The 112511-nt window shown below is 69.2% G+C and carries 99 protein-coding genes, 1 tRNA gene and 1 pseudogene (2 of these 101 cut by a window edge); 53 read left to right on the top strand and 48 right to left on the bottom strand.

All coding sequences use genetic code 11. The annotated features are described in order from the left end of the window. The 3 genes in view from ACO2RJ_RS13605 to ACO2RJ_RS13595 are tightly spaced (at most 41 nt apart) and all read left to right on the top strand, a layout consistent with a single transcriptional unit that may run on beyond the window. On the top strand, positions 1 to 19 hold the 3' end of the coding sequence (locus ACO2RJ_RS13605; protein ID WP_423268543.1) for a biotin-independent malonate decarboxylase subunit gamma. 710 nt of this gene lie to the left of the window's left edge; the window shows 19 of its 729 coding nt (coding positions 711-729); the start codon falls outside the window, past its left edge; the stop codon is at positions 17 to 19. A 41-nt stretch (positions 20 to 60) separates the two neighbouring features. Then, positions 61 to 912, top strand: coding sequence for a triphosphoribosyl-dephospho-CoA synthase MdcB (mdcB, locus tag ACO2RJ_RS13600; RefSeq protein ID WP_423268542.1), 852 nt, complete (start codon positions 61 to 63; stop codon positions 910 to 912). Further along, positions 909 to 1832 (top strand): ACP S-malonyltransferase, encoded by a 924-nt coding sequence (locus ACO2RJ_RS13595; RefSeq protein WP_423268541.1) that lies wholly within the window; start codon positions 909 to 911, stop codon positions 1830 to 1832. The genes mdcB and ACO2RJ_RS13595 overlap by 4 nt, the downstream gene beginning before the upstream one ends. Positions 1833 to 1872: 40 nt before the next feature. Here the strand turns inward: ACO2RJ_RS13595 and ACO2RJ_RS13590 are convergent, their stop codons facing one another. Continuing rightward, positions 1873 to 2379 carry a cupin domain-containing protein gene (locus ACO2RJ_RS13590; protein WP_423268540.1) on the bottom strand — a complete coding sequence of 169 codons (507 nt, stop codon included), beginning with the start codon at positions 2377 to 2379 and terminating at the stop codon, positions 1873 to 1875. Positions 2380 to 2574: 195 nt separating this feature from the next. Between ACO2RJ_RS13590 and ACO2RJ_RS13585 the strand changes: the two genes are divergently transcribed. The 5 genes and pseudogenes from ACO2RJ_RS13585 to ACO2RJ_RS13565 all read left to right on the top strand — a co-directional run. After that, positions 2575 to 3462 carry a cation diffusion facilitator family transporter gene (locus tag ACO2RJ_RS13585; RefSeq protein WP_423268539.1) on the top strand — a complete coding sequence of 296 codons (888 nt, stop codon included), beginning with the start codon at positions 2575 to 2577 and terminating at the stop codon, positions 3460 to 3462. A gap of 85 nt (positions 3463 to 3547) precedes the next feature. Next, positions 3548 to 4372 (top strand): thermonuclease family protein, encoded by an 825-nt coding sequence (locus ACO2RJ_RS13580; RefSeq protein WP_423268538.1) that lies wholly within the window; start codon positions 3548 to 3550, stop codon positions 4370 to 4372. Next, the gene (locus tag ACO2RJ_RS13575) at positions 4372 to 5856 is read left to right on the top strand and encodes a M48 family metalloprotease (protein WP_423268537.1); all 1485 of its coding nucleotides are present in this window, start codon (positions 4372 to 4374) and stop codon (positions 5854 to 5856) included. Before ACO2RJ_RS13580 ends, ACO2RJ_RS13575 begins: the two co-directional genes overlap by 1 nt. Positions 5857 to 5890: 34 nt before the next feature. Further along, positions 5891 to 6214, top strand: a complete 324-nt coding sequence (gene cutA / locus ACO2RJ_RS13570; RefSeq protein WP_423268536.1) for a divalent-cation tolerance protein CutA — start codon at positions 5891 to 5893, stop codon at positions 6212 to 6214. Positions 6215 to 6359: 145 nt separating this feature from the next. Continuing rightward, positions 6360 to 6818: pseudogene (locus tag ACO2RJ_RS13565) on the top strand (cell wall hydrolase); the annotation flags it as partial. 892 nt (positions 6819 to 7710) lie between these two features. Here the strand turns inward: ACO2RJ_RS13565 and ACO2RJ_RS13560 are convergent. From ACO2RJ_RS13560 to ACO2RJ_RS13540, 5 genes are all read right to left on the bottom strand, one after another. Next, positions 7711 to 7808: transfer RNA gene (locus ACO2RJ_RS13560), tRNA-Sec, on the bottom strand. A gap of 255 nt (positions 7809 to 8063) precedes the next feature. Beyond that, positions 8064 to 8558 carry a GFA family protein gene (locus ACO2RJ_RS13555; protein WP_423268535.1) on the bottom strand — a complete coding sequence of 165 codons (495 nt, stop codon included), beginning with the start codon at positions 8556 to 8558 and terminating at the stop codon, positions 8064 to 8066. A 63-nt stretch (positions 8559 to 8621) separates the two neighbouring features. Then, positions 8622 to 9500 (bottom strand): aldo/keto reductase, encoded by an 879-nt coding sequence (locus ACO2RJ_RS13550; RefSeq protein WP_423268534.1) that lies wholly within the window; start codon positions 9498 to 9500, stop codon positions 8622 to 8624. Between the two features lie 95 nt (positions 9501 to 9595). Then, on the bottom strand, positions 9596 to 10201 hold the full coding sequence (locus ACO2RJ_RS13545; protein ID WP_423268533.1) for a CAP domain-containing protein: 606 nt from the start codon (positions 10199 to 10201) through the stop codon (positions 9596 to 9598). Between the two features lie 35 nt (positions 10202 to 10236). Further along, the gene (locus tag ACO2RJ_RS13540) at positions 10237 to 12714 is read right to left on the bottom strand and encodes a DUF3772 domain-containing protein (protein ID WP_423268532.1); all 2478 of its coding nucleotides are present in this window, start codon (positions 12712 to 12714) and stop codon (positions 10237 to 10239) included. Between the two features lie 270 nt (positions 12715 to 12984). Between ACO2RJ_RS13540 and ACO2RJ_RS13535 the strand changes: the two genes are divergently transcribed. From ACO2RJ_RS13535 to ACO2RJ_RS13500, 8 genes are all read left to right on the top strand, one after another. Beyond that, entirely contained in the window at positions 12985 to 14910 is a 1926-nt protein-coding gene (locus ACO2RJ_RS13535; protein WP_423268531.1) for an HWE histidine kinase domain-containing protein, read from the top strand. Further along, positions 14907 to 15287: a response regulator gene (locus tag ACO2RJ_RS13530; protein WP_423268530.1), complete on the top strand. Its 381-nt coding sequence runs from the start codon at positions 14907 to 14909 to the stop codon at positions 15285 to 15287. The genes ACO2RJ_RS13535 and ACO2RJ_RS13530 overlap by 4 nt, the downstream gene beginning before the upstream one ends. Before the next feature lie 153 nt (positions 15288 to 15440). Continuing rightward, on the top strand, positions 15441 to 17234 hold the full coding sequence (locus tag ACO2RJ_RS13525; protein ID WP_423268529.1) for an acyl-CoA dehydrogenase C-terminal domain-containing protein: 1794 nt from the start codon (positions 15441 to 15443) through the stop codon (positions 17232 to 17234). Between the two features lie 7 nt (positions 17235 to 17241). After that, positions 17242 to 17877 (top strand): glutathione S-transferase family protein, encoded by a 636-nt coding sequence (locus tag ACO2RJ_RS13520; RefSeq protein ID WP_423268528.1) that lies wholly within the window; start codon positions 17242 to 17244, stop codon positions 17875 to 17877. Between the two features lie 21 nt (positions 17878 to 17898). Next, complete coding sequence (locus ACO2RJ_RS13515) at positions 17899 to 19107, top strand: acetyl-CoA C-acetyltransferase (protein WP_423268527.1); 1209 nt, start codon at positions 17899 to 17901, stop codon at positions 19105 to 19107. 199 nt (positions 19108 to 19306) lie between these two features. Continuing rightward, entirely contained in the window at positions 19307 to 21526 is a 2220-nt protein-coding gene (locus ACO2RJ_RS13510) for a 3-hydroxyacyl-CoA dehydrogenase NAD-binding domain-containing protein (protein ID WP_423268526.1), read from the top strand. Between the two features lie 100 nt (positions 21527 to 21626). After that, positions 21627 to 22406, top strand: coding sequence for a DUF6030 family protein (locus ACO2RJ_RS13505; protein WP_423268525.1), 780 nt, complete (start codon positions 21627 to 21629; stop codon positions 22404 to 22406). A gap of 62 nt (positions 22407 to 22468) precedes the next feature. Beyond that, on the top strand, positions 22469 to 23089 hold the full coding sequence (locus tag ACO2RJ_RS13500) for a 2-hydroxychromene-2-carboxylate isomerase (protein WP_423268524.1): 621 nt from the start codon (positions 22469 to 22471) through the stop codon (positions 23087 to 23089). Positions 23090 to 23150: 61 nt separating this feature from the next. Here the strand turns inward: ACO2RJ_RS13500 and ACO2RJ_RS13495 are convergent, their stop codons facing one another. Both ACO2RJ_RS13495 and ACO2RJ_RS13490 read right to left on the bottom strand, forming a co-directional pair. Continuing rightward, entirely contained in the window at positions 23151 to 23900 is a 750-nt protein-coding gene (locus tag ACO2RJ_RS13495) for an SDR family NAD(P)-dependent oxidoreductase (protein ID WP_423268523.1), read from the bottom strand. Positions 23901 to 23989: 89 nt separating this feature from the next. Further along, entirely contained in the window at positions 23990 to 24277 is a 288-nt protein-coding gene (locus ACO2RJ_RS13490; protein WP_423268522.1) for an ArsR/SmtB family transcription factor, read from the bottom strand. A 174-nt stretch (positions 24278 to 24451) separates the two neighbouring features. On the opposite strand from ACO2RJ_RS13490, the gene ACO2RJ_RS13485 reads away from it, so the two are divergent. Together ACO2RJ_RS13485 and ACO2RJ_RS13480 are read left to right on the top strand one after the other, a co-directional pair. Then, positions 24452 to 24823 (top strand): CidA/LrgA family protein, encoded by a 372-nt coding sequence (locus tag ACO2RJ_RS13485; RefSeq protein ID WP_423268521.1) that lies wholly within the window; start codon positions 24452 to 24454, stop codon positions 24821 to 24823. A 5-nt stretch (positions 24824 to 24828) separates the two neighbouring features. Beyond that, positions 24829 to 25563, top strand: a complete 735-nt coding sequence (locus ACO2RJ_RS13480) for an LrgB family protein (RefSeq protein ID WP_423268520.1) — start codon at positions 24829 to 24831, stop codon at positions 25561 to 25563. A 6-nt stretch (positions 25564 to 25569) separates the two neighbouring features. Here ACO2RJ_RS13480 and polA read toward each other — a convergent pair whose 3' ends face one another. The 4 genes from polA to ACO2RJ_RS13460 all read right to left on the bottom strand — a co-directional run bounded on the left by polA (position 25570) and on the right by ACO2RJ_RS13460 (position 31013). Beyond that, positions 25570 to 28617, bottom strand: a complete 3048-nt coding sequence (polA, locus tag ACO2RJ_RS13475) for a DNA polymerase I (protein ID WP_423268519.1) — start codon at positions 28615 to 28617, stop codon at positions 25570 to 25572. 202 nt (positions 28618 to 28819) lie between these two features. After that, entirely contained in the window at positions 28820 to 29212 is a 393-nt protein-coding gene (locus ACO2RJ_RS13470; RefSeq protein ID WP_423268518.1) for a c-type cytochrome, read from the bottom strand. 210 nt (positions 29213 to 29422) lie between these two features. Further along, positions 29423 to 29812 carry a c-type cytochrome gene (locus ACO2RJ_RS13465; protein WP_423268517.1) on the bottom strand — a complete coding sequence of 130 codons (390 nt, stop codon included), beginning with the start codon at positions 29810 to 29812 and terminating at the stop codon, positions 29423 to 29425. Positions 29813 to 29954: 142 nt separating this feature from the next. Continuing rightward, positions 29955 to 31013, bottom strand: coding sequence for an acyltransferase family protein (locus ACO2RJ_RS13460; RefSeq protein ID WP_423268516.1), 1059 nt, complete (start codon positions 31011 to 31013; stop codon positions 29955 to 29957). Between the two features lie 285 nt (positions 31014 to 31298). Between ACO2RJ_RS13460 and ilvA the strand changes: the two genes are divergently transcribed. Then, entirely contained in the window at positions 31299 to 32810 is a 1512-nt protein-coding gene (gene ilvA, locus ACO2RJ_RS13455; RefSeq protein WP_423268515.1) for a threonine ammonia-lyase, biosynthetic, read from the top strand. A gap of 9 nt (positions 32811 to 32819) precedes the next feature. Here ilvA and ilvD read toward each other — a convergent pair whose 3' ends face one another. The 7 genes from ilvD to ACO2RJ_RS13420 all read right to left on the bottom strand — a co-directional run bounded on the left by ilvD (position 32820) and on the right by ACO2RJ_RS13420 (position 42474). Beyond that, positions 32820 to 34667, bottom strand: coding sequence for a dihydroxy-acid dehydratase (gene ilvD / locus ACO2RJ_RS13450; protein ID WP_423268514.1), 1848 nt, complete (start codon positions 34665 to 34667; stop codon positions 32820 to 32822). A 100-nt stretch (positions 34668 to 34767) separates the two neighbouring features. Beyond that, entirely contained in the window at positions 34768 to 37155 is a 2388-nt protein-coding gene (locus ACO2RJ_RS13445) for a phosphoketolase family protein (protein ID WP_423268513.1), read from the bottom strand. A gap of 52 nt (positions 37156 to 37207) precedes the next feature. Then, positions 37208 to 37981, bottom strand: coding sequence for an enoyl-ACP reductase FabI (gene fabI, locus ACO2RJ_RS13440; protein WP_423268511.1), 774 nt, complete (start codon positions 37979 to 37981; stop codon positions 37208 to 37210). A gap of 6 nt (positions 37982 to 37987) precedes the next feature. Then, positions 37988 to 39172 carry an acetate/propionate family kinase gene (locus tag ACO2RJ_RS13435; protein ID WP_423268509.1) on the bottom strand — a complete coding sequence of 395 codons (1185 nt, stop codon included), beginning with the start codon at positions 39170 to 39172 and terminating at the stop codon, positions 37988 to 37990. A 170-nt stretch (positions 39173 to 39342) separates the two neighbouring features. Next, positions 39343 to 40011 (bottom strand): OmpW/AlkL family protein, encoded by a 669-nt coding sequence (locus ACO2RJ_RS13430; RefSeq protein ID WP_423268507.1) that lies wholly within the window; start codon positions 40009 to 40011, stop codon positions 39343 to 39345. Between the two features lie 227 nt (positions 40012 to 40238). After that, positions 40239 to 41588 (bottom strand): oxygen-independent coproporphyrinogen III oxidase, encoded by a 1350-nt coding sequence (gene hemN, locus ACO2RJ_RS13425; RefSeq protein WP_423268505.1) that lies wholly within the window; start codon positions 41586 to 41588, stop codon positions 40239 to 40241. A 58-nt stretch (positions 41589 to 41646) separates the two neighbouring features. Further along, positions 41647 to 42474, bottom strand: coding sequence for a universal stress protein (locus tag ACO2RJ_RS13420; RefSeq protein WP_423268503.1), 828 nt, complete (start codon positions 42472 to 42474; stop codon positions 41647 to 41649). Positions 42475 to 42595: 121 nt separating this feature from the next. Between ACO2RJ_RS13420 and ACO2RJ_RS13415 the strand changes: the two genes are divergently transcribed. From ACO2RJ_RS13415 to ACO2RJ_RS13400, 4 genes are all read left to right on the top strand, one after another. Then, positions 42596 to 44077, top strand: coding sequence for a PAS domain S-box protein (locus ACO2RJ_RS13415; protein WP_423268502.1), 1482 nt, complete (start codon positions 42596 to 42598; stop codon positions 44075 to 44077). Then, complete coding sequence (gene fixJ, locus ACO2RJ_RS13410; protein WP_423268501.1) at positions 44067 to 44708, top strand: response regulator FixJ; 642 nt, start codon at positions 44067 to 44069, stop codon at positions 44706 to 44708. The genes ACO2RJ_RS13415 and fixJ overlap by 11 nt, the downstream gene beginning before the upstream one ends. Before the next feature lie 69 nt (positions 44709 to 44777). Beyond that, the gene (locus tag ACO2RJ_RS13405; RefSeq protein ID WP_423268499.1) at positions 44778 to 45173 is read left to right on the top strand and encodes a response regulator transcription factor; all 396 of its coding nucleotides are present in this window, start codon (positions 44778 to 44780) and stop codon (positions 45171 to 45173) included. Between the two features lie 92 nt (positions 45174 to 45265). Next, positions 45266 to 45937 (top strand): helix-turn-helix domain-containing protein, encoded by a 672-nt coding sequence (locus ACO2RJ_RS13400; RefSeq protein ID WP_423268498.1) that lies wholly within the window; start codon positions 45266 to 45268, stop codon positions 45935 to 45937. A gap of 60 nt (positions 45938 to 45997) precedes the next feature. Here ACO2RJ_RS13400 and cydC read toward each other — a convergent pair whose 3' ends face one another. Both cydC and cydD read right to left on the bottom strand, forming a co-directional pair. Beyond that, a complete protein-coding gene (gene cydC / locus ACO2RJ_RS13395; RefSeq protein ID WP_423268497.1) occupies positions 45998 to 47662 on the bottom strand; it encodes a thiol reductant ABC exporter subunit CydC in 1665 nt (554 codons plus the stop codon). Further along, positions 47659 to 49404, bottom strand: a complete 1746-nt coding sequence (gene cydD / locus ACO2RJ_RS13390) for a thiol reductant ABC exporter subunit CydD (RefSeq protein WP_423268496.1) — start codon at positions 49402 to 49404, stop codon at positions 47659 to 47661. Before cydD ends, cydC begins: the two co-directional genes overlap by 4 nt. Before the next feature lie 150 nt (positions 49405 to 49554). On the opposite strand from cydD, the gene ACO2RJ_RS13385 reads away from it, so the two are divergent. The 5 genes from ACO2RJ_RS13385 (at position 49555) to ACO2RJ_RS13365 (ending at position 53490) form a co-directional block, all read left to right on the top strand. After that, the gene (locus tag ACO2RJ_RS13385; protein ID WP_423268495.1) at positions 49555 to 51135 is read left to right on the top strand and encodes a cytochrome ubiquinol oxidase subunit I; all 1581 of its coding nucleotides are present in this window, start codon (positions 49555 to 49557) and stop codon (positions 51133 to 51135) included. Between the two features lie 24 nt (positions 51136 to 51159). Further along, complete coding sequence (gene cydB, locus ACO2RJ_RS13380; protein ID WP_423268494.1) at positions 51160 to 52308, top strand: cytochrome d ubiquinol oxidase subunit II; 1149 nt, start codon at positions 51160 to 51162, stop codon at positions 52306 to 52308. Positions 52309 to 52320: 12 nt separating this feature from the next. After that, the gene (gene cydX / locus ACO2RJ_RS13375) at positions 52321 to 52443 is read left to right on the top strand and encodes a cytochrome bd-I oxidase subunit CydX (RefSeq protein ID WP_423268493.1); all 123 of its coding nucleotides are present in this window, start codon (positions 52321 to 52323) and stop codon (positions 52441 to 52443) included. Between the two features lie 89 nt (positions 52444 to 52532). Then, a complete protein-coding gene (locus ACO2RJ_RS13370) occupies positions 52533 to 53282 on the top strand; it encodes a rhodanese-related sulfurtransferase (protein ID WP_423268492.1) in 750 nt (249 codons plus the stop codon). Further along, on the top strand, positions 53275 to 53490 hold the full coding sequence (locus ACO2RJ_RS13365) for a SlyX family protein (protein ID WP_423268491.1): 216 nt from the start codon (positions 53275 to 53277) through the stop codon (positions 53488 to 53490). The genes ACO2RJ_RS13370 and ACO2RJ_RS13365 overlap by 8 nt, the downstream gene beginning before the upstream one ends. Before the next feature lie 40 nt (positions 53491 to 53530). On the opposite strand, the gene ACO2RJ_RS13360 is transcribed toward ACO2RJ_RS13365, so the two are convergent. From ACO2RJ_RS13360 to trpS, 8 genes are all read right to left on the bottom strand, one after another. After that, positions 53531 to 55399, bottom strand: a complete 1869-nt coding sequence (locus ACO2RJ_RS13360) for a DEAD/DEAH box helicase (RefSeq protein ID WP_423268490.1) — start codon at positions 55397 to 55399, stop codon at positions 53531 to 53533. Positions 55400 to 55598: 199 nt separating this feature from the next. Further along, the gene (locus ACO2RJ_RS13355) at positions 55599 to 56543 is read right to left on the bottom strand and encodes a 2-hydroxyacid dehydrogenase (protein ID WP_423268489.1); all 945 of its coding nucleotides are present in this window, start codon (positions 56541 to 56543) and stop codon (positions 55599 to 55601) included. Positions 56544 to 56552: 9 nt separating this feature from the next. After that, positions 56553 to 56966, bottom strand: coding sequence for a VOC family protein (locus ACO2RJ_RS13350; RefSeq protein WP_423268488.1), 414 nt, complete (start codon positions 56964 to 56966; stop codon positions 56553 to 56555). Positions 56967 to 57067: 101 nt separating this feature from the next. Beyond that, on the bottom strand, positions 57068 to 57805 hold the full coding sequence (locus ACO2RJ_RS13345; RefSeq protein WP_423268487.1) for a hypothetical protein: 738 nt from the start codon (positions 57803 to 57805) through the stop codon (positions 57068 to 57070). After that, complete coding sequence (locus ACO2RJ_RS13340; protein WP_423268486.1) at positions 57802 to 58875, bottom strand: GSCFA domain-containing protein; 1074 nt, start codon at positions 58873 to 58875, stop codon at positions 57802 to 57804. The genes ACO2RJ_RS13345 and ACO2RJ_RS13340 overlap by 4 nt, the downstream gene beginning before the upstream one ends. Positions 58876 to 58982: 107 nt before the next feature. Further along, entirely contained in the window at positions 58983 to 59549 is a 567-nt protein-coding gene (locus tag ACO2RJ_RS13335; protein WP_423268485.1) for a NifU family protein, read from the bottom strand. A gap of 115 nt (positions 59550 to 59664) precedes the next feature. Further along, complete coding sequence (locus tag ACO2RJ_RS13330) at positions 59665 to 60159, bottom strand: universal stress protein (RefSeq protein WP_423268484.1); 495 nt, start codon at positions 60157 to 60159, stop codon at positions 59665 to 59667. A gap of 43 nt (positions 60160 to 60202) precedes the next feature. Then, positions 60203 to 61243, bottom strand: a complete 1041-nt coding sequence (gene trpS, locus ACO2RJ_RS13325) for a tryptophan--tRNA ligase (protein WP_423268483.1) — start codon at positions 61241 to 61243, stop codon at positions 60203 to 60205. 103 nt (positions 61244 to 61346) lie between these two features. Between trpS and ACO2RJ_RS13320 the strand changes: the two genes are divergently transcribed. Further along, positions 61347 to 62348 carry an adenosine kinase gene (locus tag ACO2RJ_RS13320; RefSeq protein ID WP_423268482.1) on the top strand — a complete coding sequence of 334 codons (1002 nt, stop codon included), beginning with the start codon at positions 61347 to 61349 and terminating at the stop codon, positions 62346 to 62348. Between the two features lie 140 nt (positions 62349 to 62488). Next, positions 62489 to 63559: a dipeptidase gene (locus ACO2RJ_RS13315; protein ID WP_423268481.1), complete on the top strand. Its 1071-nt coding sequence runs from the start codon at positions 62489 to 62491 to the stop codon at positions 63557 to 63559. Between the two features lie 58 nt (positions 63560 to 63617). On the opposite strand, the gene ACO2RJ_RS13310 is transcribed toward ACO2RJ_RS13315, so the two are convergent. The 6 genes from ACO2RJ_RS13310 to cysG are packed head-to-tail and all read right to left on the bottom strand — an operon-like array spanning position 63618 to position 68823. Further along, positions 63618 to 63950, bottom strand: coding sequence for a 2Fe-2S iron-sulfur cluster-binding protein (locus ACO2RJ_RS13310; protein WP_423268480.1), 333 nt, complete (start codon positions 63948 to 63950; stop codon positions 63618 to 63620). Positions 63951 to 63961: 11 nt separating this feature from the next. Then, positions 63962 to 64636 carry a DUF934 domain-containing protein gene (locus ACO2RJ_RS13305; RefSeq protein ID WP_423268479.1) on the bottom strand — a complete coding sequence of 225 codons (675 nt, stop codon included), beginning with the start codon at positions 64634 to 64636 and terminating at the stop codon, positions 63962 to 63964. Beyond that, complete coding sequence (locus ACO2RJ_RS13300; RefSeq protein ID WP_423268478.1) at positions 64633 to 65400, bottom strand: phosphoadenylyl-sulfate reductase; 768 nt, start codon at positions 65398 to 65400, stop codon at positions 64633 to 64635. The genes ACO2RJ_RS13305 and ACO2RJ_RS13300 overlap by 4 nt, the downstream gene beginning before the upstream one ends. Then, positions 65387 to 67048, bottom strand: coding sequence for a nitrite/sulfite reductase (locus ACO2RJ_RS13295; protein ID WP_423268477.1), 1662 nt, complete (start codon positions 67046 to 67048; stop codon positions 65387 to 65389). The genes ACO2RJ_RS13300 and ACO2RJ_RS13295 overlap by 14 nt, the downstream gene beginning before the upstream one ends. Before the next feature lie 12 nt (positions 67049 to 67060). Continuing rightward, on the bottom strand, positions 67061 to 67396 hold the full coding sequence (locus tag ACO2RJ_RS13290; protein ID WP_423268476.1) for a DUF2849 domain-containing protein: 336 nt from the start codon (positions 67394 to 67396) through the stop codon (positions 67061 to 67063). A gap of 11 nt (positions 67397 to 67407) precedes the next feature. Then, positions 67408 to 68823, bottom strand: coding sequence for a siroheme synthase CysG (gene cysG / locus ACO2RJ_RS13285; RefSeq protein ID WP_423268475.1), 1416 nt, complete (start codon positions 68821 to 68823; stop codon positions 67408 to 67410). A gap of 383 nt (positions 68824 to 69206) precedes the next feature. Between cysG and ACO2RJ_RS13280 the strand changes: the two genes are divergently transcribed. The 3 genes from ACO2RJ_RS13280 to ACO2RJ_RS13270 all read left to right on the top strand — a co-directional run bounded on the left by ACO2RJ_RS13280 (position 69207) and on the right by ACO2RJ_RS13270 (position 74825). Continuing rightward, positions 69207 to 70205, top strand: a complete 999-nt coding sequence (locus ACO2RJ_RS13280) for a LacI family DNA-binding transcriptional regulator (RefSeq protein ID WP_423268474.1) — start codon at positions 69207 to 69209, stop codon at positions 70203 to 70205. 147 nt (positions 70206 to 70352) lie between these two features. Next, the gene (locus ACO2RJ_RS13275; protein WP_423268473.1) at positions 70353 to 71522 is read left to right on the top strand and encodes an efflux RND transporter periplasmic adaptor subunit; all 1170 of its coding nucleotides are present in this window, start codon (positions 70353 to 70355) and stop codon (positions 71520 to 71522) included. Between the two features lie 9 nt (positions 71523 to 71531). Next, the gene (locus tag ACO2RJ_RS13270) at positions 71532 to 74825 is read left to right on the top strand and encodes an efflux RND transporter permease subunit (RefSeq protein WP_423268472.1); all 3294 of its coding nucleotides are present in this window, start codon (positions 71532 to 71534) and stop codon (positions 74823 to 74825) included. A gap of 25 nt (positions 74826 to 74850) precedes the next feature. Here ACO2RJ_RS13270 and pgm read toward each other — a convergent pair whose 3' ends face one another. The 6 genes from pgm to ACO2RJ_RS13240 form a co-directional block, all read right to left on the bottom strand. Continuing rightward, the gene (pgm, locus tag ACO2RJ_RS13265; RefSeq protein WP_423268471.1) at positions 74851 to 76500 is read right to left on the bottom strand and encodes a phosphoglucomutase (alpha-D-glucose-1,6-bisphosphate-dependent); all 1650 of its coding nucleotides are present in this window, start codon (positions 76498 to 76500) and stop codon (positions 74851 to 74853) included. 106 nt (positions 76501 to 76606) lie between these two features. Then, positions 76607 to 77119: a retropepsin-like aspartic protease family protein gene (locus ACO2RJ_RS13260; protein ID WP_423268469.1), complete on the bottom strand. Its 513-nt coding sequence runs from the start codon at positions 77117 to 77119 to the stop codon at positions 76607 to 76609. Positions 77120 to 77220: 101 nt separating this feature from the next. Next, positions 77221 to 79116 carry a sulfate adenylyltransferase subunit CysN gene (cysN, locus tag ACO2RJ_RS13255; RefSeq protein WP_423268468.1) on the bottom strand — a complete coding sequence of 632 codons (1896 nt, stop codon included), beginning with the start codon at positions 79114 to 79116 and terminating at the stop codon, positions 77221 to 77223. Then, positions 79116 to 80024 carry a sulfate adenylyltransferase subunit CysD gene (cysD, locus tag ACO2RJ_RS13250; protein ID WP_423268467.1) on the bottom strand — a complete coding sequence of 303 codons (909 nt, stop codon included), beginning with the start codon at positions 80022 to 80024 and terminating at the stop codon, positions 79116 to 79118. Before cysD ends, cysN begins: the two co-directional genes overlap by 1 nt. 93 nt (positions 80025 to 80117) lie before the next feature. Then, positions 80118 to 81251: a 3-dehydroquinate synthase gene (gene aroB / locus ACO2RJ_RS13245; RefSeq protein WP_423268466.1), complete on the bottom strand. Its 1134-nt coding sequence runs from the start codon at positions 81249 to 81251 to the stop codon at positions 80118 to 80120. Beyond that, on the bottom strand, positions 81248 to 81895 hold the full coding sequence (locus tag ACO2RJ_RS13240) for a shikimate kinase (RefSeq protein WP_423268465.1): 648 nt from the start codon (positions 81893 to 81895) through the stop codon (positions 81248 to 81250). The genes aroB and ACO2RJ_RS13240 overlap by 4 nt, the downstream gene beginning before the upstream one ends. Before the next feature lie 166 nt (positions 81896 to 82061). Here ACO2RJ_RS13240 and ACO2RJ_RS13235 point away from each other — a divergent pair, with 166 nt between their 5' ends. The 4 genes from ACO2RJ_RS13235 (at position 82062) to ACO2RJ_RS13220 (ending at position 85980) form a co-directional block, all read left to right on the top strand. Beyond that, positions 82062 to 82289 (top strand): hypothetical protein, encoded by a 228-nt coding sequence (locus ACO2RJ_RS13235; protein WP_423268464.1) that lies wholly within the window; start codon positions 82062 to 82064, stop codon positions 82287 to 82289. Further along, a complete protein-coding gene (locus ACO2RJ_RS13230; RefSeq protein WP_423268463.1) occupies positions 82286 to 83224 on the top strand; it encodes a site-specific tyrosine recombinase XerD in 939 nt (312 codons plus the stop codon). Before ACO2RJ_RS13235 ends, ACO2RJ_RS13230 begins: the two co-directional genes overlap by 4 nt. 119 nt (positions 83225 to 83343) lie before the next feature. Further along, positions 83344 to 84297 carry an acetyl-CoA carboxylase carboxyltransferase subunit alpha gene (locus ACO2RJ_RS13225; protein WP_423268462.1) on the top strand — a complete coding sequence of 318 codons (954 nt, stop codon included), beginning with the start codon at positions 83344 to 83346 and terminating at the stop codon, positions 84295 to 84297. A gap of 105 nt (positions 84298 to 84402) precedes the next feature. Next, positions 84403 to 85980, top strand: a complete 1578-nt coding sequence (locus ACO2RJ_RS13220) for a L,D-transpeptidase family protein (protein ID WP_423268461.1) — start codon at positions 84403 to 84405, stop codon at positions 85978 to 85980. 234 nt (positions 85981 to 86214) lie between these two features. Here the strand turns inward: ACO2RJ_RS13220 and secA are convergent, their stop codons facing one another. Further along, complete coding sequence (gene secA, locus ACO2RJ_RS13215; protein ID WP_423268460.1) at positions 86215 to 88932, bottom strand: preprotein translocase subunit SecA; 2718 nt, start codon at positions 88930 to 88932, stop codon at positions 86215 to 86217. Between the two features lie 217 nt (positions 88933 to 89149). On the opposite strand from secA, the gene ACO2RJ_RS13210 reads away from it, so the two are divergent. From ACO2RJ_RS13210 to ACO2RJ_RS13195, 4 genes are all read left to right on the top strand, one after another. Further along, positions 89150 to 90097, top strand: a complete 948-nt coding sequence (locus ACO2RJ_RS13210; RefSeq protein WP_423268459.1) for a peptidylprolyl isomerase — start codon at positions 89150 to 89152, stop codon at positions 90095 to 90097. 186 nt (positions 90098 to 90283) lie between these two features. Next, a complete protein-coding gene (gene argJ, locus ACO2RJ_RS13205; RefSeq protein ID WP_423268458.1) occupies positions 90284 to 91516 on the top strand; it encodes a bifunctional glutamate N-acetyltransferase/amino-acid acetyltransferase ArgJ in 1233 nt (410 codons plus the stop codon). Between the two features lie 39 nt (positions 91517 to 91555). Beyond that, the gene (locus ACO2RJ_RS13200; RefSeq protein WP_423268457.1) at positions 91556 to 91975 is read left to right on the top strand and encodes a (deoxy)nucleoside triphosphate pyrophosphohydrolase; all 420 of its coding nucleotides are present in this window, start codon (positions 91556 to 91558) and stop codon (positions 91973 to 91975) included. A 47-nt stretch (positions 91976 to 92022) separates the two neighbouring features. Beyond that, on the top strand, positions 92023 to 92232 hold the full coding sequence (locus ACO2RJ_RS13195; RefSeq protein WP_423268456.1) for a Flp family type IVb pilin: 210 nt from the start codon (positions 92023 to 92025) through the stop codon (positions 92230 to 92232). Here ACO2RJ_RS13195 and ACO2RJ_RS13190 read toward each other — a convergent pair whose 3' ends face one another. Continuing rightward, positions 92233 to 93117, bottom strand: a complete 885-nt coding sequence (locus ACO2RJ_RS13190) for a methyltransferase domain-containing protein (protein WP_423268455.1) — start codon at positions 93115 to 93117, stop codon at positions 92233 to 92235. It abuts the gene before it with no gap. A 99-nt stretch (positions 93118 to 93216) separates the two neighbouring features. On the opposite strand from ACO2RJ_RS13190, the gene ACO2RJ_RS13185 reads away from it, so the two are divergent. Next, entirely contained in the window at positions 93217 to 93723 is a 507-nt protein-coding gene (locus ACO2RJ_RS13185) for a DUF2199 domain-containing protein (RefSeq protein ID WP_423268454.1), read from the top strand. 3 nt (positions 93724 to 93726) lie between these two features. Here ACO2RJ_RS13185 and ACO2RJ_RS13180 read toward each other — a convergent pair whose 3' ends face one another. Beyond that, the gene (locus ACO2RJ_RS13180; protein WP_423268453.1) at positions 93727 to 94980 is read right to left on the bottom strand and encodes a class I SAM-dependent methyltransferase; all 1254 of its coding nucleotides are present in this window, start codon (positions 94978 to 94980) and stop codon (positions 93727 to 93729) included. Positions 94981 to 95041: 61 nt separating this feature from the next. Here ACO2RJ_RS13180 and ACO2RJ_RS13175 point away from each other — a divergent pair, with 61 nt between their 5' ends. From ACO2RJ_RS13175 to ACO2RJ_RS13160, 4 genes are read left to right on the top strand one after another with little or no spacing between them, the layout of a single operon-like run. Continuing rightward, positions 95042 to 95821, top strand: a complete 780-nt coding sequence (locus tag ACO2RJ_RS13175) for a ComF family protein (RefSeq protein ID WP_423268977.1) — start codon at positions 95042 to 95044, stop codon at positions 95819 to 95821. Between the two features lie 46 nt (positions 95822 to 95867). Then, positions 95868 to 96125 carry a glutaredoxin 3 gene (grxC, locus tag ACO2RJ_RS13170; RefSeq protein ID WP_423268452.1) on the top strand — a complete coding sequence of 86 codons (258 nt, stop codon included), beginning with the start codon at positions 95868 to 95870 and terminating at the stop codon, positions 96123 to 96125. Next, positions 96122 to 97006 (top strand): carbon-nitrogen hydrolase family protein, encoded by an 885-nt coding sequence (locus ACO2RJ_RS13165; protein ID WP_423268451.1) that lies wholly within the window; start codon positions 96122 to 96124, stop codon positions 97004 to 97006. Before grxC ends, ACO2RJ_RS13165 begins: the two co-directional genes overlap by 4 nt. A gap of 4 nt (positions 97007 to 97010) precedes the next feature. Next, complete coding sequence (locus tag ACO2RJ_RS13160; RefSeq protein WP_423268450.1) at positions 97011 to 97475, top strand: DUF1178 family protein; 465 nt, start codon at positions 97011 to 97013, stop codon at positions 97473 to 97475. A 12-nt stretch (positions 97476 to 97487) separates the two neighbouring features. Here ACO2RJ_RS13160 and ACO2RJ_RS13155 read toward each other — a convergent pair whose 3' ends face one another. Both ACO2RJ_RS13155 and ubiG read right to left on the bottom strand, forming a co-directional pair. Further along, positions 97488 to 97859 (bottom strand): TM2 domain-containing protein, encoded by a 372-nt coding sequence (locus ACO2RJ_RS13155; protein ID WP_423268449.1) that lies wholly within the window; start codon positions 97857 to 97859, stop codon positions 97488 to 97490. Between the two features lie 123 nt (positions 97860 to 97982). Further along, complete coding sequence (ubiG, locus tag ACO2RJ_RS13150) at positions 97983 to 98738, bottom strand: bifunctional 2-polyprenyl-6-hydroxyphenol methylase/3-demethylubiquinol 3-O-methyltransferase UbiG (protein WP_423268448.1); 756 nt, start codon at positions 98736 to 98738, stop codon at positions 97983 to 97985. A 117-nt stretch (positions 98739 to 98855) separates the two neighbouring features. Here ubiG and ACO2RJ_RS13145 point away from each other — a divergent pair, with 117 nt between their 5' ends. From ACO2RJ_RS13145 to ACO2RJ_RS13120, 6 genes are all read left to right on the top strand, one after another. After that, on the top strand, positions 98856 to 100109 hold the full coding sequence (locus ACO2RJ_RS13145) for an aspartate kinase (protein WP_423268447.1): 1254 nt from the start codon (positions 98856 to 98858) through the stop codon (positions 100107 to 100109). Between the two features lie 194 nt (positions 100110 to 100303). Then, the gene (gene ptsP, locus ACO2RJ_RS13140; RefSeq protein WP_423268446.1) at positions 100304 to 102580 is read left to right on the top strand and encodes a phosphoenolpyruvate--protein phosphotransferase; all 2277 of its coding nucleotides are present in this window, start codon (positions 100304 to 100306) and stop codon (positions 102578 to 102580) included. Continuing rightward, entirely contained in the window at positions 102577 to 103665 is a 1089-nt protein-coding gene (prfA, locus tag ACO2RJ_RS13135) for a peptide chain release factor 1 (protein ID WP_423268445.1), read from the top strand. Before ptsP ends, prfA begins: the two co-directional genes overlap by 4 nt. Beyond that, positions 103662 to 104528, top strand: coding sequence for a peptide chain release factor N(5)-glutamine methyltransferase (prmC, locus tag ACO2RJ_RS13130; RefSeq protein WP_423268444.1), 867 nt, complete (start codon positions 103662 to 103664; stop codon positions 104526 to 104528). The genes prfA and prmC overlap by 4 nt, the downstream gene beginning before the upstream one ends. Before the next feature lie 341 nt (positions 104529 to 104869). Beyond that, positions 104870 to 105820: a DUF4167 domain-containing protein gene (locus tag ACO2RJ_RS13125; protein ID WP_423268443.1), complete on the top strand. Its 951-nt coding sequence runs from the start codon at positions 104870 to 104872 to the stop codon at positions 105818 to 105820. Between the two features lie 134 nt (positions 105821 to 105954). After that, positions 105955 to 107235 (top strand): MFS transporter, encoded by a 1281-nt coding sequence (locus ACO2RJ_RS13120; protein ID WP_423268442.1) that lies wholly within the window; start codon positions 105955 to 105957, stop codon positions 107233 to 107235. Between the two features lie 18 nt (positions 107236 to 107253). On the opposite strand, the gene ACO2RJ_RS13115 is transcribed toward ACO2RJ_RS13120, so the two are convergent. Next, positions 107254 to 108024: an MOSC domain-containing protein gene (locus ACO2RJ_RS13115; RefSeq protein WP_423268441.1), complete on the bottom strand. Its 771-nt coding sequence runs from the start codon at positions 108022 to 108024 to the stop codon at positions 107254 to 107256. Between the two features lie 212 nt (positions 108025 to 108236). Here ACO2RJ_RS13115 and clpB point away from each other — a divergent pair, with 212 nt between their 5' ends. After that, on the top strand, positions 108237 to 110837 hold the full coding sequence (gene clpB / locus ACO2RJ_RS13110; RefSeq protein WP_423268440.1) for an ATP-dependent chaperone ClpB: 2601 nt from the start codon (positions 108237 to 108239) through the stop codon (positions 110835 to 110837). 100 nt (positions 110838 to 110937) lie between these two features. Here the strand turns inward: clpB and ACO2RJ_RS13105 are convergent, their stop codons facing one another. After that, on the bottom strand, positions 110938 to 112511 hold the 3' portion of the coding sequence (locus ACO2RJ_RS13105; protein ID WP_423268439.1) for a M23 family metallopeptidase. The gene runs 439 nt beyond the window's last position; only the last 1574 of its 2013 coding nucleotides appear in the window; its start codon lies beyond the right edge, outside the window; it ends in the stop codon at positions 110938 to 110940.

Here is a 112511-nt window from a genome sequence, read left to right as displayed (position 1 = left end):
CGCCGGGTCGACGAAGTGACAGCGGAAGGATCGGCGTCCGCGTTCGCCGCCGAGGACGCAATGCCCGATACGACAGGCGATCCGATCGCCGCCGAGATTGACGCGCTCGCGGTCGCGGCCCTGACGCGGGAGCTGGCCTGCTACCCCAAGCCGGGCCTCGTCAGCTTCGTCGACGCCGGCAGCCACGACGACATGACCGCCGAGACCTTCATGCGCAGCATCGCGGCGCTCGATGGGTATTTCGGCGAGATGGCGGACGGCGGCGCGCGGGGGGCTGGTTTCGCGGATCTGAACCGCATGGGTCGTCGCGCCGAGGCGCGCATGTTCGCCTCGACCGGGGGAGTCAACACGCATCGCGGCGCGGTGTTCTCCCTTGGATTGCTCGCGGCGGCGGCCGGGTGGGTCATCGCCGGGGGAGGAGCCGCCGCGGCGGACGTGTGCTCGACGGTCGCTCTGCGTTGGGGCGAGGCCATCCTTGAGGCGGCCCGGTTCTCGAAGGACGCAAGCCATGGAGCCGCCGTGCGCGCGCGCTACGGCGCGCCGGGGGCCCGCGAAGAGGCGGCCGCCGGCTTTCCCACCGTGCTTGACCACGCGCTGCCCGCCTTCCGGACGGCGCGCGCCGCCGGCCTGGAGATCAACGCGGCGAGCGTCCAGGCGCTGTTCGCGATCGTCGCCGTCCTTCCGGACAACAATCTTCTCTACCGGGGCGGCGCGGCCGCCCTTGCGGACGCCCAGGGGCAGGCGAGCGCATTCCTGTCGAGCGGCGGAATGCTCGCGCCGGGGGGCTTCGCCCGCGCGGTCTGCGTCCACGAGGCCTTCGTCGCCGAGCGCCACAGCCCCGGAGGGGCGGCCGATCTGCTGGCGGCGACGTTGTTCCTCGCTGGGCTCGAGGACCACGGCTTTCGCACGTGACGCTCGCGATCCTCTGCGCGGGGCAGGGCGCACAGCATCCGGACATGTTCGAGCGTCTCGCCGCCGAGGAGGCTGCGCGGCCGACGCTGGCCGAAATCTCCCTGCGAACCGGGCTCGATGTCATGAGCGGCCGCATCGCGGCCCCGCCTGAGGCGCTGACGGAAAACCGGGTCGCGCAGCTGCTCGTCGTCGGGCACGCCGTCGCGACCTTCGCCGCCTTATCCGCGAACGGAATCGAGGCGTCGGTGTGCGCGGGCTACAGCGCCGGCGAGATCGCGGCTCACGCTTGCGCGGGGGCTTTCCCCGAAGGCCGCGCGCTCGCCGTCGTCGCCCGGCGCGCCGCCTGCATGGACGCCGCCTGCGCAGGCCGGCCGCGGCAGGGCATGGTCGCGGCGATCGGGCTGTCGGTCGCCGACGCCGAGCGTCTGGCCGACGAGACTGGCGTCTTCGTCGCGATCGTCAACGGGCCGGATCATGTCGTGATCGGCGGAGCGGCGGACGACGTCGAGCGCTTCGCCGTCGAGGCCGAACTCAGGGCGCGCCACGTCCGCCGCCTTGGCGTGCGCGTCGCGTCGCACACGCCGCTGCTGGCGGCCGCGGGGCCTCCCTTCGCCGAAGCGATACGCGCGTCCGGGTGGCGTCCGCCCGTCGCGACCGTTCTCGCCGGCATCGACGGCCGGGCCCTCCGCAGCGTCGAGGACGCCGCTCATTACCTGTCGATCCAGCTTCACGACCGTCTGGACTGGGCGCGCTGCCTGGCGTCCGTCTTGGAGTATGGCGCGACAGCGACGCTGGAGATCGGGTCCGGGCGCGCGCTCACCCGGATGGTCGAGGAGGCCTATCCGGACGTGCCAGCCCGGGCCTTCGAGGATTTTCGAAGCGCGGCGGGCGCCGCGGCGTGGGCGCGGCGGCACGCGTAGAGGGGCGCATTCAGCCGGATCCGCGCTGTTACGCAGAATCTCAGGGATGCTTGTGGATGGGGTCGACCCAGTACACTTCTTCCGGCCGCTCCACCGGATCGACGTCTGTGATGTTGACCACCACCGCCTCATTGTCCGAACGGACCAGCACGCATTGCAGAGGGTTGGCCGGATCGGCGTTGATCTCCTGGTGCGGCACGTAAGGCGGCACGAAGATGAAGTCGCCTGGGCCGGCTTCGGCGACGAATTGCAGCCGCTCTCCCCAGCGCATCCGCGCTTTGCCGCTGACAACGTAGATCACGCTCTCCAGCGCGCCGTGATGGTGGACGCCGGTCTTGGCGTTCGCCTCGATCGAGACGGTGCCGGCCCAGATTTTCTGGGCCCCGACGCGGGCGTGGTTGATCGCCGCCTGTCGGAACATGCCGGGCGTCTGGGCCGTGTTGGAGTCGAGCCGGTCACCCTTGATGACCCGCACGCCGTCATGCTTCCAGCGCTCGTCGGCGGCGCTGTGCTCGTGATGATGGTCAACTTCGCGGTCGTCGGTCATCCGGCCTCCCTTGTGGCGATCGCGCGCCGCCTGTGACTGGTCTAATCCGCTCGCCCGCAGGATCAAGCGCCGTCGGCGGGCGACCCTGAAAGCGCCAAGAGCTGCAAGCGCCTCGCAACAGCGAAGATAGCTGTTGCCGCAACGGCGCGAGGCCGCTACTCGCTCCGCGAACGAAGCGGCGGGCGGGGGCGCGGCATGGATCGGGTCGCGAAAATCGCCCTTGGGAGCATTGTCGTCGGGCTGGTGGTGCTCGCGCTGAAGACCGCGGCATGGCTTCTGACAGGCTCGGTCGCGTTGTTTTCCGACGCCGCCGAAAGCGTGGTCAACGTCGCCGCGGCGGTCGCGGCCTTCGTCGCCGTCCGCCTGTCCGCGACTCCGCCGGACCGCAACCACCCCTACGGCCACCATAAGGCCGAATATGTCTCTGCGGTGATCGAGGGCGCGCTGATCATCATCGCGGCCGCCGCCATCATCAACGAGGCGTGGGGCGCGTTTCGCAACCCTCGCGAGGTCGATCTCACGCCGATCGGCGTCGGCGCCAATCTCGCGGCGACAGCGATCAACGCCGCCTGGGGCCTTCTGCTGTTGAACCGAGGCCGGGCGTCGCGGTCGCCTGCGCTGATCGCCGACGGCAAGCATCTGATGGCGGACGTGGTGTCCTCGGTCGGCGTGTTGGCCGGCCTCGGAGCGGTCGTCGCGACCGGCTTCGTCTGGCTTGATCCCGCGATCGCGGCTCTCGTCGCGGTCAACGTGCTGTGGTCCGGCGTCCAGCTCGTCCGCGCCTCCGTGGGCGGGCTCATGGACGAAGCCGCGCCGGCCGAAACGCTCGATCGGATCAAGGCCACCATCGCCCGCAACGCCGACGGCGCCATCGAGGCCCATGACCTGCGCACCCGCCACGCCGGGAGGCTCACCTTCGTGGATTTTCACCTCGTCGTCGCCGGCGACATGCACGTCTCCGCCGCTCACGACATCTGCGACCGGATCGAGCGCGCGCTCCAGGCGGAAGACGGGGAGATCGTCGTGACGATCCATGTCGAGCCCGAAGAAAAGGCGAAACACGCGGGAATCGTCGTGCTTTAGCCGCGTTTACGCGACATGCACCATGTCGACGGCAGGATTGCGGCCGGTTTTTCTTTTGGGCCTCGGGGGCTCCCGCCGACATGACGTGCGCGCGTCCGTGATGCGACAGCAGGCGATCTCGCTCGCGCTCGGCCTCGCCGCCGTCCATCCGGCGAGCGCGGCCCCGTGCCTTCTTCAGGCCGAGGCCGAGGCGGTCGCTCCCGAGCGCGCGCTCGACGGCGACACGGTGCTGCTCGACGACGGCCGCGAGGTTCGGCTCGCCGGAATCGTCGCGCCGAAGGCGCCGTTGGGGCAGTCCGCAGAGGCGTGGCCGTTCGATCTCGCCTCCCGGGCCGCGCTGCAACGGGCGACCGCCGATCGTGTGATGGAGTTGCGGCTGTCCGGCCGGTCGCCCGACCGCTACGGTCGCCTCGTCGGCTATCTCGCGGAGATCGAGGCCGCCGACCATGCCGGCGTGGCCTCCGCTCTGCTCGCCGCCGGGCTCGCCCGGGTCGTCGCCGACGTCGCCGGCCGTGACTGCGCAGCCACGCTGCGCGCCGCGGAGCGGCAGGCGGCCGATGCTCGCCTTGGTTTGTGGTCAGATCCGTACTACGAGATTCGGAACGCCGCAGACGGAGCGGCGCTCGCCGCCGAGGCCGGCCGCTTCGTGGTGGTCGAGGGGCGTGTCGCAAGCGTAAGGATCGCTTCCCGGCGGGCGTATGTGAATTTCGGAGCGCGCTGGCGCGAGGCCCTGTCGCTGACGCTCTCAGAGGCCGCCCTTCGCAAGCTCGGCGGGTTCGCGACGCTGGGCGCGGTCGCCGGCGCGCGGCTGAGAGTGCGGGGTGTGGTCGAGGTGGGACGCGGACCGACGATCTTTGTCTCGGAGGCAGCCCAGATCGAGCCGATACCAGACGCGGGCCTGAAGCGGTGATGGGCAGGTTCTTCGGGATGGTCGGATCGTTCGGCCGCTTCGTCGCTTTGGGCGGCGTGGCGGCGCTGCTCGCCGCCTGTTCGAGCGTCGGTTCCGAACGGGCCGTTCCTCAGACGGTCGCGGCGGTGCCGGCGGCGGCCCCCAAGGTCGCGCCGCCGCCGCCGAGCGCGGTCAGCCAGGAGCAGGCGCGCATCGCGGCCGTCTACGGCGGCGTCTACGAGAAGCCGGAACTGACGGCGTTGCTGAACGCGGTGTCGGATCGACTGGCGGCGGCGTCCGGGCGGCCGGACCTGCGTTACAAGGTGACGATCCTAAACTCCCCGCTGATCAACGCCTTCGCCCTTCCGAACGGCAACCTCTACGTCACCCGTGGCCTGCTTGCGATCGCGAACGACTCCTCCGAGGTCGCGGCCGTTCTGGCGCATGAGATGGCGCATGTGACCGCGCGCCATGCGCTGCAGCGCGCCGACGAGGAGCGTAAGGCGGTGCTGGTCAGCCGCGTGGTCTCCGACGTGCTGCAGGATCAGAACGCCGGCGCCGTCGCCCTCGCCAAGAGCCGGCTGTCGCTTGCGAGCTTCTCGCGCGCCCAGGAGCTCGAGGCCGACCGGATCGGCGTGCAGAACGTCGCGCGGGCCGGCTTCGACCCCTACGGCGCCTCGCGCTTCCTGCTCTCGATGGGTCGGCAGGCCGACCTCAGGAGCGCCGCGCTCGGCCAAAAGCCCTCCCAGCCCGGCCTCGACTTCCTGTCGACCCATCCGTCCACGCCGGAACGTGTGCAGCTCTCGGTCGCCGCCGCGCGGCAAGTGGCCGCGCCGGGGATCGGCGAGCGCGACCACGACGGCTATCTCGCCGCGATCCACGGCATGACCTATGGCGACGATCCGAGCCAGGGATTCGCGCGCGGGCGTCGTTTCCTCCATCCCCGGCTGGGCTTCTCTTTCGTGGCGCCGGACGGCTTCACCTTCGAGAACGGCGCCGAAGCCCTGCTGGGCGTCGCACCGGACGGGAGGGCGCTCCGCATGGACGCCGCCAAGCTGTCCGGCGGGCAGACCCTCGAAGGCTACGTCTCCGAAAACTGGATCGACGGCGCGGAGCCCGGCCCGGTCGAGAAGATCGAGGTCAACGGCATGGAGGCGGTGACCGTCGTCGCGCGCGGTCGCGAATGGACCTTCCGGTTCGCCGCGATCCGCTTCGGACCGGACGTCTACCGTCTGATCTTCGCCGCGCGCGACCTGACCGCCCAGGTGGACGCGGGCTTCCGCGAGTCGCTGATGAGCTTCCGCAGGCTGTCACAGGCCGAGATCGACGCGGCGCGGCCGTTGAAAGTCGAGATGGTCCGGGCGCGGACGGGCGATACGGAGGCGAGCCTCGCGGCCCGCATGGCCGTGTCGGACCGCGCGGTCGAGCGCTTCGCCGTGCTCAACGGCCTTGCGCCCGGCGAGACGCCGCAGCCCGGCTCGCGCTTCAAGATCATCGACGAATGAGCGATGGCGTCCGGCCGGACGTAAGGGGGCACGGATGACGGAGTTCGTGATCGTCGTCACCACCGTCGACGATCGCGCCGTCGCGGACGCGATAGCGACCGACGCGGTCGATCGCCGCCTCGCCGCCTGCGCGCGCATAGCGGCCGCGGACAGCGTCTATCGGTGGGACGGCGCCGTCCAAAGAACGCCGGAATTTGTCGTCGAGATGAAGACGACCGCCGCCGCCGCGCCAGCGCTGGAGGCGGCGATCCGCGAGCGTCACAGCTACGAGCTGCCCGAAATCGTCGTGCTCCCCATTCTGGGCGGCTCTCGGGACTATCTCGACTGGCTGGCGCGGGAAGTGTCCGAACCGGTCTGACGAACCGCGGGCGCAGACCCCTTAAACGTTTCCTCACACTCTTCGCGTTTTGTTGAGCGTCGGACGAACAGAACGGCGTTCCTGGGCATGTGTCGCCCAAGAGCCACAGTTCGCTCCAGCGTTGCGTATTGTGTTGGAGTTCCGCGTGCCCCGACCTGCTTCCGCCTGCGTCCGTGCGGCGTTCCTGGTCATCGCTGCATCCGTCCTCGCCGGTTGCGCCTCGACAGGGGGAGGCGTCGTGCGCGTCCGCCTGAGCGAGCGCGAGTGCCTGGCGCGAGCGATGTATTTCGAATCGAACCGCTCCAGCGACGCAGGGATGCTCGCGGTCGGCACCGTGGTCATGAACCGGCTGAAGTCGGGCCGATACGGCTCGACGGTGTGTCAGGTCGTCGGCGCGCCGAAGCAGTTCGCGCCGGGCGTGCTCACACGTCCGATGACCGACCGGGGCGCGCCGCGGGCTCGCAGGATGGCGGACATCGTCTTGTCGGGAAAGCGTCATCCAGGCGTGCAGAACGCTCAGTTCTTCCACACCTATGGCTACCGCTACCCTTACAAGAACATGCGCTACGTGCTCGTCGCTGGCGGCAACGCCTTCTACGACAAGACCAAGGCCCCCAAGACCTTGTGGGGCGGCGAGGGCCGTTGGCCGGGACCGCCGACTCCCTCCGAGAGCGTCGGCGGCGCGATCATGGTCGCGAGCAACGAGGTGGTCTACGAGAACGACCGCGCCCCGGAGCCGCCTCTCGAGCGCTCCCCGCGCGCCGAGGCTCGGGAAGCTCCCGCGCGCGAACAGATCGCGACGCGCCGCGCGGCGGAGCGGACCGAGGTCGCCGTCCGCGAGGAGCCACAGCCGCGTCGCGGCGCCCGCGTCGAGACGCGCATGGCCGACGCCGGCGAGGTCCCGATCTACGAGCCTGCGCCCACGAGGAAGCCGATCGTGGTGGCCTCGCTTGAAAAGCCGCGCCCCGAAGACCGCTGGCGCGACGAGGAGCTCGCGGCCGACGCCGGCCAGGCGCCCGCCTCGAACAAGGAATGGCGCGACCGCCGCGAGGAGGTCCAGATCGGTCCGCGCGTGCCGGACATCGAGAAGGACGATCCCGCCGCTCACGGCTGGCGCGCCGGCCCGGCGCCCGTCCGCACCGGCAGCATCGACCGGGAGATCTACGGATCGCCGGAGCCGGAGGACACCTCCTACGCCCTGTCCAGGGCGGGAGATCAGGCGCTGGCCGAGACGCCGCGGCCGGCGGTCGCTCGCCCCGCTCCGCGGCCGCGAACGATCGCCCCGAAGGCTCCGATCCAGGCCTCGGCCGCAGGCGGATGGAATGGCGGCTACGACGCGGAGCCCCGAGCTGCGGCGCCTCGCCGATCGGACCCCGCCGCTCCGGCCCGCCGCCGGAGCGCGCAGGCGCCCGCTGCCGTCGACATCGATGAACTGCTCGACGCCGAGGGGCCTGCGGCACGGACCCGGTCCGGCCGATAGCCGCCTGATCTGGAGCTGGTGGAAGAGAGTGGGAGTCGAACCCACCAAAGACCGCATCCGCAGCCCCTCCCGGATTTGAAGTCCGGACGCCCCACCGGGGAACGTTTCTCCTCCGTCGTCATGAGATGTGCCGTACGGAACGTCGTCCATGCAAGCGGTGATTGGGGCGGGCCGCCAAGGGCGCTGGGGACGAGCCACCCGCGTCGGGGCGATCCGGCGAGGGCTGCGGTCGACCCACTCGAACCGCGTCTGGCTAGCCCGGGTGAGCCTCGGCCTGACCCGGCGCTCGGCGTCTCTGTCGTAGCCCTCCGAGCGATCCGGTTCGGCATTTTCGGGTCGATCTCGCCGGCCGCCGCGTGGCGACGCGGTTCAGTCGATCCAGAGGCCTCTGGAGCGATGCCAGTCCTCGATCGATTGCTCCGGATACTCCTCGAAGGTGAGGTCGTCCGGGCCGATCGCCGGCTCGACCCACGAGGCCTTGGAGCCCAGCATCAAATGCGTGCGGACCGGCGGCTTCGGCAGATCGCTATCGATCGCCGAGGCGAAGGGGTGGACGAGTTCGGGCCAGGTCGGATCGAACAGCCACAAGGCGGTCCCGCAACGCGTGCAGAAGTTCCGCTCGCCGGAACTCAGACGGCCGCGCCCCGTCCCTTCCGCGATCTCGGCGCGGAACACGCCGATGGCGTCGCGGCCCTCGACCTGCAACGTGGCGGCGTCGGCGTGCAGGTTGATGGCGTATCCGCCGCCTCCCGCCGTCTTGCGACAGATCGAGCAGTAGCAGAGCTGGTAAGGGTAGGGCGCGTGGCTGTCGCAGGAGAAGCGCACCGCCCCGCAGCGACACGAGCCCTTCAGCGCCATCGGCATGGCGGTCTCCTTTCAGCCGCGCCCCAGCCGTTTCCGGAGCGCGGCGCGGATGGTTTCGAGCGCTCAGGCGGCTTTCGCGAAGGCCGCCTTGCCCTGCTCGTCGAGCGCGCGGAAATCGGCGTCCGAGAGCGCGATCGCCGCCGCCGCGACGTTCTCCTCGAGATGCTTGACCTTCGAGGTGCCGGGGATTGGCAGCATGACCGGACTGCGCTTCAGAACCCAGGCGAGCGCCACCTGGCTCGGCCCGGCGCCGAGCTTTTTCGCGATCTCGTCGAGCACGGAGCCGGGTTTTGCGAGGTCGCCGGCCGCCAGCGGAAACCACGGGATGAAGCCGACGCCTTCGGCCTCGCAGAAATCGAGGACGTCCTCGCTGCCGCGGTCGACGAGATTGTAGCGGTTCTGCACCGTCGCGACCGTGAAGTGCTTCTGCGCGGCCTTGATTTCCGCGACCCCCACCTCGCTGAGGCCGAGATGGGCGACGAGCCCTTCCTTCTGCATGTCGCGCATCACGCCGAACTGCTCGTCCTGCGGAACCTTGGGATCGATGCGATGGAGCTGCCAGAGATCGATCCGTTCGACGCCGAGCCGGCGCAGGCTCATCAGCACGCATTGGCGAAGATATTCGGGGCGTCCGACCGGCTCCCATATGCCGGGGCCGTGGCGGGTGAGGCCGCCCTTCGTCGCGATCAGCGACCCCTTATAGGGATGCAAAGCCTCGCGGATCAGATCCTCGCTGACGAAGGGCCCGTAGCTGTCGGCGGTGTCGATGAAATCGACGCCGAGCTCCGGCAGCCGGCGAAGCGTCGCAAGCGCGCCGGCGCGGTCCCGCGGCTCGCCCCAGACGCCCTCGCCCGTGACGCGCATCGCGCCGAAGCCGAGGCGATTGACGGTCGCGTCGCCGATCTTGAATTGACCGGACGCGGATGCGGTTGTGTCGCTCATGAGGAGATCTCCTTGATGCCCTGCATCTAGGAGCTTCGTCGCGATTTGCACTGCAAGCTCGGCCGAGCGTCGGCGCAAAGATCGCTCAGTGAGCCTCAGCGCGGCACGGCGACCCCGTTGATCGTCAGCTGGTCCGCCGGCCGCGAGGGCGGCTGCGCGGCGACGATCTGAGGGCGCGGATCGTCGGGGTCCGCGAGCACCAGCGCCCAGAACACCTCGAAGCGGGTGCCCGGCGCATGGACGGCCGCGATCCCCATGCGGGACGCCTTCGGCTCCAGCATGTTCCTGCGGTGCGGCGGCGACGAGCGCCAGCCGGTGAACGCGTCGGCGAGAGTGTCGTGGCCGGCGCCGATGTTCTCCCACATGCCGCCGTTGCGATAGCCCGAGCGCGCGATCCGTTCCTTGAACGGGAGGGGCGCCGCATGGCTGAGCCTGCCGAGCGACGCCATGGCGCGCGCCTGGGCCTCGGCCATGCGGTCGAGCGCCGGGTCGAGCGTCACTGGCCCGAGGCCGCTTCCGCGACGGAACTCGGTGATCATCTCGACGGCCGCGCGCTTGTCGAGGGCGGCGCCCGGACGCGACTGGCTCTGGTACACGCCGGGCGTCGTCGGGACCCGCGGTCCGGGCTCGGCCGAGCAGCCGACGAGCCCCGCGCACAAAGCGAATGCGCCGGCGAGGCGGCCTAGGGTCAGAACGGGCATCAAAGGCTCCGCGGACGGCTCGGCATGAGCGGGGGTCAGGTCTTGGTCGCCGCGGTGGGCGAGGGGGCGGAGAGCGGCGCGTCGGAGGCGTCGTGTAGCCCCGGGGACTTGGCGAATCGACCGAGAATCTCGCCGATCCGCTCTGCTGCGTCCACTACGGTCGGCCCCGCCGGCCCGCCGAGCGCGACGCCCCGTTCGGCGAAGGCCTTCACCAGCGCGAAGTTGAGGTCGCTCTTCACGCTGCCGGCCTGACGGGGGCTCGGCACGTTGCAGAAGAGCGAGAACGCGTTCTGGTCGGCGGCGAAACTGTTGAGGAACAATTGCGGCTCTGGAAACGCCAGGATCGCGCCGTTGGCCTTGGCGGTCTCGATCGCGACCGCCTTGACTGCGACCGGGTCGACCGCCGCCGAGACCGAAAAGTCGATCTTCACGCGGCCCACCGGGCTGCCGTGGGTCACGTTCTTGACGCTCTTGGTGATGAAGTCGGAGTTCGGCACGATCAGCGTCGACCGGTCGAACAGTTCGATCTCGGTGGAGCGCACCGAAATCCGCCGGACGTTGCCTTCGTCGGAGCCGATGACGATCCAGTCTCCGGCCTTGATCGGCCGCTCGGCGAGAAGAATGACGCCCGAGACGAAGTTCGAGATCACGGCCTGGAGGCCGAAGCCGATGCCGACCGAGAGCGCGCCGGCGACGATCGCGAGCCGGTCGAGGCTGAACCCGAGAGAGGTGACCGCGAGCACGATCACCCCGATCCCGCCGAGATAGCCGACGCCCGTGCTGATCGAGGCCTTGAGGCCGGCGTCCATGCGGGTCTTCGGCAGCAGATCCCTGTCGAGCCAGCGCTGCGCCAGCCGCGTGACGCCGAAGCCGATCGCGACCAGAAGGAGGGTGCCGAGCACGCCCGGGATCGACACCTTGATGTCGCCGATCTGCACGCCGGTGATCGCGTAGCGGAGCCAGCCGAAGACGTCGCTTGACGCAAGGCCCCATGGCGCGAGGACCAGAAGCGCGGCGGCGCCGATCAGCATGATCCGGACGGCGCCCGAGAGCAGCACGCCGAGCTGTTCGAGCGACTCGGGCCGCATGCCGACCGCGCCGCTCACGCTGCGTCCCACGCGGGTCTCGGCCGACAGCCCCGTCGTCAGCACGTCGTCGACGACCATCAGCAACAGGTAGGCGAGCGAAAACACCGCCGCGATCCAGATCACCTGATTGATGAGGAACTGAGCGAAGGCGACATAGCCGACGAAGACCGACACGACGGACGCGGTGACCGCCATCCACGCGATCAGCCGCAGGAGGAGCAGCACGGGACGGTCGAAGGCGTCTCCATGATCGGAGCGGATGGTCGCCTCCACGCGCTCGGCCGCGCGTATGCGCCGAAGGGCGATCGCGAAGGTCGCCGCGTTCAGCAGCGCGAACAGCCCGCCGCTCGCGATGACGACCGGGAGGCTCGCGCCGACGGCTTCGTTGAAGTGATGCACCAGCCGGCCGGCGACGAAGCCGAGCGCGACCCAGACGGGCTGGTTCTTCATTTCGGCGATCGCCGCGTCGGAGAGGTCGACGATCCGCCAGCTCGGCCGATAGGGCGCGAGCAGCGCGCGCATGATGCCGTGGGTGAACCCGATGAACCCCGATGCGAGCACGACCATGAAGGCCAGCGTCTCGAACTTCGAGGGCATCCAGCCGGCGGCCTTGAGGGCCCAGTAAAGCGCGGCGGTCGCGAGAAGCGGCGTGAGCGTGGTGACGAGAAGCCGGACCAGCGCGACCATCGATCGCCTGAGTCTGGACTGCGGCGCCTGCTGGATGACGAGGCGTTCGCCGAAGCCGGCGGCCCAGCGACGGCCGGGAAAGAGCAGAAACGCAGCGGCCAGCAGCGCCGTCGCCGCCAGTGCGATCTGGGCCGGACCGAAGTTCCGGGAGACGGTCTGCGCGACGTCCGCCGCCAGCCGGCCGACATTGTTCAGGTCGTTCGGCGCTTCCCGGACGACGTCGGCCCACAAGCGCGGATCGGCAAGCGAGCGCGACCCCTCGAACAGGCGGTCGGCGAGCATCGCCCGCCGTCGCTCGGCGATCTTGGCGGCGACCTGCGTCGCCTCGACCTGAATCAGCTTGCCCCGCTTGATCGCCTCGTCGATCTGCTGGCGGGTCGCGGCCTGCACGTCCCTCTCGCGCGCCACGTCCGCGCTCTCAGCGGGCTCGCCCTCCTTCGGCTTCGGTCCGATCTGAGCGAGTCGCGCGTCGGCGGCCGACAATTGCGGCTGCAACTGCGTGACCGCCGCGTCGAGCGCGATGGTCAGCGGATCGATCCTCTGGCGCAGCGCGTCGAGTTCGCCGTCGTTGAGCGCGCTCGCCGTCAGGCGTCCTTCGATCCGGTCGAGCTCGGCCCGGGCGTTGTCGATCGAGACGGTGGGAGAAAGATCCTCCGCCAGCGCCACCGACGCGGCGAGGGCGCAGGCTGCGATGATCAGCGACAGCGCGCGGAGCGCGCGAAAGGGCAGGCGAGTCATGACGGCCTTTCGGCGCTGCGAATGACGGCGTTGATGCCGCGCGATTGCGGGCAAGAAGAGGCGCTTGGCGGACGGCCGTCCGTCGAGGGGCGCGGCGCAGTCGGGAAAGTTTCGCCGGTCACCCCCTGTCGAAGAGCGCCGATGTCGCCATAACACCGGATTGGTGCGTCGCCAAAGGGCGGCGCGATGGTCGGACCGTAGGCGCTTGCAGCGCGCGTCACGGCGGTCCTCGGGCGAGGGGAGCTGCTTCTGTTCGGCGGGGGTGGAGAGATGGCGGCGCGCCTTCGGGCGTTCGACTGGGCGTCGCATCCGCTCGGACCGCCTTCGGCGTGGCCTGAGGCGCTCAAAGCGGCCGTGGGGATCTGCCTGCATTCGAGCATGCCGACGGCGATCTACTGGGGACCGGAGCTCCGGCTGCTCTACAACGACGCCTGGTCGTCCATACCCGCCGAGCGACATCCGGACGCGATCGGCCGGCCGGCCGCCGAGGTGTGGAGCGACATCTGGCCGACCATCGGGGCGGAGTTCGCTTCGGTCATGGAGACGGGGCGGGGGATCTCCCATTTCGACACGCGCCTCGAGATGCGGCGCGGCGACCGCTTCGAGGAGACTTACTGGAACTACAGCCTCACGCCGATCTTCGGCGAAGACGGACGTGTCGCCGGCCTGTTCAATCAGGGCAACGAGACGACCCTGACGGTCAAGACCGCCCGCATGCAGGCGTTCCGCGTGGCGCTCGCGGATCGTCTCAACGACGTCGCGGATCTCGACGCGACCGCGATTCTCGACACCGCGCTGGGGGAAATCGGCCGGCATCTCTCCGTCGCGAGCGTCAGTTATGTCGAGTTCGATCGCTTGCATGGTCCGAAGGCGGACCGCGCGCGGTGGCGCTCCGACGGCTCGCTCAGCGTCGGTCTGGATCCGGGAGAGGCCTTAGCTGAAGCCCCGCTTTCGGAGGCGGTGGAGGGACGGGCCGTTTCGGTCGAGGACGCCGCTCTCGATTCGCGTGTCGCGGCCGAAGCCCGCCGGCGCTGGGAGGCGGCCGAGATGCGCGCCGCGGCGGCCGTGCCGATCATGCGCCAAGGCCGCGCCGTCGCCGCTTGGGTCCTCGGCGACGGGGATCCTCGTCGCTGGGATTCGGTCGAGCTCGATCTCGTTCGGGACGTTGGCGACCAGCTTTGGCTTACGCTTGACCGGGCCGACGCCGCGGCCCGGCTTCGCGTGAGCGAAAGGCGGTTCGCCACGCTGTTCGAGCAGTCTTCCGCGGGCTTGGCCGAGCTCAGCCTCGACGGCCGGTTCCTCCGCGCGAACGAGGGCATGGGCCTTCTCCTGGGACGTGCGCCCTCGGAGCTCTCTGCGTTGAACATCCTTGACGTCACTCACGCGGACGACGTTCCCGGCACCGCGTCGCGGCTGGCGCAGGCGATCCAGAACCGCCAGTCGTTCTCGCAGGAGAAGCGCTACGTCAGGCCCGACGGGTCCACAGTATGGGCGATCAGCAACGTCACCTGCCTGGTCGACGACGACGGTCGGCCGACCGGCCTGTTTAAGGTGGCGGCGGACGTCACGGAGCGGCGAGAGGCGGACAGCATTCGAGACGCGCTGGTCGCGGAGCTGAACCACAGGGTGCGCAACAATCTGAGCGCGGTGCAGGCGCTCGCCCGCCAGGCCAGGTCCGATTCGACGTCGGTGCACGAGTTCGAGCGCGCCTTCAACGCCCGCCTGATGGCGTTGTCGCGCGCCCAGGACCTGCTGATGAGGGAAACCTGGGTCGCGGCGCCGCTGCGCGACGTCGTCGCCGACACGCTCGCGCCCTATGCGGTCGCGGGCGGCGAGCGAGTGACGATCGAAGGTCCGGAGGTGCGCCTGTCGCCGAACGCGGCCGTCACCCTCGCGCTCGTCTTTCATGAACTCACGACCAATGCGGCGCGCTTCGGCGCGCTCTCGGATCCGGAGGGCAGGGTCGCGGTCGATTGGTCGGTCGGGCACGGGCCGACCGGACCCGCGATCGACCTCCTCTGGCGCGAAACGGGCGGGCCGGCGCTCAGCCCTCCGGCGCGCCGCGGCTTCGGGTCCCGGCTCATCGAGCGCGGCGCGCCGGGCGAACTCGGCGGCAGCGCGCGGCTCGCATTTGACCCTGCTGGGGTATCATGCGCCATTCACCTTCCACTTTCGAGAAAGATCATGATTCCATGAACGACAGTCCGGTCAACGGCCTGCGCATCCTTCTGGTCGAGGATGAAGCAATGATCGCCATGCTTGTGGAGGACATGTTGGCTGACCGCGGCGCCACGGTGGTCGGCCCGGCCGGCGCCGTGTCGGCGGCCCTGAGCGCGATCGAGAGCGAACCGATCGACGGCGCGCTTCTCGACGTCAATCTCGGCGGGGTGGAGAGCTTCGAAGTGGCGGACGCACTGGCGAAGCGCGACATTCCCTTCGTGTTCGTCACCGGCTACGGCGGAGCGGGCGTCCGCGACCGCTATCCGAACGTCGCAACGCTGCAGAAGCCGTTCATGCCGGAGGATTTCGATCGGGCGCTCGGAACACTCGCGGCGCTGTCGCGTGGGGAGTGACGGGGCGAACGCTCTCGAAGTCGAACCGCTGGCCCGCGTCACCGAGTCAGTCCGTTGCGTCCGCGGTCCCGCCGAAAGATTTAGCCGCGCCCAGTTCCCGCTCCTCCGGCTCGCCGTTATAGTGCATCCACACACTGAGACGGCGAGGACATAATGCCGACCTACAAGGCGCCCGTCGACGAGACGCTCTTCCTCCTGTTCGACGTGCTCGGGTTCGAACGCTACGCCAACCTTCCCGGCTTCGCCGACGCGACGCGCGAGACGGTCGAGGCCGTGCTGCTCGAAAGCGCCAAGCTGTCCGAGAAGACGTTGCTGCCGCTCAACCGGACCGGCGACGTCGAGGGCTGCGTCCGGGAGGCCGACGGCTCGGTGACGACGCCGAAGGGCTTCAAAGAGGCCTACAGACAGTTCGCGGAGGGCGGCTGGATCGGACTGTCGGCCGATCCCGACTATGGCGGCCAGGGGCTGCCGCATACGATCGCGTCCGCGGTCAACGAATACGCCTCCTCGGCCAACATGGCGCTCGCGATGTATCCCGGGCTGACCGCCGGCGCCATCGCGGCGCTCGTGCTCCATGGCAGCGACGAGCTCAAGCGGATCTACCTTCCGCATATGATCTCGGGCGCCTGGACCGGCACGATGAACCTGACCGAGCCGCATTGCGGCACCGATCTCGGGCTGATCAGGACGAAGGCCGCGCCGCAGCCGGACGGGACCTACAGGATCACGGGAACGAAGATCTTCATTTCGGCGGGCGAGCACGACCTGACGGAGAACATCGTCCACCTCGTGCTCGCGCGGATCGATGGCGCGCCGGAGGGAACGCGCGGCATTTCGCTGTTCGTCGCGCCCAAGGTGCTGGTCAACGAGGACGGTTCTCTCGGCGAGCGCAACGCGGTCTCGTGCGGCGCGCTCGAGCACAAGATGGGCATCCACGGCAACGCGACCTGCGTCATGAACTATGACGGCGCGACCGCCTGGCTCGTCGGCGAAGCGAACCGCGGGCTCAGTGCGATGTTCACCATGATGAACGAGGCGAGGCTCGGCGTCGGGATTCAGGGCCTCGCGCAGTCGGAGGTCGCCTACCAGAACGCCGCGGCCTACGCGAAGGACCGCCTGCAGGGCCGCGCCCTGACCGGCGCGAAGGACGCCGCGAGGCCGGCCGACCCGATCATCGTCCACCCCGACGTCCGCCGCACCCTGATGTCGATCAAGGCGTTCAACGAGGCGGCGCGCGCGCTCATCCTGTGGACCTCGATCAAGGCCGACGTCGCGCTCGTCAGCGAAGACGAGAAGGAGCGGGTCGCCGGCGACGACCACATGGGTCTGCTGACGCCCGTGATCAAAGGCGTGCTCACCGACGTCGGCTTCGACAACACGGTGAAAGCGCAGCAGATGTTCGGCGGCCATGGTTACGTCGCCGAATGGGGCATGGAGCAGTTCGTCCGCGACGCCCGCATCGCCATGATCTATGAGGGCGCGAACGGCGTGCAGGCGATGGACCTCATCGGCCGCAAGCTGCCGCGCGACGGGGGGAGGGCGATCATGGCCTTCTTCAAGGAGGTCGACGGGTTTCTCGCCGAGAACGCCGCGGTCGAGGGCATGGCGATCTATCTCGCGCCGCTCAAGAAGGCTCGAGAAGACCTGCAGAACGCGACCATGTGGTTCATGGCGAACGCCATGGCGAAGCCCGACAACGCCGGCGCCGGCGCGACCGACTTCATGCATCTGTTCGGCCTCGTCGCGCTCGGCTTCATGTGGGCGAAGATCGCGAAGACCGCGCTCGAGAAGAAGGCGGAAGGAGACGGCGTCGCCGAGAAGATGGACGCGAAGCTCGCGACCGGCCGCTTCTTCATGGAGCGGCATCTGCCCGAGACCTCGGCCCATCTCGCCCGCATCTCCGCCGGCGCGGACGCCGTGATGGCCCTGCCGGCCGAGGCGTTCTGAGCCCGGTATGGCCGAGTACCAGCTCCATTGCTTCGGCGAATCCGGGAACTCCTACCGGGTGGCCCTGATGCTCGAGCTCACGGGTTCGGACTGGGAGCCGGTGTTCGTCGACTATTTCAACGGCGAAACGCGTGGGCCCGGCTATCGCGAGATGTCGGTCATGGGCGAGGCGCCGGTGCTCACGCGCGGCGATCTCCATCTCACCCAGTCCGGCGTGATCCTCGATTATCTCGCCGATGAAACGGCGCGGTTCGGCGGAGCGACGCCGGAGGAGAAGCGAGAGATCTGGCGCTGGATCCTGTTCGACAATCACAAGCTGTCGAGCTTCACGGCGCTTCGTCGCTTCCTGCTGACGCTGACCAAGGCCGGCGACTCGCCCGTCACGGAGTTTCTCGCCCAGCGCATGGACGGCGCCTGGAGCGTGCTCGACGCGCATCTGAAGGATCGCGCCTTCGTGGTCGCCGAGCGGCCGACGATCGCGGACCTCTCGCTCTGCGGCTACCTGTTCTACGGCGACGAGTTGGTCTGGCCGCTCGAGCGCTATCCCGCGATCTCCGCCTGGCTGGAGCGCATCCGCGCCCTGCCGGGATGGAAGCCTCCTTACGAACTGATGCCGCGGGCCCTGCCCGTGGCGGCGCGCTGACGACGGCTTAGGAGACCGAACATGGCCGAGGCCTATATCTACGACGCCGTCCGCACGCCGCGCGGGCGCGGCAAGGCGGACGGTTCGCTCCACGAGGTGTCGACGCTCGGCCTCGCGACGACCGCGCTGAGGGCGCTGGCCGAACGCAACGACCTTGAGACCGGAAAGATCGACGACGTCATTCTCGGCTGCGTGGACCCGGTGGGCGAAGCGGGCGGCGACATCGCGCGCGCGGCGGCGCTCGCCGCCGACTACGGGATCCAGGTGCCGGGCGTCCAGATCAACCGATTCTGCGCGTCCGGCCTCGACGCCGTGAACTTCGCCGCCGCGCAGGTGATGGCGGGCCAGCACGACCTCGTCGTGGGCGGCGGCGTCGAGAGCATGAGCCGCGTCGGGCTCGGCGCCTCCGGCGGCGCCTGGCCGATGGATCCTGCGATCGCGGTCAAATCCTACTTCATGCCGCAGGGCGTCTCGGCCGACCTGATCGCGACGAAATACGGTTTTTCGCGCGACGATGTGGACGCCTACGCCGTGGAGAGCCAGAAGCGCGCGGGCGCGGCGTGGGAAGCCGGGCGGTTCGCGAAGTCGGTCGTGGCCGTGAAGGACGTGAACGACCTCATCATCCTCGACCGCGACGAGCACATGCGGCCGGACACCACCATGCAGTCGCTCGGCGCCCTCAAGCCGTCTTTCGCCGAGATGGGCGATATGGGCGGCTTCGACGCCGTCGCCGTGTATGCGCACCCCGATGTCGAGCGGGTCCATCACGTCCACCACGCCGGCAATTCCTCCGGCATCGTCGACGGCGCCGCGGCGGTCCTGCTCGGGTCCAAGGAGGCCGGTGCGGGGGCAGGCTTGAAGCCGCGGGCGCGGATCAAGGCTTTCGCCAACATCGGATCGGAGCCCGCTTTGATGCTGACCGGACCGGTCGACGTCACGCGGAAGGTTCTGAAGCGCGCCGGAATGGAGATCGGCGACATCGATCTGTTCGAGGTCAACGAGGCCTTCGCGGCCGTCGTGCTGCGCTATCTGCAGGCCTTCAACCTCGACATGTCCAATGTGAACGTCAATGGCGGCGCGATCGCGCTCGGCCACCCGCTCGGGGCGACCGGCGCGATGATCCTCGGCGCTGCGATCGACGAACTCGAGCGCTCGGGCAAGGCGACGGCGCTGGTCACGCTCTGCATCGGGGCGGGCATGGGCACCGCGACGATCATCGAGCGGGTGTGAGGATGGGATCGCCCTGGTGCGTGCTTCGAGACGGCCCTGCGGGCCTCCTCAGCATGAGGACGATTGAGGTCGCCAAAGGCCGACGCCGCTTCGGAAGCCGGAACGCCGCGCTCCTCATGCTGAGGAGCCGGCCCGAGGCCGGCGTCTCGAAGCACGCAGAACGTCGGGGCGGGGAGTTCTTGCCCGCGGGAGAGCCGAGATGACCGAGACCAACTTCAAGACTGATCTCGACGCCGACGGCGTGCTCTCCGTCGTGTGGGACATGCCCGGCCGCTCCATGAACGTGCTGTCCGCCGACGCGATCCTCGAACTCGCCGAGCTGGTCGAGCGCGTGGTCGCTGACGAAGGGGTCAAGGGGGTGATCGTCTCCTCCGGCAAGGCCGCCTTTTCGGGCGGCGCGGACCTGACGATGCTGGAGGGCATCGCGCGGGTGTACGCGACCGAGAAGGCCAGGCACGGAGAGGCGGCCGCGGCGAAGGCCGTCTATGAGGAGAGCTCCAGGCTCAGCCAGCTCTATCGGCGCATCGAGACCTCCGGAAAGCTCTGGGTCTGCGTGATCCACGGCGTGTGCCTCGGCGGCGCCTTCGAGCTCGCGCTTGCCTGCCACTGGCGGATCGCTTCGAACGACAAATCGACCCGCGTCGGCCTGCCCGAGGTGAAGGTCGGCCTGTTTCCCGGCGCCGGGGGCACCACGCGCGTGGCGCGGATGCTTCCGCCGGGCGATGCGCTGCAGATGCTCATGAAGGGCGAGCAGATCCGCCCGGACAAGGCGCGCGCCATGCGCCTCGTCGACGAAGTCGCGACGAAGGACGAGATGGCCGCAAAGGCCAAGGCTTGGATCCTCGGCGGCGGCAAGGCGGTCAAGCCGTGGGACGAGAAGGGCTTCAAGCTGCCGGGCGGTCCGGTCTGGTCGAAGGCGGGCTTCATGACCTTCCCGCCCGCGAACGCGATCTACCGCCGCGAGACGCAGGACAACTACCCCGCGATCCGCGCCATGCTGCAGGTGGTGTTCGACGGGCTGCAGCTGCCGATGGACCTCGCGCTGCGCGTCGAGAGCCGGCACTTCGCGAAGGTGATCCGCTCGCCTGAGGCGGCGGCGATGATCCGCACCCTGTTCGTCTCGATGCAGGAGCTGAACAAGGGCGCGCGACGGCCGAAGGCGGTCCCTCCGACCTCGATCAAAAAAGTGGGGATCGTCGGCGCCGGCTTCATGGGCGCCGGCGTCGGCTACGTCACAGCCCAGGCGGGCATGGAGGTCGTGCTCGTCGACCGCGACCAGGAGGCGGCGGACAAGGGCAAGGCCTTCGCCGAGAAGCTGATCTCCGGACAGGTCGTGAAGGGCCGCGCGACCGGCGCCGAGCGCGACGCGCTTCTCGGCCGCATCACGCCGACGCCGGACTACGCCGCGCTCGCCGACTGCGACCTGGTGATCGAGGCGGTGTTTGAAGACCCGAAGGTCAAGGCCGAGGTCATCGCGAAGGTGGAGGCCGCGATCGGGCCGAACACGATCTTCGCCTCGAACACGTCGACGCTGCCGATTTCCGGGCTCGCCAAGGCGTCCCGGAGGCCGGAGCAGTTCGTGGGCATCCACTTCTTCTCGCCCGTCGAGAAGATGATGCTCGTCGAGGTCATCGAGGGCGAGCGGACCGGCGAGGTCGCGCTCGCGACCGCGCTCGACTACGTGCGGGCGATCCGGAAGACCCCGATCGTCGTCAAGGACTCGCGCGGCTTCTTCGCCAACCGCTGCGTCATCGCCTACATGCTCGAAGGCCATCTGATGCTGACCGAAGGCGTGCCCGCCGCGATGGTCGAGAACGTCGCGAAGCAGGCCGGCATGCCGGTGGGTCCGCTGTCGCTCAACGACGAAGTCGCGCTCGACCTCGGCCTCAAGATCATCGACTCCACGCGCGCCCAGCTCGGCGACGCCGCCGTCAACCCGGCGCAGGAGAAGCTGCTGCGCGCGCTGGTCGAGACGGAAGGCCGATTGGGCCGCAAGAACGGGAAGGGCTTCTACGACTATCCCGAGGGCGGCAAGAAGCGGCTGTGGCCGGGCCTGGCGGCGCTTGCCGGGAAGACGCTCGATCCCGACACGATCGACATCAGCGAACTGCGTCACCGGCTCCTGGTCGCGCAGGCGCTCGAGGCGGCGCGCACCGTGGAGGAGGGCGTCGTCACCGACGTGCGCGAGGCGGACGTCGGCGCGATCCTGGGCTTCGGCTTCGCGCCCTACACCGGAGGCCCCTTGAGCTGGATCGACGGCATGGGTCCGCGGCGTTTCGTCAGGCTCGCCGCCGCGCTCGCGGAGATCCACGGTCCCCGCTTCCGTCCGAACAGGCTGCTGATCGACCTGGCGGAGACCGGCGACACCTTCTACGGCCGCTTCGCAGGCGGCGGCGCGGCTCCCGCCGCGGCCGCCTGAGGCCCCGCAGACGCTTGGCGCAGCCGCGCCGCGCCGCTAGACCGGCGGGGCGGGACCGCGGGAGGGAAAGCCTCCCGCCGCCCGCGGCCCGGACCGTTGAATGACGCGCAGCCGCCTGTTCCTGATCCTGCTCGCGGCGACCGCGCTCGCCGTCGTCGCTGGAGCTGCGGCCTGGCGCCATCGCGTCGATATCGCGGAGGCGCTGGGCGTGGCCTCGTCTCTCGGCCTCACGCGGCCGGCCCCCATCGCCGTCCAGACGCATGATCCGCTCGGCGGCTTGGACCCGGACGCCCGCGCGCTGCTGACCGCGCCGGCTCCTGTCGCGCCGTCTCCCTTCCTGCGACGCCCCTGGATCAGTCCGGACGCGTTCTGCAAGGCTCTGGAAGCCGTAGGCTTCAAGGGCGTGACGTTCCAGCAGGGCGAGCCGCCGCAGCGCAGCTGGACCTGCCTGACGGACGTCCTCAAGCCGGTCGACGGCGACGAGGCCGCGGTCTCCAGCCTGTTCTTCACCGCGCGCGGCGCGGAGGGCGACCGGATCGACGGCATGCGGCTCAAGCTTAACCTGCTGGACCCAGCGACGACGCCCGCGGTCAAGGCGGTCGCGAAGGATCTGCTCAGACTGGTGTTCCGCGCCCTCGGCTGGGAGCCGCCCCAGGAGATCCTGGACGCGATCGACGCGTCGCGCGACGAGAAGATCGAGGATCACGGCGTCACCTACGACCTCCGCCGGGAGTTCGGCGAACCGCCGCGCTACAATCTCGTCGTAACCTTCCCGCGCGGGCTCGGTCCCGGCGGCGTCGACCGCTTCTTGCCGCTGCCGCGCCGCCCGGCTCAGACGCCCTTCCTGCTGGAGGGCGCGGGCGGGGCCTCTGGCAGGTGACGGGCGCGCCGCCGTCTGACACTGTCGCCGCCCTCGCAGATCTGCCGCAGGAAAAGCCGCCCATGCCCCGTCGCGTCGACGTCTACCTGTCCGTGGTTTCGCCGTGGGCCCATCTCGGCAACCAGCCGTTTCTCGACCTCGCGCGCCGGCACGGCGTGACCGTCGCGTGGAAGCCGGTGCCGCTGCTCGAGGTGTTCGCGGAAACCGGCGGCGCGCCCCTCGCAAAGCGCGCTCCGGCTCGCCAGCGCTACCGTTTCGTCGAGCTCAAACGGTGGGCGGAGCGGCGAGCGCGGCCGCTGATCCTGCGGCCGAAGCATTGGCCCTTCAATCCCTCGCTGGCCGATCGGGCGGCGATCGCCCTCGGCGCGCTGGGTCTCGACCCCGCGCCCTATGTCGTCGCGGCCTGCCGGGGCGTGTGGGAGGAGGAGCTCGACCTCGCAGACCGCGACACGGTCGCCGAGATCCTGACGGCGCAGGGGTTCGACGCGAGCGCTGCGCTCGCCGTCGCCGACGCGCCGGAGGCCGCAGCGGTCTATGAGGCCAACCGGGCCGAGGCGATCTCAGCGGACGTCTTCGGCTCGCCATCCTATGTGCTGGAGGGCGAGGTGTTCTGGGGGCAGGATCGGCTCGATCTTCTCGACGAGGCGCTGGCGAGCGGCCGCGGCCCCTATGGCGCCGCCTGAGCGAAGACCGCCGTCCGCAACGCTGTGACGCCGCCCTGCGGCGGCGCCACGGCCGGTTAGGTCAGCGCTGACCGCCCGACGCCATGATCGCGTCCCCGGTGACCCAGGATGAGGCGTCGGAGGCGAGGAACACGGCGACCTTGGCGATGTCCTCCGGCCGCCCGAGGCGTCCGAGCGGAGTCGCCTCCACCATCTGCCGCTCGAAATCGCTGCCTGCGATGCCGGCGCTTTCCAGCCCTTCCGTTGCGGTGGCGCCCGGATTGAGCGAGTTGACGCGGATGTTTCTGGGGCCGAGCTCCGCGGCCAGGATCCGCGTCAAGGTGTCGAGCGCGGACTTCGTCGCGGAATAGACCGACGCCGTCGGCGTCGTCGTGAAGCTCGCGATCGACGATACGTTGATGATGCTGCCGCCGCTCGCCCGGAAATGCTTCAGGGCCTCCTGGGTCGCCAGGATCGGGCCGAGCACGTTGACGTCGAAGTGGCGGTGGAATTCGCTCTCGGTGATCTCCTCGATCGGCGCGAATTTGTAGACGCCGGCGTTGTTCACGAGGACGTCGACCTCGCCGAACGCCTTCGCCGTCTCTTCGAACAGGCGCTTCACGTCGGCCGCCTTCGACATGTCGCCCTGGACCGCGAGCGCCTTGCCGCCGCCCCCGACGATATCAGCCACGACCTTGTCCGCCCCCGCTTTGTCGGAGGCGTAGTTCACCACGACCGCGGCGTCCGCGGCTCCGAAGGCGCGCGCGATGCCTGCGCCGATGCCTTTCGAGGCCCCGGTCACAACCGCGGTCTTTCCCTTGAGTTCAGTCATAAATAGCCCCTGTGAGCCTGAATGTTTCGATTGTTAGATAACAATCGAAACGAAGCCCGCAAGAGGGACGCCCGGCTCGCGACAGCGTCTCAGATCCGGGCGAGCCGGGCGAGATAGGCGTCGAGAACTTCGCGGTTGAGCGAGAGGCTGGCGCAGCGGCCTTCCCGCAGGATGGAAACGAGCCCCGCCGTCTCAAGCTCCTTCATGTGGTGCGACAGCGTCGCCGCGCTGATGTCGTGGTTCTCGTGCAGCGCGGAGCAGGGCAGCGGAGCGCTCTGAGCGCCGATCTCCCGCAGGATCTGCACGCGGCGCGGCTCCGCCAGGGCTCGGCCGATGCGTTCGAACTGACGGTCGGTTAGGAGATCGGGCGACGACATGTCCGTTAGGTAGTGCGTCGTCCTGGCGAATGTCGAGGCCGGCCGTCATGCGCGCCACGCGCGCCCGGCGTGTCGGCGCCCGGCGATTGACGGGACGAGGCGGCGGACGGCGAGTCGCGCGATCCGGAATCCGCCGTCTGGCGCTTCTCGTCCCAGAGCTGTCGAGGGTTTCATATGCTTCAAGGCCTGTTCATCCTGCTGCTGTTCCAGCTTTTCGGCGAAGCCGCGGCGCGGGGCCTTGGCCTGCCGGTTCCGGGGCCCGTGATCGGGATCGTGCTGCTGGTCGTGGCGCTGACGCTGCGCGCCCGCTGGGCCTCGCCGAGAGAACGGGAGGATCCACCCCCGGTCGAGGCCGCCGCCGACGGCCTGCTTCGTCACCTCGGGCTGCTGTTCGTGCCCGCCGGCGTCGGCGTCGCGCAAAGCTACCACGCGCTCGACGGCGTTCTGCTGCCGGTCGCAGCGGCGCTGGTCGGCTCCACCGTCGTCACCCTGATCGTCACCGTCGCCGTGTTCCGGCTGGTGGCGCGCCTCGGCGGCGGGGACTGAGCGCGATGGACGGCTCCTCCGAACGCTTCTTCGAACTGTGGGTGTTCCTGTCGGCGAGCCCGCTGCTGTGGCTCACGGTCACGATCGGCGTGTTCCTGGCGGCCCAGCGCGTCGCCGCGCTCGCCCGCCATCATCCGGCGGTCAACCCGGTGCTGCTGTCGATCGTCGCGATCGTCGTTGTGCTCCATCTGACGGGCGTCGACTACCGCAGCTATTTCGCGGGCGCGCAGTTCGTCCATTTCGCGCTTGGACCGGCCACGGTCGCGCTCGCCGTGTCGCTGTTCCGCAACCGCCGTTTGGTGCGACAGCAGGCGCTGCCGATCGCCGCCGCGCTCCTCGTCGGCGCGCCCGTCGCCTTCCTCTCGGTGGTGCTGCTTGCGAAACTGTTCGGGCTGTCGCCGGGGATCGTCGCCGCGCTTGCGCCGAAATCGGTGACCGTCAGCATCGCGCTCGGCATCGCCGGACAGATCAAGGCGGATCCGGGCCTGACCGCCGTGTTCGCGATCGCGACCGGCATCACCGGCGCGATCCTCGTGACGCCGTTGATGAACGCGCTGAAGATTCGGGACTACGCCGCGCGCGGCTTTTCCGCAGGCCTCGCCTCCCACGGCATAGGCACGGCGCGGGCCTTTCAGGTCGACGACGCGGCGGGCGCCTTCGCCGGCCTCGCCATGGCGCTCAACGCCGTCCTGACCGCCCTGCTGGCCCCGGCTCTGCTCGGCCTGTTGTTGGCGCCATGAAGCGCCTCAATGCGCCTCGTCCCAATTCCCGGCCGCCCGGGCGTCGACCTTCAGCGGGACGCTGAGCATGCGGGCCGGCAGCGGGGCGTCCTCCATCACGCGGATCACCACGGGCAGCGTGGCCTCGATCTCCGCCTCGTCGACCTCGAAGATCAGTTCGTCGTGCACCTGCAGCAGCATCTTCGCGGACAGCCCGGCTTCGGCCAGCGCGCCGTCCATGCGGATCATCGCGCGGCGGATGATGTCGGCGGCGGAGCCCTGGATCGGGGCGTTGATCGCGGCGCGCTCGTTGAAGGCGCGCTCCGCCGGGTTCGAGGCCTTGATCTGCGGATAATGGCATTTGCGGCCGAAAATCGTCGTGACGTAGCCGGCCTCGCGGGCCGCGGCCTTGGTCGCCTCCATGTAGTCGCGGATGCCGGGGAAGCGCTCGAAATAGGTCTTGATGTAGAGCCCCGCCTCCTCGCGGCCGATGGCGAGCTGGTTCGCCAGCCCGAAGGCGGAGATTCCATAGATGATGCCGAAATTGATCGCCTTGGCGCGGCGGCGGGTGAGCGGGTCCATGCCCTCGATCGGCACCCCGAACATCTCCGAGGCCGTCATGGCATGGATGTCGAGACCGTCCGCGAAGGCCTGGGTGAGCTGCGGAATGTCGGCCATGTGCGCGAGGATCCGGAGCTCGATCTGGCTGTAATCCGCCGAGACGATGACCTTGCCCTCCGGCGCCACGAAGGCCCGGCGGATCTTCCGGCCCTCCTCAGTCCGCACCGGGATGTTCTGCAGGTTGGGCTCGGTGGACGACAGACGCCCCGTGGTGGTCGCGGCGAGCTGATAGGTCGTGTGCACCCGATGCGTCTCGGGATGGACGTAGGTCGGCAGCGCGTCGGCGTAGGTCGACTTGAGCTTCGAGAGCTGCCGCCAGTCGAGGATGCGGCGCGGCAATTCGTGGCCCTGCGCCGCCAGGTCCTCGAGCACGCCGGCGGCGGTGCCCCAGGCGCCGGTCTTGGTCTTCTTCGCGCCGGCGAGGCCCATCTTGCCGAACAGGATGTCGCCGAGCTGCTTCGGCGAGCCGAGATTGAACGGTTCGCCCGCGAGCGCATGAATCTCGGCCTCGAGCGCGCCCATGCGCTGCGCGAGCTCGCCCGACAGCCGTGACAGCATCGACCGTTCGATCGAGACGCCGCGTTGCTCCATGGTCGAGAGCACGAGCGGCAGCGGCCGTTCCAGGGTCTCATAGACCGTGACCATGCGCTCGGCGACGAGCCGCTGCTTCAGGAGCGTCCAGAGCCGGAGCGTCACGTCCGCGTCCTCGGCGGCGTAGGCCGTGGCCTTGTCGAGCGAGGCCTGCGCGAAGTTTATCCGCGCCCGGCCGGTCCCCGTCACCTCCTCGTAGGAGATGCAGGCGTGGCCGAGATGACGACGGGAGAGTTCGTCGAGCCCCTGGGCCCCAAGGCCGGAGTCGAGCGCGTAGGACATCAGCATGGTGTCGTCATAGGGCGCGCAGCCGATCCCGAGCCGGGCGAGCACCGTCAGGTCGTATTTTATGCCCTGGCCGATCTTGAGGACGCTGTCGTCCTCCAGGAGCTCCTTGAGCAGCGTCAACGCCTCGTTGGCCGGGATTTGGCCCTCGACCAGGCCGCCGGCGGTCGCTGCGTTGTCCGACAGCAGGTCGCCCGCAGCCGTGAGGTGACCGAGCGGCACATAGGCGGCGCGGTTCGGCTCGACCGCGAGCGAGACGCCGACCAGCTCGGCGCGCATCGGGTCGATCGACGTGGTCTCCACGTCGATCGCGACATGGCCCTGGTCGCGCGCCGCCTCGATCCACTGAGCCAATCTGCCGACGTCCATCACGCATTCGTAGCTCGAGCGGTCGACCACGGCGTCAGAAGCTTCCCTCCGGCGCTTGTCGGCGAGGGCCTGCGGCGTGGGGCCGTCGAAGGACGGCGCGAATCCCCCGCCGGCGGGCGTCGGCGGCGCGTAGTCCATGCCCTTTCGCGCGCGTCCCTCCGCCGGGCGGTACTCGCGCTGAGGCTCGCCCTCTTTGCGGACGGGCGCGGCCGCGGATTGCGGCGGGGACCCCAGGGGCAGCCCCTCGCTGGCGGGGGGGTGGGCGGCGCGCTTCGCCGACATCATCTCGGCGTCGGGCGTCACCTCGGAGATCTCGACGCCCGTCGCATCGGCCACGCGGCGGGTGAGCGTGTTGAACTCCATCGCCTTCAGGAAGGCGACGAGCCGCTTGGGATTGGGCTCCTGGACGGCGAGCTCGTCGAGGGGGACGTCCAGGGGAACTCGGGTTTCGAGCGTGACCAGCCGCTTTGAGACGCGCGCCAGATCGGCGTTGGCGATCAGGTTCTCGCGACGTTTCGGCTGCTTGATCTCGTGGGCGCGCTCGAGCAGCGTCTCGAGGTCGCCATACTCCTCCAAGAGCTGCGCCGCGGTCTTCGCGCCGATGCCGGGCACCCCCGGCACGTTGTCGACGGAGTCGCCGGCGAGCGCCTGCAGGTCGATCATCTTCTCAGGGCGCACGCCGAATTTCTCGAACACCTCGTCCGGTCCGATGCGCTTGTCCTTCATCGGATCGAGCATCGTGACGAGACCGCCCACCAGCTGGAACAGGTCCTTGTCCGAGCCGACGATCGTGACCTCCGCGCCCGCCTCCGCGGCGAGCCGGGCGTAGGTCGCGATCAGGTCGTCGGCCTCGTAGCCGGCCTGCTCCAGCGTCGCGATCGAGAAGGCGCGCGTGGCGTGCCGGATCAGCGGAAACTGCGGAATGAGGTCTTCCGGCGGCTCGGAGCGGTTGGCCTTGTAGGTCTCGTGGATCTCCTTGCGGAACGTGACCTCCGACTTGTCGAAGATCACCGCAAGGTGGGTCGGGTCGACCCAGCCGGCGTCGCGCAACAGCTTCCACAGCATGTTGCAGAACCCGGACACCGCGCCCACCGGCAGCCCGTCAGACGGGCGCGTCAGCGGCGGCAGGGCGTGATAGGCGCGAAAGATGTAGGAGGAGCCGTCGACGAGGACGACGTGGTCGCCTGGGGCGACCGGGCGGTTCGGCATGGTGGATGCGTCCCGGACGAGGGTTCGCCGGGACTATAAGGATCGGGCGCCCGAAGGGAACCGTCCCGGGCTCTGCTTCGTCCGCCGGCCCGTCCCAGCCGCGGAGCGCTGCGCCGACCGCTCAACGCAAAAGAGCCGAAGCGGCGGACCGCTTCGGCTCTGTGCTCATCCGTCGGCGTCGGGACGCCCGACGCCGGACGGGTCACTTCTCGATCTTGACGTCCTTGCCCGTTTCGGCGGTCAGTTCCTTCTGACCCGGCGTGAAGCCGTTCAGCGACAGGATGTAGGCCATGATCGGATCGAGCTGCTCGTCCTTGAGCGACTTCGGCGCGGTCTGCGGCATGTTTTCGTAGATCCAGGTGCGGACGTCCGTGACGGACTGCCCGCCAAACCGGCCCTTGAACACGTCTCCATGCAGAGCCGGTCCGAGCGCGCCCTTGCCGTTAGCGGCGTGGCAGGTGCGGCAGTGGGTGTTGTACTCGGACTTGCCTTTGTCGAGCTGCGCCTGATTGAAGGGGCCTTCCGCGGCCAGGGCCGGCCCGGCGATCAGCGCCGTTCCGGCGGCGAGTCCAGCGAAGAGCAGTTTGAAACTCATGTGTTCGGTCTCCCGGGCTGTTTTGCGCGTGATGCAGCTCAAGGAGAACCATAGAGCGGAACGAGCGCACGCGAAGCCGTGATGGCTTCTACTTTGTACTAATTATATGTGGGAAAGCATGGAAAGTGCGACGAAAGTCGCGGCGCCCCTCGCATATGGCGGGCTTCGAGCTCGCCCCCAGGGGAGGGCACGGCGGCGCTTCCCGGCCGCTCACTTGGGGAATTCGCCGCTCGCCGTATCCTTCGTCAGCTCGGCCTGTCCAGCCGTGACGCCGTTTTTGGACAAGATGTAGGCGACGATCGGGTTGAGCTGGTCGTCGGGCAGGGAGCCCGGCGCGTTCTGCGGCATGTTGGCGTGGATCCAGTCGCGCAGGTTCGCCACCGGCTGGCCGCCCCATTTGGCCTTGAACGGATCGCCGATCAGCGCCGGGCCAAGGCCTCCCTTGAGATTGGGACGATGGCACTGAGCGCAGTGATTATTGAACACCACCTTGCCGCCGTCAGCCTGCGCTTGGGTGAAGGGACCGTCGGCCGCGGTCGCCGGGACGGCGATCAGCGCGGAGCCAAGGCAGAGCCCCGTCAGAAGTCCTCGAACGCTCATGCAGCGTCCCCCTGGTTTGTTGCCGCCGACGCCGCACCGTGGGGTCAGCCAGGGGACACAACCAGACGAACGCGACGTATTCTAACGAAAAAGTGAGGTTGCGCCATCTGGTCGCGGGCGCGTGACCACTCTGGAACGGGTTTTATTCCGCTGGCTGCAACCGGCGATCGCCGCGCTCCTGAGGGCGGTCGATGTGGAACGCCTTCGGGCGCACGAAGAGGAACGTGCCCCATCCTGTCTTCATGACGATCATGTGGAAGACGAGCGGAGCGACGACGCCGACCACGGTCACGATCAGGGCGATCCAGCCGATGTCGGTGACGATTCCGGTCTTGAGCAGGACCAGCCGCGTCACGACCATCGGCAGGAAGAACGCGAGATAGACGACGATCGAGCGTTCGCCGGCGTAGCGGAGCGGTTCGGCGACCTTCCCTCCCGCGATCAGGGCGGCGACCGTCACGATCGCCATCGCTCCGGCCGTGCCGAGCGCGAGGCTGACGATCGGCCACTCCGCGACGCCGCCGAACACCGCGGCGCCGTTGATCAGCGCCCATGCGGCCAATCCAGCGAGAGCCAGCGCCGTGTGGTCGCGGGCGAGATCCGCCAGCCGGAAGACGTAAGGCGCGGCGTACCAGCCGAGCATGACGTAGAACAGGCGCGCGCAGAACTCGTCCGGCACCATCCAGCCGGTCTGGACCTTGAGAGATTCGAGCAAGGCCGCGAAGGCCAGCACAAGCAGCGGCGGCGCGTGGCGCACGAGCTTCGCGAACACGAAGAAGATCGGCAGCAGATAGATGAACCACAGCGTGCCGAACGGATCGATCAGCGAGATCAGGAACTGGTGGACGACGGCGCCGAAGCCTTCCTCGAGGCCGATGCCCGGCCATTTGAACGCCCCCTGGATCAGAAGCCAGAGCACGTAGAAATAGGCGAAATGAACGACCTTTCGGTCGAGATAGAGCCGCCAGTCGCGATCGATGACCAGCGCTAGAAACAATCCGGAGATCAGGAAGAAGTCCGGCATGCGGAACGGCCGCGCGAAGGCGACGACATAGTGCATGAAGCCTTCGGCGCCGGCCGCCTTCTCGACGCCGAGCGTCGAGTGCATCATCACGACGAGGACGATGCAGATCCCTTTGGCGACGTCGACCCAGTCGACGCGCGGCTTCGACAATGGCGCGTCTGCGTGGTGAGAAGTCATCGTTCGGGTCCGCGGCTCGGGTTCTCGGTCGTCAGCGTGTCTGCATCCTGCCACAAGAAAGACGCCGGAAGGTGAACGAACACGCCTCGGACGTCGAGAGCGTCGGTTTTGTTTGATTAACCTTAGCCGTGAGGGGGCTGCGCTCCGCGCGCAGTTCGTCGCAGCGGTCGCGGCGCGGATTGCCCGCCGCGTCCCGATCGGCGCACATGACGCCGCAGCGGAGGAGGCTTGCGACGCGCGGAGCGTCGGCCGACCCGCCGTGACTCGTGGAATGGAGCGGGGCTTATGGACTACATCCGAGCGATCCTCGACGCGCGCGTCTACGACGTCGCCGTGCAGACGCCGATCGACCGGATGGTGCGCCTCAGCGGCCGGCTCGGCCGCGACGTGCTGCTGAAGCGCGAGGACCTGCAGCCCGTCTTCTCGTTCAAGATCCGCGGCGCCTACAATCGCATCGCGCGTCTCGGCGAAGGCGAGCGACGCGCCGGCGTGATCTGCGCCTCCGCCGGCAACCACGCGCAAGGCGTGGCGCTGTCCGCGACCCGGCTCGGCGTCGCCTCCGTCATCGTCATGCCGGTGACGACGCCCCCCATCAAGATCGACGCCGTGCGCCATTTCGGCGGCGAAGTCGTGCTACACGGCGACGCCTTCGACGACGCCTACGCCTTCGCCCGCACGCTCGGCGCCGAACGCGGCCTGACCTTCATCCATCCCTATGATGATCCCGACGTCATCGCCGGTCAGGGCACGATAGCGGTTGAAATCCTTCAGCAGCACGCCGGACCGATCGACGCCGTCTTCGTGCCGATCGGCGGCGGCGGGCTGGCGGCCGGGATCGCGTCCTACGTCAAGTATCTGAGACCCGAGGTGAAGGTCATCGGGGTCGAGCCTTCGGACGCCGCTTCGATGAAGGCCGCGATCGAAGCCGGTGAACGCGTGATCCTCGATCGGGTCGGCCTGTTCGCCGACGGCGTCGCCGTTCGGCAGGCGGGGGAGGAGACGTTCCGCATCTGCCGCGCCTTGCTCGACGAGGTGGTGACGGCCGACACCGACGAAATCTGCGCGGCGGTCAAGGACGTGTTCGAGGACACGAGGATTCTCGCCGAGCCCGCCGGGGCGCTGTCGCTCGCCGGGCTCAAGACATACGCGGCGCGAGGGCGGGGCGAGGGGGCGCTGATCGCGATCAACAGCGGCGCCAACATGAATTTCGATCGGCTGCGGCATGTCGCGGAGCGCGCCGAGATCGGCGAGGCGCGCGAGATCCTTCTCGCGGTCACGATCCCCGAGACGCGCGGCAGCTATCGGCGCTTCGTCGAACTTATCGGCGGCCGCACCATCACCGAGTTCAACTACCGCGCGATCGCAGGCGCTGAGGCGCATGTGTTCGTCGGGCTCAAGCTCTCCGACGCCAAGCGCGAGAAGGCCGAACTGGTCGCGCGGATGGACGAGCGGGGCTACCGGGTCCTCGACATCAGCGCCGACGAGACCGCCAAGCTCCACATCCGCTACATGGTCGGCGGCCGCACGCCGGGGCTCACGGACGAGGTGGTGCTGCGCTGCGAGTTCCCGGAGCGGCCCGGCGCCTTGCTCGAGTTTCTCGACGCCGTGGGGTCGGACTGGAGCATCACCCTGTTCCATTACCGCAACCACGGGGCGGATTACGGCCGGGTTCTGGTCGGACTCCAGGTGCCGCAGGACCAGCGGACGAAGTTCCAGGACCGCCTCTCGGCGCTCGGCTACCCTTACGAGGACGAGACCGACAATCCCGCCTATGGACTGTTTCTGCGGTCGTCCTGAAGGCGCTGATCAGCGGCGCTGGTCGACGTCCCGCACGGCGCCGCGCGCGGCGCTGGTCGTGAAGGCGGCGTAGGCCTTGAGCGCCGACGAGACCCTGCGCGTGCGGGCGGCGGGCTTCCAGGCGCCGGCGCCCTTCGCCTCTTCCGCCGCGCGGCGCTCGGCCACGATCTCCGGCGCCACCGCAAGCCGGATCGAACGGTTCGGGATGTCGATCTCGATCCCGTCGCCGTCGCGGACCAGCGCGATCAATCCGCCTTCCGCCGCCTCCGGCGAGACATGGCCGATCGACAGACCGGAAGAGCCGCCGGAGAAGCGCCCGTCGGTCACGAGCGCGCAGGCCTTCCCGAGGCCTTTCGATTTCAGGTAGCTGGTGGGGTAGAGCATCTCCTGCATGCCCGGCCCGCCGCGCGGACCCTCGTAGCGGATCACCACGATGTCGCCCGCGACGATCTTGCCGGTCAGAATCGCCGACACGGCGTCGTCCTGGCTCTCGAACACCTTGGCGGGGCCCGAGAAGGTCAGAATGCTGTCGTCGACGCCGGCGGTCTTCACGATGCAGCCGTCGACCGCGAGGTCGCCCTTCAGCACGGCGAGGCCGCCGTCCTTCGAAAAGGCGTGGTCGACGGCGCGGATCACCCCGCCCTCACGGTCGAGGTCGAGCTCGTCCCAGCGCTCGGCCTGGCTGAAAGCTGTCTGCGTCGGCACGCCGCCGGGCGCCGCGCGGTAGAACGACTGCACCGCTTCGCTCTTCGTCTCCGCGACGTCCCACCGCTTCAGCGCGTCGCCGAGGGTGGCGCTGTGGACGGTGGGCTCGTCGAGATGCAGCAGGCCCGCGCGGCCGAGTTCGCCCAGGATACCCATCACCCCGCCGGCGCGATGAACGTCCTCCATGTGCACGTCCGACTTCGCCGGCGCGACCTTGCAGAGCACCGGGACGCGGCGCGACAGCCGGTCGATGTCGTCCATGGTGAAGTCGACCTCGCCCTCATGGGCGGCCGCCAGCAGATGCAGCACCGTGTTGGTCGAGCCTCCCATCGCGATGTCGAGGCTCATGGCGTTCTCGAAGGCGTTGAAGCTCGCGACCGAGCGCGGCAGCACGCTCGCATCGTCGCTCTCGTACCAGCGCTTGGCGATGTCGACGATCAGGTGTCCCGCCTCGACGAAAAGGCGTTCGCGGTCGGCGTGGGTCGCGAGCGTCGAGCCGTTGCCCGGGAGCGACAGGCCGAGCGCCTCGGTCAGGCAGTTCATGGAGTTCGCGGTGAACATGCCGGAGCAGGAGCCGCAGGTCGGGCAGGCTGAGCGCTCGATCGTCTCGACGTCGGCTTCCGACACGCGGTCGTCGGCGGCGGCCACCATGGCGTCGACCAAGTCGAGCGCGACGGTCTTGCCCTTCAGCACGACCTTGCCGGCCTCCATCGGGCCGCCCGAGACGAACACGGCGGGGATGTTGAGGCGCAGCGCCGCCATCAGCATGCCGGGGGTGATCTTGTCGCAGTTGGAGATGCAGACCATGGCGTCGGCGCAGTGCGCATTGACCATGTACTCGACGCTGTCGGCGATCAGCTCGCGCGAGGGCAGGCTGTAGAGCATGCCGTCATGGCCCATCGCGATGCCGTCGTCGACGGCGATCGTGTCGAACTCCTTGGCGACTCCGCCGGCCTTCTCGATCTCGCGCGCGACCAGTTGCCCAAGGTCCTTCAGATGGACGTGGCCGGGCACGAACTGGGTGAAGGAGTTGACGACCGCGATGATCGGCTTGCCGAAGTCGCCGTCCTTCATGCCCGTCGCGCGCCACAGCCCGCGGGCGCCGGCCATGTTGCGGCCGTGGGTGGTGGTGCGGGAGCGATAGGCGGGCATTGCGCAGGTCCTTGCATTCCGTCGGTTCGCGCAGCGGTTTACGCCGTGACGCGCGCCGGGTCGAGGCGTGCGCGACGGCGGTCGGCCCCGCGTGCGTCGGCTAGGTCGGGCTTCGCCACGTCCAGTCGCGCACTTCCGGAAGATCCAGGCCATGGGCCCGGATGTAGCGATCATGCTCGACGAGTTTTTCGCGGATCGCCTGCTTCTCGTAAACCGCCGACGCTCCGAGCGAGGGCGTGCGATCGATCACGTCGGCGACGAGATGGAAGCGGTCCAGGCCGTTGCGGACGACCATGTCGAAGGTCGTCGTCGTCGATCCCTCCTCGCGGTAGCCGCGAACGTGCAGGTTCGCATGGTTCGTCCGGCGGTAGGCCAGCCGGTGGATGAGCCAGGGATAGCCGTGATAGGCGAAGATCACCGGCTTGTTCGTCGTGAACAGCGCGTCGAAGTCGGCGTCCGACAGCCCGTGCGGATGCTCCGTTTTCGGCTGCAGCGTCATCAGATCGACGACGTTGACCACGCGGACCTTGAGGTCCGGGAAGTAGTCGCGCAGCAGATCGACGGCGGCGAGCGTCTCGATCGTCGGCACGTCGCCGGCGCAGGCCATTACGACATCCGGCTCTCCGCCGCGGTCGTTGCTGGCCCACTCCCACACGCCGATGCCTTGCGTGCAGTGCTTGATGGCGGCGTCCATGTCGAGCCACTGGGGCGCCGGCGCCTTGCCCGCGACGATGACGTTGATGCGGTCCCAGCTCCGCAGGCAGTGGTCGGTGACGTAGAGCAGCGTGTTGGCGTCCGGCGGAAGATAGACGCGGACGATGTCGGCCTTCTTGTTGACGACGTGATCGATGAAGCCGGGGTCCTGATGGCTGAAGCCGTTGTGATCCTGCTGCCAGACATGGGAGGTCAGCAGATAGTTCAGGGACGCCACCGGCCGCCGCCACGGCACCTCGCGCGACGTCTTCAGCCATTTGGCGTGCTGGTTGAACATCGAATCGATGATGTGGATGAACGCCTCGTAGCAGGAGAACAGGCCGTGGCGGCCGGTCAGCAGGTAGCCCTCCAGCCAGCCCTGGCAGAGATGCTCGCTGAGCGCCTCCATCACCCGTCCGGTCGGCGCGAGGTGGTCGTCCTCGGGGATGGTGCGCTCCATCCAGGCGCGGTCGGTCACCTCAAACAGGGCGGAGAGACGATTCGACGCCGTCTCGTCCGGTCCGAAGACGCGGAAGTTCCGGTTCGCCTCATTCGCCGCCATCACGTCGCGCAGGAAGGCGCCCATCACGCGCGTCGCCTCGGCGTTGACGGCGCCGGGCTGGGAGACCGCGACGGCGTGCGCGGTGAAGTCCGGCATCCGCAGGGGCCGCTTGAGCGCGCCGCCATTGGCGTGCGGATTGGCGCTCATGCGCTTCTCGCCTGAGGGCGCGAGCGCCGCGATCTCCGGCCGCACGGCGCCGGCCTCGTCGAACAGCTCCTCCGGGCGGTAGCTGCGCAGCCAATCCTCGAGAAGCGTCAGATGCTCCGGCTTCGACATGTCGCTGAACGGCACCTGGTGCGAGCGCCAGAAGCCCTCCGCCTTCAGTCCGTCCACGACGGCCGGGCCCGTCCAGCCCTTCGGGCTGCGGAACACGATCATCGGCCAGCGCGGACGCCCCGCAGCCGCGCCGCCGCCGCGCGCCGCGTCCTGGATCGTCCGGATAAGGTCGAAGGCCCGATCGAACGCGGAGGCCGTCGCCTGGTGCATCGGATCGGGCTCGTCGCCCTCGACGAAGATCGGCTCGTAGCCGTAGCCCCAAAACAGCGCGCGCAGCTCTTCGGGATCGATCCGGGCGAGGATCGTCGGATTGGCGATCTTGTAGCCGTTGAGATGGAGGATCGGCAGGACCGCCCCGTCGGTGGCGGGATTGAGGAACTTGTTGGAGTGCCAGGAGGCGGCGAGCGGCCCGGTCTCGGCCTCGCCGTCTCCCACGACGCAAGCCGCGATCAGGTCCGGATTGTCGAGCACCGCGCCGAAGGCGTGGGCCAGGGAGTAGCCGAGCTCTCCGCCCTCGTGGATCGATCCCGGCGTTTCCGGCGCCGCATGGCTCGGGATGCCGCCGGGGAAGGAGAATTGCCGGAACAGCCGCCGGACGCCGTCCTCGTCCCGCGAGATCTCCGGATAGAGCTCGCTGTAGGTCCCGTCGAGGTAGGTGCTCGCGACGACCCCCGGCGCGCCGTGGCCGGGGCCAGCGACATAGAGCACGTCGACGTCCCGCTCGCGGATCACCCGGTTGAGGTGGAGGTAGAGGAAGTTGAGGCCGGGCGTCGTGCCCCAGTGTCCGAGCAGGCGCGGCTTGACGTCGGTCGCCTGCAACGGGCGGCGCAGCAGCGGATTGTCGAGCAGGTAGATCTGTCCGACCGACAGGAAGTTCGCGGCGCGCCACCAGGCGTTCATCGCGGCGAGCGTTCCGGAATCGAGGCGGCGCGCGTCGGTCTTCGGATCAGCGGTCATTCGAACGTCCTTCGAAAGGGAATTGCGTCGATGGCGTTTCAAGGCCGCGGCGTCAGGCTACGATGTGGAATCCGTTGTCGGCGTAGACGACGGAGCCGGTGAGAGGCGCGGCGGCGTCGCTTGCGAGAAACGCCGCGACGCGACCGATGTCCTCGATGGTGACGAGGCGTCCGGCGGGGGTGCGCGCCCGCACCTCGTCCATCAGTTCGTCGAACCGTCCGATCCCCGAGGCCGCTCGCGTTTTCACCGGGCCGGCGGAGATGGCGTGGGCCCGGATGTTCCGGTCGGCGAGATCCGCCGCGACGTAGCGCACGCTGGATTCCAGCGCGGCCTTCACGGGGCCCATCAGATTGTAATTCTCGATGACGCGGTCGGCTCCGTAGAACGTCACCGTCATCAGGCTGCCGCCCGCCGTCATCAGCGGCGCGGCGAACTTCGCCATGCGCAGAAAGGAATGGCACGAGACGTCCATCGCCAGAGCGAAGCCTTCGGCGGAGCAGTTGAGCACGCTGGTGTGGAGGTCCTCTCGCTCGGCGAAGGCGATCGAGTGCAGCACGAAGTCGAGCTGACCCCACTCCCGCTCGAGCCGCTGGAACAGGCCCTCAAGCTGTCCGCGCACGCGAACGTCGCAGGGCGCGAAGATCGTGGCGCCGACCGAGTCCGCGACGGGCTGCACGTAGGGCTTGGAGCGCTCGTCGAGATAGGTCACCGCCAGTTCGGCGCCGGCCCGGGAGAAGGCGGCCGCGCAGCCCGCCGCGATGCTGTTCTCATTGGCTACTCCGACGACGAGCCCGCGCTTGCCGGAGAGGTCGACGAGTGGGGTCATGAGCTTTCAGTCCTTTCGATCGAGGATGGCGACGGCTTCGTCCGCGATCACCTGCTCCTCGTCCGTCGCGATCACGTGGATCGAAACACGGGAGTCGGACGAACTGATGATCGCCGCATTGGCTTCGTTCGCGGCGGCGTCGATCGACGCGCCGAGCCACGCGAGTCGGGACGCGACGGCGTCCCTCACCTGAGGCTGGTTCTCTCCCACCCCCGCCGTGAAGACGAGGGTCTCGAAGCCGGCGAGGGTGGCGGCCAGCCGCGCCGCTTCGCCGGCGATGCGGAAGGCGAACAGGTCGATCGCCTCGCGCGCCTCGGGCCGGGCGCTCGCGAGCAGCTCGCGGCTGTCCGCGCTGATCCCGGAAACGCCGAGCAGGCCCGACCGATGGTAGAGGATGTCCTCGACCTGGTCGAGGCTACGGCCGTCCTGCCGCATCAGATGGAGCGGGACGCCGACGTCCAGCGCGCCGCAGCGGGTCGCCATCGGCACGCCGTCGAGCGTCGAGAAGCCCATGCTCGTGTCGCGGCTTTGGCCCGCGTCGAGCGCGCAGAGGCTGGCGCCGCTGCCGAGATGCGCGACGATCACCTTGCCGCCCGCGAGCTCGGGCGCCCGCCGAGACAGTTCGCCGGCTATGAATTTATAGGACAGGCCGTGGAAGCCGTATCGCTTGATGCCGGCGTCGTGCATCTCGCGGGGAATCGCGAAACGACGCACGAGGTCGGCGTTGGTCCGGTGAAATGCGGTGTCGAAGGAGGCGGTCTGCGGCAGGTCCGGCCGGAGGCGGGAGATCGCGCGGATCAGACGGAGAGACTGGGGCTGGTGCAAGGGGGCCAGAACCGCCAGGCGTTCCATTTCAGCGAGCGTCGCGTCGTCGACGGCGGCGGCGCCCGCGAAGACGTCGCCGCCATGCACCACCCGGTGTCCCGCGGCTGCGAAGCGCGCGACGTCGAAGTGCTTGCTCAGCCAGCCGAAGGCCTCCGACAGCACCTCGTCCAGATCTTCGCCGGGCTGCGCCCGGAGCTCGACGTCGAAGACGTCCGGTCCTTCGACGAGGTGGAAAGTGAGCGGCGTGCGCCGGAAGTCGATCAGCCCCTTGCCGACGCGGCGCGGGCCGGACGGCTCGAGCGCGAACAGGCCGATCTTCACGCTCGACGAGCCGGCGTTGAAAGTGACGAGCAGCCTCTCATTCATCCGGCGGCGTCTCCCTGGGATGCCTGGCGCGGGACGCCTTCGCCCCGCTCAGAGACCCTGTCGAACGGGCCGGCACATGCGTCGAGTATGGCCTCCGGAACAGCTCGAATGGACAGCCGCGTCGCTCAAGCCGCTTCACTCTGGCGCGAGCGCCTATCCCGACCTTCGGATCAGAAGCGATAGCTGACGCCGACGCCCGTCACCCAGGGATTGATCTTGGCCTTGCCGCGAACGTCCGCGCCGCCCGCGGTCAGCCGGATCTTCGGCTCCATATAAATCTTCTTCAGGTCGAAGTTTACGCCCCAATGCTCGTCAATCATATAGTCGAATCCGACCTGAGCCGCCACGCCGACCGAGTTCTTCAGTTTCAAGTGGGAAATCGCGGGGCCGCCGTCCTCCTTGAAATAGATCGAATAGTTCACGCCGGCGCCGACATACGGCTTGAACTTGCCGAAGTTCGTGAAGTGGTACTGGGCCGTGACCGTCGCGGGGATCACCCATGTGTCGCCGATCTTGAGGCCGTCGATGGCGCCCCGTCCTCTGATCTTGTGATGGGAGGCGCAGCAGATCACTTCGACCGCCAGATTGGGCGTGAAGAAATAGCTGAAATCGATCTCGGGCATCACGTCGTCGGAGATGTGCGCGCCGCCGCGGATGTTCAGCTTGGCGGACGAATCCGGCAGCACGCCGATGGCGCGGACGCGCACCATGAACCGGCTCCACTCCGCCGGCGACGGCGCGACGAAGTTCGACGGCTCAGGAATGTCAGCCGCGCGGGCCTGACTGAACGCCGCCGTCGACGCGAGCAGCGCGAGCGACAGAGCCTGGAGCGATTTCATGACCTTCAACCCCCTGAATACACGGCGAAAACCGCCGCTGGTTCGGGGATAGGGCAGAGGCGGGGCGCGGGCGTTGATATGCGTCAAACGCAAAGCCGGATTAGGGCCGTGCGCGCCGCAATCCTGCTCTGCGTAGATTTGGGGTGAGGGGAGGTGGGACTGATCATCGCCGCGGAACGACGCCAGGGCGCATTTGCGCCGCCGCTCCGGGTCCGGCGCCGAACGGATCAAACCACGGCGGAATGGCGCGCCCCGGCGCCCAGGTGGACGTCGAACGCGCTCGCCACGATGCGCGCCAGCGACTGCGCGTCCCGCGTGATCGTCACGCGGTGGCCTTCGATACGGACGAACTCCTGCTCGACCAGCGGTCGCAGCTTCGCCAGATCGTCGTCGAAGACCTGCGGCTCGACCCCATGGCTGCGCGCAGCCTCGCCGAGGTCGACCGAGAAGCCGCACATCAGCGCCTCGATGACGTCCGAGCGCAGACGGTCGTCCGGCGTCAGGGCGTATCCTTTGACGGTCGCGAACTGGCCGGCGTCGACCGCGCGCGCCCAGCCGCCGGCGTCCGCCGCGTTCTGCGTGAAACCCCGATGCGATCGCCCGATGGCCGATGGGCCGAGCCCAATCAGCGCCTCGGAGCGGTCGGTGGTGTAGCCTTGGAAATTGCGGCGCAGTCGGCCCTCTCGCGCCGCACGGCGCAGAGCGTCGGCAGGGCGCGCGAAGTGATCGATGCCGACGGCGTCGTAGCCGGCGGCCTGCAGCGTCTCCCGCGCCGTCTCCGCAAGATCGTAGCGGGCCGCCGAGGCTGGAAGCGCGCATTCTTCGATCAGTCGCTGGTTCGCGCGAAACCACGGCACATGCGCGTAACCGAACAGAGCGATCCTGTCGGGCGCGAGGGACGCCGCGCGGCGCGCGGTGTCGCGGATCGAGCTCATCGTCTGGTGCGGGAGCCCGTAGATCAGATCGAAATTGAGGCCGGCGAAGTCCGCTGCGCGCAGGGCCGAAACCGCGGCCTTGACGACGGAAAAGGGCTGCGGCCGGCCGATGGCGCGCTGCACCTCCTCGTCGAAGTCCTGCACCCCGAGGCTGGCGCGCGTCACGCCCGCCGCCGCCAACCGCCGGGCGCTTTCGCGCGTCACCCAACGCGGATCGAGCTCGATCGCATGCTCGGCGTCGGATCGGACGTCGAATCTGCCGCGAATATCGGCGACGAGTTCGTCGAACAGCTCCGGCGGCAGCAGGTTCGGCGTGCCGCCGCCCCAGTGAATATGACTGACCCGAAGCGGTCCCGTGCGAGCGGCGACGAGCCCGATCTCGCGCCGCAGCCTCCGTGCGTAGGCGCGAAGGGGTTCGTCGCTTCGCGTCGCTCGGGTCGTGCAGGCGCAGTAATTGCAGATCGCGCGGCAGAACGGCACGTGAAGATAGAGCGAGGCGGTCCCCGCCGCGCCGGACAGTTCCCTCAACCACGCGTCATAGGTCTCGGGGCCGACGTCCGGACCAAAGGAGGGCGCCGTCGGATAGGACGTGTAGCGGGGCGCCGATCGCCGGACCAGTTCCGACAGTCGAAGCGGGATCATGCGCGACGGTCTCCCCGATTGGTTCGCCGACGTGACGCGGCTGCGGCGTCGGCCGCGTTCAATGCGAGAGCAGGAGAGGGATCGAAGCCATCTCCAGCAGATCGCGGGTGACGCCGCCGAACATCCATTCCCGTGTGCGGCTGTGGCCGTAGGCGCCTGAGACGATGAGGCCCGCTCCAAGCTCGTCCGCTACGTCGAGAAGCGTTTCGGCGACGGAGGAGAGCTCGCCCTCCTTCACGAGCGGCCGGGTGTTCGCGCCGTGCCGCGCCAGCCAGGCGGCCACGTCCTCCGCGCCCTCGTCCCGGAACGACGTCGTCGCGGCGACCACCACGACCTCCCCCGCGCCGACCAGAAGCGGTAGAGCGTCGTGGATCGCGCGGCGCGCCTCGCGCGTGTCCTTCCAGGCCACGACCACCGTCCGGGTCGACAGCGTCTCCGTGTCCGGAGGAGCGATGAGGATCGGGCGCCCGCACTCCATGACGACCGAGCCGGGGGAGACGCCGAGCATCAAGTCGCCGCGATCGGCGGAGGACTGCCGGCCGAGCACGACGATATCCGCGCAGCGAGCCTGTTCGATCAGGTAGCTGTCGGGGGCGTGGACGCAGCCGCGCCACTCCACGTCGTTCCGCGCGCCGACGACGTCTAGGAAGACCCGGCGAGCGGACTCGAGGTCCCGCTCCACGCGCCGGCTCTCAGCCTCGACTCCAAAGCCGCCGTCGTCGGCGGGCTGCAGGATCATCTGCTCGGCCGCGACGCCGATCAGTCGGGCCCCGAACATGTCCGCGAGGGACACGGCCAGCCGACCGCGAGACCGGGCGTTGGGCGAAAGGTCGAAATGCGCCATCACGCTCGCATAAGACGGCGAGCCAGCGATCGGTCGGGTCATGCTTCGTCTCCTGTCGACGTGGGTGCGACAGTCGAGCGAAAATGGCCGGTCCGCTTTGATCCTGCTCAAGCGGCCTGCCACTCCTTTCAAGAACGGGCTCGAACCCGCTATACCGCTCGGCATGACCGCCGTGGAAAACGTCGACCGAGCTGGACCGACGCGCGCGAACCGCGCGCCGCGCGGGCTGGCTTTGTTCACCCTCGACGCCGCTGGCCGTATCCTCACATGGCCGGATAACGCCGAAGGCGTCTGCGGATGGCCTTCGGAAGAAGTGATTGGGCGCCACTTCACCATCCTCATTCCGAGCCCGTCCTACGATCCGCCCGCCGCGGAGCAGCGCGCCGAACTCCTCAGAGCGGACGGGTCGCGCTTCCTCGCAGAAATTGCGTGGCTCGCGATCCGCGACGATGCGGGAAGGACGGTGGGCTACGCGCAGGCGGTGCGCGACGTCAGCGAAAGCCTCGCATGGGAGAAGGCGCTGGGCGCGAGAGAGGCGCATCTGACCTCCATCCTCGAGACGATCCCCGATTCCATGATCGTGATCGACGAACAGGCGATCATTCAATCCTTCAGCGCGGCCGCGATCCGGCAGTTCGGCTATGAGCCGGAAGAGGTCATCGGCCGCAACATCAAGATGCTGATGCCGGAGCCCTACCAGAGCAAGCACGACGGTTACATGGCCCGCTACCTGACGACGGGCGAGAAGCGGATCATCGGCCAAGGACGCGTCGTCGTCGGGCGGCGCAAGGACGGCTCGACCTTTCCGATGGAGCTTGCCGTGGGGGAGATGCGATCCGCTGGCGAGCGCTACTTCACCGGCTTCATCCGGGATCTGACGGAACGGCAGCAGACCGAGGCGCGTCTTCAGGAGATCCAGTCGGAACTCATCCATATGTCCCGCTTCACGGCGCTTGGCGAAATGGCGTCCACGCTCGCCCATGAAATCAATCAGCCGCTGACCGCGATCACGAACTATCTCAAGGGCTCGCGACGGATGCTGGAGCGGATGGAGGGCGAAGACGCGGCGGTCCTGCGCGGCGCGGTCGGCGAGGCGGCGGACCAAGCGCTCCGGGCCGGCGACGTCATCCGCAGGCTGCGCGACTTCGCCACCCGCGGCGAGAGCGAGCGCCAGATCGAGGATCTGCCCCGGCTGATCGAGGAGGCGAGCGCGCTTGCGCTGGTCGGAGTCCGGGAGCGCGGCGTTCGCGCCTCGTTCCATTTTGCGCCGGCTGCGCGCCTCGTTCTCGCCGACCGCATCCAGATCCAGCAGGTGCTCCTCAATTTGATGAGGAACGCGATCGAGGCCATGGAGGAGGCGCCGAGCCGCGAGCTTCGGATCGACACGGAGGTCTTTCCAGGCGGCTTTCTCGCGGTGAGCGTCGCGGATACGGGCCCGGGGATCGCTCCCGATATCGCCAATCGACTTTTCCAACCCTTCGTGACCACGAAGGAGAATGGCATGGGAGTGGGCCTTTCCATTTGTCGAACCATAGTCGAGGCCCACGGCGGCAAGCTGATCGTAGAGTCGTCCATCGGCGGGGGAACGAAATTTACGTTCACCCTTCGCGCGGTCGACGAATCCGAGGTCGCGAATGGCGAATGAAAAAGTCGTCCACGTTGTCGACGATGACGACGCGGTTCGCCGATCCCTGTCCTTCCTGCTGGCTTCGGACGGCCTCCCCGTGCGCCTCCACGCGTCCGCCGACGCCTTCCTGCACGACATAGACGACGTGCCGGAGGGCTGCATCGTCACCGACGTTCGAATGCCGGGCCTCGACGGCATCGAGTTCCTGTCACGGCTAAGGACGCAGGGATTCCGGCTTCCGGTCATCGTCATGACCGGTCACGCCGACGTGCCGATGGCGGTCGAGGCGCTGAAGCGGGGCGCGGTCGACTTCATCGAGAAGCCCTTCAGCGACGATCTCTTTTTAGGGGTCGTGAGATCCGCTCTCGCGGTCTCCGTCAGCGAATCCCGCGCGAATGCGCGCACGGCTGAGATGCGGGAGCGCGTGGATCACCTGTCAGAGCGTGAACGGCAGGTGCTGCAAAAGCTCGTCGGCGGCAAGCCCAACAAGGTCATCGCGTTCGAGCTCGGCATCAGCGCCCGCACGATCGAGATTTACCGCGCGAACGTCATGGCCAAGATGCAGGCGAAGAGCTTGTCGGAACTGGTGAGGATGTCGGTCGCCGCGGGCGTCGATCTCGACGGCGAACAGAACGATCGACGCGGTTGAGCAAGATCAAGTCCAAGAGCGCCGAACGACCGTAGGCTCCGACGCGTTCCCTAGTGTCAGGATGCCTTCATGTCCGTTCATGCCGGCACTGTCATCGTCGTAGACGACGATGAAGCGGTGCGGTCTTCGATGCGCTTCGCGCTGGAGCTGGAAGGCCTGATCGTGCGCCTCTACGAGGACGGGGCCGCGCTGCTGGAAGCTGGCGACCTTCCCGAAAAAGCATGCCTGTTGATCGACCAGTACATGCCCGGCATGGAGGGCATGGATCTGATCGCCCGGCTGAGGGATCGCCATGTTCGGCTTCCCGTCATTCTGATGACCGCGAAAGCCACCGAGGATCTGCGGCGCCGGGCGGTCCTGGCCGGGATCGAGCTGGTGGTCGAGAAGCCGTTCCGCGACGCTGCGCTCATGGAGGGAATCCACCGCGCTCTCGCGGCCCGCGGCGGGGCGCGGCCTGGCAACTAAGGGATTCCCCTTAGGTGGATACCTGAATTTCGCGGAGCCGCCGCTGGCCGTAGCTCTGGATCGCCTTCAGACGCGATCGACGGAGTCGTCAGATGCTCTCCACCCTCGATGCCCGCACCGCCGCTTCCATCCTGCCGCTCCCGCTCCACAAGCGTCACGAGCCTCTCCGTCCGGCAGTCGCGCCTCGCCGCGCTTACGCCAAGGACGAAGAGATCTTCCTGGAAGGCGACGAAGCGGAGTTCTTCTACAAGGTCGTCAGCGGCGCCGTGCGCACCTACAAGCTTTTGAGCGACGGTCGGCGCCAGATCGACGCCTTCCATTTCGCCGGAGAGATTTTCGGGGCGGAAAGCGGAGGCGAGCACCGCTTCACCGCCGAGGCGATCGGCGAAGTGACGCTCGTCTGCCATCGCAGCCGCTCCATCGGAACCATGGCGTTCGACAATCCCATGCTCGCCCGCGAAGTTCTGGCCTCGACGATGGAGGCTCTCGCCCGCGCGCAGGAGCACATGCTGCTGCTCGGCCGCAAGAGCGCCGTCGAGAAGGTCGCGAGCTTCCTCCTCGGCCTTTCGGAGCGTACGACGAGCGGCGGCGTGATCGACCTTCCGATGGCCCGCATCGACATCGCCGACCATCTCGGCCTGACGATCGAGACCGTGTCGCGCTCCCTGACCCAGCTCGAGCGTGAGGGCGTGATCTCGCTTCCGGCGCACCGCCGCGGGATCGTGCTGAAGGACCGTGCGGCGCTGAGGCGGCTGCGCGCCTGATCTGTCCCAAGCCTTTCTCATGCACGAAAGCGCCCGCGGCGAAAACCGCGGGCGCTTTCGTCACGAGGTGGCCGGAACGAGCCTGCCCTCGCGCAGCCTCAGCCGCCGGTCGACGACGCCGTCCGGCAGGTCGGCGTGGGTGATCAGCAGCACGGCGCGGCCCCGCGTGGCCGCCGACAGATCCTTTAGAAACGCCAGCTCCGTCTCCCGGTCGAGCCCGCTGGTCGGCTCGTCGAGCAAAAGCGTCGGAGCGCGCGACAGCAGAACGCGCGCCAGACAGAGCCGCCGGCCTTCGCCCGCGGACAGGCTGGTTCCAGCTTCGCCGAGTTCGGCGTCCAGGCCGCCGGGCAACGCCCTGACCACATCTGCGACGCGCGCCCTCGCGAGGGCCTCCCACATCTGCTCGTCGGACGCGTCCGGCCCGCCTATGGCGAGATTGTCGCGCACAGTGCCCTGAAAGATGGGTGCGTTCTGCTCGAGCAGGGCGACCGATGCGAGACGCTCGGGCTCCGCGATCGTCCGCAGGTCCCGTCCAGCCAGGCGCACGCCCCCTTGGTCCGGATCGGCCAGCCGCATCAGGAGACAGGCGAGCGTGGATTTCCCCGCGCCGCTCGCCCCCTCGACGGAGACCCGCTCGCCTGGCGCGACCGTGAGATCAAGGTCGCGCAGGACGGGTCTTTCGGCGTCATAACCGAAGGTCACCTGTTCAAAGGCGATCGAGCCGTCGGGCGTGAAGGGCTGCGGACGCTCCGGGGCGCGCACGGAAGGCGACGCGTCGCCGATCGCCTTCAACCGCTCCGCCGCCGCCGCCGCTCCGCCGAACTTCGCGATCGAGCGCACGAGCGCCGCCGTCGCCTCGAAGCTGCCGAGCGCGGCGAGAAGCAGGCCCACGAGCCTCGGCCCGCCGATCTCTCCCGCCTCATGCGCGTGGAGGCCGACGGCAAGGACGCCGATAGCGCCGCCTCCGGCCAGCGCGAAGACCGACGCGGAGGCGATGGCGGAACGGAAGGCGAGGCGACGCCGTGCGGTCGCAAGAGAGGCGAAGATCGCGGCGGATCGGCCCTTCGCGGTCTCCGCGGCGCCGAAGAGGATGAGGTCGGCGTGGCCGTCGATGGCGTCGAGGGCGGCCGTCCTCGCCTCCGCCGAAAGCCGGACGATCTCGGCGCCGAGGCGGCGGGTCGCGAGGACGAGCAGCGTCGGCGCGACCACGAGGGCCGCGGCCATCGCCACGCCATAAGGCGCGGCTGCGCCAGGCAGGAGCAAGGCGAGCGCGGCGGCGGTCGCGAGACTGACGAGCGCGCTCGAGATCAGCGGCCCCGCCGCGACGATGAAGACGCTGTCGAGCGCGTCGACGTCGGCCGTCAGCCGGGAGACGGCGTCGCCGCGCCTCAGCAGGCGGCCGTTCTGAAGAGCGCCGGCGCTGAGCGAGCGGAACACCCATTCCCTGATGTCGGCGAGCAGGCGCAGGGTCGCGTCGTGCCCGGCGAGCTTTTCGCCGTAGCGCGCGCCGATCCGCAGGAAGGACAGGCCCCGCACGGCGGCGGAGGGTCCGAACAGGTTGAAGCTCGCCGCCGCCGTGGACAGGAAGGCGGCCGTGAGGAACCAGCCGGAGACGCCGAGCAGGGCGACGCCTGCGCAGAGCGCGACCAGGGACAGAACGAGCGCCGCCGCGAAGCCGCGCGCGCGGCGCGCGAACAGGCGTCGGAAGGAGAGGATCGCGATCATGCGGCTATGTCCTGGATCGGATGTGTCCGTTCGACGATGAGGCGCTGGCCGGAGATGCGGACGGCGCCGTCCATGCGCTTCGCGACCACGGCGGAGTGCGTGGCGAGGAAGAGCGTCCGGCCCTCGGCGAAGGCCAGAAGTCGGTCAAGGACCGTCTTCTCGGTCGCTGCGTCCAGATGGGCGGTCGGCTCGTCCAGCAGGATGACGGCGGGATCGCGCAGATAGAGCCGCGCGAGCGCGACGCGCTGCGCCTCGCCGCCGGAGAGCCCGAGGCCGCCATCGCCGATCCGGGTGGCGAGCCCCTCCGGAAGCGGATCCGCGAAATCCCGGACGCACGCCATTTCGGCGGCCCGCCGCACGGCGGCGTCGTCCGCAGAGGGGCGTGCGAAGAGGATGTTCTCGGCGATCGTGCCGGCGAACAGATGGGGACGCTGGCGGACGTAGGCGAGGCGCGCTCGCAGCGTCGGCTCCGGCACGAGACGGAGCGGTTCGCCGCCGAAGCGGATCTCGCCGTCCGCCTCGCGCAGCCGGGCGAGCGCGTCGAGCAGCGCGGTCTTTCCGGCGCCGCTCGAGCCGACCAGCGCGAGCCGTCCCCCGGCCGCCAGACGAAGATCCGCATCGCGCAGGATGTCGCGCCCGTCCGGCGTACGCAGGCCGAGGCCGTTCGCCACCAGGGAGAGCGGGCTCGTAGTTCTGATCGCAGGCGCGGACACGGCCCCGGGCTCCGCCGCGTGGGGCGATTCGGGCAGTTCCTCGAACTGGCGCACGATCTCGGTGACCGCGGCGACCGCCTGAGCCCGGTCGTGATGATGCGCCGCGAGCAGGCGGAGCGGCTGATAGACCTCCGGCGCCAGCAGCAGGCAGGCGAGCCCCCCCGACAGAGTGAGCGGCGTCGCCCTCAGGTCGATGAAGCCGAGATAGCTGAGGCCGACATAGAGCGCGACGCCCGCCACGCCGAGCGCGGCGAAGAACTCAAGCACCGCCGAGGAGAGAAAGGCGATGCGCAAGATCCGCAACGTCCGCAGCCTGAGCTCCTCCGTCGCGCGCCGGACCTGCAGCGCCTCCGCCTCGGTCCGGCCGAACAGCCTGAGGGTGAGCAGACCGCGTATCCGGTCCGCGAAATGTCCGGACAGGCGCGCGAAGGCCTGCGTCTGGGCGTCGCTCGCCGCCTGCGCGCCCCAGCCGACAAGCGCCATGAACAGGGGAATGAGCGGGGCCGTGAGGAGGAACAAGAGACCGACCGTCACGTCGTAAGCGAAGGCCGCGGCGGCGATCGCGACAGGCAGCAGCCCGGCCTGGACCGCAGCGGGCAGGAAGCGCGCGAAGAAGCCGTCCAGGGCCTCGGGCTGGTCGACGACGGCGCTCGCGAGGGCCCCGGAGCTGCGCGCGGCCGTCCAGCCCGGCGGACGCGCCAGCAGACTTGTGAGAAGCGTCTCCCGCAGCGCGCGCTTGACCTTCTCCGCCGCCGCGGCGCCCGCCCATTCCCCGACGAAGCCCAGCAGGGCGCGCGCGGCCATGAGCAGCGCGATCGCTGCGACGGACGGCCAGAGCGCCGTCAGAGGCTCCCTCTGGGCGATGGCCCGGGCGAGCGTCTCGGCCAGAAGGGCCGCTTGCCCGATAAGCAGAGCTCCGGCGAGAAGGGGCGCGCAGACGGAGACGGCGAACGGCCAGCCTGCGTGTCCGCGCAGCGCGGAGAGCCTTCGGGCGGCCGCTTTCGTCTCGTCCCGTGTGAGCGCGCGCATCGGTCCGCCTGTCATTGGAGATGGTGGAGCCTTACCTGCCGATCCCCCAGCCGGCTTTGATCCTGCTCAAAGCGACGCCCGCGCCTCCGCTCTAAAGCTGGGCGCAACGGCCGGTGTGGGCCGGAAGACTTCCCGAGAGGCGGACGGATCATGATCGACCTGACGGTCGTCGACCTGTCGCGGCTGCAATTCGCCGCGACTGCGATGTATCATTTCTTATTCGTGCCACTGACGCTCGGCCTGTCCGTCCTAATGGCGGTCATGGAGAGCGTCTATGTGATGACGGGGCACGAAGTTTGGCGGCGCATGACGCTGTTCTGGGGCACGTTATTCGGCGTCAACTTCGCCATGGGCGTCGCGACCGGCATCGTGATGGAGTTTCAGTTCGGCATGAACTGGAGCTACTACAGCCACTATGTCGGTGACGTGTTCGGCGCGCCGCTCGCGATCGAAGGCCTGATGGCCTTCTTCCTCGAAGCCACCTTCATCGGTCTGTTCTTCTTCGGCTGGGATCGGCTTTCGAAGGTCGCCCATCTCGCCGTGACCTGGCTGACGGCGCTCGGCGCGAACTTCTCCGCGCTGTGGATCCTGATCGCCAACGGCTGGATGCAGAATCCGGTCGGTTCGACCTTCAATCCGGACACGATGCGGATGGAGGTCACCGACTTCATGGCGGTGATCTTCAATCCCGTCGCGCAGGCCAAATTCGTCCACACCGTCTCCGCGGGCTACGTCACCGGCGCGATGTTCGTGATGGCGATCAGCGCGTGGTTCCTGCTGAACAGGCGCCACATGGCGCTCGCCAAGCGGTCCATGGTCGTGGCCGCGAGCTTCGGCCTCGCCTCCGCCCTCTCGGTCGTCGTCCTGGGCGATGAGAGCGGCTATGCGGCGACCGAGCATCAGAAGATGAAGCTCGCCGCTATGGAGGCGATGTGGCATTCGGAGCCGGCGCCCGCGCCGTTCACCGTGTTCGCCGTGCCCGGCGACCAGGAGAACCGGTTTCAGGTCCAGGTTCCCTATGTGCTCGGGCTGATCGCGACGCGGTCGATCTCGGGAGAGATCCCCGGCATTCTCGACCTCGTGAAGCTCGCGGAAGGCCGCATCCGCAACGGCGTCGTGGCCTACAAGGCGCTGGAGCAGATCCGGGCCGACCGCAACGACCAGGCGGCGCGCGAGACCTTCACGGCGAACTGGAAGGACCTCGGCTACGCGTTGTTGCTGAAGCGCTACCGGACCGACGTCGAGAACGCGACGAACGAAGAGGTCGCGCAGGCCGCCGTCGACACCATCCCCGGCGTCGCTCCGCTGTTCTGGAGCTTCCGCGTGATGGTCGCGCTCGGCTTCTACCTCATCGGCTTCTTCGCCTTCGCGTTCTACCTGAGCTGCAAGCACAAGCTCGGCGACGGCCGCGCCTTCCTCTGGATCGCGCTGTTCAGTCTGCCCGCGCCCTGGATCGCGATCGAGGCCGGCTGGTTCATCGCCGAATACGGCCGCCAGCCCTGGGTGGTGGAGGGGGTGCTGCCGACCTTCTACGCGGCCTCGGGACTGACCCTCGTCGACCTCTCGATCAGCCTCGGCTTCTTCCTGACGGTCTACACGACGCTCCTGATCATCATGGTCTTCCTGATGCTCAAGATCGTCCGCGCCGGGCCGTCGAACCGCACCGTGCTCGACGGCGTTGGAGGCTCCGCGCACATCCCCGCCGGCGCCGCAGCCTCGCCCCAACGCTGAAGCCGTTCACCGAAAGCTCGCCCCATGCACACGATCCCACTCGACTACGAGACCCTGCGGCTGATCTGGTGGCTGCTGCTCGGCGTCCTCCTCATCGGCTTCGCGATCGCCGACGGCTATGATTTGGGCGTCGGGACGCTGCTTCCCTTCGCCGCGAGGACGGACGAGGAACGCCGGATCCTCATCAACCTCGTCGGCCCGACCTGGGAAGGAAACCAGGTCTGGCTGATCCTCGGCGGCGGCGCGATCTTCGCGGCGTGGCCGGCGCTCTACGCGGCCTCGTTCTCCGGCTTCTATCTCGCGATGATCGCGATCCTGCTCGCGCTCATCCTGCGGCCCGTCGGCTTCAAGTTCCGGGGCAAGGTCTACGATCCCCGCTGGCGCGAGGCTTGGGACTGGTGCCTGTTCGTCGGTGGCTTCGTGCCCGCGCTGATCTCGGGCGTCGCCGTCGGCAACGTGCTGCTCGGGGTGCCCTTCGGCCTCGACGAGACGCTCCGCCCGCATTACGACGGCAACTTCTTCGGCCTGCTCAGTCCCTTTGCGCTGCTCGCCGGCCTCGTCAGCGTCGGCATGGTCGTCACCCACGGAGCGGCGGTCATCGCCGCCCGCTGCGAGGGACCGGTCGCCGCCCGTGCGCGGACCTATGGCGGGCTCGCCGCGATCGCGACCGCCGCGCTGTTCGCGCTCGGCGGTCTGTGGGTGGCCTTCGGGCTGGACGGATATGTCGTGACGAGCGCGCAGGACGCCTTCGGCCCCTCGAACCCACTCGGCAAGACGGTGACGCAGGAAAGCGGCGCCTGGATGGCCAATTACGGCCGCCATCCCTGGATGGCCATCGCGCCGATCCTCGGCTTTGTCGGTCTCGCGCTGGCCTTCGTCGGCCTCGCCTTTCGGCTGTGGAAGACGTCGATCCTCGGCTCGAGCGCGGCGATCTTCGGCATCATCTCGACCGCCGGCCTGTCGCTGTTTCCCTTCCTGCTGCCGTCCTCGATCCAGCCCGGCGCCAGCCTCACCGTCTGGGACGCCTCGTCGAGCCATCTCACGCTGTTCGTGATGCTGATCGCGACGGTGATCTTCCTCCCGCTCATCCTCGCCTACACCGTGTGGGTCTACCGGGTCATGAGCGGCCCCGTGACGGCGACCTCCATCGGCCGCAATCCCAACGCCTACTGAGAGGAACGCTCGATGTGGTACTTTTCTTGGGTGCTGGGCCTCGGGCTCGCCTGCTCCTTCGCGATCCTCAACGCCATGTGGTTCGAAATGCGCGAGCAGAATCGGACCAGCTCGCTTCGGCCCGACGTCGACTGACGGAAGGCCGAGCCGCGCGACCCGCCGGGGGCGACCGGCGGGTCGCGCGACGCTGTTCTTGCGCGCGCGACGCTGATAGAGGGGCGGACATGCCGTTCGCCGTCGCCGCCTTCTACGCCTTCGTGCCCTTGCCTGACGCTCCGGCGCTCAGGGAAGGCCTGCACGATCTCTGTAGCGGGCTGGGCGTGACGGGCACTCTGCTGCTCGCGCCGGAGGGGATCAACGGAACGGTGGCCGGCGAAGGCGAGGCGGTCGATGCGCTGATCGATCAGCTCCGCTTCGGCCCGCTGCTCGGCGGCCGGCTCGGCGGGCTGGACGTCAAGCTGTCCACGGCGACGACGGCGCCCTTCGGGCGGCTCAAGGTGAAGCTCAAGCGCGAGATCGTCGCGTTCGGCGACCCTTCCGCCGCGCCGAGCGAGCGGACGGGCGCCTATGTCTCGCCAGCCGACTGGAACACGCTGATCGGCCGCGCCGACGTGCTGACCATTGACGTGCGCAACGCTTTCGAGGTCGCGATGGGCGCCTTTGAAGGCGCCGTCGATCCCCGGACGTCGCGCTTCTCCGACTTCAGGGCGTTCGCCGCAGGGACGCTCGCCGGCGCAAAGGACCGGACGATCGCGCTGTACTGCACAGGCGGCATCCGCTGCGAAAAGGCGAGCGCCCATCTGCTCGCGAACGGCTTCTCCGACGTCCGCCAGCTCAAGGGCGGCGTGCTGCGCTATCTCGAGGAGATCGAGCCGGCCGCGAGCCGGTGGCGGGGCTCGTGCTTCGTGTTCGACGAACGGATCGCGCTCGGGCACGGGCTGGTCGAGGCGGGACCGGAGCAGGCCTATGGCTGACGACGTCGAAGATCTCGCCCGGCGCGTCGACGCGCTCGAGGAACGGATCGCCCATCAGGATCTCGCGCTCGAAGCGCTGAACCAGACCGTCGTCGGGCAGTGGACCCTGATCGACGCGCTGCGACGCGAACTCGCGGAGCTGGTCGACCGGCTGGACGACGCGGTCAGCGGGCCGGGGCCGGTCGACCGACCGCCCCCGCATTACTGACCGTCGCCGTCCGGGTTCGAGAGGGCGGGCCGGAACCCGTTCAGGACCCGCGTTCGCGGCGCGGCGCGTGCTTGTCTTTCGCCCGGGCGGGCGCGTGCGCCGCCGGGGCCGCGGCGTTGTCGCGCCGGCCGTCGCGCTTGCGTTCCGGTTTGGCGCGGTCCGGACGTCCGGCGGACGCCTTTCCGAACTTGCCCTTGGACGCGGCGGGCGCCCAGGACGACGGCTTAGCGTAGACCGGCTTGTCCGCGCGCGGCGTCGCAGGGCGCGGAGCGTGGCTGCGCGCCGGCGCCGCCCGCTCCTCGGGCGCGTCGCCGAGGCTGATGACGACGTCGCCCTTTTCGGCGCGCTGTGTCGCCGCCGCGAAGCGGTCGGCGACGGAGGCCGCGATCGCCACCTTGCTCTCCCGATCGAAGATGCGGATCGCGCCGATCTCGTTGCGCGTGATGCCGCCGCGGCGGCAGATCATGGGCAGCAGCCATTTCGGGTCGGCGTTCTGCTTGCGGCCGACGCCGAGGCGGAACCACACGCTGTCGCCGAACGCCTCGCGCCGGTGCGCATGGGGCTCGCCCGACCGCTCCTCGCGCGGGGCGTCGTTCGGCCGGACGCGCTCGCGCGGGCCGTTCCACTCGCCTGGATCCTCGAGCTCTTCGGGCTCCGGCAGCCGCGCCGCATGGAAGCGCAGCAGCGCGACGGCCGCCTCTTCCGCGCTCAGGCGGCCGAGCAGGGCGCGGGCGCGGGCGAGTTCCTCGCCGGTGGCGGGCGCCGAAACGGCCGGCTCCGCGAACAGGCGTTCCTGATCAAGCGCGCGGATCTCGTCCGCGGCCGGCGGGCCGCTCCAGATCGGCGTCGCTCCGGCGTCGACCATCAGCGTCTCGGCCTTGCGGCGGCGCGACGTCGGGACGAGCAGCACGCTGACGCCCTTGCGACCCGCGCGACCGGTGCGGCCGCTGCGGTGCTGGAAGATCTCGGCGTCATGCGGCAGATCGGCGTGGACGACGAGCTCGACATTGGCGAGGTCGATGCCGCGCGCCGCGACGTCGGTCGCGACGCAGACCCGGGCGCGGCCGCTGCGCAGCTCCTCGAGGGCGCGGTTGCGCTCGGCCTGGCCGAGCTCGCCGGAAATCAGCACGGCCGCGAAGCCGCGCTGGGCGAGCTTGGCGTGCAGCCGCCGCACGGCTTCGCGGGTCGAGCAGAACACGATCGCAGCGGCGGCGTCGTGCTGGCGCAGAACGTTGACGACCGCGGCGTCGGTCTGGCGCGGTGCGACGCGGACGGCGCGGTGCTCGATGTCGGCGTGACCGCGCGCGGCGCTGGCCGTCTCGATGCGCGCGGCGTCGCGCTGGAAGCGGCGGGCGATCGCGACGATCGCGTCCGGCAGGGTGGCCGAGAACAGCAGGGTGCGGCGCTGCTCCGGCGTCGCCTCCAGGATGAATTCGAGGTCCTCGCGGAAGCCGAGATCGAGCATCTCGTCGGCCTCGTCGAGCACGACGGCCTGGAGGTTCGAGACGTCGAGGGCGCGACGGTCGATATGGTCGCGCAGGCGGCCGGGAGTGCCGACCACGATATGGGCGCCGAGCTCAAGGCGCTTGCGCTCGGACCGGGCGTCCATGCCGCCGACGCAGGAGACCACACGGCCGCCGGCTCCGGCGTAGAGCCAGGCGAGTTCCCGCTCGACCTGCAGCGCGAGCTCGCGCGTCGGCGCGACGACCAGCGCGAGCGGCTGCGCCGCAAAGCCGAGGCGCTCGGCGCCGCCGAGCAGCGTCTCGCCGAGCGCGAGGCCGTAGGCGACGGTCTTGCCCGACCCGGTCTGCGCGGAGACCAGGAGATCGCGCCCGCGAGCGGCCGGGGACAGCACCTCGCCCTGGACGGCGGTCAGCTCGGCGTAGCCGCGCTCGGCGAGCGCTCGCATGAGAGGAGAAGAGTCGGAGACCAGGAGCACGGTGGAGGCTTTCGGTGGCGCAAGACGAACGCGCGGGCGCAGGACGCGTCCGGTCGATCGCAAGAGGCTGAATGCGGATTGCGCGCGTTCCTACGCCAGATCGGTCGGAAAAGCCAGTTTGCGCGCGGTCTCAAGGGTTGCGCGCAGCGCAGGGCGCGACCGTCGACCGCTAATAGCCCCGCCGTCGATCGACCGCGTCGGGGATGCGGCCTTCCGCGCGGTAGCGCCGGACGTTCTCCGCGACGACGCTCGCCGCGGTCCGGAGATCCGTCGGGGCGGCGACGTGCGGCAGCACCGTCACATCCGGATGAGCCCAGAGCGGCGACGACGCGGGGAGCGGCTCCTCGTCGAACACGTCGAGCACCGCGTGGGAGAGGCGGCCGGCGTCGAGCGCCGCGAGAAGGTCGGGGGTCGAGACGACCGGTCCGCGGGCGAAATTGATCAGCCCGGCCCCCGGCTTCATCGCGGTGAAGCGGCCTGCATGCAGCAAGCCGCGGGTCTCGGGCGTCAGCGGCACGAGGCAGACGACGACGTCGCTCGCGCCGAGCGTGGCAAGGAGGCCGTCCTCGCCGGAACGAGTCCCCACGCCCGGCAGTGATTTGAGAGAGCGGCTCCAGCCCGCGACCCGGAAGCCGGCCACGACGAGGCTCGCCGCGGCGGCGGCGCCAAGTTCGCCGAGGCCGAGCAGTCCGACCGTCATGTCCGACGGCTTGCGGTAGGGGAGGGGTCGCCAGACGCGGTCGCGCTGCTGCCGCGCATAGGCCGGCATGTCGCGCTGCAGATAAAGCGTCCAGGCGAGCGCCGCGCCGGCCATGGTCCGGGCCATTTCGGGATCGACCAGGCGCACGATCGGCGGCGCGCCGGGCCCGAGCTCGCTCGCGAGCCGTTCGACGCCCGCCCACAGGCTCTGCACGAAAGCGAGGTTGGGCAGGGCGGCCACGTCCGCCGGGTCGGGGTCGGCCACGATCGCGACGTTGACGTCGCCTCGTCGTGCTGGCGCGATCGCGCGGAACGGCGCGATCGCCTCCTCCGGCATGGCGGCGGACAGGGCCGCCAGCCAGGCGCCGTCCTCCGCCGCGTCGAGCCGCGTGACGAGCGCGAGAGATCCGGCCACCACGGTCGCTCAGCTCGCGAACACGCTGCCGAAGTCCTTGAAGCCCTTGACCTCGATCGGATTTCCCGACGGATCGAAGAAGAACATGGTGCGCTGCTCGCCGGGCTCGCCCTGGAAGCGCACGACCGGAGGAATGTCGAAGGCGACGCCGCCCTGTTCCAGGCGCTCGGCCAGCGCGAACCAGTCGTCGAGGGGCAGCACGACGCCGAGATGCGGCATCATCACCATGTGGTCGCCGACCTTGCCGGTGCGTGTGACGGGGAACGGCTCTCCGAGATGAAGCGAGATCTGGTGCCCGAAGAAGTCGAAATCGACCCAGGTGTCGGTCGACCGCCCCTCCGCGCAGCCAAGGACGCCGCCATAAAAGCGCCTGGCGGCGTCGAGGTCGGTGACATGATAGGCGAGGTGGAACGGGGAAGGCATGACGAAAGGCTCCGTGTGCGGACGACGTCCTGTCTGGCGCCCGCAGCACGGACGAGCAAGACGTGCGTTTCCCGACCCGACGGCGCGGAATTTGGCCGTTGTCAGCCTCCCGCGACGGCCGCCTGCGGCCGGGCGGCGGGGGACGCCAGCCGGTCGGCCAGCATGCCGAGGTAGATCCGGCCGAACTCCTGGTTCATGTGGCCGTGATCCGCATCCTGATGCAGGTCGCCGGAGATCTTGTCCCCGATGTCCAGCCGGCGGGAGCCGATGGAGAAGGCGTTCCCTGTCTCCCAGCCATTGACGACGGTCTCCAGAGGCTGTTCCAGCAGCATGGAGTCGCGCGGGTTGAACACCGCCTCGTTGAGCAGCGCGATCCCCGCGGCGTAATCCGGATGACGGCCAGGCTCCTGCGGCCTCCTGCTCGCCATCATCGGCTCATGGGCCACGTAGATCGGGGCCGCTCCGACGCCTCCGAGAAGGTCGAGGATCGGCATCGCGAGCGACTGGGACACGTGGTCCCGGGCCGCCTGCAGGCGGGCCGCTCGCGAGAAGAACGTCATCGGGGGCCGATAGGCGCGGACTCCCAACCCGTACACCAGGAAGACGTCGTACAGCGCAGGATCGATCTGCTTGAGCCCGCCGGATGTGTGCGCGATCGCCTTCTCCACCTCGGCTTTGGTAGGCACGATGATCCCGTCCCGCGCGCGCAGTTGACGCAACGCCCCGCCGCGATGGGCGAAAAACGTCAGCTCCATCCGCGTGGCGATCGAGGGGTCGGCGTCATAAGCGAGCTTAAGCGCCGCCGCGTGGCTGTTGCCGAGCACGCAGACCCGCATCATCGCGCTCCGAAGGCTTCGAGCAGGCGCTCTTCACAGACCACGTCCTCGTTCGTCTTCTTCGGCGGGCGGGCCGACGCGGCGGTCGGCGGCCGCACGCGGTCGCCGAACTTCGCGGCCTGCGCCCCGAAGAACGTGTCCATGACGAAGTCCACCCCATGCGGATTGATGTCGCGCATGTTGGGCTCGAAGAAAGTCGCCCGGAACGGCGGGCTGAACACCAGTTCGAAGGACGGGAAATAGTCGACGTTCGGCATGCGGTTCGAGACTTCGTCCGCCACCGCCCGCAGAACCGATTTGGACAGCATCGTCGCCGCCAGAACATGCCGGCCCGATGCGGTCGCGGTCAGCGGCACCGGCGAGACCGTGAGGATGACCTTGATCTTGGGGTTGAGCTTGCGCAGCCCTTGGATGCTCTGGGTCAACGCCTGCCGGATCTCGGCGAAGCCCTGATTGCGGAAGGCGTGCGCGTCCGGATCAAACTCGCCTGCGACCGTGCCCGGACATACCGGATATTCGAAGCCGTGGCGGGCGTTCCACCAGCTCTCAGTCAGGCCCATGGTGAAGACGAAGCAGTCCGACTGCTCGATCGCGGTTCGAAACGCCGCGATCGTCACCGCGCGGGACTGGCGGAGCTCGTCCAGGCTCTCAAAACCGCCGGGTTCGATCCGCGGACGGAAAGGATCGACGAAGCGGCCGTCGACCTCCCAGGCCTCGTCCGGAACCGGCTGCTCGCCCGCCGCCCAGGAAATCCACTGCCGGAGCAGCGTGGTCGTGTAGATCGTGCCGGTGCGGCAGGTGAAGACGTCGTAGTTGAAGCGCCGCTGACTCGCGTCGTTGAGACCGCGCGGCGGCTCCTCCGTGATCATCCAGCGATAGCCGCGCGCGCGCAGCGCCCGGCCGATATGCTGCGCGAAACACGAGCCAAAGGTCGCGACCTGGTGCTTCGGCGCGATCGGGAATTTCGGGTCCCAGATGTCGGAGATGTCGAACATGCTCTTGTTCGACACGCCCGTCTTCCAGAAGGCGCTTTCCGGAAGGCCCTGATAGGGGTTCTTCGTTCGCGTCAGCACGTGTCTTCGAAGCTCCGGCGCGCTCAACAGTACGCGCGGACGCTAGCCCATCTGGTGCGCCGCGCAAACAGGCGCAACCGCACAGGTGGCCCCGCGTCAGCCGCCGGTCACGTGACCGGGCGGACCTCCTCGACCTCGGGCACGAAGTGGCGAAGCAGGTTCTCGATGCCCTGCTTCAGCGTCGCGGTCGACGACGGGCAGCCCGCGCAGGAGCCCTTCATGTTGAGATAGACCACGCCCTCGCGGAATCCGCGGAAGGTGATGTCGCCGCCGTCCATCGCGACGGCCGGGCGGACGCGGGTCTCGATCAGCTCCTTGATCGTGTCGACCGTCTCGGCGTCGGCGTCCTCGAAGAACTCGTCCGCGTCAGGCGCGTCGCCCGCGGGGGCGCCCTCCGCCACCAGCGGCAGGCCGGACAAATAATGCTCCATGATCGCGCCCAGGATCGCGGGCTTCAGATGCTGCCACTCGCCGCCGGCCTTGGTGACCGTGATGAAGTCCGAGCCGTAGAACACCCCGGTCACCCCGTCGACGGCGAACAGCTTCTGCGCGAGCGGCGAGCGCTCGGCGTCCGCGGGGCTCTTCATCTCGAGCGTGCCGCCGGGCAGCACGTCGCGGCCGGGCAGAAACTTGAGCGTGGCCGGGTTTGGGGTCGCTTCGGTCTGAATGAACATCGGTGCAGAACCTCTCGGGTTGTCCGAGACATGGTGGCTTTCCGCCGAAGGGTCAATCGCGAGGGCGCCGGCGCGGAGTCGGATGTCGGCGCGGCGCCGCAGTTCCGGCGGCCGCTCAGGTCAGGCTGTCGATCTGGGCGTCGCTCAGGCCGCCCGGCACGATCGCGATCGGGATCGGGAAGGCGCCGACCGACTTGCCGGCGATCGAGGCGACGAGCGGGCCAGGTCCCTCCGCGCCGGCGCCCGCGGCGAGCACGAGCAGGGCGATGTCCTCGTCCTCCTCGATCAGCGACACCAGCGCGTCTGCGGGCGCCCCTTCGCGCGCGACCGGCTCGGCCTCGACGTCCGCGATCTCCCGGGCGCGCGCCGCGAAGCGGGCGAGATGCGCCTTAGCCGCGGCCCCCTGCTCCTCGCGCATGACGTCGCCGACGCCGAACCAGTGCTGGAACTCCCCGGCCTTATAGGTCGCGAGCAGGACGACCGTCGCCCCAACCCGGGCGGCGCGGCGCGCGGCGAAATAGAGCGCGCGGTCGGCCTCCTCCGTGTCGTCGACGACGACGAGGAACTTGGGCCGGTGGCCGGCCTCGTAGCAGCGGCGGATGGCGGTCATGGCCGACAGGATGGGGGAGGGGGACGAGGTCCGCAATCCGCCGTCAGGGGCGCCGGACGAACCCGACGATGTCCTTCACGTGCCGCATGGTCTCGCCGGCGATCGCTTCGGCGCGCTCGGCGCCGTGGCCGAGCGTCCGGTCGATGTGGCCGGGGTCGGCGACGAGCCGCTTCATTTCGGCGGTGATCGGCGACAGCTTGGCGACCGTCAGATCGACCAGCGCCTGTTTGAACTGCGAGAACTGCGACCCGCCATGCTCGGCGATGACGCCCGCGGCGTCGGTGTCGGCGAGAGCCGCGTAGATGCCGACGAGGTTGTCGGCTTCGGGTCGCTCCTTGAGGCCTTCGACGGTCTCGGGCAACGGCAGCGGATCGGTTTTCGCGCGGCGGATCTTCTGCGCGATCTGGTCGGCGTCGTCGGTGAGGTTGATGCGGCTCGCGTCCGACGGCTCCGACTTCGACATCTTCTTCGAGCCGTCGCGCAGGCTCATGACGCGCGTCGCCGGCCCCGCGATCAGCGGCTCGGGCTGGGGGAAGAACTTTTCCGGAAGGCCGTTCTCGGCGATCGAGGCGGCGAAGTCGTTGTTGAACTTCTGCGCGATGTCGCGGGCGAGCTCGAGATGCTGCTTCTGGTCCTCGCCGACCGGCACATGGGTCGCGCGATAGGCCAGGATGTCGGCCGCCATCAGGTTCGGATAGGCGTAGAGGCCGACGCTCGCGTTCTCGCGGTCCTTGCCGGCCTTTTCCTTGAACTGCGTCATGCGGTTCAGCCAGCCGAGGCGGGCGACGCAGTTGAAGATCCAGGCGAGCTCGGCGTGGGCCGACACCTGGCTCTGGTTGAACACGATGTGCTTCTCGCCGTCGACGCCGGCCGCGAGGAACGCGGCCGCGACCTCGCGGATGGAGCGCTTCAGCTCGGCGGGGTCCTGCCACACCGTGATCGCGTGCAGGTCGACCACGCAATAGAGGCAGTCGAACCTGTCCTGCAGCTCCACGAAGCGCTTGATGGCGCCGAGATAGTTGCCGAGATGCAGGTTGCCCGTCGGCTGGACGCCGGAAAACACCCGCTCGTGCGCGTTGGTCATTTTGTTCGTGTTTGCCCCGTGAGCGACGGCGCGTTATGGCGTCGCTCACAGGGCCGCGCAAGGCCCGCGCGCCCTTCCCTTTCCCGCCCGGAGCCGTTCCCGCATGACCGCCACGAAATACGACGTCCTCGGCATCGGCAACGCCATCGTCGATGTGATCGCCATGACCGACGAGGAGTTCCTGGTCCGGGAAGGCCTCGCCAAGGGATCGATGACGCTGATCGACGAGGCGCGCGCCGAGGCGCTCTACAGTCTGATGGGGCCGGCCATCGAAGCCTCGGGCGGCTCGGCCGCGAACACGCTGGCCGGCCTCGGCTCGCTCGGCGGCAAGGTCGCCTTCATCGGCAAGGTCAAGGCCGACGCGCTCGGCGCCGTGTTCCGCCACGACATCACAGCGATCGGCGTCGACTTCCCGACGCCGGGCGCCTCCGACGGGGTCGCCACCGCCCGCTGCTTCATCCTGGTGACGCCGGACGGCGAGCGCACCATGTCGACCTATCTCGGCGCCTGCCAGGGCCTGAACGCCGGCGACATCGACGAGGAGGCGGTCAAGGCCGCCAAGGTCACCTATCTCGAAGGCTATCTCTGGGATCCGCCGGCGGCCAAGGAGGCGTTCCGGAAGGCCGCGGCCATCGCCCACGGGGCGGGCCGCCAGGTCGCGCTGTCGCTGTCCGACTCGTTCTGCGTCGACCGCTACCGCGCAGAGTTCCTGGAGCTGATCCGGACCGGCGAGGTCGACATCCTGTTCGCCAACGACAGCGAGCTGAAGTCGCTCTACGAGACGGGCGACATCGAGACGGCGCTCGCGGCGGTCGCGAACGACGCGAAGCTCGCCGCGGTGACGCTGGGAGCGGACGGCTGCGTGGTGATCGAACGCGGCGAGCGCGTCTATGCGCCGGCGGCGCCCGTCGACGGGTCGATCGTCGACAAGACCGGCGCCGGCGACCTGTTCGCGGCCGGATTCCTCTACGGCCATGTCAACGGGTTCGGACTGAAGCGCTCGGCCGAACTCGGGGCGCTCGCGGCGGCGGAGGTCATCTCTCACGTCGGCGCGCGGCCTCAGGTCGAGCTCAAGGCGCTCGCCGCCGAAAACGGGTTGGTCTGAGCCTCTTCCCTTCGCCTCGTGACGGAATCTGGCCGGCGGCGTCAGCCGCCGCCCGGGCAGGCTCCGCCCGCCGAGGCGTTGTCCCGGCCTCTGACGCCGTCGTTGCGCGCCGCCGCTGCGCCTGATCTTGTCCGCACGAGATGACCGACGCGCCGATCCCCGTCTTCGACGGCCATAACGACACACTGCTTCGGCTCTGGCAGCGGCGCGACGCCGACGGCGGGGCGGCGGCCTTCCTTGACGGCGGCGTCGGCGGGCATATCGACCTGCCGAAGGCTCGGCAGGGCGGCCTGTTCGGCGGGCTGTTCGCGATCTTCACGCCGTCGCAGCAGCTCGGCGTCGACTACATCCGGATGATGCGCGAGGCGTCCTACGACGTGCCGCTGCCGGGTCCGCTTCCGCTCGGCGACGCGCAGGCCGCGACCCTCGGGATGGCGGCGACGCTGTTCAGGGTCGAGCGCGCCTCGGACGGGGCCGTCGCGGTCTGCCGGAGGGTCGCCGACATCCTTGCTGCGAAGGAGCGCGGCGCCTTCGCGACCGTCCTGCACATCGAAGGGGCGGAAGCGATCGGCGCCGATCTCGACGCTCTGCACGTGCTGCACGCCGCGGGACTGCGCTCGCTGGGGCCGGTGTGGAGCCGTCCCAACGTGTTCGGCCACGGCGCGCCGTTCCGCTTCCCGGCCTCGCCCGACATCGGGCCGGGGCTGACCGACGCCGGCAAGGCGCTGGTGCGGGAATGCGACGCGCTGAAGATCGTCGTGGACCTGTCGCATCTCAACGAGGCGGGCTTCTGGGATGTCGCGGCGACAAGCCGCGCGCCGCTGGTCGCGACCCATTCCAACGCCCACGCCGTCACGCCGCACGCCCGCAATCTGACCGACGCCCAGCTCGACGCCATCGCCGAACGGGACGGGCTGGTCGGCCTCAATTTCGCGAGCTGCTTTCTGCGCGAGGACGGCCGCATGCGCGCCGACACGCCGCTCGACGACATGGCGCGCCACCTCGATCATCTGATCGGCCGGCTCGGCGAGGACCGCGTCGGCTTCGGCTCGGACTTCGACGGGGCGATCGTGCCGGCGGCGCTTGGCGACGCGGCCGGCCTGCCGCGCCTGATCGCGGCGCTCCGCGCGCACGGCTTTGACGACGCGACGCTCGAAAAGCTCGCCTGGCGGAACTGGATGGGCGTTCTGGAGCGCGTCTGGGGCGGGTGACCGCCGCTTCGCAACCGGAATGATCCGCTTCGACCGGACCCCCTTGGCGGCGACGGACTTACGCCGCCATCTCGTCCGGCTCGCTGCCGGGGGCGATCGTGACGGTCAGGCCGTCGAGCTCTTCCGACATCAGGATCTGGCAGGACAGCCGGGACGTGTCGTCGACGGAAAACGCGCTGTCGAGCATGTCCTGCTCCTCGTCGGTCGCCGGCGTGAGGCGGTCGACCCATTCGGGATCGACATAGACATGGCAGGTCGCGCAGGCGCAGGCGCCGCCGCATTCGGCCTTGATGCCGACGCCCCAGTCGCGGATGACCTCCATCACCCGCCAGCCCTCAAGGGCCTCGAGCTCGTGCAGTTTTCCGTGGCGGTCGCGGACGTTGATCTTCACCGGCGGTTCCTTCAGGCGACCAGGCGTCGCGCCCAGGGGCGCGCGCCGGCGGGCGCCTCGCCCTGCATCGAGGAGCCGACGGGCTGCATATAGAACGGAATGTCGGGCCATTTGCCAGCCGCAAGCTGCGCGCGGGTCGCCCGGTCGGTCACTGCAAAGGCGTCGAAGCCGCAGCGGCGCATCAGCGGCATCTGGTCGATGAGCACGTCTCCGGTGGCGCGCAGCTCGCCCTTGAAGCCATAGCGTTCGCGCAGCAGGCGCGCCGCCGACATCGCGCGGCCGTCGGTGTATTTCGGGAACACCAGCGCGACGAGCGCGACCCGGTCGAGCAGCGGCGCGAGCTCCTCGACCGCTTCATTGGGCTGCACGAGCACGCCGAGCGACGCGTCCCCCGGCGCGAGCGCGTCGATCTCGGCCAGCAGCCGCTCGAGCGGCACGATCGACGGGCCGGCGCCGATCGCCTCTTCGGGGCCGACCACGGCCCATTCGTCCGCCTCGAAGCGGCCGGCGCGCCAGAGGGCCGGGCCGTCGGGAAGGGGAGAGCCGGCAGACTCGGCGGTTGGCGCCCCCTCGCGCAGCACGGCGAGCCGCGGTCCGGCCTCCTTGCGGGAGCGGGCGGTCTCGGAAGCCGGCGCGGGATCGCGCAGGTCGGTGTCGCGCAGCAGCGCAGCGTTGGCGGGCGTCATATTCCGCTTCCCTCACTCTCCATCGCGTTCCGCGTATGGATTCCGCACTCAACCTTGGCCAGTCCGCGCCAGCGGCCGGCTCTTGCGTCTTCGCCCGGCTTGACCCGCGTGGTGCAGGGCATGCAGCCGATCGACAGGAACCCGTGCTTCACCAGCGGATGCGCGGGCAGATCATGTTCGGCGCGGTAGGCCGCGACGTCCTCCGCCGACCAGGCGGCCAGCGGATTGACCTTGATGCGGGCGCCGTCGGCCTCGAAGGCCGGCAACTCCTCGCGCGTCGCCGCCTGGAAGCGCTTGCGACCGGAAATCCAGGCCGGGAAGTCGCCGAGCGACTGCGCGAGCGGCTCCACCTTGCGAAGGCGGCAGCAGAGCTCGGGGTTCGACTGCCACAGGAACTTCTCCGGGTCGAAGCGCGCGAGGCGCTCCGCGTCCGGCTGCGCGGCGCGCAGATCGGTGAGGCCGAGACGGGCCGTCAGCTCGTCGCGATAGGCGAGCGTCTCGTCGAACAGCTGCCCGGTGTCGACCAGGACGACCGGCGTCGCGCGGTCGACCTGGGCCACGAGATGCAGCAGCACCGCGGAGTCCGCGCCGAAGCTCGACACCAGAGCGATGCGGCCTCGGAACAGGTTCCGGATCGCCTCGCGCAGGATGTCGACGGCGTCGAGCCGGCCGAAGCGCCGATCGAGGTGAGCCGCGAGCGAGGTCGCCCGCTCCGCCGCCCGCGCCCGACTGATCTCCGGAACAGGGAGATCAGGCCGCTCCATAGAGCGCCTCCTTGAACGGCGACTGGCCGAGCCTGCGCACCGCGGCGAGGAAGGTCTCGTCCGGGCTTTCCCGCAGCTTCAGATAGGTGTCGACGACGGTCTCGACGGCGTCCGCGACCTCGTGGGTCTTGAAGGCGGGTCCAACCAGCGTGCCGACCGCGGCGGTCTCGTCGCCGGAGCCGCCGAGCGTGATCTGGTAGACTTCTTCGCCGCGCTTATCGACCCCGAGCAGCCCGATATGGCCGACATGGTGGTGGCCGCAGGCGTTGATGCACCCCGAGATCTTGATCTTGAGCTCGCCGATCTCCTTCTGGCGCTCGGCGTCGCCGAAGCGCGTCGACAGCTCCTGCGCGAGCGGGATCGAGCGGGCGTTGGCGAGCGCGCAATAGTCGAGCCCGGGGCAGCAGATGATGTCGGTGACGAGGCCGGCGTTGCCGGTCGCGAGCCCCTGCTCGGCGAGAGCCGCGTAGAGGGCGGGCAGATCGTCGAGGGCGACGTGCGGGAGCACGAGGTTCTGCTCGTGGCTGACGCGGATCTCGCTTTGGCTGTAGCGGTCGGCGAGGTCGGCGACCGCGTCCATCTGCTCGGCGGAGGCGTCGCCCGGAATGGCGCCGATCGCCTTCAGCGCGATCGTGACGACGCCGTAGCCGACGCGCTTGTGCGGGAACACGTTGTTCTCGGCGAAAGCCGCGAACTCGCGGCTGTCGGCCTTGGCGGCCTCGAGGACGCTCGATCGCTCCGGCTTTTCGGCGAGGGCGGGCGGCGCGAAATAGGCCTCGATCCGCCGGATCTCCTCGTCGGGCAGCCGCAGAATTTCGCTCTTGCGGACTTCGGCGAACTCCGCCTCGATCTGGCGGGCGATCTCCTCCGCGCCGGTCTCGTGCACGAGGATCTTGATGCGCGCCTTGTACTTGTTGTCGCGGCGGCCGTGCAGATTGTAGATCCGCATGATCGCCTCGACATAGGCGAGCAGGTCCTCTTCGGGCAGGAAGTCGCGGATCTTGTGCGCGATCATGGGGGTGCGGCCCTGGCCGCCGCCGACATAGACGGCAAAGCCCAGCGCGCCGCCGTCGTCGCGCTTCACCTCAAGCCCGATGTCGTGGGTCTGGATCGCCGCCCGATCGGCGGACGCCCCGATCACCGCGAGCTTGAACTTGCGGGGCAGGTAGGTGAATTCCGGGTGGATCGACGACCACTGCCGCAGGATTTCGGCGTAAGGGCGGGGATCGACCACCTCGTCCGCCGCGGCGCCGGCGAAATGGTCGGCCGTCACGTTGCGGATGCAGCTGCCTGAGGTCTGCAGCGCGTGCATCTCGACCGACGCGAGGTCGTCGAGGATCGCCGGAATGTCCTTCAGCGCCGGCCAGTTGAACTGCAGGTTCTGGCGCGTCGTGAAGTGGCCGTAGCCGCGGTCATAGGTCCGCGCGATGTGGGCCAGCATGCGCATCTGCTTGGACGACAGCGTGCCGTAGGGGATCGCGATCCGCAGCATGTAGGCGTGGAGCTGCAGGTAGACGCCGTTCATCAGCCGGAGCGGCTTGAACTGGTCTTCCGTCAGTTCGCCGGACAGCCGGCGCTCGACCTGCTCGCGGAACTGCGCGACGCGGGACGAGACGAAGCTGTGGTCGAATTCGTCGTAGCGGTACATGGAGATAGGTCCTCAGGCGCCCAAGGCGCGGCCGACGTCCGGGCGGATCGTCGGGCCGGCGGCGCGGATCTTTTCGCGGAGGCGCAGGGGCAGGACGAAATCGTCCTCGCGCGCCACGTCGATCGGATAGGATTCCAGGACGACGCGGTCGGCCTCGGCGCGCTTGGCCTCGTCGACGGCGGCCGCAAGCGCGGCCTCTCCTTCCACGACCTTCGCGTCGTCGATCCGTTCGGTCCAGCCGCCGGCCGGATCGAGATAGACGACCACGCCGTCGTCGAGCCGGTTGGCGGTGACGACCTGGAAGGCGGCCCGGGTCTTGGCCGCCGACTTCTGGATGGGAGCTGCCATGGAATCTGCTTTCAGGCCGCGGCGACGGCCGCGCTCGGGAGGGCGAGCGGAGCGGCTCGTTCGGCGTAGCCGCTCGCGAGCGCACGCCCGATCAGGATAAGGACGGGACCGTCGATGTCGCCGCGCTCCGCGAGCGTCGGAAGGTCGCCAAGCGCGCCGACGAGCAGGCGCTCGTCCGGCTGCGAGGCGTTCTCGACGGCGGCGACCGGCGTGTCGGGCGACAGGCCGGCTTCGACAAGCCGGTCCGCGACGGCGGCGGCGACCGTGCGGCCCATATAGACGGCGACGGTCGCGCCGCCGAGCGCCAGGCCCGCCCAGTCCGGCAGCGTGCGGCCGTCGACGTCGTGACCGGTCGCGAAGACCAGGCTCGATGCGACGCCGCGCAGCGTGAGCGGGGTGCGGGCGGACGCCGCCGCCGCGAAGGCCGCGGTGACGCCGGGGATGACTTCGAAGGGCACGCCGGCGGCGGACAGCGCGTCCATCTCCTCGCCGGCGCGCCCGAAGATCAGAGGATCGCCGCTCTTGAGACGGACGACGCGGCGGCCCGTCTTCGCCTCGCGCACCAGGATCGCGTCAATCTCACTTTGCGTGGCCTCGTGGCGGCCCTTGCGCTTGCCGACCGAGATGCGATGCGCGTCACGGCGGCCCATGGCGATGACCTCCTCCGGGACGAGGGCGTCGTGGATGATCACGTCGGCCTCCTGGAGCACGCGCTGGGCGCGCAGCGTCAGAAGATCGGTCGCGCCCGGGCCGGCCCCGACCAGCCAGACGAAGCCGGCGACGTCCGGCTCGGCCGCCATCATGCGGATTGCTTCGGCCCGCGCTCCCGCGACGTCGCCGGCGAGCGCCCGGGCGGAGACGGGACCGTCGAAGAGGCCGGCCCAGAAGCGGCGGCGCGCCTCGCCGCCGGGAATCATTCGGGCCACCGTCGAACGCAGCCCGTCGGCGAGCGAGGCGAGGCGGCCGATCTCCGGCGCAAGCATCGCCTCGATCTTCGCCCGGACGTGCCGCGCAAGGACGGGGGCCGCGCCTTCGGTGCCGATAGCTACGGCGAGCGGCGCCCGGTTGACGATGGCGGGCGTCGTGAAATCGCAGAGGTCGGGGCGGTCGACGACGTTCACCGGCACGCGGGCGGCGTGCGCGGCCTCGGCGATGCGCCGGTCCTCGTCCTCATCCTCGGTCGCGGCGAAGGCGAGCACGGCGCCCTCGAGATGACCCGGCGCGAACGCTTCGTCCCTGAGTTCGGCGCCGACCCGCGCCGCGTCGGCGACAAGCTCCGCGCCAGGGGCGGGGGCGACGACGACGAGACGCGCCTCCGTCTCGCCGAGCAGCCGCACCTTCGCAGCCGCGGCCGCGCCCGAGCCGACGATCAGCACAAGGCGATCGGCGACGCGGTGGAAGGCCGGAAACGAGGACAGTCGCGGCATCGGTGTGGCTCCGTTCGGCCGGAACAATGATATTTTACATTTGGGTTTGCAAGTGCGGAAAAAATAACAATTCTAATTTGTTATTAGCGCCGGCGCGTCCTTCCCTAATGGGCGGCCGCCGCTGCCGCGACGCGGAGTGACGTGTGCGACGCAACTCACCCCAATCTTAGACCTAAGACGTAGGTTATCGCTACCTAGACTTCGCTAAAGCGAAATTCTTCTTTGGGTCTTGACGCTAACGTTTGTCGCCGTACCTGCTCATCCTCCGGCCGAATCTCGGTCAAACGCTCGGGGCAGAGGAGTTTTTAAGTGCGACGGCTTGCGCGGAGCGGAGTTTTCCTTCCGCTCGATCAGCGGATCGCGCCGTGAGACCTGTTCCGACGATGGCCGACGTCGCTAAACTCGCCGGCGTCTCTGCGATGACGGTGAGCCGGGCGCTCCGCCAGGACGGCTCGGTTTCTGACCGGACGCGCGCGCGGGTGCTCGAAGTGATCGACGAGGTCGGCTACGTGCCGGACCAGGCGGCGGGGGCGCTCTCGTCCGGACGTTCGGGTCTTGTCGCCGTGATCATGCCGACATTCACCGTTCCGCCCTTCGCCCAGATCGCTCGCGGCCTGCACGACACGCTCTCCGCGGAAGGCCTCGAGCTCTTCATGAGCTTCTCCGATTACAGTCCGGAGCGGGAGGAGCAGGTGCTGAGGGCCGTTCTTCGCCGCCGCCCCGAGGCGCTCGCGATCGTGGGCGTCGATCACACCGACCGGGCGACGAAGCTTCTCGAAGCGGCGGGAATCCCGGTCATCGAGTGCCTCGAGCGGGCGGGGCAAGGCGTCGACCATGTGGTCGCGATCGACCAGGCCGCGGCTGGGCAGGCCGCTGTCCGGCATCTTGCGTCGCGGGGGCGACGCCGCGTCGCCGTCGCCGCTTCCCGTCAGGATCCGGACGCCGGGGAAGCCGACCGCATCGCGGGCGTGACGACGGCGGCGCGCGAGCTCGGCTTGGACCAGCCGATCGTCATCCGGCATGGCTCGCCGCTCGCGCCGCTCGATCAGGGCCTTCGGGCGGCGGGGGAGGCGCTTGATCGCCATCCCGACGTCGACGCGCTTGTATGTATGAACGACTACGCCGCGGTCGGCGTCGTGGGCGAGCTTCGCCGGCGGGGACGATCGGCGCCCGCCGATCTCGCCGTCGTCGGATTCGGCGACAGCGACATATCGCGGCACGTCGAGCCCGCCATCACGACGATCGGGTTCAACCCGGTCCTCGTGGGCGTGGAGATGGGCAAGATGGTGTTGTCCACCCGCGCCGCCGCCCGGCTCGGCCGGACGCTGCCGTCCTACCGGCTGAACATCGATTTTCAACTGATCGTGCGCGAGAGCGCCTGAGCGCCGCATCCAGGCGGGGGAGCCGCCGGGCTCGGCTGCGTCAGCCCAGTTGCCCTCGGCGGGCTGGCCCCTTACACACAGCCTGGGGACGTCAGACGATCGTATCATGCGCGTAGCTTGCGCCGCGCGTCCCTGTTCAGGTGTCTCATGTTCCGACTCGCCGCTCCCGCTTTCTGCGTCGCGTTCGCGTTCGCGCTGCCGATCTCCGCGGCGCGCGCGCAGGGGGCGCCTGGCCCCATGCCGGTCTCGGTCGCCGCTCCGGTTCAGCGGCAGGTCGCGGACATGGCGGAGTTCACCGGCCGCTTCGAGGCGTCGGCCCTCGTCGAGGTGCGCGCTCAGGTGAGCGGACAACTGATCGAGGTCGCCTTCAAGGACGGCGCGGACGTGAAGAAGGGCGACCTGCTCTTCAAGATCGACCCGCGGCCCTATGAGGCGGCGCTGACGCAGGCCGAATCGTCCGTCATCACAGCGCAGACCCGCGTCGACCTGACGAAGGCGGACGTCGAGCGCGCCAAGGACCTCCGGCGCACCGGCAACATCTCCGATCAGGTCGCCCAGCAGCGTCAGCAGGCCTATGGCGAGGCCCTTGCGACGCTGAAGTCCGCCGAGGCCCAGGTCGCGAACGCGAAACTCAACCTCGAATGGACCAACGTCCGCTCGCCGATCGACGGCCGCATCGGCCGCAAACTGGTGACGGAGGGCAATCTGATCGCGGCGGGCGCAAGCTCTTCGGTCCTGACGACGATCGTCAACACCAAGCCGATCTACTTCTATTTCGACGTCGATGAGCAGAGCTACCTCCGCTACATGGAGTTCGTCCGCGCCGGGCAGATCAAGCCGGAGGAGGGCGGAGCGCCCGTCGAGATCTCCCTGCCGAACTCGGCCGAGTTCACGATCAAGGGCCGCATCGATTTCGCCGACAACCAGCTCGACCAGCAGACCGGCACGCTGCGCCTGCGCGCCACCGTGCCGAACGAGGACGGCTTCCTGACGTCCGGAGTGTTCGGACGCCTGAAGCTGCAGTCGAGCCCGACCTATGACGCGCTGCTCATCCCGGACGACGCGATCCTGTCGGACCAGACCCGCAAGGTCGTCATGACCATCGGTCCGGATGACAAGGTCGTCCCGAAGGTCGTGGAGCTGGGTCAGCTGAACGGGCGCTTGCGCGTGATCAAGAAGGGCCTGACCCCGGAAGACAAGGTGATCGTCAATGGGCTGATGCGGGCGCGGCCCGGCTCACAGGTGAAGCCCGAGACGGTTGATCCGACCAAGCCCGATTCCAATCCGCAAGGCGCCGCGGCGCAGCCAGCGAAGTAAGGCCGCGTCATGGGAATGGGCCATTTTTTCGTCGACCGACCCATTTTTGCGTCGGTCATTTCGATTGTTCTGATGATCGTCGGCGCGGTCGGGCTGCTCGCGCTTCCGATCGCGCAGTACCCCGAGATCGCGCCGCCGACCATCGCCGTGACCGCGTCCTACCCGGGCGCGAACGCCGAGACGATCGCCGAGACCGTCGCCGCTCCGCTGGAGCAGCAGATCAACGGCGTCGAGGGCATGATCTACATGAACTCGCTGGCGACCGGCGACGGTCAGCTGCAGCTCACGGTCACCTTCGCTCCGGGCACCAACCAGGACATCGCGCAGGTTCAGGTCCAAAACCGCGTCGCCCAGGCGTCGCCGCGGCTGCCGGAGGCCGTCAGCCGAACCGGCGTGCAGGTCAACAAGCGATCGTCGGACTTCCTGATGGTCGTGAACCTGATTTCGCCCAAGAAGTCGCTCGACACGCTCTATATGTCGAACTACGCGTCGGTGAACATCGTCGACGCGCTGAAACGCCTCGAGGGCGTCGGCGACATCCGAATCTTCGGCGAGCGCGAGCTGTCTCTCCGCATCTGGCTCGATCCAAACCGCCTCGCGGCCTACGGGCTCGCGGCGAGCGACGTGGTGTCGGCGATCTCCGCCCAGAACGTGCAGGTCTCGGGCGGCGCGCTCGGCGCTCCCCCGTCGCCGCCGGACGTGGCGAACCAGATCACCGTCACGACCCAGGGCCGGTTCCAAAGTCCGGAGCAGTTCAAGCAGATCATCGTCCGCAACACGTCGGACGGCCGGCTGCTCAGGGTCGGCGACGTGGCGCGCGTCGAACTCGGCGCGAGAAGCTACTCGTCGAATTCCTATCTCGCCGCCGATCCGACGGTCGGCATGGGCGTGTTCCAGCGGCCGGGCACCAACGCGACCCAGGCCGCTGAGCAGATCAAGGCCACGATGGAGACGCTGAAGGCGTCCTTCCCCGAGGACCTCGAATACCGCATCGAGTACAATCCGACGGAGTTCATCAACGAGTCGATCGCGGCGGTCGAGGAGACGATCTACGAGGCCGTGGCGCTCGTGGTCATCGTCGTGTTCATCTTCCTGCAGTCATGGCGCGCGGCGATCGTGCCCGTGGCGGCGATCCCGGTGTCGTTGATCGCCACCTTCTTCGTCATGAACCTGTTCGGCTTCTCGCTGAACATGCTCACGCTGTTCGGCCTGATCCTCGCCATCGGCATCGTCGTGGACGACGCGATCGTCGTCGTGGAGAACGTCGAGCGCAACATCGCTCTAGGCAAGACCCCGCGCGAGGCGGCCCACGCCACCATGGACGAGGTCGGCGTCGCGGTCATCGCGATCGCGCTCGTGTTATGCGCGGTGTTCGTGCCGACGGCCTTCATTCCCGGCATCTCGGGCGTGTTCTACCAGCAGTTCGCCCTGACCATCGCCGCGTCGACCGTGCTGTCGGCGCTGGTCTCGCTGACGCTATCTCCCGCCCTCTGCGCCATCCTCCTGAAGCCGCACAAGCATGGCGGCAAGCGCGGACTGGGACAGCGGGCGGCCGACCTGTTCAACCGCAACTTCGATCGCGGCGCGCACGGCTACAGCTCGTCCGTCGGCTGGATGGTGCGGCACAAGTCGATCTTCCTGATCATCTATGTCGGCCTGATCGGCGGCGCGCTCTACATGTTCTCGTCGGTGCCGCGGGGCTTCATCCCGCAGGCCGACCAAGGCTATGCGATCCTCGTGGTGCAGTTGCCGGAAGGCGCAAATCTGCAGAGGACCGACGCGGTCGCTCGGCGGGCGAGCGAGATCGCTCGCAGCGTGCCGGGCGTGAAAAGCGCGGTCACCATCGCGGGCTTCTCCGGCGCGACCTTCTCGGCCGCTTCGAACGCTGCGACGAGCTTCATCATCTTCGATCCGTTCGAGAAGCGGAACGAGTTCGGAGCGGCTCAGCGCGCCCCGGCGATCCTGGCCGAGGCTCAGAAGCGGCTGGGCGCGATCCGCGAGGCCTTCGTCATCGCCATCCTGCCGCCCACCGTGCGCGGCATCGGCCAGGGCGGCGGCTTCAAGATGTACGTGCAGGACCGCACCAACCTGGGCTTCCCCGCCCTGGAAGGCACGGTCAACGAGATGATCCAGAAGGCCAACGCCTCGGGCAAGGTGGCGGGCGTGTTCACGTCCTTCAACACCCGCGCTCCGCAGGTCTATCTCGACATCGACCGCGTGAAGGCGCAGCAGCTGAACGTTCCTGTTCAGAATATATTCGATGCGTTGCAGTCTCTTCTGGGCACCGCCTATGTGAACGACTTCACGGCGCTGGGTCGAACGTTCCAGGTGAACGCCCAGGCGGACGCGCAATTCCGCGTCAAGATGGCGGACGTGTATCAGTTCAAGGTCAGGTCGACGAATGGCGCGCTCGTGCCGCTGGGCACGCTCATCACCGAGCGCAACCAGACGGGCCCTTACACGGTCGAGCGCCAGAACATCTACAACGCGGTCGCGCTGCAGGGTAACGCCGCGCCCGGCGTCTCCACCGGCCAGGCGATCGAATATATGGAAGGGCTGTTCAAGGACGTCGCGCCGCCCGGCGTGCAGTTCGAATGGGTCGATCTCGCCTATCAGGAGAAGCTCGCGGGCAATACGGCGGTCTTCGTGTTCGCTCTCGCCATTCTGTTCGTGTTCCTGTTCCTCGCGGCGCAATACGAGAGCTGGGCCCTGCCGCTCGCGATCATCCTGATCACGCCGCTGTCTCTGCTCGCAGCCCTGCTCGGCGTGGCCGCGAAGGGGTCGGACAACAACATCCTGACCCAGATCGGCTTCATCGTGCTGATCGGCCTTGCGGCGAAGAACGCCATCCTGATCGTGGAGTTCGCGCGTCAGCGCGAGGCGGAGGGCGAGGATCCGATCCGCGCCGCCGTCGACGCATGTCGGGACCGGCTGCGGCCGATCATCATGACGTCGCTCGCCTTCTCGCTGGGCGTGGTGCCGCTCGCTTTCGCGACGGGCGCGGCCGCCGAGCTGCGGCAGGCGATCGGCGTCGCGGTGCTGGCCGGCATGGTCGGCGTGACGGTGCTCGGCCTGTTCCTGACGCCGGTGTTCTACGTCGCCATCCGCATGCTCGTGATCCGGATGAGCCGCAAGAAGGACTCGGGCGACACGTCTCCGCCGCGCGGCGGTACGCCCGGCGACGGGCATGGCGGCCCGGGAGCCGGCGCGGGAGAGGGGCCGTCGGCCCCGCCGACCGCCGCCGCTCCCAAGCCGGGCGAAGGCAGAGCGTCGCCCGGCGACCCGACGCCGCAACCGGCGTGAAGGAGGGGCGGCGTCCCGTCGCCCCTCAGCCCCCGATCGCCTTGGACACGATCTCCTGCGCCTCCGCCTGGATGCGCTTGAGGTGGCCTTCGCCGAGGAAGCTCTCGGCGTAGATCTTGTAGACGTTCTCGGTGCCCGACGGGCGGGCGGCGAACCAGCCGTTCTGCGTCGCGACCTTGACGCCGCCGAAGGCTTCGCCGTTGCCGGGCGCCTTGGTCAGCCGCTCGCGAATCGGCTCGCCCGCGAGCGTGTCGCCTGGAATGTCGGCCGGCGAGAGCTTCTTGAGCTTCGCCTTCTGCTCGGGGGTGGCGGGCGCGTCGATGCGCTCATAGACGGGGTCGCCCAGCGACTCCGTGAGGTCCTGGTAGATCTCGCCCGGGTCCTTGCCGGTGACGGCCGTCATCTCGGCGGCGAGCAGACCGAGGATCAGGCCGTCCTTATCGGTCGTCCACACGGTCCCGTCGCGGCGCAGGAACGTGGCCCCGGCGCTCTCCTCGCCCACGAAGCCGAAGGAGCCGTCGATGAGGCCGTCGACGAACCATTTGAAGCCGACGGGCACCTCGGTCAGGGTGAGGCCGAGCGAAGCCGCCAGCCGATCGATCACGCTCGACGACACCAGCGTCTTGCCGATCGCAGGGGAGCCCTTCCAGTCCGGCCGGTGGCCGTACAAATACGAGATCGCCGCCGCGAGATAATGGTTGGGGTTGAGCAGGCCGACCGAGGGGGCGACCACGCCGTGGCGATCGGCGTCGGGGTCGTTCGCGAACGCCACGTCGAAGCCGCCGCGGTGCTCGATCAGCTTCGCCATGGCGTAAGGCGACGAGCAGTCCATCCGCACTTTGCCGTCCCAGTCCGCCGTCATGAAGCGGAAGGTCGGGTCGACCATCTCGTTGGTGACAGTTAGGTCCAGCTTGTAGCGCTCGGCGATCGGCGCCCAGTATTCGAGCCCGGAGCCGCCCAGCGGGTCGACGCCGATGCGCACGCCCGAGGCGCTGATCGCCTCCATATCGACGACCGAGCCGAGATCCGCGACATAGGCCGCGAGAAAGTCGTGGCGCCCCGTCGTCGGCGCCTTCAACGCCCGCTGCAGCGAGATGCGGCGAACGTCCTTGAGGCCGCCCTCGATCAGTTCGTTGGCCTTGGCCTCGATCCAGCCCGTCGCGTCGCCGCCTGCCGGGCCCCCGTTCGTCGGATTGTATTTGAAGCCGCCGTCCTCCGGCGGGTTGTGCGAGGGCGTGATCACGACGCCGTCCGCGAGCCCGGTGGTCCGGCCTCGGTTGTAGGTCAGGATGGCGTGGCTCACGGCCGGCGTCGGCGTGTAGCGCGCCCCGGTCGAGATCAGCGTCTCGACCTCGTTCGCCGCGAACACCTCCAGAGCGCTCGCGAAGGCCGACTCCGACAGCGCGTGCGTGTCCTTGCCGACGAACAGCGGACCGTCGATCCCGGCCTTGGCGCGGTAGAGGCAGATCGCCTGGGCGATCGCCACGATGTGGGTTTCCGTGAACACGCCGTCGAGCGAGGAGCCGCGGTGTCCGGAGGTGCCGAAAGCGACACGCTGGGCGGCGTGGGACATGTCCGGCTCATTGGAGAAATAGGCTGTCATCAGTCCGGCGACGTCGACAAGTCGATCGGACGGAATCGGTTTGCCGGCGAAGCGGCTGATGTCGGCTGGCACGTGAAGGCTCTCCGCTCGACCGGGCGACAGGCCCGGCCGTCTCGACTGTCGCCGGTTTCGGCGCGGGGCGGAAGATATGGCGCGCAGGACCGAGCGCCAGCCGGGGTCAGCGTTCGAGCACGAGCTTGTCGCGCGAGCTTTCCATGCGGCGAAGGCGGCCGAGGAAGCTCATGCCGAGAAGCGCTCCGTCCATCGCCCCCTGCGTCAGCACCAGCGCGGACACGTCCGGCACGCGCACGGAGCCGATGCGGACGTCGCGCAGGACGACCCGCTTGGCGCCGATCTGGCCGTTCGCCGTGGTGACGCGGCTGTCGAACCGGTCGCCGCCCGAGATGAGCCCCAGCGCCTGGCCCTGTTCGTAGGAGAGGGCGACCACGGTCGCGCCGGTGTCGACCAGCATCGGCACGCGCCGGCCGCCGATGGTGGCGTCGACGCGAAAATGACCGTCAGGGTCCGCGCGCAGCGTGACGACGCCGGACCGATCGTCGTCCTCGCCGCCGGGCGTCTCAACCGATTTGGCAAGGGGCGGCTGGGGCGCGAGCAGGCTGGTGTTCAGCCCTGTCGCGGCCACCGCCGCGGCAGCGACGATCGCGCCGGCTCCGAGCAAGGTCTTGAACACGCAGCCATCCGCCTCAGCACCGCCGAAGCGCTACGGTGCGGCGCTTCGGTGTCGCAGCGGTTAATGCCCGCCGAAGCGGCGAAAAAAAGGTGAACCGGGCGTCAATCGCGCTCGATCAGCCCTTTCGCCACCAGGATCTCGATCACGCGCTCCGCAAGCTCCTCGGCCGTTCCCGTCGGAGTCTCGAGAACAAGTTCGGCGTCCTCCGGCCGCTCGTAGGGGGAGGAGACGCCGGTGAAGTTCGGAATCTCGCCCGCCAGCGCGCGCCGATAGAGGCCTTTGGGATCGCGGGCGATGCAGGTCTCCAGGGGCGTGTCGACGAAGATCTCGACGAACTCGCTCTCGTCCACAAGGCCGCGCACCAGGCTCCGCTCGGCCTCGAAGGGCGAGATGAAGCAGCAGATCACGATCGTGCCGGCGTCGACGAACAGCTTCGCCACCTCGCCGACGCGGCGGATGTTCTCCACGCGGTCGGCGTCGGTGAAGCCGAGGTCCTTGTTCAGGCCATGACGGACGTTGTCGCCGTCGAGCAGCATGGTGTGCTGGCCCATCACCGCGAGCTTCTGCTCGACAACGTTTGCGATCGTCGACTTGCCCGAGCCGGACAGGCCGGTGAACCACAGGATCGCCGGCTTCTGTCGCTTGAGCCGGGCGCGCGCGCTCCGGTCGACCAGCGAGGCGTGGTGATGGATGTTGGTGGCCCGACGCAGGCCGTGGAGGATCATGCCGGCGGCCGCGGTCGCGTTGGTCTCGCGGTCGATCAGGATGAAGGCGCCGGTGTCGTGATTGTCGGCGTAAGCGTCGAAGGCGAGCGGCGCGCCGGTCTCGATGTTGACTTCGGCGATCTCGTTCAGGCCCAGCGTCTTGGCGGCGAGCTCGTCGAGCGTATTCACGTCGATCTTGTGCTTCAGGCCGGTCACCGTCGCCGGCGTGGTCCTCGTCCCGCACTTGAGCAGATAGGAGCGGCCCGGGAACAGGCGCTCCTCCTCCATCCAGATCAGATTTGCGGTGAACTGGTTCGCGACCTCCGGCCGCGCGGTCGGGTGCGCCAGCACGTCGCCGCGGGCGATGTCGACCTCGTCGGCGAGCGTGATCGTCACGCTGTCGCCGGCGTGCGCCGCGTCCAGGTCGCCGTCCATCGTGACGATGCGGGCGACCGTGCTCGATTTGCCCGACGCCGCGACGACGATCGGGTCGCCGGGCCGGACCGTGCCGGACGCCAGCGTGCCGGCGAAGCCGCGGAAGTCGAGATTGGGACGGTTCACCCACTGGACGGGGAATCGCATCGGCTGCGCGGAAAGGTCGGCGTCGACGTCGACCTGTTCGAGATGTTCGAGCAGGGTCGGGCCGCGGTACCACGGCAGGTCCGGCGACGGCGCCGACACATTCGCGCCGGTGAGCGCCGACATCGGGATCGGCGTGATCGACTCGAAACCGAGCTTTTTGGCGAACTCGCGGTAAGACACCTCGATGTCCGCAAAGACGCGGTGGCTGTAGTCCATCAGGTCGATCTTGTTGACCGCCACCACGACGTGCCGGATTCCGAGCAGCGAGCAGATGAAGCTGTGGCGCTTGGTCTGCGTCAGCACGCCCTTGCGCGCGTCGACCAGGATGACCGCAAGGCCGGCCGTGGAGGCGCCGGTCGCCATGTTGCGGGTGTACTGCTCGTGACCGGGCGTGTCGGCGACGATGAAGGTGCGTTTGTCGGTCGCGAAATAGCGATAGGCGACGTCGATCGTGATGCCCTGCTCGCGTTCGGCCTCGAGGCCGTCGACCAGCAGCGCGAGATCGATCGCGGGACCGGTCGTGCCGTACTTCTTGGAGTCCTTTTCGAGCGCCGCGAGCTGGTCGTCGAAGATCAGCTTGGTGTCGTAGAGCAGCCGGCCGATCAGCGTCGACTTGCCGTCGTCGACGGAGCCGCAGGTGATGAAGCGCAGCAGCGTCTTCTGGGCGACGGCGTCCGCGAGCGCGGCGGAGGATGCGGCGGGGGCGTGCATCAGAAGTACCCCTCGCGCTTCTTCTTCTCCATCGAGCCCGCCTCGTCGCTGTCGATCAGGCGGCCCTGACGCTCCGACGTCGTGGAGGCTAGCATCTCGGCGATGATGTCCTCGAGGCTGACCGCCTCGCTTTCGATCGCGCCGGTGAGGGGGTAGCAGCCAAGAGTGCGGAACCGCACGCGCCGCATCTCCGCGACCTCGCCGGGGTTGAGCGGCAGCCGCTCGTCGTCGCGCATGATGAGCGCGCCGTCGCGACGCACGACCGGCCGTTCCGAAGAGAAATACAGCGGCACGACCGGGATGTCCTCCGCCAGCACATATTGCCAGACGTCGAGCTCGGTCCAGTTCGAGATCGGGAACACACGGATCGATTCGCCGGCCTTCACGCGGGTGTTGTAGAGCCGCCAGAGCTCCGGGCGCTGGTTGCGCGGGTCCCAGCCATGGTTCGCGGTGCGGAACGAGAACACCCGCTCCTTGGCGCGGCTCTTCTCCTCGTCGCGCCGCGCGCCGCCGAAGGCTGCGTCGAAGCCGTATTTGTCGAGCGCCTGACGCAGGCCCTCCGTCTTCATCACCTGCGTGTGGATGTTGGAGCCGGACGCGATCGGCGAGATGCCGCGCTTCACGCCGTCCTCATTGATATGCACCAGCAGGTCGACGCCGAGGCGCTTCGCGGTCTCGTCGCGGAAGCTGATCATCTCGCGGAACTTCCACGTCGTATCGACGTGGAGAAGCGGGAAGGGCGGCTTCGCCGGGTAGAACGCCTTCATCGCGAGATGAAGCATCACCGAGGAGTCCTTGCCGATCGAATACATCATGACCGGGTTGCGGAACTCCGACGCCACCTCGCGGATGATGTGGATCGATTCGGCTTCGAGCCGCTTCAGATGCGTCGAGAGGCGTGAGGACATCGGCGACCGATAATTTGACAGAGAAGATATGTAATTTACTGACGTTTACATAAGCGAATTTGTAGCGTGGAGGCAAGGCGACCGACCGTCGCCCTAGACAAGCTCGTCGCGCAGGAAGTCGAGCGCCTTGTCGGGGTCGACGTCGCGCGCCACGAAGCTCTGTCCCACCCCTCGGGCGAGGATGAAGGTCAGCCGCCCGCGCTCGACCTTCTTGTCCTGCTGCATGTGGCGGAACAGGGCCTCCGCGCCGCCGAGCGGGCCGGGCACCGCCTTCGGGCTGACCGGAAGCCCGGCGGCGGCGAGGTGGCGCTCCACGCGGGCGGCGTCGTCCCTCGGGCAGAGGCCCAGAGCCGCGGAGAAACGGAACGCCATCGCCATCCCGATCGCGACGCCCTCGCCATGGACCAGGCGGCCGCCGTCATAGGCGACCTCCGCCTCCAGCGCATGGCCGAAGGTGTGGCCGAGGTTGAGCAGCGCGCGGTCGCCGCTCTCGAGCTCGTCCCGGGCGACGACCGCGGCCTTGGCGCGGCAGCTTGTGGCGATCGCCCGCGTGCGCGCCGGCCCTCCGGCGAACACGGCGGCGTGGTTCGCCTCGAGCCATGAGAAAAAGTCGGGCTGGTCGATCAGGCCGTATTTCACGACCTCCGCGTAGCCCGCGCGGAACTCCCGCTCCGGCAGGGTGTCGAGCGTGTCGGTGTCGGCCAGGACCAGGCTTGGCTGATGGAACGCGCCGATCAGGTTCTTGCCGCGGGGGGAGTTGATGCCGGTCTTGCCGCCGACGGAGGAGTCGACCTGCGCAAGCAGGCTGGTGGGAACCTGCACGCACCGCACGCCGCGTCTCAGGATCGCCGCGGCGAAGCCCGCGAGGTCGCCGACCACGCCGCCGCCGAGGGCGACGACGACGTCGCCCCGCTCGATCCGGGCGGCGAGCAGCCCATCGACCACTTCGGCCAGGGTCGCAAAGCCCTTCGAGCGCTCGCCTGCGGCGACCGTCACGGCTTTCGCGACCAGGCCGGCGTCGCGCAGCGAGGCGAGCGCGCGCGGCAGATGCGCGGTCGCGGCCACGTTCTCGTCGGTGACGACGCCGACCGTGCGAGCGCCAAGCGCTGCGACCCCGGCGCCGAGCCCGTCGAGGACGCCCGCCCCGATGACGATGTCGTAGGAGCGCGCGCCGAGCGTCACGCGGACGCGCTCGGCGTCGGTTTTGCTGAGGGCGGCTGCGGTCATGACGGGCGCTCCGGGCTCGGCTCGGCGCCGAACCGGGCGCTGAGAGCCTCGATCACGTCGCTGACGACCTGCTCGTGGGGGGCGTCGCGCGACAGCACGGTGAGGTCGGCGAGGCCATAGATGGGGTAGCGGGTCTCGACGAGCGCCCTCAAGGTGGCCTCGGGGTCTGCGGAGGCGAGCAGCGGTCGCGAACCGCGCTTGCGCACGCGGCGCAGCAGCACGTCGATCTCGGCCTTGAGCCAGACCGACACCCCGGCCTCGGAGATGCGCGCGCGCGTCTCCGGGTTCATCCAGGCTCCGCCGCCGGTCGCGAGCACCTTCGGGCCTTCCGAGAGCAGTCGCGCGAGCACGCGCGTTTCGCCCGCGCGAAAATACGGCTCGCCGTGCTTCTCGAAGATTTCCGCGATGGTCATGTCGGCGACGGCTTCGATCTCGGCGTCGGCGTCCACGAACGGCATGTCGAGGGCTTGAGCGAGCCGGCGGCCGACGGAGGTCTTGCCGGCGCCCATCATGCCGACCAGCACGATCGACCGACCTGCGAGGCCGGAGCGTATCGCGGCGATCTTGCGGCCTATGTCCTGGCCGGCCGTGGGCTGGACCCGCTCCTGGGGCGGGCGCTGCCGCCCGTCGTCGAGATGTTGCATGACCGCCATAGCTTTTGCGGAAATTGCGCCGTTCCGGGCGCGCGGGCGCAACCTATTCCTAAAGGTCGCCGCCGCACAATCGTCGACGGTTGCGGCCGCCTCGGCGGCGTGTGACCTTTGATCGAGGGAGCGTGCGGGCTCAGGCTCGCGCACGAAACGGTGGCCCATGCCGAGTTTGATGCGTTTTCTGGGCGTGCTCGGCGTGATCGCCGCGCTCGGCTTGGGCGCGGTGTACTCCCTTGCGACCTTCGTCGCGCCGCGCACGCGCGAAATGACTGTGACCATCCCCTCCGCGCGGCTCCGGCCGCCGCCCGTGGCCGAGGTTCAGGCTTCGCCGCCGAACCCGCAGACCGCTGGCGCCGAAGCGGGAGCGTCGGGAGCGACCGCGCGGTGAGCGCCCCGTCGGCCCGCCGTCTGGTCGAAGCGTTCCTGGAAATGGCGAGCGCCGAGCGCGGCGCGGCTGCGAACACGCTCGCCGCCTACCGCCGCGATCTCGAGGATTATGTCGACGTGCTCGCCGGCCGCGGCAGCGCGCCGGACCGCGCCGCAGCCGACGACGTGCGCGCCTATCTCGCGGACCTGTCCGCCCGCGGCTTCAAGGCGTCGTCGGCGGCGCGGAAGCTGTCGGCGGTCCGCCAGCTCCACAAGTTCCTCTACTCCGACGGCTTCCGCGGCGACGACCCGACCTCGGCGCTGCAGGGCGCCAAACGCGGTCGCCCGCTGCCCAAGACGCTGGACGTCGCCGATATGGAGGCGCTGATCGCCGCGGCCGGCGATTGCGGTCCCGATCCGACGCCCCGGGCGGCGCTGGCCGCCGCGCGCCTCGCCTGCCTGCTCGAGATCGCCTACGCCACCGGACTTCGCGTTTCGGAGCTCGTGACGCTGCCGCGCTCGGCCGCGCGGCCGGACGCCGCCGTGATCGTCGTGAAGGGAAAGGGCGGCCGCGAGCGGCTCGTGCCGCTCACCCCGCTCGCGAAGCAGGCGATGGCCGCCTATCTCGCGGCGCTCGCCGCGGCCGGGCGGGAGGCGGAGAGCCCGTGGCTGTTTCCGGGCGGGGGCGACAGCGGCCATCTGACCCGCCAGGTGTTCGCCCGCGATCTGAAGGCCGCGGCGGTCCGCGCCGGCCTCCCGGCGGCGAAGGTCAGCCCGCACGTGCTGCGGCACGCCTTCGCGAGCCACCTCGTGCAGAACGGCGCGGATCTGCGCGCCGTGCAGCAGATGCTCGGCCACGCGGACATCGCGACGACGCAGATCTACACTCACGTGCTCGACGAGCGCGCCCGCGCGATGGTGCGCGATCTGCACCCGCTAGGGGACGAGGCGGCCTGACGGGCGCTGGAGGTCGCGCCGGGCCATCTGTTGACTTTCGTCGCTCCCCCGCCCAACTGTGCCCCCGCTCCGCAGGACCACCGCCACTTCCCGCGCGTCGACGGCGCGGAGCGCGTCCCATGAAAAGCTATCTCGACTTCGAAAAGCCGGTCGCCGAGCTGCAGGCCAAGATCGCCGAGCTTCGCACGCTCGGCGAAAACGGCGACGCCGTGGCCATCGACGAAGAGGTCGGTCGCCTCGAGGCGAAGTCCCGTCAGGCGCTGCAGGAGCTCTACGCCAAGCTCACGCCCTGGCAGAAAACGCTGGTCGCCCGCCATCCGAGCCGGCCGCATTTCTCCGACTACGTCGCCGCCCTGATCCAGGATTTCACGCCGCTCGCCGGCGACCGCGGCTTCGGCGAGGATCAGGCGATCGTCGGCGGTCCCGGCCTGTTCCGCGGCCGCCCCGTGATGGTGATCGGCCACGAGAAGGGGGCGGACACCGAAAGCCGGCTCCGGCACAATTTCGGAATGGCGCGTCCGGAAGGCTATCGCAAGGCGATCCGTCTGATGGGGATGGCCGGACGGTTCTCGCTGCCGGTGATCGCGCTCGTCGACACCGCGGGCGCCTTTCCGGGCATCGAGGCCGAGGAGCGGGGCCAGGCCGAGGCGATCGCGCGCTCCACCGAGGCCTGCATCAACCTCCCGACGCCGAACGTCGCCGTGGTGATCGGCGAGGGCGGGTCGGGCGGCGCCATCGCGATCGCGACCGCCAACACCGTGCTGATGCTCGAGCATGCGATCTACAGCGTGATCTCGCCCGAAGGCGCGGCCTCCATCCTGTGGCGCGACGCCGCCAAGGCGCAGGACGCCGCCACCAACATGAAGATCACCTCCGCCGACCTGATGCGGCTCGGCGTCATCGACGGCATCGTGCCGGAGCCGCTCGGCGGCGCCCACCGAGCGCCCGACAGGGCGATCGAGGCCGCCGGCGAGGCGATCGCGAACGCCTTGCGGCGCTATGACGGCCTGTCGCCGGGGCAGATCCGGGAGGAGCGCCGTCGCAAGTTCCTGGCGATCGGACGCAGCCTGTAGAGCGCTCGTGGAGGCGCCGAAATCCTTGCGGTAACGGTCGGGTAAGGGTATCGCTTTAACCGTCAGGGACGGGAGACCGTCCTTGCTCGATCGGGGAGGCATTTGATGTCCTCAGCACGCCCAGCCGTCGCCGGGGCCGCTCTCGCGGCCGCGCTCGCGCTCGCCGGATGCAAGAGCGAGCAGGCCGTCACCGCCAAGAGCATTCAGCCGATCTCCGCCCAGACCGTGTCGCTGATGACCGAGAAGGGCATGACCCGCCAGGACCCCATCCTGCTGCGGATCTACAAGGAAGAGGCGAAGGCCGAGGTCTGGAAGAAGCGCAAGGCCGACGGCCGCTATGCGCTGCTCAAGAGCTACGACATCTGCCGCTTCTCCGGAAAGCTCGGCCCGAAGATCAAGGAAGGCGACAAGCAGGCGCCGGAAGGGTTCTATTCGGTCGGGCCCGCGCAGATGAATCCGCGCTCGAGCTACTACCTTTCCTTCAACATCGGCTTCCCCAACAAATACGATCAGGCGCTGGGCCGCACCGGCCGGCACGTCATGATGCATGGTGATTGCCTGTCGGCCGGCTGCTACGCCATGACCGACGCGCAGATCGCCGAAATCTATGCGCTCGCCCGCGAATCGTTCTCCGCCGGCCAGAAGTCGTTCCAGGTCCAGGCCCTGCCGTTCCGCATGACCGCGCAGAACATGGCCCGGCGGCGCAACGACAAGAACATGGCGTTCTGGAAGAACCTGAAGCAGGGCTCCGACGCCTTCGAGGTCTCCAAGCTGGAGCCGACGGTCGACGTCTGCGCCAAGCGTTACGCCTTCAACGCCGGGACGAGCGGCGACGCGCCTTGCGTCAACAACGCGGCGCAGCCCGCCATCGCCAAGGCCGTGGCGGCCAAGGAGAAGACGGACAACATCCTGATCGCGCAGCTTTCGAAATCCGAGCCGATCGCGCCCGAATACGTCGCCCAGAATGGGCGCCTGCGGCGGACGCTGGATGAGCCGATCGTGGCCGTCGCCGCCGTCGCTCCGGAAGCCGCGGGAACTCCGCTGACGGCGCAGCCGACGTCGACCGGCAGCGTGGCGGTCGCCTCCGTCTCGCAGAATTCGCGCGGCGTCGTCATGGGAGCGGCCCCGGCCGCCCCGGCCTCCGCCCAGACGGTCGCGCTCGCGACGCCGGTGGACAGCCGCAGCGCGGCGGCCGCGACCGCCCAGGGCAAGCCGGAAGGCTCGTTGTTCGCCCGCATGTTCCGGACCGGCGGCGAAGACCCCTCGCCGGCCGCAGAGACCACGACAGCCGCCGCCCCGGCTCCGGCCATCGAGGTCGCATCCGCTCGGGCCCCGGACGCGAAGCGCGCCTCGCGCGAGATTTCGCCGACCCAGGCGCCGATGATGGCCTCTTCGGTCGGACCCGCGCCTGCGGCGGCCGACCAGCCTGGCGCGGTCGGAAAGCTCAAGGGATGGGTCGGGGGCCTGTTCGGCTCTAACAACGCGCAGGAGACGGCGCCCGTCGCCGCGCCTCCCGTCGCCGCGCCTCCCGTCGCCGCGCCTCCCGTCGAGACCGTCCCGGCGAGCTATGCTCCGCCGGCCGCGACGCCGCGGAGGAACCGCCAGGCGAACCTGCCGGAGTCCTTCCGGACGAGGCCGGCCCCGAATTCCCGGGTGGCGTCGTCGTTCGCCGCGGTCGAATGACGGCGCTCAACGGCGCTCCACGAAACGCATGACAAACAAAAGCGGCCCGGCGATATCGCCGGGCCGCTTTGCTTTGGTTCCGCGATCGGTTCCGGGCCAGCGGAGCGTCTCACGCCTTTCGGCGTCGTCGTGCTCCGCAATGGCGGCGGAACCATCGTGCGTGCGATCGGTCCGAGCAAGCCGCCGCAGTCTGCCCTTGCGCCTTGGTCGGCCGTCGCCCGCCCGAGGCGTGCGTCAGGCCAGGCGGCCGTGGCAGTGCTTGTATTTCTTTCCCGAGCCGCAGGGGCAGAGCGCGTTGCGCGGGGTGGCCGCCCAGGTCGACGGGTCCTGCGGATCGACGTTCGCGGCGGAACGCATGGAGCCCGCCTCGAAGGCCGCGACGGCCTCCGCCAGCGCCATCTCGTTCTCGCCGGTCGTCGGGTCCGCGTGGATCTCGTGCATCTCGGGCAACGGCTCCCCGGCGAGAGGGGGCGGCTCCTGCACCAGCTCGACGCGCATGAGCTGGCCGGTCACCGCCTCGCGAAGCTTCGCCAGCATCGCCTGGAACAGCTCGAAGGCTTCCGACTTGTACTCGTTCAGCGGGTCGCGCTGGCCGTAGCCGCGCAGGCCGATGACCTGCCGCAGATGGTCGAGCGTCGCGAGATGCTCGCGCCACAGATGGTCGAGCGTCTGCAGCAGGACCGCCTTTTCGATCTGGCCGGTGATGTCCGGCCCGAAGCGCTCGGCGCGCTCGGCGGAGGCGGCGTCGGCCGCCTTCGTCAGCCGCTCGCGGATCTCCTCGTCGGCGATGCCCTCCTCGGCCGCCCAGGCCACGACCGGCAGGTCGAGGTTCAGGATCTCGCGGACCTCCTCCTCGAGACCGGCGGCGTCCCACTGCTCGGGATAGGCGTTCTCGGGGATGTGGCGTGTGACGATGTCGTCGATGACGTCATGCCGCATCTCGGTGATCGAGGCCGTGATCGAGCTCGCCTGGAGGAATTCGAGCCGCTGCTCGAACACCGCCTTGCGCTGGTCGTTCATGACGTTGTCGTATTTCAGAAGGTTCTTGCGGATGTCGAAGTTGCGCGCCTCGACCTTCTTTTGCGCCTTTTCCAGCGCCTTGTTCACCCAGGGGTGGACGATCGCCTCGCCTTCCTGGATGCCGAGCTTCTGAAGCATGCCGTCGATGCGCTCGGAGCCGAAGATGCGCATCAGGTCGTCCTGCAGCGACAGGAAGAAATGGCTGCGTCCAGGGTCGCCCTGTCGGCCGGAGCGGCCGCGCAGCTGGTTGTCGATGCGGCGGCTCTCATGGCGCTCGGTGCCGACCACGAACAGGCCGCCGGCCTGAAGCGCGATCTCCTTCTTGGCCGCGATCTCGGTCTTGATCTCGGCGATGCGCGCCTCCCGCTCGGCGGGATCGTCGACGCCGTCGAGCTCGCGCTCGATGCGCATCTCCAGATTGCCGCCGAGCTGGATGTCGGTGCCGCGGCCGGCCATGTTGGTCGCAATCGTGACGGCGCCCGGGACCCCGGCGTCGGCGACGATGTGCGCCTCCTGCTCGTGGTAGCGGGCGTTTAGCACCTGATGGGGCAGCTTCGCCCTCTGCAGCGCCTCGGAGAGCTGTTCGGACTTCTCGATCGAGGTGGTGCCGACGAGGATCGGCTGGCCGCGCGTCTGGCAATCGCGGATCAGCTCGATGATCGCCTTCTCCTTCTCGCCGGCCGTGCGGTAGACCTCGTCGTCGTCGTCGACGCGGGCGACCGGCTGGTTGGTCGGGATCTCGACGACCTCGAGGCCGTAGATGTCGAGCAGCTCGTCCGCCTCGGTCAGCGCGGTGCCGGTCATCCCGGCGAGCTTGTAGTACATGCGGAAATAGTTCTGGAAGGTGATCGAGGCGAGCGTCTGGTTCTCGGGCTGGATCTTCGCGCGCTCCTTGGCTTCGAGCGCCTGGTGGAGGCCTTCCGAATAGCGCCGGCCCGGCATCATGCGGCCGGTGAACTCGTCGATGATGACGACCTCGTCGCCGCGGACGATGTAATCCTTGTCCTTCGCAAACAGCTTGTGCGCGCGCAGCGCCTGCGTGACGTGGTGGACGACCGTGACGTTCTCGACGTCGTAGAGGTTGTCGCCTTTGAGCATCCCGGCCTCTTCGAGCATGCGCTCGATGTGCTCGTTGCCCTGCTCGGTCAGCGTCGTGGTGCGCTGCTTCTCGTCGATCTCGTAGTCGCCGTCGACCAGCCGCGGGATGAAGGCGTCGACCGCGACATACAGCTCGGATCGATCCTCCATCGGGCCGGAGATGATCAGCGGCGTGCGCGCCTCGTCGACGAGGATCGAGTCCACCTCGTCCACGATCGCGAAGGAATGCCCGCGCTGCACCATCGCGCGGACGTCGTATTTCATGTTGTCGCGGAGATAGTCGAAGCCGAGCTCGTTGTTGGTGGCGTAGGTGACGTCGCAGGCGTAGGCCTCGCGCCGCTCGTCGTCGTCCATTCCATGGACGATGACGCCGACCGACAGGCCCAGGAAGCCGTGGACCCGGCCCATCCAGCCCGAGTCGCGCTGGGCGAGGTAATCATTGACGGTGACGACGTGGACGCCCTGTCCGGCGAGCGCGTTGAGGTAGGTCGGCAGCGTCGCGACCAGCGTCTTGCCCTCGCCGGTCTTCATCTCGGCGATGCGGCCCTCGTGCAGCGTCATGCCGCCCATCAGCTGGACGTCGAAATGCCGCTGCCCGAGCACGCGCTTCGCGGCCTCCCGCACCACCGCGAAGGCCGGCACGAGCAACTCGTCGAGCGTCTTGCCGGCCGCGAGCTGCTCGCGGAATTCGGACGTCTTGGCGCGGAGCTGTTCGTCGCTCAGCGCGGCGATCTCCGGCTCGAGCGCGTTGATCTCGGCGACCCGCGGACGCAGCGCTTTCAGGCGGCGCTCGTTGGATGAGCCGAACAGGCGTCGGGCGAGACCGCCGAACATGAGGTTACCTTTCTCGGTGGGCGCAGGCGCTCCGGCCGCGCATATGCGGTCCGGGCTTGGATGCTGACCCCGACATACGCTCTTTTTTGAGGCGCTTTTCGCGCGCGCAAAGGCCAGCGGGTCAGATAAGAGGGGGCCTCAGGGTTGTCAATCCGAAGCCTTTCCGACAATGTCCCGCGCCATTGGGGCGCGACACCGCGCACAACGGATGACGATCATGACATTTTTCGACCTGACGGCCCGGCGCCTGGCGGTGTTTGGCGCGACAATCGCCTTGACCGTGGCCTGTGGTCCGGTCGCGATCGCGCAGACGCCTCCGCCCGCGCCGGAAGCCGCGAAGGCCGCACCGCCGCAGGATCCCGCGACCGTGCTGGCGACCATCGACGGCGACAAGATCACCGCCGGCGACGTGGAGGTCGCGTCGGACGATTTGCAGCAGTCGATGGCCTCGATGACCGAGCCGCAGCGCCGGGACTACGCGCTGAACTATCTCATCGATCTCAAGCTCGCCGCCCGGGCGGCCGAGAAGGACAAGCTCGGCGACGGCGAGGACTTCAAGAAGCGGCTCGGCTACCTCAGGGACCGCGCTTTGATGGAGGAGCTGCTCCAGAAGGAGGCGAAAGCCGCCGTCACCGAAGAGCGGATGCGCAAACTTTACGACGAGACCGCCAAGAACCTGAAGCCGGAGGAGGAGGTCCACGCTCGCCATATCCTGGTGAAGACCGAGGCCGAGGCGAAGAAGGTCGAGGAGCGGCTCGGGAAGGGCGAAGATTTCGCGGCCATCGCCAAGGAGGTCTCGATCGACCCGGGCTCCGGAAAGCAGGGCGGCGACCTCGGATTCTTCGGCCGCGGCCAGATGGTGCCGGCGTTCGAGGAGACGGCGTTCAAGCTCGAGCCGGGCAAGGTCTCTGAGCCCGTGAAGTCGCAGTTCGGCTACCACGTCATCAAGCTCGAGGAGAAGCGCACCCGACCGGTGCCGCCGTTCGAGCAGGTGCGGCCGCAGATCGAGAACTACGTGGTGCGCACCGCCCAGCAGGATCTGATCCTGAAGCTGCGCAACGACGCCAAGATCGAGCGCGCCGACGCGCCGGCCGAGCCCAAGCCTGGCGCCGCCGAACCCGCCGCCCCCGAGGCGGCGCCGGATCCGGCTGCCAAGCCGAACTGAGAACGTCGCCTTTTTTTGACGGTCCGCGCGTTCGCGGTCCCGCAGTCCGACGCCGCGCCTTTTCCGAAGGCGCGGCGTCGTCATATTCCCATCGCCGATGTCTGCGGCTATCCCTCCTCATCGCCAGACGGGCGCGCGGCGACGCCCTCCCGCCCGGTTCCTTTCGAAAATCGGAGCGACGCCCGCATGTCGACCGCCGTCTCCCCGCTCGCCCCTAAGACTCTCCCGACACTGCCGCCGATCGTGGGCGTCCGGCTCGCAACCGCGGCGGCCGGGATCCGCTACGCCGGCCGCACCGATGTCCTGCTGGTGGCGTTCGATGGGGGCGCGACGGTCGCCGGCGTCTTCACGCGCTCCCGCTGCCCTTCGGCGCCCGTCGAATGGTGCCAGGAGAGGATCGGCGGCGGGCGGATCCGCGCGCTTGTCGTCAATTCCGGCAACGCCAACGCGTTCACCGGCGCTAGCGGACGCGCCGCGACCAAGCTGACCGCGGAGCTCGCCGCTGCGGCGGTCGGCTGCGAAGAGTCCGAGGTCTTCCTGGCCTCGACCGGGGTGATCGGCGAACCGATGGACGCCTCGAAGTTCGGCGGCGTGATGCAGGGCCTCGCGTCGGACGCCGACGCGGGCGGCTGGGAGGCCGCGGCCCGCGCGATCATGACGACCGACACGTTCCCGAAGCTCGCGACCCGCACGGCCGAGATCGGCGGCGTCACGGTGACGATCAACGGCATCGCGAAAGGCGCGGGCATGATCGCGCCCGACATGGCGACGATGCTGTCCTTCGTCGCCACCGACGCCGCCCTTCCGGCGACGGTTCTTCAGGCCGTGCTCGCCGATGCGGTCGGCCGCACCTTCAATTGCGTCACGATCGACGGCGACACCTCGACCTCCGATACGCTGCTCGCCTTCGCGACCGGAAGCGCCGGCAACGCTGCCGTCTCCGACGTCGCCGACCCGGCGCTCGCAGGATTCCGGACGGCGTTCGAGGACCTGCTGGCCGAACTCGCCCAGTTGGTCGCCCGAGACGGCGAGGGCGCGCGCAAATTCATCACCGTCGAGGTCGCGGGCGCGGTGACGGACGCCTCGGCCCGCCGAATCGCCCTGTCGATCGCGAACTCGCCGCTGGTCAAGACGGCGGTCGCCGGCGAGGACGCCAATTGGGGCCGGGTGGTGATGGCGGTCGGCAAGGCCGGCGAGCCCGCGGATCGCGACCGGCTCGCGATCCGCTTCGGCGACATCCAGGTCGCCGAACTCGGCGCGCGCGATCCGACCTACGACGAGGCGACTGCGTCGGCCTACATGAAGAACGAGGAGATCCTGATCGCCGTTGATCTCGGCCTGGGGACGGGAACCGCCCGGGTTTGGACCTGCGACCTGACCGAAGGTTACATCGCGATCAACGCGGACTATCGCTCATGAGCGTTTTCTGGAACGCATCCTTAAGCTGCGCAGCGGACCATGTCCTTTAAGGACGCGTCTTCGACCATCGTCCTTGTCGTCGCCTGCGCCTTGATCGATCCCGACGGCCGCGTGCTCATCGCGCAGCGGCCCGAAGGCAAGAGCCTGGCGGGGCTGTGGGAGTTTCCCGGCGGCAAGGTCGAGGCGGGGGAGCGGCCGGAAGAAACCTTGGTCCGGGAACTCGCCGAAGAGCTCGGCGTCGCGGTCGAGGAGCCGTGCCTCGCGCCTTTGACCTTCGCGAGCCACCGTTACGAGACGTTCCACCTGCTGATGCCGCTTTACGTGTGCCGGCGCTGGACGGGGATCGTGACGGGACGCGAGGGGCAGGCGACGCGGTGGGTCCGCCCGGACCGGCTTCGCGACTTTCCGATGCCGCCGGCCGACGAGCCGCTGATCGCGCATCTCGTCGACCTGCTCTGATGCGAGCGCCCGCCGCGAGGGCGAAAACCGTCGCTGGAGGCGCGTTGATGGCATGCACGAGGACGGCGTCGGTCGGGCGGCTCATCCGCCGCTTCGCTGGAAGGCGCGACGGCGCGACGGCGATTGAATATGCGCTGATCGCCGGTGGCCTTTCGATCGTGATCGCTGTCACAGTGTTCGCCATCGGCGGAACGCTCCGGGACAGCTACTTCGTGGCCCTGTTGCCGGCCGTCACCGCGCCGTCGTCGACGGAATGATCACGTTCCGGGCGCGCGCCCGTCCGGCCGAAGCGCCTCGGCGAGTCGCATCTTGGCGCTGCCGGGCTTGAGCGGCGTCTGCTGGTCCGGATGCGGCGCCCAGCCCGACAGCCACACGATCTCGAAGGTCGCGCGCACCCGGCCGTCGGCGTCGGAGAACCGCTCGGCGTAGATGTCGAGCGCGCGCGCGAGCGTCGCCCGCCGCAGAGGCGCGCGGCGGCGCTCGACAAGCGCGTTCGTCGCCCCCCAGGCTCTCAGATCGGCCATCAGCGCGAGCGGATCGCCATAGCGCACGGTGACGCGGTCGACGTCGGTCACCGGAAGCGCGAAGCCCGCGCGCTGCAGCAGGCCGCCGAGCGCGCGCAGGTCCGCGAACGGCAGCACGCGCGGGCTGACGCCGCCTTCCATGTCCGCCTCCGCCGCCGCGAAGGCCTGGCGAAGCTCAGTCAGCGTGTCGCCCCCGAGCAGGCAAGCGAGGAACAGCCCGTCCGGCCTCAGCGCGCGCCGCGCCTGAACGAGCACGCCGGGAAGATCGTCGGCGAACTGCAGCGCGAGGCAGGACGCCACCAGGTCGAAGCTTTCGGCCTTGAAGGGCAGCGTCTCCGGATCGCAGACGACGTCGCCGTGGTCGTCGGGGAAGGCGGCGCCGCGTAGGACGCGCCGTCCCGGCGCTCCGCGCCGAAGGGAGCCGGCGAGCAAGGCGCCGGGGGTCGCGAGGTCGAGCGCGAGCGGGAAGGGACGAAGGGTCGCCGCGAGCCGGTCCTCGGCGTCCTCCACGGCGCGGCGCAGCAGGAAATCGGCGTTTCCCGCGGACGCGGCGGCGGCGGCTCGAGCCCGGAAGCGCGCCAGCGCTGCGCGGTCGATGAGGCGCGGGACATCAGGCACGCTTGGGGTCTCTCCGCGTTACGGCTTCTTCCGGATCTTGACGAAGACCCCGTTGCGACGTCCGATTGACGAGGTGCAACCTCAGGGTGCGGGTGAGCGATGGCCTATCGGTGGACATGCACGTGCTGCGGCGGGATGTTTGACGAACTGCCGCTCTGTTGGGGCTTCCCCGCGCCCGACGATTATATGGACTTGCCGGAGGCCGAACGGGAGGTCCGGGCGCAGCGTACGCCGGACGTCTGCATCATCGACGAAGAACGCTTCTATGTCCGCGGCCTGATCGAGATTCCGATCCTCGGCACGGAGGACGTCTTCGCCTGGACGGTCTGGGCGTCGCTCTCGATCACGAGCTTCGACCGGATGGTCGAGACATGGGACGACGACGACCGACACCAGACCAGCGGGCCGTTCTTCGGCTGGCTGAACTCGGACCTGCCCTACGATCCGGGAACCGGCGGCCTGAAGACGATGGTCCATCAGCGGCCGCCGGGCTTCGCGCCCTTGATCGAGCTTGAGCCGACCGATCATCCGCTCGCCATCGAACAGCGCGACGGGGTGACGCTCGCCCGGGTCGCTGAGATCGCAGGACGGATGGCGTCGCACTAGCCGTCAGGCTCGCGCGGCCGGGCGGGCGGCGGCGGGCGCCTCCAGCCCGGGCAGCCGGCCTTCGGCTTCGAACATATAGTCGCGGGCGAGCGGCGTGGCGTCGACGGCGCGGGCGAGCTGGATCTGGAACACCATGTGCTTGCCGTAGCGGAACGAGAACTCGCTGATCAGCAGGTAGAACTCCCACATCCGGCAGAACCGCTCGCCGAGCAGTTCTGCCGCCTTTGCGCGGTTCGCCTCGAAGCGGCGGCCCCATTCGAGACAGGTCTCGGCGTAGTGCAGCCGCCAGATCTCGGTGTCGGTGACCCAGAGCTTCGACTGCTCGATCGCGGTGAAGGTCTCCGACAGCGCGGGCGCGTAGCCGCCGGGAAAGATGTACTTCCGCACCCAGGCGCCGGTGGTCCCCGGTCCGCCCTTGCGGCCGATCGAGTGCAGCAGCGCGACGCCGTCGTCCGTCAGCAGCGAGCGGACCTTCGTGAAGAAGGCCGGAAAGTTCGCGAGCCCGACATGCTCGAACATGCCGACCGAGACGATGCGATCGAACTTGCCCTGGACCTCCCGGTAGTCGCGCAGCTCGAACGTCACCCGGCCCGTCAGCCCGCGCGCGGCGGCGCGTTCGGTCGCGAGCTTGTGCTGTTCGGTCGAGAGCGTGACGCCGAGCACCTCGACGTCGCAGGCCTCCGCCAGATAGATCGCCATCGAGCCCCAGCCGGACCCGATGTCGAGCACGCGCTGCCCGGGCTTCAGATCGAGCTTCGACGCGATGTGGCGCAGCTTGTTGACCTGCGCCTGCTCCAGCGTGTCGTCCGGCGAGCGGAAATAGCCGCATGAGTAGTTCAGCCCCTCGTCGAGGAAGAGCCGGTACATCTCGTTCGACCAGTCGTAATGGCTCTCGACGTTCTTTTTCGAGCGGGCGGCGTCGTTCGCCGGCGCGAAGCGGCGCAGGCGCTTGATCCAGGTCCGCATGGTCTTCTGGATTGGCTGGGCGCGCAGGTTCGTGCGGTTGAGGGCGTAAAGCGTGAGCAGGTCGCGAAGCGTGCCCTGCTCGATCGTCAGCGTGCCGTCCATATAGGCTTCGCCGGTCTTGAGCTCCGGATTGAGGAACAAGGCGCTGTGAAGCTTGGCGTCCCGCAGACGGATCGTGACGACCGGTCCCGCCTCCGCGCCGCCCATCACATGCGAGCCGCCGAAAGCGTCGATCACGGTGAGTTGGCCGACGCGGATGAACCGGCCGAGCATGGCGTTGAGCATCTGCATTGACGACTCCGGCGACGGCGTGCGCTGATCGGCCCTTTAGAGCAGCGGGCTTTCCATGGCGATGCCCCTCGACGCATTCCTCGCTCGTGTCAACGCCTCACGAACGACGGCCGGTCCGTGGATCTCGCGCGCCGGCCGCGCCGCGCTCAATTTCGCCTTGCCGCCGCAGTGCCTCGCCTGCTCCGCGCCCGTCACCGAGATTGGCGGCCTCTGCGTCGCCTGCTGGAGCGCGCTGAAGCTGATCGAGCGGCCCTATTGCGAGCGGTTGGGCACGCCGTTTCCCGCCGATTTCGGGCCGGGCCTGCTGTCTCCCGCCGCGATCGCCCGCCCGCCGGCCTATGACCGGGCGAGGGCGGTCGCCCGCTTCGACGGCGCGGCGCGCGATCTGGTCCATCGCCTGAAATACGCCGACGGCGTCCACCTCGCCCGGCCGCTCGGGGCGATGATGGCGCGCGCCGGGCACGAATTGCTCGCCCCGGACGCGCTGCTCGTCCCCGTGCCGCTGCACCGTCGCCGGCTGTGGGGCCGACGCTTCAACCAGGCTGCGTTGCTGGCCCAGGCGGCGGCGCGAACAGCTAGGGCGGCGATCGCGCCGGAGGCGCTCGAACGCATCAAGTCGACCCGGCCTCAGGTCGGACTGACCGCGGCGCAGCGCGCCGACAACCTGGCCGGCGCCTTCCGGGTCTCTCCCGGGGCGTTTCTCAAGGGGAGGCAGGTCGTGCTGGTCGACGACGTGCTGACGACCGGCGCCACCGTCGACCGGCTTGCGCGACTGGTCCGCCGCGCGGGAGCAGCCTCGGTTGACGTGCTGGTCTTCGCCCTTGTTGTGAACGACGCCTGACTGTCTATATCGTCGGACCCGCTTTGAACCGATCCCAGAGGCCGCCATGCCGTCGGTGACGATCTACGCCCGGTCCGACTGCCCTTACTGCCACATGGCCAAGGATCTGCTTGGCCGGAAGGGCGTGGCCTATGAGGAGATCGATGTCGGCCGCGAGCCGACGCGCCGCGCCGAGATGATCGAACGCGCGGGCGGGCGGACGACCGTGCCCCAGATCTTCATCGACGGCCGGCATGTCGGCGGCTGCGACGACCTCTATGCGCTTGAGGGCGCCGGCGGCCTCGACCCGCTGCTCGCGGCATGACCGAAGAGAAAACCCCGCGCCGCCTCGTCGTCGGCTGCGTGCAGATGCGCTCGGGCGTCGATCCCATGCGCAACCTCGACGTCGCGGCGCGTCTGGTGCGCGAGGCGGCGGAGGCCGGCGCGACCTATGTGCAGACCCCGGAAATGACGAACATCCTGGTCCGTTCCCGCAAGGATCTGTTCGCAGCCATCCTCCCGGAGGCCGCCTGCCCGGCGGTCGCGGCGTTCCAGGAGCTCGCGCGCGGGCTCAGCGTGACCGTGCATCTCGGCTCGATCGCGGTTCGCCTGGACGGCGAGCGCGCGGCGAACCGCAGCTTCGTCATCGATCCCGCCGGCGACATCGTCGCGCGCTACGACAAGATCCATATGTTCGACGTCGACCTGCCGGACGGCGAGACATGGCGGGAATCCGAGACCTACCGGCCGGGCGAGCAGGCGGTGAGCGTGCAGTTGCCCTGGGGGCGGTTGGGGCTGACGATCTGCTACGACCTGCGCTTCCCCATGCTGCACCGGGCGCTCGCCGAAAGCGGGGCGGAGGTGCTGGCGTCGCCGGCCGCCTTCACAGCCCAGACCGGCAAGGCGCATTGGCACGTGCTGCTGCGGGCGAGGGCGGTCGAGACCGGCTCCTTCGTGGTCGCCGCCGCCCAGGGCGGCAAGCACGAGGACGGCCGCGAGACCTACGGCCACAGCTTGGTGGTGGACCCCTGGGGGCGCGTCCTCGCCGAGGCGGACGGCGCCGAGCCCGGCGTCATTCTGGCCGAGATCGATCTTGAGGAGGTCGCCTCGGTGCGTCGCCGGATCCCCGCCCTCGAGAACGGCCGGCGCTTCGGCGTGGTCTCCCTCCCGAGCGAGCCGACCGCGTTGCGTGAGGTCGGGGCCTAGGCAGATGATTCTCTACCAACTCACCTGCGCCGAGGGCCATGGCTTCGATGGCTGGTTTCGGTCGTCCGGGGACTTCGACGCGCAGTCGGCGCGCGCGCTGCTGGAATGCCCGGTCTGTGGATCGCAGAAAGTCGAGAAGGCCCTGATGGCGCCGACGATCGCGAAGGGAACTCCGTCCCCCGCCGTCGAAACGACTTCCGGTCAGGAATCGGAGCCGCCGGCCCCGGTCGCCCTGCTGACCGAGAAGGAGGCGCGGCTGCGAGCCATGCTGCGCGACGTCCGCCGTCAGGTCGTGGCCCGTTCCGAGGACGTCGGCGACCGCTTCCCCGAGATCGCCCGGCAAATGCACGCCGAGGAGGCCGAGCCGCGGTCGATCCGCGGCCGCGCCACTGCCGAGGAGGTGAAGGAGCTGATCGAAGAGGGCATCGACATCCTGCCGCTGCCGCCCTCGCCCGACGACGGGAACTGAGCGGCTCCGGGCTCAGGACGTCGGGGACAGCGGCTTCATGCGGGGCGCGGCCGGCGGATCGCGCAGGATCAGTCGGCGCGGCGGCTCGGGAACGACCAGAGGCGGGAGCGGAACGGGCGGTTCGTCGTCGAACGAACTCTGGCGCCCGACGACCCGGTCGCGCTCGTCGGAGCGGCCGGCGGCGGCCCGGGCCTCGTTGGCCTTGCGGGTCATCGCGATGAGCCGGAAGAGATCGACGAACTGGCCCAGCCCCAGCAGGCCGAAGGTGATCAGCCACAGAAAGCCGGTGAGCGGCCGGCCGACGTAGAAGCGGTGCAGTCCGCACAGGCCGATGAGGCTGGCGAGCCAGAGCAGGAAGGCGACGGACGTCCGTCTGACGCGCATGGAAGGACGGTCCCGGTCCGGCGCGTCGCGCCTGGGGTGTCGCCGATCGGCCGGTCGAAGACTGGTCCCGCGGGATGAACGTTCCTGCGCGTGTTTCCGTCGAATTGAATGCGTCGACGAGGTTTAGGACGCCCGTGCGGCCGCGAGCGTGTAATTGACCGACATGTCGTCGCTTGGTCCCCACGCGTTCCTGAGGGGATCGAACTTGATTCCACGCTGATCGGCGACGTCGAGGCCGACGCTCCGGCAGGCGAGACGCAGCTCCGCGGGGGTGACGAACTTCTCGTAGGCATGCGTGCCGCGCGGCAGCCAGCCCAGGACATACTCCGCGCCGATGATGACCAGCGCGTGCGCCATCAATGTGCGGTTGATCGTGGAGAACAGCGCGATCCCGCCTGGCTTCACGAGCTTCGCCACCGTGCCGACGAAGGCGTCGACGTCGGCCACGTGCTCAATGACCTCCGACGCCGCCACGACGTCGAACGCCGCGCCGTCTGCAAGCAGAGCCTCCGCGGTCGTGGCCCGGTAGGAGATTTCGAGGCCGGCCTCCGCGGCGTGCGCGGCGGCGACCGTGATCAGCTCCGCCGCCGGGTCGACCCCCGTCACTTCGGCGCCGAGCCGGGCGAGGCTCTCGCTGAGCACCCCCGCGCCGCAGCCGACGTCGAGCAGGGTCAGCCCCTCCAGCGGCCGCATCTCCGAAGCGTCGCGGGCGAAGCGCGCGGCGATCGCGTCGCGGAAGATCGCGACGCGGGCGGGGTTGAACCGATGAAGCGGCTTCATCGGCCCCTCGGGGTCCCACCAGCGCTGCGCGAGCGCGTCGAAGCGGGCGACCTCGCTCTCGTCGAGGCTCGGCGCCTGCGCTGCCTTGACCGTCGCCATCGGCGTCCTCCCTCCGGCGTTGTGTCCGCCGTGACCCGCCGCTATCTATAGCCGCGTTTTCGCCGGGGGCGCAGTCCTTCGTCCGCCGCCCGCCATTCCGGAAGCCGCTTCTCTCCCATGTCCCGCATCGTCATGAAGTTCGGCGGCACCTCGGTCGCGAACGTCGAACGCATCCGCAACGTCGCAGCGCATGTGAAGCGCGAGGTGGACGCCGGCCACGAGGTGGCGGTCGTCGTCTCCGCGATGTCGGGCGCCACCAACCAGCTCGTCGCCTGGACGACCGAAGCCTCCCCGCTGCACGACGCGCGCGAATACGACGCGATCGTCTCCTCGGGCGAACAGGTGACGTCGGGCCTGCTCGCGATTGCGCTGCAGGCGATCGGCGTTCCCGCGCGCTCCTTTCAGGGCTGGCAAATCCCGCTCAGAACGGACGAGTCGCACGGCGCGGCGCGTATCGCCTCGATCGAGGGCGAGACGCTGATCTCGCGTATGACGGACGGACAGGTGCCGGTGATCGCGGGCTTCCAGGGCCTCGCCCCGAACAACCGTATCGCGACGCTCGGGCGCGGCGGCTCGGACACCAGCGCGGTCGCCATCGCGTCCGCGGTGAAGGCCGACCGCTGCGACATCTACACCGACGTCGACGGGGTCTACACGACCGATCCGCGCATCGTGCCCCAGGCGCGGCGGTTGGAGCGCATCGCCTTCGAGGAGATGCTCGAAATGGCGTCGCTCGGGGCCAAGGTGCTTCAGGTGCGCTCGGTCGAGATGGCGATGGTGCACAAGGTGCGGGTCTTCGTGCGGTCGAGCTTCGACGCGCATGACGCGCCCCAGGTCGGACCCGGCGGGCTGCCGCCGGGAACGCTCATTTGCGACGAGGACGAGATCGTGGAACATCAGGTCGTCACAGGCATCGCCTACTCCAAGGACGAGGCCCAGATCAGCCTGCGCCGCGTGCAGGATCGGCCGGGCGTCGCCGCCGGCGTGTTCGGGCCGCTCGCGGAGGCGTCGATCAACGTGGACATGATCGTCCAGAACGTCTCCGAGGACGGCAAGACCACCGACATCACCTTCACGCTGCCCACCTCGGATCAGGCGCGCGCGATCCAGATCCTGAACGCCAAGAAGGCCGAGATCGGTTTCGAGGCGTTGAACACGGAGGCGGACGCCTGCAAGGTGTCGGTCATCGGCATCGGCATGCGAAGCCATGCGGGCGTCGCGGCGCAGGCGTTCCAGGCGCTCGCCAATCGCGGCGTCAACATTCGGGCGATCACCACCTCGGAGATCAAGATCTCCGTCCTCATCGACACGGCCTACGCCGAACTTGCCGTGCGAACGCTGCATTCGGTATACGGGCTCGACAAGGCCTGACGTCGTCAGGCTCTGGGCGACGCGGCGGCGGCCGCGAGGACCTCGATCGGCCCGAGAAGGCGGGGACGTTGCCGGCTCGGGCGCGCGACGCTATGGCGTCGCGACGTCGCGCGGGCTGACGATATTGCTCTAGCATGTAAAAGCGGGACGGGTTGGCGAGCGACAGGCCTGCCCCTGGGGCCGGGGAGCGGAAGATGCGAGGCGCGTATGGCGGCCCGCGCGTACTTTTGCGCAGGCTGCGCGAAGTCATGGCCGAACCGGTCTCGGCCCAGGAGCGCCTTGACCGCATCGTCGTGCTGATCGCGGCGAACATGGTCGCCGAAGTGTGCTCGGTCTACGTGCTGCGCGTCGACGGCGACCTCGAGCTCTACGCTACAGAAGGCCTCAACCGCGAGGCCGTCCATCGCACCACGATGCACAAGGGCGAAGGCCTTGTCGGCCTCGTCGCGGACGAGGCCGAGCCGGTCAACCTGTCCGACGCTCAGGCGCATCCGGCGTTCTCCTACAAGCCGGAGACGGGCGAAGAGGTCTACCACTCCTTCCTCGGCGTTCCGATCCTGCGCTCGGGCAACACGCTCGGCGTCCTCGTCGTTCAGAACAAGTCGCAGCGCAAATACTCCGACGAGGAGATCGAGGCGCTCCAGACGACGGCGATGGTCATCGCCGAAATGATCGCGAGCGGCGAACTCGCCGGCCAGGAGGGCGGCTTCGAACCCGTCGGCCGGCGCCCGGCGCACGCGCGCGGCGTCGCCCTGTCGGAGGGGATCGGGCTCGGCCACGTGGTGCTGCACGAGCCGCGCGTCGTCGTGAAGAACTTCATCGCCGAAGATTCGGCGGCCGAGCTCGCCCGTCTCGACAAGGCGCTCGCCAATCTGCGGGCGTCGATCGACGTGCTGATCGACGAGGGCGAGGTCGCCCGCGCCGGCGAGCATCGCGACGTCCTCGAGGCCTTCCGCATGTTCGCCAACGACCGCGGCTGGGGCCGGCGGCTGCATGAGGCCGTTCTGACCGGCCTGACCGCGGAAGCTGCGGTCGAGCGCGTGCAGTCCGACACCCGCGCGCGCATGCAGCGCCAGACCGACCCCTATCTGCGCGAGCGGCTGCACGATCTCGACGACCTCGCGAACCGCCTGCTCCGCGAACTGACCTCGCCCGGCAAGGGGATGGCGCCCCAGACCACCCATCTGCCGGACAACGCGATCATCGTCGCCCGCTCCATGGGCCCTGCGGCGCTGCTCGACTACGATCGATCACGGCTGCGCGGTCTGGTGCTCGAGGAGGGCTCGCCGTCGAGCCACGTCGCGATCGTCGCCCGAGCGCTCGGCATCGCCGCCGTCGGTCAGGTCGAGAACGCCGCTGGCCTGGTCGAGAGCGGCGATGCTGTGATCGTCGACGGCGTCTCCGGCGAGGTCCATGCCCGTCCGACCGCCGACGTCGAGCGCGCTTACGCCGACAAGGTGCGGTTTCGCGCGCGTCGGCAGGAGCAGTACCGCGCGTTGCGCGATCGGCCCTCGATCACCCGCGACGGCGAGACCGTGTCGCTGATGCTCAACGCCGGCCTTCTCGTCGACCTGCCGCACATTGCGGAGACGGGAGCGGCCGGCGTCGGCCTGTTCCGCACCGAGCTGCAGTTCATGGTCGCGTCCTCCATGCCGCGAACCGCGGCGCAGCAGCAGCTCTACCGGGCGGTGCTGGACGCCGCCGACGGGAAGCCCGTGACCTTCCGCACGCTCGACGTCGGGGGCGACAAGATCCTTCCCTATATGCGCAACGAACCCGAGGAGAACCCGGCGCTCGGCTGGCGGGCGATCCGGCTCGGGCTCGACCGGCCGGCGCTGTTGCGCACGCAGATCCGGGCGTTGCTGTACGCTGCGGCCGGGCGCGATCTGAAGCTGATGTTTCCGATGGTCGCGAGCATCTCGGAGTTCGACGAGGCGCGCGAGATCGTCGAGCGCGAGCACGCGCGCCTCGCGCGGCACGGCCATCCTCTGCCCTCGTCGCTCCAGCTCGGCGTCATGGTGGAGGTCCCTTCGCTGCTGTTTCAGCTCGACGAACTGCTGCAGCGCGTCGATTTCATCTCGGTGGGCTCGAACGACCTGATGCAGTTCCTGTTCGCCGTCGACCGCGGCAATGCGCGGGTGTCCGGGCGCTTCGATCCCCTCTCGCCGGCTTTCCTGCGCACGCTCGCTTTCGTCGCCGCGAAGGCGAAGGCCGCGGGCAAGCCGGTGACGCTGTGCGGCGAAATCGGCGCCCGCCCGCTCGAGGCCATGGCGCTGATCGGGATCGGCTACCGCTCGCTGTCGATGTCGCCGGCGGCGATCGGGCCGGTCAAGGCCGCCCTGCTCGAGGTCGACGCCCATGAGGTGTCGGCCTTCATGGCGCCGCTGATCGCGCGCACCGACGGGGGGCGCACGCTGCGCCCCGAGCTTCGGGACTTCGCCGCCGCGCGGGGCCTGCAGGTCGAGCCGTGAGCGCGGGTCTGTCGACGGCGCGGCTCGAGGCCGTTCTGGAGCGCTTCGCCGCGGTCGAGGACGAACTCGGGCGCGCGGCCGATGGCGGGTCGCTGGCGAGGCTCGGCCGTGAGCGCGCCGAGTTGCTGCCCGTGGTCGAAGCGATCGAGGCCCTTCGCGCGATCGACGCCGAGATCGGCGGCCTCGACGAACTGATCGCCGACGCCAAGACCGACGCCGAGATGCGGGCGCTCGCCGAACAGGAGCGCGCGGAGGCGGGAGCCAGGCGAGACGCCGCGGCTGAGGCTCTGCAGACCGAATTGCTTCCGAAGGACGCCACGGACGCCCGCGACGTCATCCTCGAAGTGCGCGCGGGCACCGGCGGCGACGAAGCGGCGCTGTTCGCCGGCGATCTCTTCCGGATGTACCAGCGCTTCGCCGAGTCTCAGGGCTGGCGCGTCGAGGTGCTTTCGGTCAGCGAGGGAACCGTCGGGGGTTACAAGGAGATCATCGCCGCGATCGCGGGCGACCACGTCTTCGCGCGGCTGAAGTTCGAGAGCGGCGTCCACCGGGTGCAGCGGGTGCCGGCGACCGAAGGGTCCGGCCGCATCCACACCTCGGCCGCCACCGTCGCCGTGCTGCCCGAAGCGGAGGAGGTCGACGTCGCGATCGACGATTCCGACCTGCGCTTCGACGTCTACCGCGCCCAGGGCGCGGGCGGCCAGCACGTCAACAAGACGGAGTCGGCGGTGCGCGTCACGCATCTGCCGACCGGAATAGCCGTCGCGGTCCAGGACGAGCGATCGCAGCATCGCAACCGCGCACGCGCGATCGCGCTGCTGCGCGCCAAGCTGTTCGACATCGAGCGGGAGCGGCTCGACACCGCCCGCGCCGACGCCCGGCGCGGCCAGGTGGGCTCCGGCGACCGCTCCGAGCGGATCCGCACCTACAATTTCCCGCAAGGTCGGGTCACCGATCACCGGATCGGCCTCACCTTGCACAAGCTCGACGCCGTCATGGCCGGCGAAGCGCTGGGCGAGATCGTTGACGCGCTCGCGGCGGAGCAGCGCGCCCGTCTGCTGGCCTCCGAATCCGAAGCGGCGTGACCCGGGGCGAGGCCGTCCGCGCCGCCGCGGCCGCCCTGCGCGAGGCGGGCGTCGAGGAAGCCGATCTCGACGCCCGCGTGCTGGCGCTCGAAGCCTTCGGCGTCGACCTCGCCCGACTTGTCGCCGGCGCGCGGGAGCCGGCGCCGTCCGACGCCCTCGCGGCGCTGGACGCGATGGTCGCCCGCCGCGCGGCCGGCGCTCCGGTCGCGCGCATCCTGGGGCGGCGCGAGTTCTGGGGCCTGCCGTTCAGGCTCGGCCCCGCCGCCCTGGTGCCGCGGCCGGAGACCGAAACCGTGGTCGAGGCGGCGCTCGCGGCGGTCGGACCGGCCCGTCGCGCGCTCTCCATCCTCGACCTCGGCGTCGGCTCGGGCTGCCTCCTGCTCGCCGTTCTGAGCGAGCGGTCGGAGGCGGTTGGCCTGGGCGTCGATCGATCGGAGGCGGCGGTGGCGACGGCCCGGGCAAACGCCGCGGCGCTGGGGCTCGAGAGTCGGGCGCGCTTCGTCGTCGGCGACTGGGCGTCGGCCCTGGACGACACGTTCGATCTCGTGACGTCGAACCCGCCTTATGTCCGCCGGGGCGACATGCCGGGCCTCGACCGGGAGGTCCGCGACCACGATCCGGCCGCGGCGCTCGACGGCGGCCCGGACGGCCTGGACGCCTATCGCGCCATCGTCGCCGACCTGCCCCGTCTGCTCGCGCCGGACGGGGTCGCAGCGCTCGAACTCGGCGTCGGTCAGGCCGACGACGTCGCCGCTCTTGGGCGCGGCGTCGGCCTCGTCGTCGAGCGCGTCGCGCCCGACCTCGCCGGCGTCGCCCGGGCGATCGTCTTCAGGCAGGCGCGCGGCTCCTCCGAGCGACGTTAAAAACCCCTTGGAATCCGTACGCCGCGCCGCTATGTTCGGGCTCGGAATCATCTGACGCCCGCCCTGTGTTACGGGGCCTGTGAGCGACGGATGGATGTTTTCGGAGCGGCGCGGGTCCGAAGGATCTGGCGCGACAGGCTCTGAAGATCGACGCAAAGCTTCGATCGCGCCGAAGTCGTTGTGCGGGGGCTCACGCCCGCGGAACGCATCGGGTCTCGCGGGCCGGCTTCCGCCAGTTTTGGCGCGGCGCCGGAAAGCGAGCCCGGCGGAGCGGGGGACGCGAGACGTCAAGCCCCGGGCCGAGCGGCCTTACAAATAGAACGAGTGCTGATTTGAACCCCATGAGGCAAGGTCAATCGAAGCGGCTCCGCGGCCGCGGTCGCGGCGGGAGCGGCGGGGGCGGCGGCGGCGGCGGCGGCGGGAGTGGCGGCAAGGGCCCGAACCCGCTCAACCGGTCCTACGAATCAAACGGCCCCGACGTGAAGATCCGGGGCAACGCGGCGACCATCGCTGACAAGTATGTGCAGCTGTCGCGCGACGCCCTGACGGCGGGGGATCCGGTCTCCGCCGAAAACTACATGCAGCACGCCGAGCACTACTACCGGTTGCTCGCCGCGGCGCAGGCCCAGTTTCAGCCGCACCAGACCTTCGTGCGCGCCGACGCCGACGACTACAACGACCCCGATTTCGACGAGGACAATGCCGACGGCGCCGGCGAGGCCAACAGCCAGCCTCAGGCGCAGCCGCAGCCGCAGTCGAACGGCGCCCCTCAGCCCTACCGCAACGACCAGCCGCCTCGGCCGAACGGCGACCAGGGGCGCTCGAACGGCGGGTACGCTCAGCCTGGCCGCGACGGCGAGCGGCGCTTCGATCGAAACGAGCGCAACGACCGCACTAACGATCGGCGCGACAGTCGTTCGGATCGTCCGGGCGGTCGCTTTGAGAACCGTGACCGCGCGGCGGCGCCTCGCTCTGAAGAGCAGCCCGCATTAAGCGAACTCCCGGCGTTTATCACCGCCGGCGCCCCGCCGTCGGTCGCGGAAGAGGCGCCGAAGCCCAGGTCGAAACCCGAATCGAAGCCCGAAGCGGTCGCGCCCGAGGCCGTCGCCGTCGAAGCGGCCGCCGCCCCGGACACCGCAGTCGACGCCCCAGCTTCGACGGATGACGACGCTCCCGCGCCGTCCTCGCGCGGGCGCCGCCGCCGTTATGGTCGCTACGGCCGCAGCGCCTCGGGCGAGGAGGACGCAGCCGAGCCGTCGCCGCAGCCGACCGCGGACGCGCCTTCGGACTGACGTCTGATCTGATGGTCGCGGCGGCGTCGGTCGCCGGCGCGACCGTTCCGCGCAGCGCTTGCCGGGGAGCCGCTCTCGCGCCAGTTCGTGCGCTCGCGGCTTGATCGCGATCGGCGGCATGATCGGCACAGACGATGGGTTCGGTCAGCGCGCTGACGACGCTGAACTTTCTGATGGCCGACGTTCGCGACGGCCTTGGTCCCTATCTGGCGATCTTTCTCCAGGGGCAGGGCTGGTCGGCGGTCGACATCGGAGTGGTGCTGACGATCGGGGGGCTCGCGGGCATGCTCGCGACGACGCCGATGGGCGCCTTCGTGGACGTCACCACGAAGAAGCGGCTCGTTACGATCGTCGCGGGCCTCGCCGTCACAGCGGCCTGTCTTTCCATCTTTTATATCCCGGGCTTCGGCGTCGTTTCGGTCGCCCAGATCCTCACCGGCGTCGCCGGCGCGGTGATTCCGCCGGCGATCGCCGCGATGACGCTCGGCATCGTCGGGCCTGACGCCTTCTCCCACCAGATCGGCCGGAACGAGGCCGCGAATCATGCGGGCAATGTGGCCGCCGCGGTCGCCTGCGCGGGATTTTCCTACATCTTCGGCATCAAGGCCGTGTTCTTCGTCATGATCGCGATGGCGGTCGGCTCGGTCGCCGCGACGCTCGTCATCCGGGAAGCCGACATCGACCACGAGGTGGCCCGCGGGTTCGACGCCAAGACGAGGGACGGCGGCGCGTCGGGCGTCGCGGTGCTGCTGAAGACGCCCGCGCTGATGATTCTCGGCGCCATCCTGTTGCTGTTCCACTTCGGCAACGCGCCGATGCTGCCGCTCGTCGGACAGCGCATTGAGGCGCTGGGCCTGGGCAACGCCGTGTTCTGGACGTCGGTTGCGATCATCGTCGCTCAGGCCGTCATGGTGCCGATGGCGTTGCTCGCCGCGCGCATCGCGGAGCGCTTCGGTTACGCCCCTCTTCTGTTCGCGGCTCTGATCGCGCTTCCTGTCCGCGGGGTGATCGCGGCTTCGACGCCGGAGGCGTGGATCGCAATTCCGGTGCAGATGCTGGACGGGGTGGGAGCGGGAATTCTTGGCGTCGTCACCCCCGCGCTGGTGGCGCGGATCCTGAGGGGGACGGGCCGCTTCAACATCGGGCTCGGCGCGGTCATGACCGTGCAGGGAATCGGCGCAAGCCTGTCGACCACCGCGGCCGGTTATATCGTACAGCATGGCGAGGGCGTGCCGTCCGCCCTGGGACTTGATTTCGGCCTCACTGGCTACGGGGTCGCGTTCCTGGCGCATGGCGCAGTCGCGCTGGTCGCGCTCGCATTGTTCTTGGCGACGATGCGGCGGTTGCCGCTTGCGCCCGAGGGCGGCGTCCGGCGCGACGTCGCGGATGGCGCCGCCGCGGCGACGCCCGCGTAGAGCGCCAAGTCTGCCGCCTTACAGCAGCCGGACGGGCGCGCCGACCTCGAGTCGGCCGCCCGCGACCGCTTCCGCATAGACGCCGCAGTCCGCGTGTCCGAGCCGCTTCTGGAGCGTCGCGGGTATCGTTAGGTCGCGTTCGGCCGTGGTCGGGTCGACCTCGGTCGCGGCGCAGCGCACGGTGCGCTGGACCACCCGGAACTCGACTTCGCCGATCGTGAGCCCGCGCCCGACCCAGTCGAGCTCCTCCCAGGCCCCGAAACCCTCGACGTCGACATTGCCGCGAAAGCGCAGCGGATCGACCGTCGCGCCGACGAAACCCTCGATCGCCGCGACGCTCGCGCGGTTGATCAGGGAAACCACGCCCTTCGCGGTGTCGGAGAAGGTGTGGCAGGGGGGAGCGGGAAGAACCTTGAGCGGGCCCTTGAGCTCCTCGCCCATGAACTCGGAAAACCAGCTCTCGATTTCGGCGCGCCCGGCCGCGGACGCCAAGTCCGCCTCGAGCGCCACGACGCCGTCGCGCCGGATCTCAAGCCGGCCGCACGCGGCGTCGTAGCGCGTGTCGAGGCTGGCGAGACGCGCGTTCCGCATCAGGCAGAGGAACTTGAATTTCGGGATCTTGCGCGGCGCTTCGGGATCAAACCCCGACGGACCGTTCTCGATCGCGAAGGCACGGTCGCCCGGCAAGTGGCGGCCGGGCTCGACGTCTATGGCGGCGAGCGACTCCGGGGAAAGGCCTTTGACGGGATAGCGCCGCAGCGTGGCGACAAGGCCGACGGTCGATCTCACGGATGGTTCCTGACGCAGATCAAAGGCGAGGCGACGGTTCTCCGTCACCATCCCCTTTCGTGGCGAAATGGCAACACCATATTCGCGGAAGCAGGGTCGCCTCTGGGGGCCCAGTGCGCCGCTCCCGCATGGGTTCGGCGAAGACGAACTGAGGCGCCGGCCGGACTGGCCGCAAGGCGGCGAAAGCCGGCGCGCTCGAAGGGAGAGTTTTCATGAACCCGGAAATTTACACCGAACGCGTCCGCGGCTTCCTGCAGGCCGCGCAATCCGCGGCCAGCGGCGCGGGCCATCAGCAGCTTCTGCCGGAGCATGTGCTCAAGGTCCTGCTCGACGATCCGGAGGGGCTCGCCTCCGGGCTGATCGAAAAGGCCGGCGGCCGGCCGGCCGACGCGCGCGCCGCCGTGGAGGCGGCCTTGCGAAAGGTCGCGAAGGTCGGCGGCTCGGGCGCCGGCAACCTCTATCTGGCGCCCGCCACCGCGCGAATCTTCACCTCGGCCGAGCAGGTCGCGAAGAAGGCCGGCGACCAGTTCGTGACCGCCGAGCGGCTGTTGACCGCGATCGCGCTCGAAAAGGACACCGAGGCCGGCAAGGCGCTCGCCGCCGCCAGCGTGACGCCGCAGGCGCTGAACGCCGCGATCGAGGATCTGCGCAAGGGCCGCACCGCCGATTCCGCGACGGCTGAAAACGCCTATGACGCGCTGAAGCGCTACGCCCGCGACCTCACGCAGGTCGCGCGCGACGGCAAGCTCGACCCCGTCATCGGGCGCGACGAGGAGATTCGCCGCACCATTCAGGTGCTGTCGCGGCGCACCAAGAACAATCCGGTTCTGATCGGCGAGCCCGGCGTCGGCAAGACGGCGATTGTCGAGGGGCTCGCGCTGCGGATCATCAACGGCGACGTGCCCGAGTCGCTCAAGGAGAAGCGCCTGCTTGCGCTCGACATGGGCTCGCTGATCGCCGGCGCGAAGTATCGCGGCGAGTTCGAGGAGCGCTTGAAGGCCGTGCTGTCGGAGGTGACCTCCGCGGCCGGGCAGATCATCCTGTTCATCGACGAGATGCACACGCTGGTCGGCGCCGGCAAGGCGGACGGCGCGATGGACGCCTCGAACCTGCTGAAGCCCGCGCTCGCCCGCGGCGAACTTCATTGCGTCGGCGCGACCACGCTCGACGAGTACCGCAAGCACGTCGAGAAGGACGCAGCGCTCGCGCGTCGCTTCCAGCCGGTGTTCGTCTCCGAGCCGACGGTCGAGGACACGATCTCGATCCTGCGCGGCATCAAGGAAAAGTACGAGCTGCATCACGGCGTCCGGATCGCCGATTCGGCCCTGGTCGCGGCGGCCACTCTCTCGAATCGGTACATCACCGACCGCTTCCTGCCGGACAAGGCGATCGACTTGGTGGACGAGGCCTCGGCGCGCCTCAGGATGCAGGTCGATTCCAAGCCGGAGGCGCTCGACGAGCTCGACCGGCGGATCATCCAGCTCAAGATCGAGCGCGAGGCCCTGAAGAAGGAGACCGATCAGGCCTCCAAGGACCGCCTCGAGAAGCTCGAGGGCGAACTCGCCGGCCTGCAGGAGGAGGCCGACGCGATGACGGCCCGCTGGCAGAACGAGAAGGACAAGCTCGGCCGGGCCCAGACGCTGAAGGAAAATCTCGACAAGGCGCGCATCGAGCTCGAGCAGGCGCAGCGGCAGGGCAATCTCGGCCGCGCCGGCGAACTCGCCTATGGCGTGATCCCGAAACTCGAGCGGGAGCTCAAGGAGACCGAGGAGGCCGCGAGCGAGAGCGGCTCCATGGTCGAGGAGGTCGTGACGCCCGACCGCATCGCCCAGATCGTGTCGCGCTGGACCGGCGTGCCGGTCGACAGGATGCTCGAGGGCGAGCGGGCGAAGCTGCTGCGCATGGAGGACGAGCTCGCGAAGCGCGTCGTCGGCCAGGGCGAGGCGGTTCAGGCCGTCTCGACCGCAGTCCGCCGCGCGAGGGCGGGACTCCAGGACCCCAATCGCCCGATCGGCTCGTTCATGTTCCTCGGGCCGACCGGCGTGGGCAAGACCGAGCTGACCAAGACGCTGGCCGCCTTCCTGTTCGACGACGACCAGGCGATGGTCCGCCTCGACATGTCGGAATACATGGAAAAGCACTCGGTCTCCCGCCTGATCGGCGCTCCTCCCGGCTATGTCGGCTACGAGGAGGGCGGGGCGCTCACCGAGGCGGTGCGGCGCAGGCCCTACCAGGTCGTGCTGTTCGACGAGATCGAAAAGGCGCATCCGGACGTCTTCAACGTCCTGCTGCAGGTGCTTGACGACGGCCGGCTGACGGACGGGCAGGGGCGCACGGTCGACTTCCGCAACACGCTGCTGATCATGACCTCGAACCTGGGGTCGGAATATCTCGTCAACCAGCCCGAGGGCCAGGACAGCGAGGCGGTGCGCGAGCAGGTGATGGCGGTGGTGCGGTCGCACTTCCGGCCGGAGTTCCTGAACCGGGTGGACGACATCGTGCTGTTCCACCGGCTCAAGCGCGAGCAGATGGGCGCGATCGTCGACATTCAGCTCGAGCGGCTGAAGGGCCTCCTCGCCGACCGCAAGATCACGCTCGATCTCGACGACGCAGCTCGCGCCTGGCTCGCCGAGAAGGGCTACGATCCCGCCTATGGCGCCCGGCCGCTGAAGCGGGCGATCCAGAAATACGTGCAGGATCCGCTGGCCGAGTTGATCCTCGCCGGCGAGATCAAGGACGGCGAGCGGGTGCCGGCGACGGCGTCGGGGTCGGGCCTGCTGATCGGCCGGCGGCACGTCTCCGCGGCGGCGTAAGCCGGACGCCCGGTGACCATCCCGGACTGGCCCAAGGCCGGTCCGGGAGCGCCGTGGCGCGGGGAGCGTCGTCGCAGCCTCGGCCGCGACCGCGCAGGCTTCAGCCGCCGGCGCGGACAGGGGTCGCGGCGGCGGCCGTGCTTGGCCCCTTGCCGAGCAGGCCGTCGATCCGCTTTCGCTCGGTCTCGAAGGCTGCGAGCATGTCGCCGTCGAGTTCGCGGCCGCGCGGGAGCTTGATGGTCATCGGGTTCACGAATCGCCCGTTGATCATCACCTCGTAGTGCAGATGCGCGCCGGTCGAGAGGCCGGTCGAGCCGACATAGCCGACGACGTCGCCCTGCTTGACCCGGGCGCCGGGGGCGACGCCGCGGGCGATGCCGGACATGTGGTTGTAGGTGGTCTCGTAGCCGTTGGCGTGCTGCAGCACGACCTGGCGGCCGTAGCCGCTCGTCCAGCCGGCCTTCTCGACCGTGCCGTTGCCGGACGCCACGATCGGGGTGCCGACCGGCGCCGCCCAGTCGACGCCCGTGTGCATCTTCGAATAGCCGAGCACGGGATGGCGACGGAAGCCGAAGCCGGAGCGCATCACGCCGCCATTCATGGGCTTGCGCATCAGGAACTTCTTCGCGGACTTGCCCACGTCGTCATAGTAGTCCGTGAGGCCGTCGTCGTCGGTCTCGAAGCGGTAGTAGCGGCGCTGTTCGCCGGCCAGTTTCAGCGACATGTAGTCGATCTCGCCGTCGCCGCCCGGCTCCTCAGGGTCGCAATAGAACAGCTCGAAACTGTCGCTCGGCCCCACGCGACGGTTGAAGTCGACGTCATAGGCGACGATCCGCACCATCTCGTCGGCGACCGCCTTAGGCACCTGGTTCTTCAGCGCCGCCTCGTAAAGCCCGTTGTAGAGGCTCATGCGGCCGGGGTTTCCCGGGCGCTCGACCTCGTCGGCGATCTCCTCCGGCGACGGCTCGTCCGCGAGGTCCGCTACGTCGGCGACCGCCACATAGTCTCCCATGTCCGACAGCGCGACCGAGCCGACATGCCCGCCGTCGGCGTCGAAGAGGCTGACGCGGACCGGCTGCAGCCGGGTCACGCCCGGGGCCGTGGCGTGGCCCATCAGCACCTTCAGGCGCTGCCCGGTCATGACCGAGGCGATGCCATACCCGTCGCGCCCGGCGAATTTCGCGGCGATGGCGCGGGCGTCCTCGGGCGCGGCCCCCGCGTCGCGCGTCAGCGCGAGCGCGAGCGGGCCGTCCGACGCCACCGCGACGGTGTTCTCGCCGGGGGCCGCGGGCCCGGCCGTCGCGGCCTCGGCGGATTTCGCGACCAGAGTCATGTTGCGCAGCGCGAGCTGCGAATCGAACGGCGCCACCGCGTCCGACCCCGCCTCCGCGGCGTAGGCGAAGCGCTGCTGCGCGCCGGGGGCCATCTGCATGGCCGGCTCGTAGCGGGCCGCGAGCTCGAAGGCGGCCGCCTCGCGCACGCGGGCGCGCACTTCGACCGGCGGCACGGTGGGACCTTCGTCGACGCCGACCCGGACGGCCGCCAGATCAGACACGACGAAGGAGAGATCGCCCTCCGAATCGGACTCCGGCGCGGCCCGGTCGCGATCCTGCGTCTGGATCTTCAGCGGATCGAAGGAGGGCACCCGGCTGGCGAACTCGGTCGGCGCCTGGG

This window comes from Hansschlegelia sp. KR7-227 (assembly GCF_049446035.1).
Lineage (GTDB): Bacteria > Pseudomonadota > Alphaproteobacteria > Rhizobiales > Methylopilaceae > Methylopila.
Note: the sequence above shows the minus strand (reverse complement) of the source record. Positions and strands in the feature narration are given on the sequence as shown.

Coding starts and splice junctions, on each gene's coding strand:
- mdcB (WP_423268542.1), top strand. CDS start 61: ATGCCCGATACGACAGGCGATCCGATCGCCGCCGAGATTGACGCGCTC.
- ACO2RJ_RS13590 (WP_423268540.1), bottom strand. CDS start 2,379: ATGACCGACGACCGCGAAGTTGACCATCATCACGAGCACAGCGCCGCC.
- ACO2RJ_RS13585 (WP_423268539.1), top strand. CDS start 2,575: ATGGATCGGGTCGCGAAAATCGCCCTTGGGAGCATTGTCGTCGGGCTG.
- ACO2RJ_RS13575 (WP_423268537.1), top strand. CDS start 4,372: ATGGGCAGGTTCTTCGGGATGGTCGGATCGTTCGGCCGCTTCGTCGCT.
- cutA (WP_423268536.1), top strand. CDS start 5,891: ATGACGGAGTTCGTGATCGTCGTCACCACCGTCGACGATCGCGCCGTC.
- ACO2RJ_RS13555 (WP_423268535.1), bottom strand. CDS start 8,558: ATGCCGATGGCGCTGAAGGGCTCGTGTCGCTGCGGGGCGGTGCGCTTC.
- ACO2RJ_RS13550 (WP_423268534.1), bottom strand. CDS start 9,500: ATGAGCGACACAACCGCATCCGCGTCCGGTCAATTCAAGATCGGCGAC.
- ACO2RJ_RS13545 (WP_423268533.1), bottom strand. CDS start 10,201: ATGCCCGTTCTGACCCTAGGCCGCCTCGCCGGCGCATTCGCTTTGTGC.
- ACO2RJ_RS13540 (WP_423268532.1), bottom strand. CDS start 12,714: ATGACTCGCCTGCCCTTTCGCGCGCTCCGCGCGCTGTCGCTGATCATC.
- ACO2RJ_RS13535 (WP_423268531.1), top strand. CDS start 12,985: ATGGCGGCGCGCCTTCGGGCGTTCGACTGGGCGTCGCATCCGCTCGGA.
- ACO2RJ_RS13530 (WP_423268530.1), top strand. CDS start 14,907: ATGAACGACAGTCCGGTCAACGGCCTGCGCATCCTTCTGGTCGAGGAT.
- ACO2RJ_RS13525 (WP_423268529.1), top strand. CDS start 15,441: ATGCCGACCTACAAGGCGCCCGTCGACGAGACGCTCTTCCTCCTGTTC.
- ACO2RJ_RS13520 (WP_423268528.1), top strand. CDS start 17,242: ATGGCCGAGTACCAGCTCCATTGCTTCGGCGAATCCGGGAACTCCTAC.
- ACO2RJ_RS13515 (WP_423268527.1), top strand. CDS start 17,899: ATGGCCGAGGCCTATATCTACGACGCCGTCCGCACGCCGCGCGGGCGC.
- ACO2RJ_RS13510 (WP_423268526.1), top strand. CDS start 19,307: ATGACCGAGACCAACTTCAAGACTGATCTCGACGCCGACGGCGTGCTC.
- ACO2RJ_RS13505 (WP_423268525.1), top strand. CDS start 21,627: ATGACGCGCAGCCGCCTGTTCCTGATCCTGCTCGCGGCGACCGCGCTC.
- ACO2RJ_RS13500 (WP_423268524.1), top strand. CDS start 22,469: ATGCCCCGTCGCGTCGACGTCTACCTGTCCGTGGTTTCGCCGTGGGCC.
- ACO2RJ_RS13495 (WP_423268523.1), bottom strand. CDS start 23,900: ATGACTGAACTCAAGGGAAAGACCGCGGTTGTGACCGGGGCCTCGAAA.
- ACO2RJ_RS13490 (WP_423268522.1), bottom strand. CDS start 24,277: ATGTCGTCGCCCGATCTCCTAACCGACCGTCAGTTCGAACGCATCGGC.
- ACO2RJ_RS13485 (WP_423268521.1), top strand. CDS start 24,452: ATGCTTCAAGGCCTGTTCATCCTGCTGCTGTTCCAGCTTTTCGGCGAA.
- ACO2RJ_RS13480 (WP_423268520.1), top strand. CDS start 24,829: ATGGACGGCTCCTCCGAACGCTTCTTCGAACTGTGGGTGTTCCTGTCG.
- polA (WP_423268519.1), bottom strand. CDS start 28,617: ATGCCGAACCGCCCGGTCGCCCCAGGCGACCACGTCGTCCTCGTCGAC.
- ACO2RJ_RS13470 (WP_423268518.1), bottom strand. CDS start 29,212: ATGAGTTTCAAACTGCTCTTCGCTGGACTCGCCGCCGGAACGGCGCTG.
- ACO2RJ_RS13465 (WP_423268517.1), bottom strand. CDS start 29,812: ATGAGCGTTCGAGGACTTCTGACGGGGCTCTGCCTTGGCTCCGCGCTG.
- ACO2RJ_RS13460 (WP_423268516.1), bottom strand. CDS start 31,013: ATGACTTCTCACCACGCAGACGCGCCATTGTCGAAGCCGCGCGTCGAC.
- ilvA (WP_423268515.1), top strand. CDS start 31,299: ATGGACTACATCCGAGCGATCCTCGACGCGCGCGTCTACGACGTCGCC.
- ilvD (WP_423268514.1), bottom strand. CDS start 34,667: ATGCCCGCCTATCGCTCCCGCACCACCACCCACGGCCGCAACATGGCC.
- ACO2RJ_RS13445 (WP_423268513.1), bottom strand. CDS start 37,155: ATGACCGCTGATCCGAAGACCGACGCGCGCCGCCTCGATTCCGGAACG.
- fabI (WP_423268511.1), bottom strand. CDS start 37,981: ATGACCCCACTCGTCGACCTCTCCGGCAAGCGCGGGCTCGTCGTCGGA.
- ACO2RJ_RS13435 (WP_423268509.1), bottom strand. CDS start 39,172: ATGAATGAGAGGCTGCTCGTCACTTTCAACGCCGGCTCGTCGAGCGTG.
- ACO2RJ_RS13430 (WP_423268507.1), bottom strand. CDS start 40,011: ATGAAATCGCTCCAGGCTCTGTCGCTCGCGCTGCTCGCGTCGACGGCG.
- hemN (WP_423268505.1), bottom strand. CDS start 41,588: ATGATCCCGCTTCGACTGTCGGAACTGGTCCGGCGATCGGCGCCCCGC.
- ACO2RJ_RS13420 (WP_423268503.1), bottom strand. CDS start 42,474: ATGACCCGACCGATCGCTGGCTCGCCGTCTTATGCGAGCGTGATGGCG.
- ACO2RJ_RS13415 (WP_423268502.1), top strand. CDS start 42,596: ATGACCGCCGTGGAAAACGTCGACCGAGCTGGACCGACGCGCGCGAAC.
- fixJ (WP_423268501.1), top strand. CDS start 44,067: ATGGCGAATGAAAAAGTCGTCCACGTTGTCGACGATGACGACGCGGTT.
- ACO2RJ_RS13405 (WP_423268499.1), top strand. CDS start 44,778: ATGTCCGTTCATGCCGGCACTGTCATCGTCGTAGACGACGATGAAGCG.
- ACO2RJ_RS13400 (WP_423268498.1), top strand. CDS start 45,266: ATGCTCTCCACCCTCGATGCCCGCACCGCCGCTTCCATCCTGCCGCTC.
- cydC (WP_423268497.1), bottom strand. CDS start 47,662: ATGATCGCGATCCTCTCCTTCCGACGCCTGTTCGCGCGCCGCGCGCGC.
- cydD (WP_423268496.1), bottom strand. CDS start 49,404: ATGCGCGCGCTCACACGGGACGAGACGAAAGCGGCCGCCCGAAGGCTC.
- ACO2RJ_RS13385 (WP_423268495.1), top strand. CDS start 49,555: ATGATCGACCTGACGGTCGTCGACCTGTCGCGGCTGCAATTCGCCGCG.
- cydB (WP_423268494.1), top strand. CDS start 51,160: ATGCACACGATCCCACTCGACTACGAGACCCTGCGGCTGATCTGGTGG.
- cydX (WP_423268493.1), top strand. CDS start 52,321: ATGTGGTACTTTTCTTGGGTGCTGGGCCTCGGGCTCGCCTGCTCCTTC.
- ACO2RJ_RS13370 (WP_423268492.1), top strand. CDS start 52,533: ATGCCGTTCGCCGTCGCCGCCTTCTACGCCTTCGTGCCCTTGCCTGAC.
- ACO2RJ_RS13365 (WP_423268491.1), top strand. CDS start 53,275: ATGGCTGACGACGTCGAAGATCTCGCCCGGCGCGTCGACGCGCTCGAG.
- ACO2RJ_RS13360 (WP_423268490.1), bottom strand. CDS start 55,399: ATGCGAGCGCTCGCCGAGCGCGGCTACGCCGAGCTGACCGCCGTCCAG.
- ACO2RJ_RS13350 (WP_423268488.1), bottom strand. CDS start 56,966: ATGCCTTCCCCGTTCCACCTCGCCTATCATGTCACCGACCTCGACGCC.
- ACO2RJ_RS13345 (WP_423268487.1), bottom strand. CDS start 57,805: ATGATGCGGGTCTGCGTGCTCGGCAACAGCCACGCGGCGGCGCTTAAG.
- ACO2RJ_RS13335 (WP_423268485.1), bottom strand. CDS start 59,549: ATGTTCATTCAGACCGAAGCGACCCCAAACCCGGCCACGCTCAAGTTT.
- ACO2RJ_RS13330 (WP_423268484.1), bottom strand. CDS start 60,159: ATGACCGCCATCCGCCGCTGCTACGAGGCCGGCCACCGGCCCAAGTTC.
- trpS (WP_423268483.1), bottom strand. CDS start 61,243: ATGACCAACGCGCACGAGCGGGTGTTTTCCGGCGTCCAGCCGACGGGC.
- ACO2RJ_RS13320 (WP_423268482.1), top strand. CDS start 61,347: ATGACCGCCACGAAATACGACGTCCTCGGCATCGGCAACGCCATCGTC.
- ACO2RJ_RS13315 (WP_423268481.1), top strand. CDS start 62,489: ATGACCGACGCGCCGATCCCCGTCTTCGACGGCCATAACGACACACTG.
- ACO2RJ_RS13305 (WP_423268479.1), bottom strand. CDS start 64,636: ATGACGCCCGCCAACGCTGCGCTGCTGCGCGACACCGACCTGCGCGAT.
- ACO2RJ_RS13300 (WP_423268478.1), bottom strand. CDS start 65,400: ATGGAGCGGCCTGATCTCCCTGTTCCGGAGATCAGTCGGGCGCGGGCG.
- ACO2RJ_RS13295 (WP_423268477.1), bottom strand. CDS start 67,048: ATGTACCGCTACGACGAATTCGACCACAGCTTCGTCTCGTCCCGCGTC.
- ACO2RJ_RS13290 (WP_423268476.1), bottom strand. CDS start 67,396: ATGGCAGCTCCCATCCAGAAGTCGGCGGCCAAGACCCGGGCCGCCTTC.
- cysG (WP_423268475.1), bottom strand. CDS start 68,823: ATGCCGCGACTGTCCTCGTTTCCGGCCTTCCACCGCGTCGCCGATCGC.
- ACO2RJ_RS13280 (WP_423268474.1), top strand. CDS start 69,207: ATGGCCGACGTCGCTAAACTCGCCGGCGTCTCTGCGATGACGGTGAGC.
- ACO2RJ_RS13275 (WP_423268473.1), top strand. CDS start 70,353: ATGTTCCGACTCGCCGCTCCCGCTTTCTGCGTCGCGTTCGCGTTCGCG.
- ACO2RJ_RS13270 (WP_423268472.1), top strand. CDS start 71,532: ATGGGAATGGGCCATTTTTTCGTCGACCGACCCATTTTTGCGTCGGTC.
- cysN (WP_423268468.1), bottom strand. CDS start 79,116: ATGCACGCCCCCGCCGCATCCTCCGCCGCGCTCGCGGACGCCGTCGCC.
- cysD (WP_423268467.1), bottom strand. CDS start 80,024: ATGTCCTCACGCCTCTCGACGCATCTGAAGCGGCTCGAAGCCGAATCG.
- aroB (WP_423268466.1), bottom strand. CDS start 81,251: ATGACCGCAGCCGCCCTCAGCAAAACCGACGCCGAGCGCGTCCGCGTG.
- ACO2RJ_RS13240 (WP_423268465.1), bottom strand. CDS start 81,895: ATGCAACATCTCGACGACGGGCGGCAGCGCCCGCCCCAGGAGCGGGTC.
- ACO2RJ_RS13235 (WP_423268464.1), top strand. CDS start 82,062: ATGCCGAGTTTGATGCGTTTTCTGGGCGTGCTCGGCGTGATCGCCGCG.
- ACO2RJ_RS13225 (WP_423268462.1), top strand. CDS start 83,344: ATGAAAAGCTATCTCGACTTCGAAAAGCCGGTCGCCGAGCTGCAGGCC.
- ACO2RJ_RS13220 (WP_423268461.1), top strand. CDS start 84,403: ATGTCCTCAGCACGCCCAGCCGTCGCCGGGGCCGCTCTCGCGGCCGCG.
- secA (WP_423268460.1), bottom strand. CDS start 88,932: ATGTTCGGCGGTCTCGCCCGACGCCTGTTCGGCTCATCCAACGAGCGC.
- ACO2RJ_RS13210 (WP_423268459.1), top strand. CDS start 89,150: ATGACATTTTTCGACCTGACGGCCCGGCGCCTGGCGGTGTTTGGCGCG.
- argJ (WP_423268458.1), top strand. CDS start 90,284: ATGTCGACCGCCGTCTCCCCGCTCGCCCCTAAGACTCTCCCGACACTG.
- ACO2RJ_RS13200 (WP_423268457.1), top strand. CDS start 91,556: ATGTCCTTTAAGGACGCGTCTTCGACCATCGTCCTTGTCGTCGCCTGC.
- ACO2RJ_RS13195 (WP_423268456.1), top strand. CDS start 92,023: ATGGCATGCACGAGGACGGCGTCGGTCGGGCGGCTCATCCGCCGCTTC.
- ACO2RJ_RS13185 (WP_423268454.1), top strand. CDS start 93,217: ATGGCCTATCGGTGGACATGCACGTGCTGCGGCGGGATGTTTGACGAA.
- ACO2RJ_RS13180 (WP_423268453.1), bottom strand. CDS start 94,980: ATGCAGATGCTCAACGCCATGCTCGGCCGGTTCATCCGCGTCGGCCAA.
- ACO2RJ_RS13175 (WP_423268977.1), top strand. CDS start 95,042: ATGCCCCTCGACGCATTCCTCGCTCGTGTCAACGCCTCACGAACGACG.
- grxC (WP_423268452.1), top strand. CDS start 95,868: ATGCCGTCGGTGACGATCTACGCCCGGTCCGACTGCCCTTACTGCCAC.
- ACO2RJ_RS13165 (WP_423268451.1), top strand. CDS start 96,122: ATGACCGAAGAGAAAACCCCGCGCCGCCTCGTCGTCGGCTGCGTGCAG.
- ACO2RJ_RS13160 (WP_423268450.1), top strand. CDS start 97,011: ATGATTCTCTACCAACTCACCTGCGCCGAGGGCCATGGCTTCGATGGC.
- ACO2RJ_RS13155 (WP_423268449.1), bottom strand. CDS start 97,859: ATGCGCGTCAGACGGACGTCCGTCGCCTTCCTGCTCTGGCTCGCCAGC.
- ubiG (WP_423268448.1), bottom strand. CDS start 98,738: ATGGCGACGGTCAAGGCAGCGCAGGCGCCGAGCCTCGACGAGAGCGAG.
- ACO2RJ_RS13145 (WP_423268447.1), top strand. CDS start 98,856: ATGTCCCGCATCGTCATGAAGTTCGGCGGCACCTCGGTCGCGAACGTC.
- ptsP (WP_423268446.1), top strand. CDS start 100,304: ATGCGAGGCGCGTATGGCGGCCCGCGCGTACTTTTGCGCAGGCTGCGC.
- ACO2RJ_RS13125 (WP_423268443.1), top strand. CDS start 104,870: ATGAGGCAAGGTCAATCGAAGCGGCTCCGCGGCCGCGGTCGCGGCGGG.
- ACO2RJ_RS13120 (WP_423268442.1), top strand. CDS start 105,955: ATGGGTTCGGTCAGCGCGCTGACGACGCTGAACTTTCTGATGGCCGAC.
- clpB (WP_423268440.1), top strand. CDS start 108,237: ATGAACCCGGAAATTTACACCGAACGCGTCCGCGGCTTCCTGCAGGCC.